This is a genomic window from Providencia sp. AGC89, from assembly GCF_053543535.1.
Window position 1 is genome coordinate 57672 of the sequence record NZ_JBIXLP010000006.1, and the last position, 99950, is coordinate 157621.

Below are 99950 nucleotides of genomic sequence, written 5' to 3' on the forward strand. Positions count from 1 at the left end.
ACTATTTAGGCGGTTTTGGCTTTAAGGGTGACCAAGTGACAGACCCTAGTGGCCGTTTCTCTGGCGGTGAAAAAGCACGCTTAGTCTTAGCGTTGATTGTTTGGCAGCGCCCGAATCTGTTGTTACTCGATGAACCAACCAACCACTTGGATTTAGACATGCGCCAAGCGTTGACAGAAGCCTTAATGGCATTTGAAGGGGCTTTAGTGGTGGTTTCCCATGATAGGCATTTATTGCGCTCAACTACCGATGAGCTGTATTTAGTTCACGGCGGCGCGGTCGAGCAATTTGATGGTGATTTAGAAGATTACCAACAATGGCTTGCCGAGCAAAACAAGCTGGAACTACAGCAAGTCCGAGATCAACAAGAAAAAGATAAGCCTGCGGCAACTTCAACAGTCACCGCCCAAGATAGAAAAGACCAAAAGCGCCGCGAAGCAGAGTTCCGTCAACTGACTCAGCCAATCCGTAAAAAAATCACGGAATTGGAAAAGCAGATGGATAAACATTCCAACGCCCTAAGTGAGCTAGAGGCAAAACTTTCTGATGCAGCTATCTATGAACAAGATAAAAAAGCCGATTTGGCAGAATGTTTGAAAAAGCAGACTGAGCACAAATCAGCACTTGAAGACGTTGAAATGGAATGGATGGAGCTGCAAGAACAGTTAGAAACCATGACCAGTGAGTTTGAAATAAATTAGTTATAAAACATCACAATTCCTTAAAATCACGAAAAGCTATCTTTGATAGCTTTTCGTTTTTATCATAGTTGAATCTTATCCTTTCACACACATCACATAATACTGCCCATCGATAATTTCAGTCCCTTCGGTTTCGTGTTCAAAACCGGGGAACTCACTGTCCCACGCTTGCAAGCTATGCAAGTAACCGATATGTGGACTATTTTTATCACCGAAGCTTTCACCTGATAACAACATTGGGATACCCGGTGGATACGGAATTATTGAGTTAGCAGCAATGCGCCCTGCCAGTTTATCAAGGGGCACCGCTTCAACACGGTTAGCGACAATCTCTTGGTACGCATCCCTTGGGCTCATCATTACTTCAGGCAGTTGCTCATAAGCTTGGTTCAGTTGCCCTCCGGGGTTATTTTTTTGCAGATAAGTGAACATTTTATCACCTAAGTCACGTAACCCCATATGACCATAAATCTCAGGAGCGGTTTCCACCACTTCCGGTAATACCTTCTTCAGCCCAGTATTATTGTCATAGTGGCGTTTAAAAGACAGCAGCGCATTGACCAAAGTCCCCCACTTCCCTTTGGTGATCCCCATAGAAAACAAGAACATAATCTGGAAGTCAGTGGTGCGGGTCGGCACAATACCATAATGATTTAGCCACGCGGTCACTAGTGCCGCGGGTACACCTGTACCCAGCAGTTTGCCATCCTCCCCCATTCCCGGTGACAAAATACTGACTTTAATTGGGTCAAGCATCGCCCAGTTTTCAGGGATATCCTTAAAACCGTGCCATTTATCTTCAGGATTCATTACCCAGCAGCTTTGCTCTTTCATCAACAATTCAACAGGGGCTTCTTCGAAGGCATAACCTTTACCTGTTGCAGGGTCTTTCACCATTTCCTGATTCCATGGTTTAAAGAACCATTCATCATCGTTAAGAAACTCTTTATACAAGTAACCTAATGATTGGCGAAAATCGATAGCTTCACGAATAACTTCATCTGTCAAAGAACGCCCACTATTACCATCCATCATATCTGCTGCGATATCATTCGAGGCACAAATCGCATACAGCGGTGAGGTGGTGGCATGCATATGATAAGCCTGATTAAAGCGATTGAAATCAATAGCATTACGGCCATTTCGGATATGAATAAATGAGGCTTGGGAAAGCGCGTTAAGTAATTTATGAGTGGAGTGTGTAGCAAAGATGGTCGGTTCATCGCCATTTCGTGGTTCATCCCGCATGGCAAAATGGCCATGATAAATTGGGTTAAAACGTGCATAACCGTACCATGCCTCATCGAAATGGATTCTATCTAAGGATTTATCGAGTAAATCTTGCACCTTACGTGCATGGTAGCAAACACCGTCATAGGTGCAATTGGTTACCACGCTATAAGCTGGGCGTTTGCCGATTTTATCCGATGTTAGTGGATTTTGAGCGATTTTTTCAGTGATCGCTTCCGGCGTCATCTCTGTCGGGTAAATTGGCCCAATAATTCCGTAGCGGTTACGACTCGGGGTCATGTATACGGGCTTAGCTCCGGTAAGGATCAGCCCTTGTTCGATAGATTTATGGCAATTTCGATCGATTACCACCACATCTTCATCAGTCATACAGGCTTGCATAATGGTTCGATTGGAGCCCGAGGTTCCCACAACCACGGAATAAGACTGGTCAGCCCCGAAAATACGCGCTGCATTTTTTTCGCACTCACCAAAAGCACCGGTATGATCCAGTAATGAGCCTACTGCGACGCGTTCAATACCAATATCAGTACGAAATAAATTTTCACCAAAAAAATCATGATAAATGCGGCCCGCAGGGGTTTTGGTAAAACCAACGCCACCTTGGTGACCCGGTGCTGCCCACGAGTATTCATGTACATCGCTATATTTAATTAAGCTTTTCATCAGTGGCGGCAATAATTGCGCACGATAACGAATAATAGCGGCGAGGACGCGCCCTGCGATAAAATCAGCTGAATCTTCTAAAATCCATGCAAACTCATCGACTTGTTCCATCATTTTTCGGTCAAATGCCGTTAAAGCTTCTTCGCGATCACTCAATAAAAAAACGGGGACATCTTCTTGGCGGCGATGAAGTTGAGTAATTAATTGATGTGCTTGTGTTTGTTCTTGTTTGTCGGACATATCACGCCCATATAACAAACAATCAATGCTGGTATTCGAGCGAATGTATGCCATTCCATCTTCAAAATCGCGGATAATCACGGTCTCTACGTGTTCATCATTAAGCTCACTAGCAAGCCTTGCTACGGCATGGCTGATAACGGAATCTTCGTCGGTTAACTCAGTATAAACAATGAGTGCTCTCATCAATAATTCCTCTTAAACTAGTTAAAATTAAAATACTTATATCGTTAGTCTTAACGTAAATAAGGATTTTTTGCAAAGTTATCGATGAGCCCGTTCTTCCTTTTCAACGCTATTCATCTAATTTATTAATAACAACTCTTGCATTCATTACTAGCGATTTTGCTTTGGCTTCTCGCCTTTGTAATAGCGCCATAAAGATTAAATCGGTCAGCGTATTCTGAGCGGTTCTCGATGAAATAGAAGAACTACGCCATTCATCTTCTTCTGCGACACTTTCAAGAATGTAATCAGAAATTTGTGCAAGAGGTGAATGTCGGTCCCGGGTAATGGCAACCACACAGGCTCCTTGTTTACGTGCAATATTAGCCGCTGTTAGCATGTCTTTGCGTTTACCTGTAAAAGAGATAACTATCTGTATGTCATTGGCATTAAGTGTTAAAGCGGCGGCAATTTGCACATGATGGTCGGATTCGACGAGTGTCGTAATACCTATTTTTTGTAACTTGTAGCTCAAGTCCTTTGCCGTCAGCCCTGACCCACCAATGCCAACAATTTGTACTCGCTGAGATTGGTCTATTCGTTCGACAATTTTTTCAAATTGCTTGAAATCAATTAATTTTGTTGTTTCCGTGATGGAATGGTTCTTTTCCATCGCTAATTTTTGAGCTACCACCATCAAGTTATCATTCGGTGCAATACGGTTATGCAAAGCCACGTGAGGGGCACTTTCATTAAGCTGTTGACGCCCAATAATCTCACTTAATGCCAATTTTAGCGCTGGGTAGCCTTTTACCCCAACTTTTTGACTAAACTTAACAATAGCTGATTGGCTCACATCTAAGATTTCTGCCAATTGTTGAGAAGATAAGTTCAGTACGTTTTCCGGATTTTCAATAATAAATTGTGCAATTTTACGTTGATTTTCGGCTAATCGCGGTAATGAATAAGTAATGATATCCAATAATGTCATGACAACCTCAGCTGATAATCGCTATATCAGGGTTCATAAAAATAAAACAATAATAAATTATTCCTCTTTTAATTCTCTGATGAATCAAAAATAATAACTATAATTCAATCGCATACAATTTAAAGCCATTAAAAAAATAACAAAATATTCTTTTATATTCGCAAGTTAGAATAGATAACACCGTGATTCCAATCACACCATTGGAATAAATAATTCCTTAATATTAATCCAATTATGGATTTAGGAGCAATTTTTTATGGCTATCGATTTAAGCAAAATGGTAACGGAAAGCCGCAATGCGGCGAGTACGCATATTGACCAACTACCGACCTTGCAAATGCTGCAAGTGATTAACAACGAAGACAAACAAGTCCCTTTGGCAGTCGAGAAAGTTCTTCCTGAAATTGCACAATTGGTTGATAAGGTCGCAGACGCATTTCTAAACGGCGGGCGGTTAATTTACTCGGGAGCAGGAACATCAGGGCGTTTAGGAATACTTGATGCCAGCGAGTGCCCACCAACGTACGGTACCCCCCATGAGCAAGTCGTTGGGCTTATTGCAGGCGGCCACCAAGCGATTTTCCGTGCCGTTGAAAATGCAGAAGATAAACCCGAATTAGGTGAGCAAGACCTGAAAAATATTCAATTTAATGAAAAAGATATACTCGTTGGCATTGCTGCGAGTGGGCGTACCCCATATGTGTTAGGTGCGTTAGCCTATGCAAACAAGATTGGTGCAACCACAGCTGCCATCAGCTGTAACCCAAATAGCCCTATCGCTAATGCAGCAGATATCGCTATCACCCCTGTTGTGGGCGCAGAAGTGGTCACAGGCTCTTCACGCATGAAAGCGGGAACCGCTCAGAAATTAGTGCTGAATATGATCACTACTGGCGCGATGATCCGAATTGGAAAAGTATTTGGTAATTTGATGGTCGATGTAGAAGCCACCAATGCCAAATTAATTGAAAGGCAAACGAAGATTGTCATGGAGGCAACAGACTGCGACCGAGCAACCGCAGAAACCGCGCTTCAACAATGTGATAGGCACTGTAAAACGGCCATTTTGATGGTGTTAACCGGCCTGAATGCCGATGATGCACGTCAACTACTCTCGGACAATCATGGTTTTATTCGTACAGCACTCAATATGGCACCTTCCGCCTAATTCGCGGATTTTAATGAGATAAATGGTATGGCTAAAATAACAATAGAAATGATGCAGCAGATCCTGCAACAGGTTGGGGGTCGTCGCAATATTAAATTAGCGGGTAACTGTATGACCCGTTTACGACTCACACTCAATAATGATCAATTAGTCGATAAAGCCGCACTAAAACAAATCGCAGGTGTGCTTGGCGTTATCGAAAGTGATGAACAACTGCAAATTGTTCTGGGCCCCGGTAAAGCCCAAACTGCCGCGGACTTAATGAACCAAATGCTAGAAGATGCTGAAGATGATATCGACGAGTCTTCTCATCAGACCCAAGACCTTAACCAAATTGCTTCTGCTAATAAACAGCAGTTAAAAAAGAAACAAACTAGCGCAGTACACCGCTTTCTCTCAAAATTCGCCACCATATTTACCCCATTGATTCCAGGATTCATCGGAGCGGGTCTTTTGATGGGGATAGCCTCATTGCTTGGGTTGTTAGTCGCCAATGAAAACTTATTTCCACCGGACTCCCAACAGTTGGGCTGGTTAAAAAGTGCCATTGCCTATCTCGCGATATTCGGCAAAGGTTTATTTACCTTTATGGGACTATTAATTGGCTATAATGCCCAAAAAGCCTTTGGAGGTAGTGGCGTTAATGGTGCCATTATTGCCGCTTTATTTATTTTAGGTTACGACCCAGAAGCAACAAAAGGCTTTTATTCGGGGATGTCAAACTTCTTCGGCTGGCACATTGACCCTCGAGGCAACATCATTGGAATTTTAATTGCCTGTATTTTTGGGGCATGGGTTGAAAAACAAGTTCGCAAAATTATCCCATCCAGCCTTGATATTATTTTAACCTCAACCATAACTCTGTTAATTGTGGGCGCAGCAACCTTTATCTTTATCATGCCGATTGGTGTTTGGCTGTTTGATGGAATGTCTTGGTTATTCATGCACTTAAATGGCAATCCTATTGGAACAGCTATTTTGGCTGGGGTGTTCTTAATCGCCGTGATGTTTGGTGTTCATCAAGGGTTTATTCCTGTCTACGTTGCCCTCGTTGATGCACAAGGGTTTAACTCACTATTTCCGATATTGGCAATGGCGGGTGCTGGTCAAGTGGGTGCAGCCCTCGCCTTGTATGTGAAAGCGAAAAAAGGTTCAGTCACCCGTGGGCAAATTGGTGGCGCCCTGTTCCCCGGTTTCTTAGGGATCGGTGAGCCGCTGATTTATGGTGTCACACTCCCGCGCGTCAAACCGTTTGTCACCGCCTGTTTAGGTGGCGCAGCTGGTGGTTTCTTTATCGGGGCCGTCGCGTGGATGGGGTTACCTGTCGGTTTAAATACTGTGTTTGGGCCATCTGGGTTAATTGCCATTCCATTAATGACATCCGGTCAAGGTGTCCTTGCCGGGATGGCTGTGTACGCGGGGGGAGTATTGGTTTCCTATGTGTGCGGCTTCCTATTTACCTACCTGTTTGGTAGTAAAGGCGTAGATTTAAGTTAATCATGCCCTAAACAAAAAGCAGCTCTTAGGGCTGCTTTTTTCAATCAATAAAAAACGCTATTCCAACCAAATCAATGGGACACACAGCGCAGTTAGCAGCCCCATCGCTAAATTAAAGATAAACCAAGCTTGGCGACTACGTAAAAATAAGCTAATCAATGAGCCAAAGCCCATCCAAATCAAACCTGCCACTAAGTTGACGATTACAAATGCCACGCTCATGACTAAAATAGATTGGCTGAATAACTCACCAGGCAGGCTAAAGCCACCAACTGCCCCTAGCCCCATCATCCAAGCTTTAGGGTTTAGAAATTGTAATAAGCCCCCCTGATACCATGTTACGCTTTTCCCCACTTCGCTATCCGTCTTAATTGGTGCATAATTAGCTGTTGCTGTTTTCCATGCCAGCCAGAGAAGATACACACTGCCCACCACTTTTAAGGCAATATGAATCGCAGGATAGAGCAATAAAAGTGCAGCAATACCAAATGCTGAGAGGTAAAGTATCGATTGCATACCTAGCATAATACCTAAGCATAATGTAATCGCATGACGAAAACCGTAGTTTGCCGCACTTGATGTTAGCAACATATTATTAGGGCCGGGTGTGACTGCTGCAATGAATAGAAATGTAAAAAGAGAAAAGATCAGCCCCAGTGTCATTTATAATTTAATCCTCAAACCCAAATTTGTTTACTTGCATCACAAAAAAATAACAGTATGTTATGTGACTCACAAGAGCTCCTATTAAATAAAAATAAGGTTATGTCTGAAAACTTTCGTCCAATCAGTTGGGCTAAAAATCCACACCTCCAAACTCTACTGCCTAGGATTTTTCGTAGAACCCCGAAAATTAAACCTATTTGGCAGCGACTTGAATTGCCTGACGGTGATTTTATTGATCTCGCATGGAGTGAAAAACCTGAGCTTGCGGCTCATAAACCACGCTTAGTCATTTTTCATGGGTTAGAAGGTAATTTTAAGAGCCCTTACGCTCATGGAATGTTAGAAACAGCGGAAAAACACGGCTGGCTGGGCGTTGTCATGCACTTTCGTGGGTGTAGCGGCGAACCCAATCGCCAACAGCGTATTTATCATTCAGGTGAAACCGATGATGCTCGCTACTTCTTACGCTGGTTAAAACAAACTTTTGGTGATACGCCAACGGCTGCTGTGGGGTATTCCCTTGGTGGGAATATGTTGGCTTGTTACTTGGCTGAAAGTGGTCAAAATGCGGATTTAGATGCGGGAGTGGTTGTATCTGCCCCATTAATGTTAGAGGCTTGCTCCCTACGAATGGAAAAAGGCATTTCCCAGTTTTATCAGCGCTATTTATTAAATGGCTTAAAACGTAACGCAACTCGTAAACTCGTACGCTATCCTGGGTCATTACCACTGAATTTATTGCAGCTTAAGCAAGTTAAACGCATTCGTGATTTTGATGATGTTATCACTGCACGTATCCACGGTTTTGATGATGCCTCAGATTACTATCAGAAATGCAGTGCATTACCTAAATTGGCTCACATTACTAAACCAACATTAATTATTCACGCCAAAGATGATCCATTTATGGCTCCTGAGGTTGTTCCTGATTTATCTTTTCTTCCCCATAATGTGGAATATCAAATGACAGAACATGGCGGGCACGTTGGTTTTGTCAGCGGGACCTTTAGAAAACCGCAAATGTGGCTAGAAACTCGAATTCCACAATGGTTAACCCCTTATTTAAATAAGGAAAACCCATGATTATCCCTTGGCGTGAGTTATCTCCAGAAGCACTGGAAAGCCTCATCGAAAGCTATGTTTTACGAGAAGGAACTGACTATGGGGCACATGAGAAAAGCTTACAAGACAAAGTTAATGATGTGAAACGGCAGTTAGTTTCTGGCGAAATTGTGCTAGTCTGGTCTGAATTGCATGAGTCGGTTAATTTCATGCCTAAAACCCGCTAACCCGCTTTGTTCGCTATTTTGCCATAGTGGACATAAGCGCAACACAGGGAGTTCGCTATGTCCAAAAAACATCCGATTATTGCTATCACCGGTTCCAGTGGTGCAGGCACGACCTCAACTAGCCAAGCATTCCGTAAAGTTTTCCACCAACTCAATATCCAACCAGCTACATTAGAAGGGGATAGCTTTCATCGTTACACGCGGCCTGAAATGGACATGGCTATCCGCAAGGCGAGAGAACAAGGTCGGCATATCAGTTATTTTGGTCCTGAAGCGAATGACTTTGCTTTGCTAGAACAAACTTTAATTGATTATGCAAAAACAGGTTGTGGACAATCACGAAAATACCTACATACCTATGATGAAGCGGTTCCGTACGGTCTACAACCGGGTACTTTTACACCTTGGGAACCACTCCCTGAAAAAACTGATGTGTTATTCTACGAGGGTCTGCATGGTGGGGTTGTTACACCTGAGCATAATGTAGCGCAACATGTTGATTTACTTGTTGGCGTTGTCCCGATTGTCAATCTTGAATGGATTCAAAAGTTGGTTCGTGATACGACCGAAAGGGGCCATTCCCGTGAAGCGGTTATGGACTCTGTTGTGCGTTCAATGGGGGACTATATCAACTACATTACCCCTCAGTTTTCGCGTACTCATATCAACTTCCAACGAGTTCCGACTGTAGACACCTCCAACCCATTTTCAGCCAAAACTATCCCTTCACAAGATGAAAGTTTTATTGTGATCCGCTTTAGAGGGCTCGAACACATCGATTTCCCCTATTTGCTTTCAATGATCTGCGGTTCTTTTATTTCGGCTATGAATACCATTGTCGTACCCGGAGGAAAACTCGGTCTAGCAATGGAATTGATCATGATGCCATTAGTTGAAAAGTTAATTAATCAGAAAAACAGTTAAATTATTTCTCAAATAATAAGTAAGACGCTTACCATTAATTAAGGTAAGCATCTTTTTATTAAAATTTTAATATAAAAAATAAATTTATTTTTAATTTTTTATTTCAAAGCTATGAGTGACTTCAACCGTTTTTTCTAGCATCAGTGCCACTGAGCAATATTTTTCAGCCGAGAGCTGAACAGCTCTTTCAACCGTTTTTTCCGTTAATTCATTTCCTGTTACGATAAAATGCAAATGTATTTTAACAAAATAACGTGGAGCTTCTTCACGGCGCTGCGATGTTAATTTAACTTCACAATCAGTAATATCATTTCGCCCTTTTTGTAAAATTGAAACGACATCTATTGCACTACATCCACCTGCCGCCATTAGCACCATTTCCATTGGGCTAGGTGCTTTATCACCTGCATTACCATCCATCATGACTTGATGCCCTGAAGCTGACTCACCTAGAAAGGAAAGTCCTTCTACCCATTTTACTCTTGCTTCCATTTTATTCCCCTTGAAATGAAATCGGTTTAAAGGCTACATTGTTCCATAGATATAATGAATGTTATATCAGCTTTATTAGGCTGAAGCGATACAGGGGAGACTTTCTTCATTGGATATGCTACAAACAATACTTAGTTGATAGGACTAAGATCAAAACTCAGCGGTTTAATTGATTATATTATAGTGTTGATATCAATTTGTTTACCCTAGCCTATCGAATGCGCTGAAGTTATTCAGCTCTTCACATTATTTAGGGTATATAAGGCAAATTAATATGCTAAGCTAGTGACTTTAAAGCCAGCCTTTCTGGTAAGCTTTTCCGGATGGCTGCAATAACATACAGAGGATAACGCTAATGGTTCTCGGCAAGCCACAAACAGACCCTACTCTTGAATGGTTTTTGTCACACTGCCATATTCATAAGTATCCATCCAAGAGCACACTGATCCATCAGGGTGAGAAAGCAGAAACCCTTTACTATATCGTTAAAGGTTCAGTGGCTGTTTTAATTAAAGATGAAGAAGGCAAAGAAATGATCCTCTCTTACCTGAATCAAGGGGATTTCATTGGTGAACTGGGGTTATTTGAAGAAGGGCAAGAACGTACTGCGTGGGTGAGAGCTAAAATCGCTTGCGAAGTTGCTGAAATTTCTTACAAAAAATTCCGTCAATTGATTCAGGTTAACCCTGATATTTTAATGCGTCTCTCAGCGCAAATGGCCAGTCGTTTACAAACAACATCAGAAAAAGTCGGCAACCTTGCCTTCTTAGATGTCACAGGCCGTATCGCTCAAACCCTATTGAATCTAGCGAAACAACCTGACGCAATGACCCACCCAGACGGTATGCAAATCAAAATTACCCGTCAGGAAATTGGCCAAATTGTCGGTTGTTCCCGTGAAACTGTTGGCCGTATTTTAAAAATGCTGGAAGATCAAAACTTGATCTCTGCACACGGTAAAACCATCGTTGTTTATGGTACACGTTAATTAACCTTTCAGCCTCGCTCTCTTGGCGAGGCATGCAATTTAAAATAGCTTTATATCGTCGATATAAGGCTATTTCAGTTTAATTATAGCAACATATTTATATGCTTATATTAATGAGTATCGTTTCTTTATATTTTCTCTATTTAGCTCTCTATATAATAATAATTATAATATTAAGTAGGGTTATATTTATGAAAATTACACTTAGCAATTTGTCAGGCCATTCCGAAATTTTTAAAAACATTAGCAATTCCGATGATTTTATAAAGAAAATCTTTGCTGTGACTGCCTCATCGAGAAAAGAGCCATTATCCACTCAGCGACAATCTAAACCATCACATGCTTGTAGCCTAGAAAGCATTGACTCTGCTTATGAAAGTGATTCAGAAAGTATAAATGATACTAAATTATTGAGTACTGACAAATTTAAGCATAAAGTTAATCAATTGAAAGGCCGCTTATATAAATTTTATGCATCTACTTTTTATAATGAACAAGATGCAGAGTCGCTAATAACAGAAAACCAGACCGTTTTTGAGGATTTTAACAGTACTGATAAAGAAATGCATGGATATGCGAATTTTTTATATCGGTACGTTAAAATCCCAGGAATTAACATCAACAGCTCAGAAATAAAAAACGAAATCATAAAAAACTACCATCATCCTAAGCAACTAGAAAATAAAAATGGCACTAAAATCCCTTTAATAACCAGAACAAGCAAAAAAAACATCAATAATATTGCTTTACCTTTAGAACCAATTAAACAAAGAACAAAGAATTTTTCTCAGAAAAAAATTACATATGTGCACTATAAAGTCTCTGACAATAATCAAGATAACCCACAAAAAAAACCTCTACCTAAAAGCACTTTTGAATTCAAGGGAAATATACAACAAACAAAAACTTCAGTATTAAGAACACAATATATCATGCAACATTACAAACTATCTAACAAATCTGCGCCATTAGACTATAAAACACAAAAAAATCACTTTAATAGGAATGTCAATTCAATTAAAACCTCTGACTTAATAAAAATAAGCAATAGCATTAAAAAAGAAAAAAGACTAACCATGGAAATGATGGCACTTAAAGATAATATATTTGAAATACAAAATCAAATTCATATTAACGATAACTTATTGAAAGAATTAAAAAAACAAACCATTAAATAAAACATCTCTATTTTATATAAGATCATTATTAATTCAAATGATTAATAATACATTATTAGTAAAATCATAATGCCATAAAATAAAATCAATGCATTGAATAAATTAATTATTTCAATATTAAGCATGAATATTTATTTAGCAAATTACTTTTTTAATATTAATATAGGATATGACTATGAAAACCACCCCCCTAGATACCACCATAACTAGCTCACTATACAGAAAAAACTCATCAACTGGGGCTAAGAAAGAAACACCCACTATTACACAAAAAATTAAAAATTTGAAAATAAATAATCCATTCTCATTTTTTCATTTTAACAAAAAAAATACGGAATCAAAATTCTATATTAGCTTACCAGAAGCTGGTTCAAAGGGAAGTGATTTAAATTTACTTAATAAATTAAACTCAAACAAAAAAACAATTTCTTCCCTTGAAAATAACCTTATAGATAATTCATTTAATATCCCACAATTCATTAAGGATTTAAAAAATAAAACAGAAAACTCCATTGATAATTTACTAGGTAAGAATGATTTTTTTAGTGAAATTCCAGCTACAGATGAAATCATAGAGAAACAAAATGAAACAATAGGCTATCTTAAACATTACCTAGATTTATTAGACAAAAATAAAAAATTGACCAATAAAAGCGAAGAGCTAAAAAACGAAATTGATGATCTGAAATCAGCCATAAGATATGAATCAAAAATAAGAGGAATTGCATACTTAAAAAAAGAAAGTAAATACTTAGTGTCATTAGAAAAAGAAATACCAATGAAAAATAATATAGAAGGAAAAAATAAAAAAATTGAAAAATTAATTAAAATACAAAACTCAGTAAAAATTTTATTGAGTAATGAATTAAAAGATATAAAAAATAAAGTTCACAATATTACATTGGATAAAAATGCTCTAGAAAAAAATATTTTAGCTCTGAAAAAACCGATAATATGTGAATCTTTCATTACCTACGATGAAGATAATACACCTATTTACCACAATGAGTCTCACGACTTTGATTTTGATGACCTATTTGAAAAAAAATTAGAAACTGAAAACACAAAAAACAATAGAATTATTAAAAACTTAATATTAGAAAATGACTTGTTATATAATTCAATTGAAGAGTTAGATAATGATAACCTTGATTATAGAGGTTTAGTCCAAGACTTAAGAATTGATAATAATAATAAAAATCATGAAATTAGAGCACTACAGGAAAAGCTTGCCAACAAAGCGCTATCCATGGCCTCAATTAGTCTCACCTCGTTATCTTCTGGCTACCATTCCGATAATGAAGACAATAACCTTACATCAGATCTTAAGGTTAGTGAGGAAAAAATAGCTCAAAAAGAAGAGACACTAAAAAATAAATATCCTTTAGCCAATAATAAAGGAGTAAAAAAATATTTATATACACATAAAGTTCAATGCCTAGCTGCTGGAATACCAATTAGTAGTTCAAAAGAGCAATTACAAGCACGATTGAAGGCAATAAAAATACAATTACCAACCCAGTAAATGCTATAAAAATTAAATTTTCAATAAGTTGCAGAAATCATTCTGCAACTTATCTCTTAGTTATTTCAACAACTTCCCAATCGCTGTCTCTAATTTCACCATACCGCTATTAATTTCTTCTTCAGAAATAATCAGTGACGGCGTAAACCGCAATACATTAGCACCCGCATTAAGCATCATTAAACCTTCTACTGCACTGGCTTGCAGGATATCTTTCGAACGGTTCAATAGTTTGCCGTCTAACTCAGCACCAATTAATAAGCCCATTCCTCTGATCTCAGAAAAAACGTGGTATTTATCATTCAGTTTATTTAAATGAGCGATAAATAATTCACGACGTTTTTCGACACCATTTAGTACTTCCTCAGTATTAATAATATCAAAGGCCGCGTTCCCTACCGCACAAGCCAATGGATTACCACCATAGGTTGTACCGTGAGACCCAACTTCCATTGTTTTAGCAATTTCTTCTGTGGTGATCATAGCACTAATAGGAAAGCCGCCCCCCAGTGCTTTTGCCGTGGTTAAAATATCGGGGGTCACATCATAATGCATATATGAAAATAATTTCCCTGTACGCCCCATACCGCTTTGTACTTCGTCAAAAATTAACAGTGCATTATTTTCATCACACAGCTTACGTACACCTTGTAAAAATGCAGATGTTGCCGCGGTCACCCCACCTTCACCTTGTACAGGCTCAAGCACTACCGCACAGGTATTTTCATCTATAACCGCTTTTACTGCTTCAAGATCGTTGAAAGGGACATGGATGATATCGGCAGGTTTTGGCCCAAAACCATCTGCATATTTCGCTTGCCCACCAACAGAGACCGTAAATAATGTTCTGCCATGGAAAGCTTGCTTAAATGCAATAATCTTAGTTTTATAAGGATTATATTTGGTGATGGCATAACGACGCGCTAACTTAAATGCGGCTTCATTCGCTTCAGAACCTGAATTAACAAAAAATGCACGGTCAGCAAAAGTAGCGCTAGTTAATTTTTGCGCTAACTTAAGTGCTTGCTCATTGGTAAAAATATTACTGACATGCCACAGTTTTTCGCTTTGTTCACGCACTGCCGACACTAAGCTAGGATGGCAATGGCCAAGGGCAAGAACGGCAATCCCCCCTGCAAAATCAATATATTCTTTACCTTGCTGATCCCAAACACGGCTACCTTCACCTTTAACTGGGATAAACTCAGCGGGTGAAAAAATAGGCAACATAACTTGATCAAAAGTCTGCCGATTGACTGATTGTTGTTCTGACATACCCCTCACCTACCCTTACTCTCTGCTAAAATGAAAATATAATCATCAAATATGAATAAAAAATCACAAAAGAGCAATAGTTAACGGAGAAATATGCATAATTAATTTGTTATCAATGATATTCGCAAACTAATACTTCAGAAAATTATTCAGTAATTCATGGCCTTGTTCACTTAGAATACTTTCTGGGTGGAATTGAACACCTTCTATAGGTAAAGTTTTGTGCCGTATTCCCATGATTTCATCAACATCACCGTTATTTAATGACCATGCTGACACATCAAAAGAAACAGGAAGTGTCTCTGCTGCAATAACTAAAGAATGGTAACGAGTCACAGTCAAAGGACGGTTTAAACCTTTAAACACACCTTGGTGATTATGATGGATTGCTGATGTTTTGCCGTGCATAACTTGACGAGCCTTAACGACTGATGCGCCAAAAGCTTGCCCAATCGCCTGATGCCCCAAGCAAATACCCAAAATAGGGAGTTTACCCGCAAAATATTTTATTGCCTCAAGGGAGATACCAGCCTCATCAGGCGTACATGGCCCAGGCGAAATCACAAGATGGGTAGGCGAAAGCTGTTCAATTTCTTCGATGGTAATTTCATCATTACGTTTTACAACAACCTCAGCACCTAACTCACAGAAGTATTGGTATAAGTTGTAGGTAAATGAATCGTAATTATCAATAAGTAGAAGCATATTAGGCTATCCGACTGATTTTTATCATTATATATTATTTTCTTATGCATATTTTTTAGGTCTTGGCAATCAGAACGATGATTAAAAACGCTAAAAAATAATAAGGCCGGCTATCATAGCACAGCCAAGACAAGAAAATAGCCTATTTAAGTCAATGAATGCTTTTATCAGAAATAATTTTCCATATAAAAATCATGGAATTATATTTACATTACGATAACAAAATGATATTGAAGTTAAGAATTACTTTAAATACAAGGAAGTAAAAGCCACCTCAAAAAATAGAAAAATCGGATTAACTTTTAGTGGATAACACAAGTAAGGTGCATCAGAACATGTCACAGAACCGATATTTACAACTCAAGCGGGCAGGTAAATTCACCTACCCACTGTGTATATAAGATTAAGGCTTTTTAATCACTTCTGCTGAAATGATAGTAACGGGTTCAACAGGAACATTTTGATACGGACCAACATTCTCTGTTTTCACTTTAGAGATTTTATCCGCTACATCCATACCTTTTACCACTTTACCAAAAACCGCATAACCAAAGTCACGTTGACCATGGTCTAAAAACGCGTTATCAGCAACGTTAATAAAGAACTGGCTTGTTGCGCTATCTTTATTTGCAGTACGAGCCATAGAGATGGTGCCACGTAGGTTACGTAGCCCGTTATCTGCTTCATTTTTAATTGGCGCTCGAGTTTGTTTTTGCTGCAAATCTTTATTAAAGCCACCGCCTTGGATCATAAACCCAGGAATAACACGGTGGAAAGTGGTTCCGTTGTAATAACCTTCATTAACATATTGAACAAAGTTTTCTGTCGAAACAGGGGCTTTCTTACCATTCAGTTCTAATTCAATATCACCCGCTGAAGTGACTAATTTAACATAAGTCTCACCCGCCGATAATGCAAAAGAGGACGCGCTAATTGCGCAAATGGCCAAAATTGGCACAAAAATTCGTTTTAACATGTAAGATCCCTTTCATTGTGACTCATTACAACTACAATCAAGCAATTTTAGAGCGAAGCTAGCAAGATTGCTGAAGATTTACCTATATTTACGCCAAAAACGGTCAAACCTACCAAGCATGTTAAATTGTAGACTAATTTAGACAAAAAACTTCACAGATAATGATTATTTATTAATTAGCTAGATTTTACGATTTATATCACGCTAAAGGTAAAGCATTTCACTATTAAGTCAGTAAAATCAATACAAGGGATATTTCAAGTTGTCGGGATGGCGTAAGCAAAGCTATAATCCCCCAGCCTTTTGAGGCTAACTCAGGGAGAACGACAAATGGTAATTAAGAATCATAACTACCAGATGGCAAAATTTGTCATCAGTGCACCGGATATTCGGCATTTACCAAAAGATACCGGTATCGAGGTTGCTTTTGCTGGCCGCTCAAATGCGGGTAAATCAAGCGCTTTAAACGCATTAACTCAACAAAAAGGTTTAGCACGCACCAGTAAAACCCCAGGAAGAACTCAGCTAATCAACCTATTTGAAGTTGAGGAAGGCATTCGCCTTGTTGACCTTCCCGGTTATGGTTATGCCGAAGTTCCCGAAGAAATGAAACGCAAATGGCAACAAGCGCTCGGTGAATACTTACAAAAGCGGGAATGTATTAAAGGGCTTGTGGTGCTAATGGATATTCGCCACCCATTGAAAGATCTTGATATGCAAATGATAGAATGGTCTGTTGCAATGAGTGTACCAGTCCTCGTTTTACTGACTAAGGCGGACAAACTTGCCTCTGGCGCGAGAAAAAAACAGCTGACGGAAGTGCGTCAAGCTCTTGCACCACTTGAGGGGGATATTGAAGTTGAATATTTCTCAGCACTGAAAAAAATAGGCGTTGATAAACTTCGTATTAAGTTAGATAGCTGGTATAACACACCAATTTAATCCCATCACTGTGTGAGCTAGAAATAGCTCACTAAGCCTTTGATAGTCTAATCTACTGAATTTTAGGCAAAAAAAATGCTCCAATCAAAAAAATTGACTGGAGCAGCTAATATTCAGCTAAATCCGATTACGTGAAGTAAAAGGTCTGAAAGATAGAACATCTTACCTCTGTACCCTACGCCTATTAATGTACTTTATTTTTCGCTCGAAAAAAAGGCTTTTTGTAGTTTTTTTTCAAAGCTTACTACGATTCAGCAAGTGTATCTTAAAAACACAGCCCTAAAAACGTATTTTAATTACATATTTATGAGAGGTAAGTCGCATAAATATGTCATGAAATCATTCTGTTTTCATTGTTAGTTTAGTGGTTTATCGGGTAGTTATATTCAATTTATAGTGAATAATGTCAAATGCATAAAAAAACGCCTAATGGTTTTATTAGGCGTTTTTTATTGTCAGTCAGATAAAACTAATAATTAATGAGCTTCATCCCAATTATTACCTATTCCAATATCTACTTTTAACGGAACATCCAGTTTCATGCTTTGCTCCATTAATGTCTGAACCTGTGCTTGTACCTGTTCGAGTTCTGACTCCTTAACTTCAAACACTAATTCATCATGAACTTGCATTAGCATATCAGCATGGGGTTTCTCTGTTTGTAGCCACTCATCGACAGCAATCATTGCTTTTTTAATAATATCAGCAGCTGTTCCTTGCATTGGAGCATTGATAGCTTCACGTTCAGCAGCTTTACGGCGCATACCATTACTTGATTTTATATCAGCCAAATAAAGCCTGCGCCCTTCTAGTGTTTCAACGTAGCCTTGTTCTGATGCTTGTAGACGTGTATTTTCCATATAGCGTAGAACACCTGGGTAACGTTCAAAATAGAGATCCATATAACGTTGAGCTTCACCACGCGGGATACCTAATTGCCTTGCTAGCCCGAATGCGCTCATCCCATAGATAAGACCGAAGTTAATTGCCTTAGCACTACGACGCTGATCACTGGTTACTTGTTCAAGTGGAACACCAAATACCTCTGCTGCCGTTGCTTTGTGAATATCCTTGCCTTCCGCAAATGCAGTGAGTAGGCCTTTATCTTGAGATAAATGTGCCATGATACGTAATTCAATTTGTGAATAGTCCGCAGCCATGACTTTATAGCCTTCGCGTGCAACAAAAGCTTGGCGAATACGGCGGCCTTCTTCTGTTCTTACTGGGATATTTTGTAAGTTTGGGTCCCTTGAAGACAAACGCCCAGTCGCCGTAACGGCTTGATGATACGACGTATGCACACGCTGCGTACGTGGGTTTATCATAAGCGGTAGTTTATCTGTGTAAGTCGATTTCAATTTAGCTAAACTACGATGCTCCAGAAGTAATTTTGGTAAAGCATGGTTTAATGCAAGTTCTTCAAGTACTTCTTCATTGGTCGAGGCTGCACCACTTGGCGTTTTTTTGATAACAGGTAGTTGTAATTTTTCAAATAAAATTGCCTGTAATTGTTTTGGTGATGCCAGATTAAACTCTTCACCAGCGAGCTCAAACGCTTCTTTTTCAAGTTCTGCTAAACGCGCAGTAATGATTTTCGACTGTGCAGCTAATACTGTTGCATCAATCAAAACCCCTTTACGCTCCATTCTGACTAAAACAGGAACTAATGGCATTTCGATATTCTTAAAAATATGGTTAAGTTTTGGCTCAGCTTCCAATTGAGGATACAGTGCTTGGTGCAGTAATAATGTTACATCAGCATCTTCTGCCGCATAGTTCGAGGCCTGCTCTAACGCGATTTGATTGAAAGTTAGCTGTTTTTTGCCTTTGCCCGCAATTTCTTCAAAACTCACTGTCTTATGGTTCAAATGCCGCTCAGCCAAACTGTCCATATCATGACGGCCCATCCCCGCAACGCTATTGAGCACATACGACTCCAACATCGTATCGTAGCCGATACCTTTTAACTCAATGTCATAATTTTCAAGAACTTCCGCATCATATTTCAAGTTTTGCCCGATTTTGAGGATTTTTTCACTTTCCAGTATCGGTTTCATTGCTTGTAAAACTTCATCCAGTGGCAACTGAGCTGGTGCATCAAGATAATCATGGGCTAACGGTAGGTAGGCGGCATGACCCGCTTCAATTGCAAATGACATCCCCACAAGGCGCGCTTCTTGTGTGTCTAAGCTATCTGTTTCAGTATCAAAAGCAAACAAAGATGCTGAGCTCAATTTTTCCACCCAGCGCTCTAAGTCTGCCTTTTCTAAAATTGTTTGGTAATTTTCAGCATTTAAGGTGGGGGCCGTCGGTACTGAGACTTTTGCCGTAGATGTTGCTATAGCCGGATTTGCTTTAGCAGTTGAACCTTTACCTTCCATCCACGTCCCATTTTCTACATCAGACAACCAGCGCTTGAATTCATAACGGCTAAACAACTGATGCAATTTGTCTACATCAGGTTGATCGACGCGTAACTCTTCACAGGTTTTGTCTAACTTAACATCCGTTTTAATAGTGGCCAGTTGGTATGATAAGAAAGCTAATTCACGATTTTCAGCCATTTTTGGCGCTAATGTTTTAGACCCTCTAAAGCCCAAAGGCGCTATAGCTTCTAGGTTCTCATATATTTTTTCTAAGCTGCCAATCCCTTGTAATAAAGCCAGCGCTGTTTTTTCACCAACACCAGGCACACCTGGGATATTGTCTGATGAATCCCCCATTAACGCTAAGAAATCGATGATAAGCTCAGGTGGTACCCCATATTTTTCTTGAACCTCATCCGGACCTAAAATAGTGTTATTCATGGTATTGATGAGCGTAATATTAGGCTCCACAAGTTGTGCCATATCTTTATCACCAGTACTAATCAAAACAGGTGTACCGTTACGACTAGCTTCACAGGCCAAAGTACCTATTACATCATCAGCTTCTACACCAGAAACAACGAGCAACGGTAGCCCCATAGCTTCAACCATACTGTGTAGTGGTTCAATTTGTGCGCGTAAATCATCTGGCATCGGCGGGCGATGAGATTTATAACTTTCGAATAACTCATCACGAAATGTTTTTCCCTTCGCATCAAAGACAACAGCAACATGGCTAGGTTTATATTGCATGACCAAGCTACGCAGCATATTAATTACGCCATACATAGCCCCTGTAGGTTCACCAGCACTGTTGGTCAGAGGTGGAAATGCATGGTAAGCACGGTATAAGTAAGAGGAACCATCAACCAAAATAAGAGGGTTTTCTGCAATCTGAGCCATAATCTGTCATCATCTTTTATCGGGAACGAATGCTAATAGGATGCCATAATGTCGCTTCAGATACATCCCAAGTTTTTTCCACTTAACCACTTTGTTAAAATCTCGCCGATCAGTATCTTCTTTCAAGTAAACGACCTAGCTATAGTTAACCTAAGTGATTACTTTCATTAACTCTAGTCACTTAATGTTACTAGGTGCTTTGACAAAACCTGTGGATAACCGTGTGTATAAATTTATGTTGCTCAGTAAATTCAACAAGTAACATGTATTAAAAAGACTAAAACAAGAAAGTAATATCAATGACTTAGTGTAATGAAGAATTGCTTTAATGCAAAGAAGAGGAGATTAAGTAATTGTGGATATTGATTCAATATACTTTATATGACAGTTGATGGTGGCGATATTACCACCATCAATCATACTTATTTTTTATTGACTAAAAAATTCACAACGTTAGAGAATTCTTTACCATAGTCTGCGGCGTTATCTACAGTGATGCCGTTATTACGTACTTGGTATTTACCATTAACAAATACAGCTGGAACGCCTCTAAGCTTTAAGTTCTGCGCGGCTTGTCTTTGTTGCTCAACAAGACCTTTAACAGCGAAACTATTTAAAGCTGCATCATACTCCTCAGCAAGAATACCAGCTTTGATAAAGGTATTACGGATATCTGCTTTGGTGTTAATAGTTTGCGTTTTTTGAATACCTTCAAACAAAAGAGGGGTCATTTTATCTTCTACTTTCAGAACAGTAGCAACCACCCAAGCTTCAGTTAAATCAGGCCCCAAAGGACCAAGGAAATCGACGTGATAACGCGCTTTTGTTACATTGTCTGGTAAGTTTTTCTCTACTGTTGCAGGTACTTTATACACAGTTTCAAATTGGTAACAGTGTGGGCAATAGAAAGAGAAAAACTCAATAACTTGAGGTAAACCTTGCACAGGTTGTACCTCAGTGTACTCTTTACCTTCGGTATAATTTGCCGCAGCAGCACCAAATGACATAGCAATACCAAGCAAAGCCAACATAATTTTTTTCATATACTACATTCTCCAAAAACAAAGACTTAAAAGTTAAAACTGAGGGGTTAACTGCAAAGGGGGATCTTTCAATCGTTCGGTTTGTTGTATAAATTCGAGTGATTGTTTTTTCCAAAAATCATCAGCTTGCAGCCATGAAAATGCACGAGGGAATGCAGGGTCTTGCCAGCGACGGATAACCCATCCAAGATAATGCACCATACGCATAGCTCTGAGAGGTTCAATAAGCTTTAGCTGTTTTACATCAAAGTCACAAAACTCATTATAACTTTCTAATAATGTATCTAATTGAATGACCTGCTCTTGACGAGGGCCATTTAATAACATCCATAAATCTTGGATTGCGGGACCATTTCGAGCATCATCAAAGTCCACCAGCCAAGCCTCATCTCGCCATAAAATATTACCGGGGTGGCAATCACCTTGTAAGCGAATTGACGACAATGTTGTAGGCCACAGTAATTTTACTTGTGCAATTAATGCATCCAGTGACTCAATAAACTGCTCTTTATAACGTGCAGTTATCAGTGGGCTAGATGTAATTATGTGCCGAGGTTGATCAAGGTATTCCTCAACACCCATTGTAGGACGAAATGCAAAGTTTTTACGTTTACCAATCTGGTGTATTCGCCCTAATAAGTGCCCTACACTTTCTAATTGAAATAAATTATCAGTTTCATATTGCCGACCACCGATACTCGGAAAAACAGCAAATAAAAAGCCACCGAACTCTAATACTGTTTGCCCTGCAAATTCAATTGGTGCAGCTATAGAGAGACCTTCCTCGACTAATTCCAATGTAAAGTCGTGTTCTTCTTGAATTTGTGAGCGGTTCCAACGTTCAGGGCGATAAAATTTCACCACATAACGCTGACGGTTTTCGTCTTGAAATTGATAAACTCGATTTTCATAGCTGTTTAACTCTATTAAGCCCGATTCAGGGTAAATCCCCACTTCCATCAAGGCATCTAGAATCAAATCAGGAGAAATTCCACTGAAATGGAAATTCGAATGCTCTATTTTATCCATCACAGTTTAATCTTTAATGATGCCGCGAGCGCGCAAAATGGCTGTTTTAAAGTCATCTTCATAATCTTTTTTTAGACCAGGGATCACTTCATTACTGTTCGTGCCACGCATTTTTAAATGATAAATTAGTACATCATCTGTCAATTCAGACAAACTGCCTTTAAAACCTGCTTCATCTGCCAGCTTTTGTAATAACTCTACTAGGTTTAAATCTGAATTATCTTTCCAAACAGGATGTAGTAGCTCAATAACTTCATTTAAACGATGGCATTTCATGTTTATTCCTTTATCACGAATATTCGATACAAGTTACCAATAATCATACAAGAGAAAAAGCGAACTGTTGTCAATCTACGTAAAGTTTAACTGCAATTGTGACGAATATTCATTGATTTTATAACCAAATAGAATAAATTTTAGCAATTACTATACTCGAAGGTGTTTTCTGGGAATGTTAAAACATTTTATTGAAGATATTCAAGGATATTGAACATGACGTTTCGCCAGTCAATAACAGGTGTCATACTTGCAGGTGGCCTAGGCACCAGAATGGGGGGGCAAGATAAAGGTTTAGTCCCTTTGATGGGTAAACCCCTTTACCAACACATATTAGAGCGCCTAAGCCCACAGGTAGGGTCAATAATGATCAATGCCAACCGTAACCAAGCTCGTTACAATGAAAGTCAGTTAACGGTTATTTCTGATTTAGAGAATAACTTTTCTGGCCCTCTTGCAGGTATGCAATCTGCAATGCATTATGCCAAAACTGATTGGTTGCTATTTGTCCCCTGCGATGTCCCCGCTTTTCCGCTAAATTTAGCTGAAAAAATGTTTAACGAAAAAGGCAATCATTTAGCCTGTTATGCACAAGATGAAAGACGCGAGCACCCTACATTTGCCTTGCTCCATCGTTCATTAAAAACACAACTTGATGATTACCTTGCAAGAGGTGATCGTAAATTGATGATATTTATGCAAGAAGTTAATGCAAAAGGGATTATTTTTTCATCAGAATTCGATGCATTTGCAAACCTAAATACCTTAGAAGATAGTCGTAATTGGGAGTTACAACAAAAATAACTATGAAGCAAAATACTCTACCTCTACTAGGAATTACTGCTTATAGCGGTACCGGTAAAACAACATTGTTGAAAAAAGTGATCCCTTTGCTCCGCCAGCGTAACTTACGTGTTGGCTTAATCAAACACACACACCATGATATGGAAGTAGATAAACCGGGCAAAGACAGCTTTGAACTACGCAAAGCTGGGGCTGACCAAACCTTAGTCGCCAGTCAAAAACGCTGGGCACTGATGACTGAAACCCCTGATGCCAATGAAATGGATTTGTATTATTTAGCGAGTCGCTTCGACCCCGCGTCATTAGACCTTATTTTAGTCGAAGGGTTTAAACAGGAAACGATCGATAAAATTGCCTTGTTTCGTTCAGAGGTCGGTAAGCCACTCAACGGCTTGATTGACAACTATGTCGTTGCTGTTGCTAGTAATGAAATTATCGATACCAATGTGCCACAGTTAGATATTAATAACCCTGAGCAAATTGCTGATTATATTGTATCTTGGTGGCAAAAGAGCCATTAGCTTGCTAATTTTTGTGTAATTAATAAACAAGTAAATTTGGATTAACTATACATAGCAATACGAGGTTCCTCACATTTTCAAGCTTTGGCATTTGAATTCATATCCCAATTTGATTAAAGTGCAGAAAAGTAAGAATACTGGATTGTTACTGTCATTACTGACAGGCAAAACCTGATATACCAATGATTTGTCATTGGGCTATCGGGTTTTTTTCGTTTCTAAGGGATTGAAAGTGAAGATCGCAAAAATATTAAACAACAATGTGGTCATTGCCCTGAATGAGAAACAACAGGAAATCGTTGTCATGGGGAGGGGCTTGGCATTTCAAAAAAAAGCACATGACGATGTCGATATAACAAAAATTGAAAAAATTTATGAGTTACGTAGCGACGAGTTAACTGCTCGGCTTAGCGAATTACTTAGCCATATTCCCATTTCCATCATGAAAACCTGTGATGAGATAATTCAACGAGCTAAATACCAGTTAGGTGAATTAAACGAAAGTTTATATATTGTATTAACCGACCATTGTAATTATGCCATTGAAAGGCAAACAAAAGGCTTAGCAATCACTAATACCATGCTATGGGAAATACAACGTTTATATCCAAAAGAGTACCAATTAGGCTTAGATTCATTAGCTCTAATTAATGAAAAACACGGTATCGAGCTACCTGTTGATGAAGCGGGGTTCATTGCTTTACATTTTGTAAATGCACAACTTACTGGGGAAATGCCCGTTGTCATACAAACAATGAAAGTAATGCAAGAAATCATTAATATCGTGAAATATAACCTCAAAGTTGACTATCATGAAGAAACTTTGAGTTATCAACGTTTTATTACTCACTTAAAGTTTTTTGCCCATCGCATGATGAATAATACACCCGTGCCAAATGATGATGCTTCGATGCATCTTGTCATTAAAGAAAACTATTCAACATCTTGGCGATGCGCCGAAAAAATAAGCCAGTTTTTACAAAAAAAATACCAACGCACTTTAACGGATGAGGAATGTATGTTTCTTACTATCCACATTGAGCGTGTCAGAAAAGAGAACTCGATATAACTTAATTAAATACGCTATGTGACTGACTTATAATAAAAACCTAATGGATTGTTACCGCCAATTCTGGTGGGCAAAACCTGATAATGACTCTTCTTACTGATAAGAAGAGGGTATCAGGTTTTTTTTTGCACATTCATAGCACTAATGTTTATCATCATGTGATAAAGGAATATTTTATGAAGTACCAACCTTTAGCAGAACAAATCATTCACGATGTTGGCGGTCAAGACAATATCGTCAATGTTATTCATTGTGCCACTCGCTTACGCTTTAAACTTAAGGAAATAAAACAAGCCAACCCTGAACATTTGAAACAAAATTCAGAGGTGATTACCGTTGTTGAAAGCGGTGGGCAATTTCAAGTTGTCATTGGCAATCACGTTCATGAAGTCTATAACGCAATAAATCAATTAATTGGCAAAGAAGATACAACCGTAGTGTCTCCCTCTAAAAAAGATAAAAACCTATCCAGCGAAAAAGAGGATAAAGAAAATATTTTTAGCCATTTTATCGATATTGTTTCCAGTATATTCACGCCAATACTGGGAGTTATGGCTGCATCAGGGATTTTAAAAGGCTTTCTTTCTTTATTTGTTACGCTTCATTGGCTATCAGAACAAAGTGCCACCTATAAATTATGGTTTGCAGCCAGTGATTCACTATTTTATTTCTTCCCGCTAGTGCTCGGTTATACCGCAGGGAAAAAGTTTGGGGGTAGCCCATTCTTAACCATGGCTATTGGAGGGGCGCTAGTACATCCATCCATGTTAACTGCGTTTCAACAAAGCCTTGCGGGCGCAGCTCCCGAATATTTTTTAGGAATTCCACTCACATTTATTAATTACAGTACGTCTGTTATTCCTATTATCTTTGCAGCTTGGCTGAGCTGTTTATTAGAAAAAAGGCTGAACCTCTTATTACCTGCGGCGATGAAAAATTTTATTTCACCATTTTTATGTTTATTAATTATCGTCCCCCTCACTTTCTTGGTTATCGGCCCGTCAGCAACTTGGTTAAGCCTATTAATTGCAGATACATTCCAAGCTATTTATAACTTTACCCCCATTATTGCTGGCGCATTTATGGGCGCAATTTGGCAGGTGTGTGTTATTTTCGGTCTACACTGGGGAATTGTTCCAATTAGTATCAATAACCTCAGTGTATTTGGGCAAGATGCACTCGTGCCATTACTTCTCCCTGCTGTTGCTGGGCAAGTCGGTGCAGCACTTGGCGTCATGTTAGCAACCCATAATGCAAAAATGCGAATTATGGCAGGCTCTTCCGTCACCGCGGGGATCTTTGGTATCACTGAGCCCGCTGTGTACGGTGTTACCTTACCACTACGCCGACCTTTTATCTTCGGCTGTATTGGAGGCGGTGTCGGTGGTGCAATCATCGGCTACAGCCAAACGCTAACTTACTCTTTTGGGCTAGTGAATATTTTTACCTTTACCCAAATCATCCCTGCAAGCGGCTTTGACAAAACCGTTTGGGGAGCAATCATCGGCTCATTGATTTCATTTACCTTCGCTTGCCTAGCAACCCGTTTTTTTGGCGTTAAAAAGCAGCCACAACAAGCTCAACCTACTGATGTTCAAGTGCAACCCGTTGCTCCGAATGACATTCTATCGCCAATGTCTGGCCGTACATTACCTTTAAATGAAGTTCCCGATGAAACCTTTGCAAGTGGATTACTCGGCCAAGGTACCGCAATTATTCCAAACATTGGTGCGGTATATGCCCCATTTGATGGGGAAGTGGCCTCATTTTTTAAAACTGGGCATGCGCTAGGTCTATTAAGTCAAAGCGGTATTGAGGTGTTGATCCATGTGGGTATAGACACCGTGAAACTAGACGGTCTCTACTTTACTCCTGAGGTAAAACAAGGGGATACGTTCAAAGCCGGTGACCTGTTACTCACCTTCGATTTAGAAAAAATTATTGAATCTGGTTATGACGTAACAACACCAATCATTGTTAGTAATAGTGATGACTATGCTGCTGTTAAAACCATCACGCTCAACCAAACAATCAATCCCGGTATTACATTCATGACAGTTAATCCGAAATAAGGAATAAAATGATGACAAAATTTCCTGAGACATTTTTATGGGGAGGCGCCATTGCAGCAAACCAAGCAGAAGGCGCTTATTTGACAGCAGGAAAAGGGTTAAGTACCTCTGATGTTCAACCAAATGGTATTTTTGGTGGAGTCGTTAAACGCACCAATAATGACCAATATATTAAAGATATCGCTATCGATTTTTATCATCGTTACCCAGAAGATATTGCTCTTTTTGCTGAAATGGGGTTCACCTGTTTACGTACCTCTATCGCATGGAGCCGTATTTTCCCACGTGGCGATGAGCAAGAAGCAAATGAAGAAGGGCTGGCTTTCTACGATAAATTATTTGCAGAAATGGCGAAATACCATATTCAACCTGTAGTTACTTTATCTCATTATGAGATGCCCTATCACTTAGTCACGGAATATGGTGGTTGGGGAAGTCGCCAAGTCATTACATTTTTTGAACGCTATGCACGCACTGTTTTTCAACGGTATAAAGACAAAGTCAAACTTTGGCTCACATTTAACGAAATCAACATGTCACTTCACGCCCCGATGACAGGTGTAGGATTAGCAGAGACCAGCTCAAAAACAGCGGTTTATCAAGCTATCCATCACCAACTTGTTGCCAGCGCAAGAGTGACAAAAGCCTGCCATGAAATTATTCCTGATGCCAAAATAGGGAACATGTTGCTCGGTGGGTTAGTTTATCCCCTAACATGCAAGCCCAATGATATTTGGGAAGCCATGACTGAAAATCGCACATGGTTATTCTTTGGTGATGTTCAATGCCGTGGGACTTACCCCGGTTATATGCTACGTTATTTTAAAGATAACCAAATTCATCTGAATATTACCGAAGAAGATAAACAAGATCTTAAACAAACTATTGATTTTATCTCTTTCAGTTATTATATGACTGGCTGCATTACCGCAGATAAAGAAGAATATAATAAGAAACGAGGTAATATTCTCAGTATGATCCCAAACCCTCATTTAGAAAGCTCACAGTGGGGATGGCAAATTGATCCTCAAGGGCTAAGAACAATATTAAATTTATTATGGGATAGATACCAAAAACCATTATTTATTGTTGAAAATGGGCTAGGGGCTATCGACCAAGTGACTCCTGAGGGAGATATTATTGATGATTACCGCATACAATATATTAACGACCATTTAGTCCAAGTACATGAAGCCATTCAAGATGGTGTAGATGTTATGGGTTATACTAGTTGGGGACCGATTGATATTGTTAGCGCCTCAAATGCGCAAATGTCTAAACGTTATGGGTTTATTTATGTTGATAGAGATGACCAAGGCAATGGCACGCTTGAACGCAAACGGAAAAAAAGCTTTTATTGGTATCAAAAAATCATTAAGTCAAAAGGGGAGTTATTAATTCGTTAATTAACCTAATTAAATATTGAGGGGTTTATACTTTATAAGCCTCTCTAGTAATATTACAGATATTATATAGGTAGTTTCTACATCCTATATTTAATATATAAAATTTACGTAGATATTAATAAATACTATTTTGTATTTATTAGTTTTTTGCGCCTTAAAATAGGTTCCATAATAAATGAATAAAAAAATTATATTTCCCCTGTTATTTTTAACATTACCCGCTATTGCTAATGAACAATCATGGGATGGTACTGTATTAGGGTTTGAACCTGCCCCTAAAGGGCTATTTGGCGACATGCTTGGCATTCGCCCTATTTTATCGGATCATGGTTTTTCATTTCATAGTAATTATTTAAGCCAAGTTGCCTATAATGCAAGTGGCGGTTATGATGATGATAAATACACCGCTTATATTGACCAATTTGCCTTCACCTTTACCCAAGACCTAGAGCGGTGGACAGGCATCCCAGATGCTCGTATTGAAGGGAATATTGTTAACCGCAATCACAATGATGACCTCACCTTAAAACGGGTTCAAGACCCACGAACTCCTAATTATGACCAAACCCAAGAAAGTGCTGGCGGTGGTTCTATTACACGCTTAGGTTGGCTAACTTTCGCCCGAAGTTTTGACGAACGCCGTCTCACTTGGCGTATTGGCATGATGAATAAAGTACAAGAATTCGACCAAATTATTCCATGTGATTTTCAATTGCGCACCCAGTGTGGTGGTAAATCTGCAAATGCTCTTGTCTGGAGTAACTGGAATATTCACACGTGGGGAACCACTGTCAGCTATAAAATCACACCAGAGGTGACTATTAAAACAGGGGTTATGGAACAAAATCCTCAAGCAACTGATAGAAGCCACGCTTGGAGCTGGTCAACTAAAGGCAGTAAAGGCATTGTATTACCTTTAGAGGTCGAAAGCCGCACTTTCGTCAATGGGTTACCGGGGGTCTATAATGTAGGATTATTGTACACCAATGCCAAACAGCAAGATCTCTACAAAGATAAAACCTACCACAGCACATGGTTTATCTATGGTGGTATGAACCAACAATTAACTCGCCACCAAGACGACCCCAATAGAGGTTTAAGTTTATCCTTAAGTGGAAGCTACCACGATGAACGTAGTAATTTTATGAATTATGTGGTTTCAAGTTCCTTGCGTTATCGTGGATTATTCGATGCAAGGCCTGAAGACTGGGTGGGTTTAGGTGTTTCTTATATTGAATTAAGTGATCACTTTGCCAAAGGCCAAAAACAGTATAACCAACAATTTGGCATCACAGATTACCATGACCCTTTCTTTCGCCCTATAACCTCTAACGCGTTTAACGCAGAACTGTATTACCGTTTCAAACCGGTTTCTTGGCTAGAGCTACAACCTGATGTCCAATACTGGCACAATCCAGGGGGGATTAAGCAAACCTCTGATGCATGGGTACTCGGCTTAAAAACCGTCGTCACTTTCTAAACATATCAGGCCTGAAAGCTAAACTTACCGGCTATCAGGCCAATAATTTTCCGCCATCTTTCGCAGCTTTGATTTTTCCCTGTAATACCCTATTCTGTGTTTAATTTCTTAATCTATCGTTCTAGCTAGGCTGATAAATGACTCGCACTCAACGCTTACTGACTTTATTGCAAATACTCAAAGAAAACCGCTACCCCATTACGGCAGAAGCTCTTGCTTCTCAGCTACAAGTCAGTATCCGCTCTATTTACCGAGATATTGAGTCGTTACGCAACCAAGGCGCTGAAATCTTAGGTGAGGCGGGTATTGGTTACCAACTAAAAACCGGCTTATTATTGCCTCCACTCACTTTCGATGAAAATGAACTGGAAGCACTGGTTTTAGGTTTGCGCTGGGTTAAAAGTAATGCCGATAGAGAGCTAAAAAACTCAGCAATACGTGCCATTAGTAAAATAAATGCTGTCGTAGCAGGTAATTCACAGAAAATCTTAAACCAAAACACCTTGTTTGCGCCCACCACACATTTCCATGAAATAAACGATATTATTGCTAAAGACTTGCGCCTAAGCTTACGCGAAGAATGTAAAGCTCAAATTATTTACCTAGATGGCCAGAACCAACAGAGTGAACGAATTATTTGGCCGATTGCAATTGGTTATATGAAAGATTCCCAAGTACTCGCCGCTTGGTGTGAATTACGGGAAAGTTATCGCCATTTTCGTTTAGACCGCATTCAATCCTATCGTGCCCTTGAGCATAAACTCCCCTACCCTAAAAATTATTTGCTTGAACGATGGAGTAAAGAAGTCCTCTGCGTGTCTACTGACAATTTCTGACACAGCTGTACCTTATAGTAAGTGCTCAACTTCTTATAAGGGAATAATCATGAGCGAACTGGTGCTTTTTACTAATTCAATGTCACGCGGTAATACTGTTGACCTACTGTTAAAAATTTTAGATGTTCCTTATAAACGTATTGAATTAGATTATGGTGCAGATATGCACACGGCCGAATATTTGGCAATTAACCCAATGGCAAAAGTCCCAGCATTGGTTGATGGTGAGGCTATCGTCACTGAAACAGCGGCGATTTGTTTATATTTAGCGGACAAATTTATTGAAAAAGGCTTAGCTCCTGCACTTAACGACGCCAAGCGTGCTGATTATTATCGATGGTTCCTATTTACCGCGGGCCCAATAGAAACTGCGTTCACAATTAACGGCCTTAATATTCAGCTCAATGAAGAACAACAAAAATCATCTGGATTTGGTTCTGTTGAACGCACAATGGCGTGCTTAGAAACCGGTTTAAATAACGCTAAACCTTTTATTTGTGGCGAGCAATTCACCGCAGTGGATGTGTATGTAGGGGCATTTGTAATATTCTTCACTAAATACAATATGATGGAAGTCACACCAGCAATGAAAGCTTACATGAAAAACTTGTCAACTATTCCTGAAATTGCCGAGCTACTCGCGTAATCCTCATGTAAAAAGAGCCAAGTTATTAACTACTTGGCTCTTTTATTCATTAACAGTATAACCAATATTATTCGTATGCTTAACGCATAGTCACAAACTCTTCCGCTGCGGTTGGGTGAATAGCCACAGTGTTATCAAAGTCTTTCTTGGTTGCGCCCATTTTTAACGCTACTGCGAAGCCTTGCAGAATTTCATCCATACCAAAGCCAATGCCATGAATACCGACAATTTTTTCTTCTTCACCCACACAAATTAACTTCATACGGCAAGGTTGACGATGAGAAGTTACCGCAGTATACATGGCTGTGAAAGACGATTTATAAGTTTTCACATTTTCAGCGCCATATTTTTCAACGGCTTCTGGCTCAGTTAAACCCACAGTGCCAATTGGTGGGTGTGAAAATACTACCGTTGGAATATTACTGTAATCTAAATGTTCATCTGGTTTATTATTAAATAAACGTTCGGATAAACGACGCCCTGCCGCAACAGCCACAGGAGTCAATTCAACAGCACCAGTATTATCACCCACTGCATATACACCAGCGACATTGGTATTTTGGTATTTATCCACTTTGATGTAGCCTTTCTCATCCAGCTCAACACCCGTGGCTTCAATATTCAGGTTATCCGTCATTGGCTCACGACCAATAGCCCAAATCAATGCATCAACTGTATGCTCTTGGCCATTTTCCAATTTTAACGTTAAAGAACCATCGGCATTTTTTACCACTTCTTTTGGAATAGACTCTGTGTGCAGTTTTGGCCCTTCCGTGTTCATAACTTCAACCAGCGTTTCTACAATCAGAGGGTCGAATGAACGCAGTGGCGCATGTTTACGAACAAATAAGTGTGCTTGCGCACCGAGTCCATTTAAAACACCTGCCAATTCAACAGCGATATAACCCGCACCCACCACAGCAACACGCTTTGGTAGCGCTTCCAGCTCGAAGAAACCATCAGAAGTCATACCATACTCTGCACCAGGGATAGCAGGGATCACAGGGCGACCACCGGTGGCAATTAAAATATGATCCGCGGTATAAGTTTCGCCATCCACTTCAACAGTATGCGCATCAACAAAACGAGCAAAACCACTGATCACATCAACTTTATTATTGCCAAGAACGCGGTCATAAGATTGATGAATGCGATCAATATAAGCAGTACGGCTATCAATTAATGTTTTCCAATCAAAACGATTAATTGTCGTATCGAAACCATAGTCAGGACCATAATTACGAATGGCTTCAGAAATTTGTGCCGCATGCCACATAACCTTTTTCGGTACGCAACCTACGTTCACACAAGTTCCACCTAATGCTTTAGCCTCAATTAAGGCACATTTTTGCCCATACATTGCTGCACGGTTCATCGACGCAATACCACCGCTTCCGCCACCAATTGCAATATAGTCGTAATGTTTGCTCATAATTTGGTTATTCCCATTGATTGAATGACTCATTGATTCATTTTCTCGCATCATGCTATTGATTGCCATGGCATGAATAGCGTTTTATGATAGCTAATACCTGTTAATTCAATTGGCTATACCTAACCTATTGTGCGAATTATTCTGGTACAACCCACTCAACTAAAGTATACCCTATACCTTCAGGCACCAGTGTTTTATGTAACCAAGGCAGCACATTTTTCATTTGCTGTTCCAATTTCCACGGTGGGTTGATGACAATCATACCCGATGCCGTCATGCCGCGTTGGTCGCTGTCAGGTCGCACAGCCAATTCGATTTGTAAAATTCTGCGGATCCCTGTTGCTTCTAATTGATTAAGCATACGTTTTATTTGTTGGCGCAACACGACGGGATACCAAATTGCATAGGTTCCCGTTGCAAAACGTTTGTACCCTTCAACCACACCTTTAACGACCGCTTCATAGTCTGTTTTCATTTCATAAGGTGGGTCCATCAACACAAAACCTCGACGACTTTGTGGTGGTAACTTTGATTTTAATTGTTGATAGCCATCTTCTTTAGAAACTTGTGCTCGATTATCACGTGAAAACTCAGTACGTAATAACGGATAATCGCTCGGATGTAATTCCGTTAATACCAGTTTATCTTGCTCACGCAATAAATATTTGGCTAATAAAGGCGAGCCCGGATAATAACGCAAACGGCCATTATCATTGAGCTTACGTACAATACTCATATAGGGCTGTAATTCCTCAGGTAAATCTGGTTGCTCCCATATCCGCGCAATCCCTTCGAGGTATTCACCTGTTTTTTCTGCATGTTCACTGGTTAGTTGATAACGACCTGCACCTGAATGCGTGTCTAAATACAGAAAAGGTTTTTCTTTCTCTTTTAGAGACTCAATAATCAAACTCTGTACCGTGTGTTTTAACACATCGGCATGGTTGCCTGCGTGAAAGCTGTGACGATAACTTAACATGTAACGTTTATTTCCTGAGGAAATTCAACACTAGCCAAATAAGATGACTACTATTAAATAGGTGCTTTAAAGAGTGCCTTTTTGAACAAAAAATAGGCCGGATTAATTCTTCAGCCTCATTATAGCTAAATTTAGCCACAATTGTCACAGTGAAGGCAGCGCTAAAATTCACATGACCTAAATGAAATAAAACGCTATCCTAAATACAAATTTCAACATAACCAGGGGTAAATCATGAAGAAGCTACTGATAGTAACCACAGCTTCCGCTTTGTTTTTTGTAAGTTCATCAGTCATGGCAGCTAAAACACAAAATGGCTGCGACATTAAAAAACAAAGAATTGAAGCACAGATAAAATACGCGAAACAGCATGGCAACCAATACCGTGTTCGCGGCTTAGAAGAAGCATTAGATAACGTTAATCGTTATTGCACCCCAGAGTCTTTATATCGTGATAGCCAAAAGAATGTCGACGAAAAACGTGAAAAAGTGCAAGAACGCGAAGCTGAATTAAAAGAAGAAAAGCAACAAGGTAATGACCTCAAAAAGATTAAAAAACGTGAACGCAAATTAGCTGAAGCGCAAGCTGAATTAAAAGAAGCACAAGACGAGATGCAGATATACAAAGGGGCTCTTTAATTTTGATATATTCCCTTTTTCCTGATTAATGAATTGGTTACTTTCACTGCACAATATCATTCCAATGACATTTGTTTATCTAAAAAATAGGCATTGGGATGAAGTTACCCTTTATTTTAGGCTATAGTATTGTGCATATCATTCATAACTAGCCACTGAACAAGGCCAAAGTAAGACAGTTTTCGTTGCAGGAAAAGGGGATTAAATGTCGAATATGCAGGAAGAAGAACAAAAAGATAGCAACAAGCTGAAAGCGACACTGAATAAAAGTATTGATGGCAGTAAAAAAGCGCTCACATTCTCAATGCGTGTTGTTAATTTTATTTGTGCAATTCCATTTATTGCACACCTCATTCGAACCGCACAACGTTTTACTGACCGTATGGGAAACCAGTTTGGTGCCGCAATTACCTATTTCTCATTTCTATCGTTAATTCCTGTTTTAATGTTTTCATTTGCAGCTGCGGGTTTTGTCTTAGCCAGTAACCCTGAACTACTTGAAAAATTAGTCCGAGGAATTTCTGCAAATATTACTGACCCAACCCTAGCTAATACATTAGAAAGAACCATCGATACTGCAATTCGCCAACGTACGACGGTCGGGTTAACCGGTTTAGCCTTAGCGGTATATTCAGGAGTCAACTGGGTAAATAACTTACGCTTAGCTATTTTGGCTCAATCGCGCCCTGTATGGGAGCGAAATGAAGATGAGCACGAAAACATTATTTTCCGCTATATCCGCGATTTTTTTGCTTTGATTGGTTTGCTGATCGCATTGGTTGTCACAATCATGCTCACTTCAGTGGCCGGTTCTGCACAAGCAACCATTGTCAGCACATTAGGGCTTGATGGTATCGAGTGGTTAAAACCTGCGTGGACACTAATAGGGTTAACTATTTCTATCATGGCTAATTTCCTATTATTTTTATGGATTTTTTGGATTTTACCTCGTATGCAACATCGTCGTCGGTCCCTCATCAAAGGGACTTTTCTGGCTGCCATCGGGTTTGAAATTATTAAATCAATCATGACATGGATTTTACCGAACCTAGCGTCATCTCCTTCCGGTGCAGCATTTGGTTCAGTACTAGGTTTAATGGCTTTTTTCTACTTTTTTGCCCGTTTAACCCTATTTTGTGCAGCATGGATAGCTACCGATGAGCAAAAAGACTCATTGCCTACCGAAACAACGCTTTAATCATCCAATTAGGGCAGCGATAATCGCCGCCCTACTATTTACACAATTTATCCATTCATCTCTTCAACCCACGTTTTCACAAGCAAGGCGGCTGGCATTTCACGGATTTTCACTAGGTTTTTCCCTGCCCAATGAGCAGAAAAGTCATCACTCCCCAACTGACTTGCTGCGGCATTTAACTGTTTTGCAATATCATAAGCAATTGGATAATCAGGTAATTCATTTATTTTATAATCAAGGCCTATTTGCGTAAATTGATTCGCAATCCCCCTTGCCGGCCGCCCTGAGATTACAGTTGTTAAAGTGGTGGTATTCGTTGTCTGGCTTTTCAATTTTTGCCGATAGCTACTATTTGCGGCAGATTCAGGACACAAAATAAACGCCGTTCCCAACTGCGCTGCGGCTGCACCTCCATCTAATGCCCCTTTGATATCATAACCATCCATCATTCCCCCTGCTGCAATAATAGGTAACTGGGTCTGTTTTATAAGTAATGATACCAATGCGTTAGTCGTTAATTGTTCATCTTGCATATTTACATCAAATATACCGCGATGCCCACCAGCCTCAATACCTTGAGCAACAATTGCATCAATCCCGGCCTGTTCTATTAACTGGGCTTCTTGCAAATTAGTCGCGGTGGCTAAGGTATAAATGCCTTGCGACTTTAATTGCTGTACGACCTCGGCTGAAGGGATATTAAAATGAAAGCTGACTGAAGCTGGTTTCATCTCTAACAACATCGCCAACATTTCAGAGTTACCTAAAAAAGTTTGGTAGATTTCATTAAGATGAGTTGGAGGAGTCGTATTAAACTGAGCAAAGTAAGGCGCCAGATATTCTATCCATGCGCGTTCATTAGTTTGGTTGCGTTTTGGTGGTTGATGACAAAATAGATTCACATTGAATGCCTTATCTGTCAGTGCCTGTGTTTGAGCTATCATCTGACGTGCTTGTTCAACTGTGCTTGCCCCTAACCCTAATGAACCTAACCCACCGGACTCAGAAACTGCCGCCACTAATGCAGGTGTAGACACCCCCACCATCGGTGCTTGAATGATAGGATAGCGTAAGCCTAACCGGTGTAAAAATGCATTTTCTTTAGCCATTTTCTTTCCTTTATTGTAATGTCGGGATACACTTTACTTTCTTACATTGAGAATGAATATAGCACCATATTCACATAAAGAGAAAATGAACACTGAAACTCTTAAAATATTCTGTACCGTTGCTGCTGAGCTCAATATCACCCGCGCAGCTGCACGTTTAGGTCGCGTACCATCGAATATCACAACACGAATTCAACAATTGGAGTCAAATCTTGGCGAACTGTTGTTTATTCGGCAAAATAAACGCCTTGAACTTTCAGAGGCTGGTAGGCAATTTCTTGATTATGCTCATCGGTTATTAGCCCTTGAGGAAGAAGCTCGCCATGTCATTAGTGGGGGGCGAGAAGGTGGGCAGTTGCGTATTGGAAGCATGGAAAGTACGGCGGCTTGTCGGCTACCCATACCTTTAGCACAATTTCATCAGCAAAACCCAAATACTAAATTGTTATTACGTACTGGGTCTTCACTTTCATTGCTAGAACAAGTCAATAGCGGCAAACTGGATTGTGCGTTTGTCGCACTGCCTTCTGCGCTATATGAACCTAACCAACTCTCACAAATGGGGATCAAGACCGAGGTCATTTGGCAAGAAGAATTGCAATTGTTGCTTCCTGAACATGAACATTCAGCAACCATTGTAAATCAAGTTAAAACCCGTTGTTTAGCGGCTTTTGCACAAGGGTGTAGCTATCGGAATATTGCGGAGCAATGGTTAAATATTCCAGCAAGTTTCGATTGGAATGTACAAGAAATGAACTCTTATCACGCGATGGTGGCTTGTGTTACCGCAGGGAGCTGCGTGGCACTTCTTCCAAAAAAATTAATCGAATCAATGCCTGTTTCATCTTTAAAATTAGGCAGAATTACAGTGACTCACTGTGATACCCTTTTGATTTACCGCGAAAATTACCATGTCCCTGCTTTTAGCGCATTTAAAGCGTGTATTAGTGCATCTAGTCATGATTAATATAGTGCCTTCATTATAATTACCTAACATGGGGTCATGATGACTAGCTTTGTGAAACAACTTGAAGAATTAACCTGTGGGGTTGTTCTCTATTATCACAACCAGACGAAAAGCAGTGTTGCTAGTTTCTGTTCTAGGGGATCAGACCTTGCAGGCTCCCCACTCACTGTCGATACACCACTACGGATAGCGAGTAATACAAAAACCTTTACCGCGGCAGCGATTTTACGACTTGCTGAATTAGGCAAACTGAGCATCAATGATGCTATCTCTAAACATATCGACCCAAAATATAATTTATTACTAAGTGCCCAATATGACACGAATGCAATTACCGTGCGTCATTTACTCAATCACAGTAGCGGGCTATTAGACCATGCTGATGCCGACTACCTAACTGAAGTTCTCAAACGCCCTAATTATCAGTGGAGCCGTGCAGAGCAATTAGAAATGTACATCCACAAGCAGTTTCCATTTTTTCCACCTGCTAAATCGTACATCTACTCAGATACTGGCTATATTTTGTTGGGGGATATTATTGAGCGAATAACAGGCAAATCACTTGGTCTAGCAGTAAGAGAATTACTCAAATTTGATTCAATTGGACTAGAAACTGCCTATTGGGAACACCTAGAATCTCCCCCAACAATAGCAGCACCTAGATCACGCCAATATTTAGGGAAGTTGGAAGGGACACATATCCACGCCTCTATGGATGCTTATGGCGGTGGTGGTTTAGTGATGTCATCAAAGCAGATGGCAGTGTTTTTAGAGGCGCTTTTCGGGGGGGCTATTTTTTCATCGCCAGCGACCCTAACAACCATGTTAAGTACCGGCCCCCATGATGGAGCAGAAAATTATCGACTCGGCATTATGGCAAGTGTTGTTAACGGCATTACCTTATATTCTCATTTAGGTTTTTGGGGCTCTGTGGCTTATTACTCCCCTCAAACAAAAACAAGTGCCGCAGGGTTTGTCGATAACAGGGGTTCACGAGAAATACTAATAACGGCTATTGAATCGTTACTAAGCCAACAAGTTTGAAAAAGGATAGCCAATGGTGACCAACGGCTACCCTTCATCATTTATTGTGCAACGGCCGGTTTAGCAGGCACGAGATCTGTTTGCGTGCCAGTTGATGTGGAGGCTTGTGGCCAAAGTGCTTTAATAAATTTTTGGCGAATTTGTTCCGCATCCATTGTTTGTTTATCTTTTGGCTGCGCTAAAACAAAAGCTGCTTCTTGCGATAATAAGCGACGCGCTTCCATGTTAACTTGCTCAAGGCTTTGCGATGCTAAAAAAGACTGCCTTAAACGTTGATACTGTTCGGGAGCAATATCAACGACCCCATTTTGCTGGGAAATCAAACGCTGACTAATCAAAACATCAGTGCTGGTGCGGGCATAGGCAGCAAACAATTGTGATAGCTGCACCTGTTTTTCTTTTATCATGTCATCAAACAGCTCGGCAGGGATACCATTTTGGTTAATTGTAGCTAACTCATTAATGACAATATCAGTCACCGCGGCCATTTTTTCGGGTGCAGCACTGACTGATAGCGTACAAGTGGCTTTCTGGTATTGCACACGACAATCAAGCCCAGAGACCACTTCACCTTGGTTAAATTTTTGATTAAACGTTTTTTGCAAAGAACGATAAACCGCTTCGCGCGCTAAGTCACTTGCCCAATAACGTAATAATATATTTGAGTCTTTAATTGGTATCCAATCGATATCCCAAATCAAAGAAAGGGTATCCTGCGCCAGTTGTTCTTGTAAAATATCAATAGATTGTGGTTTTACCGTGGATAGCACCGCGACAGACACAGGCTCAGAGCGTCTTCCTTCCAGAGATGAAAAAGTTTGCGATATCGAGTCAGATAACATCCGAGGATCCACATGACCAGCAACGTATAACGTCATCACATCTGGCGTATACCATTTTTGGTAAAAAGCGTTCACGCTTTCGAGATCGACATTGTCATTTGGTTTTTGGCCAGGGTCATAACCCATCATCGCAGAACCTTTTAAACGAGCTCGCCAAACTGGGTCGCTTGCATTTAAAGGCAGTGTTGCAACAGGCACGTTTTCAGCTGTTAAGCCATTATGCAGTGTCGTTTCGGTATATTCGGCTTTCACTACAGAGGTAGCTAGCCAACTCAATGCTTGCTTGATTAAATCAGGCCTGTTGTTAGGTAAACTTAAGCTGTAAGTTGTGTAATCATAAGAAACAACCGCAGGTGGAATTGGCATGTCTGGGTCTGTTGCCTGACGCCAAAACTCTTGTAACGTTGCGGTTGGAAATGTTTCAGTCTGATGATACAACGCCATTTTAGGAATTAAATAACTGTACCCTTTCTCACTCGCTTTTTCTGTTAATGAACCTGTTTTAATTGCTAATCTGAGTTGGATACGGTCATTTGGACGCTGTGGTGTTTGTAATAATTGCCAGCTAAAGCCATTTTCTAGCTTTCCTTGCTGCCATGCTGGATCAGGTTGCAAAGATTCAGCGCTTGCAAATTGAGTCACTGATAATAATACAACACTGATAATATACCGAACTTTCAAGCCCTGCATGTAAACCCCTATGTGTTTTATATCTTTATATTTAACCGCAAATTACGACAGGTAAATTAACGAAAAGCGTGAACTTACCGGGTTAAACAATACCGTTTGGCTTTATCCAATTTTAATTTTCACCACTATAACGATATTAGACCATAAAGCTGAGTTCATGTTCATGGCTTAGTCTGAATTTTGCTGTTTTCTTTGACGGTTGTAACCTTTTGCAAGTAACCCAAGCTCATCATCATGATGATATTCAGAAACAACCAGCTGATTAACTTGATCATTTTCCTGTAACTCGATAGCCATTTTACGCAATGGCCTGACAATCATCCTGCTGACACACCACGTCATTGCAATAGCAATGATAAGCACCAACAATAAGTAAGTCGTTGTCATCAATGCCAGTGTGTTTAAAGCAAACCGATATACACGATTAGGGTCGACTTGTAAGGTTAAATACCCTTGAGGCTTCGCTTGCAATACAGCATTGCCGTATGCATATAAAGGTACCGTCATTTCGACTGGAATGCCGACAAAGTAAGTCGCCCACTCGGGGATTGGCTTCGGTGTTGCAAAACTTAAATTCATCACCGTTGCATTATCAACCGTCACAATCGCATTACCCATAATACCTGATGTCTTTAAGCTAATGAGTAATCTTTTCGCCTCGCTAAGGTCCGAACTTAGCAATGCGTCGGTTAATGGTTTCTGAATTTGTACAACAGCATTACTAAGCTGGTCTAAATAATCTTGCTTACGTTGTTCGATTAAGTAGCTGAATTGGATAGCTAAAAAAAGCGCGAGAGAGAGTAACGTAATTCCAAAGAATACGATCATACTTTTTAACGTTAGTGAGCGTTGGACCTGTGTGTTCATTTGACCACAACCTTCCTAATCAAGCAGCTTTTTAAAGAAAAATAGAAACGTCAATCAGTATACTTGATTTTATCCCCAAAAGAGTAATTTAAAAAGAAAGATTGGATATTTAGGATAAACGATATCCTAAAGAGAATTAAATATAAAATAGAAGAGAAAAACGGCAGAAAGTCAGACTTTCCGCCGTATTAAACATTAACTCACGACAACAGATTGTTTCTCGTCTTCATCAACAGCAAAACACGCTACTAACTGTTGGTCATACTCATTTAATGTCGGCTGGAACTGAGTACATTGGCCAAAAGCTCTACGGCAACGAGCCGCGAAAGCACAGCCTGGAGGTGGGTTCAGTGGGCTCGGCAATTCCCCTGTTAACTTAATACGTTCACGCCTTGAGTCTGGGTTTAACCTTGGTGTTGCAGATAACAAGGCTTGTGTATAAGGATGCAAAGGGTTATTAAAAATCTGCTCTTTCGTGCCTTTTTCAACGCAACGTCCTAAATACATTACCATGACCTCATCAGCAATATGCTCAACCACAGATAAGTCATGGGAAATAAACACATAAGACAAGCCAAGATCCTGTTGTAAATCCATCATCAAGTTTAATACCTGAGCGCGAACAGAGACATCCAGCGCAGAAACAGGCTCATCTGCAACAACAATGTCTGGGTCAAGCATTAAACCTCGTGCTATCGCAATACGTTGCCTTTGCCCTCCCGAGAACATGTGTGGGTATCGGCTATAATGTTCTGTTTTTAAACCTACTTTTGCCATCATTGATAATACTTTTTCTTTGCGCTGTTCTTTCGATAGCGAAGTATTAATCAATAAAGGTTCTTCTAAAATTTGCCCCACCTTTTTACGGGGATTCAATGAGCCGTATGGGTTTTGGAAAACAATTTGAATTTTCTGACGACGCAGCTTCTCCGCTGATTTATCTCTAATCAGCAAATTTTGATCTTGATAATACAATTCGCCATCAGAAGGTTGCTCTATCATCGTTAACAAACGACCAAGTGTGGATTTACCACACCCCGACTCCCCAACTACGGCTAGCGTTTTACCTTTCTCTAATTCAAAAGAAACCCCATCTAACGCTTTAAGGGTTTTCTCCGCAGAAAAAAAACCACTTTTAACAGAATAATACTTTTTCAAATCCACGGCTTTTAGCAATGGGGTATGTTGTTTGTCACTCATAATGTTGGCCTCCCCATATCATCTAACGGCATATGGCATTTGACTTGGCGATCACCAACGGTTTGTAACATTGGCTCCTCTTGACGGCACTTATCCGTTGCGTATGGGCAACGTGGATTTAATAAACAACCGACAGGCCTGTCATATTTACCGGGAACAACACCAGGGAGTGATGCTAAACGTGATTTATTCGTTGCAAACTCAGGTAATGCTCTCAATAGTGCTTGGGTATAAGGGTGACGTGGGTGTTTAAAAATATCACTCGCTTTTGCTGATTCAACCACCTGCCCTGCATACATCACGATGATATGGTGTGCAGCTTCAGCCACAAGTGCAAGGTCATGGGTGATCAACACTAACGCCATGTTTTCTTGCTGTTGTAGCTCCAAAAGTAGCTCAATAATCTGCGCTTGAATTGTGACATCCAAAGCTGTTGTTGGCTCATCAGCAATCAACAGTTTAGGGCGACAAGCAATCGCCATTGCAATCATCACCCGCTGACTCATCCCACCTGATAATTGATGGGGATAGACATCCAAGCGTGATTGAGGATCAGGGATACCTACCATGTCGAGTAAATCGACAGCCCGCTGTTTCCGTGTGCTTTTACTGCCGCCTTGATGCACTTTGAGTGCTTCCATGATTTGATAACCCACGGTAAAACATGGGTTTAGGCTGGTCATCGGGTCTTGGAAAATCATCGCGACATCCGCACCAATAATTTGTCTACGTTCTTTTTCAGGCATAGACAATAAATCGCGTCCATCAAACTCCAACGATTCTGCCATCACTTTCCCGGGGTAATCAATTAACCCCATGATGGCAAGTGAGCTAACCGATTTCCCAGAACCAGATTCACCGACGATACCAACGACTTGCCCTTTATCAACGCTATAACTGATACGATCAACCGCGCGAAATGGCGCTTTTCCATCGCCAAAATGAACCGAGAGTTGTTCTACATTTAACAGTGCCATTAGATTACCTCATCACTGCTTGAGTTTTGGATCGAATGCATCGCGTAAACCATCACCCATCAGGTTAAACGCAAGCACCGTCAGTAAAATCGCCAGTCCTGGGAAAGTCACCACCCACCATGCACTCTGTGCAAACTGCAGCACATCAGACAGCATAGTTCCCCACTCAGGAGTTGGTGGCTGAGCGCCCATACCGAGGAAACCCAAAGCAGCCATATCTAAGATAGCATTCGAAAAACCTAAAGAGGCCTGTACAATCAATGGAGCCAAACAGTTAGGTAAAATATTCACAAACATTTGACGTATTGAGCCTGCACCAGCAACTCGAGAGGCCGTCACATAATCACGGTTCACTTCCACTAAAACGGCGGCACGCGTTAACCTGATATAGTGAGGTAAAGCAACAAAAGTCAGAGCAATAGACGCATTAACAATAGAAGGCCCAAAAATTGCGACTAAAACTAAAGCCAATAGCAAGCTAGGTAATGCCAACATGATATCAACTACACGCATGATTAGCGCATCAACAATACCACCGAAGTAACCTGCAATTACGCCAATGGTCACGCCCATTATCAAGGACAGCACGACAACCAAGCACCCAACTAATAAAGATAAACGAGCGCCATACATCAAGCGAGAAAGTAAATCACGCCCAACATCATCCGTTCCTAGAATAAACTGCCAGCTCCCACCCTCATCCCAAACTGGTGGAGCCAATAAAAAATCACGAAACTGTTCATCAGGGGCATGTGGTGCTAATACACCCGCAAAAATAGCAATTAGTACCATCAGGATGATATAAAACATCCCAACAACGGCCCCTTTATTACGTTTAAAATAATGCCAAAATTCTTGTAATGGTGTCATCGGCTGTGGGGCGCTGACAACAGTTGGCTCAGTAGATTGAGACATTTAGCGCTCCTTATTTTTTATGACGAATGCGTGGATTTACAATGCCATATAGCAAGTCGACCACTAAGTTAACAAAAATGATCAGCGTTGCCACGAGCAGTACGCCACCTTGTACGACAGGGTAGTCACGACGTTGCAGCCCTTCGATTAACCAACGTCCCAACCCAGGCCATGAGAAAATAGTTTCTGTTAAAATAGCGCCTGCTAACATGACGCCAACTTGTAAACCGATAACCGTTACAACGGGGAGTAAAGCGTTGCGTAGTGCGTGGATTAGGATCACGCGTGCGCGGCCAAGGCCTTTCGCTCGCGCTGTTCGAATATAATCTTCGCCTAACACTTCCAACATTGATGAACGCGTCATGCGAACAATAACCGCCAGAGGGATCGTCCCTAATACAATAGAAGGCAATATCAAGTGCTCAACAGCATCAATAAAGTTACCTTCTTCACCCCAAATCCAAGTATCGATTAACATAAAACCGGTCAGTGGGTTTGAATCATCAAGGAAGACCATATCACTCACCCGCCCAGCAACTGGAGTGAGGTCTAATTGCACCGACACTAACATGATGAGCATAATCCCCCACCAAAATATCGGCATTGAATAACCCGTTAAAGAAAGACCAATCGCGGTGTGGTCAAAGATTGACCCACGTTTTACAGCGGCTAAAACCCCAACAGGGATACCAACAGAAACCGCAAAAATCATTGCACAAGTGGCTAATTCAACTGTCGCTAAAAAGCGAGGTAAAAACTCTTCCCAAACACCAATACGGCTTTTTAGAGAAATCCCTAAGTCACCATGAAATATCCCATTAACATAATGCAGATATTGCTTCCAAAGTGGCTGGTCAAGGCCTAACTCAGCCATTAAGTAGGCGTGCCTTTCAGGAGAGATCCCCCTCTCCCCAGCCATGATCATAACTGGGTCACCGGGGATCATGTGAACAAAAGCAAAAGTAAGTAGTGTGATACCGATAAACGTCGGGATCACAAGCCCCAATCGTCGGAGGATAAATTGCAGCATATCCTGAATCTCTTTAATAATGCCGTTGACGGCTCTTAGTCCGTTTGGCTACTCAGAAAATAAATTTTCCGGGTGCTCACAAACAACTGAACTTCTCTGTTTCTTCTAAGTCTTTGGGTTATTGATCCTTATGGGTGCTGCTTACAGCACGCTTAGATGCAAGAAACCGTTAACATGATTAATTTACAGACTACTTAATACAAAACTCACCATGCAAAATTATCATCTAGAAGAATACCCCTTAGAGGAGAAAACGCCCCGCGCTGCAAATTAGCAACGAAGGGCATTAACAGATTAGATACGATTACTTCTCAATGTCGACGTTTTCGAAGTGATGTTTACCTAATGGATCAACCACATAGCCTTTCACTTCCTTACGTACAGGTTCAAACACCGTTGAGTGTGCAATGATAAGCGCAGGAGCCTGCTCATTCATTACGACTTGTGCCTGTTTATACAATTCGACGCGTTTGTCATGATCAGCCGTCTGACGTGCAGGTTGGATCAAGTTTTCAAAGCTTTGATTACACCATTTTGAATAGTTAGAACCTTGTTCTTTTGCTGCACAGCTAAATAATGTTGCGAAGAAATTATCAGGGTCACCATTATCACCAGTCCAACCCATCATCACGGTTTGAGGCTCACCATCTTTCGCACGTTTGAGATATTCGCCCCACTCATAGCTCACAACTTTAGATTTAACACCGATCTTTGACCAATCCGCTTGGATCATTTCAGCCATACGGCGCGCATTTGGGTTATACGGACGTTGTACTGGCATTGCCCATAAATCAATCTCAAAGCCATTAGGGAAGCCTGCTTCTGCTAATAATGCTTTTGCTTTTTCAGGGTTATATTCATAATCCTTCACAGCGTCGTTATATCCCCACATTGTTGGCGGGATTAAGTTTTTCGCTTTCTGACCTGCGCCTTGATAAACCGCATCAATGATGGCGTCTTTATTCACTGCCATTGAGAGGGCTTGACGAACTTTTTGGTTATCCAGTGGTTTTTTCTCAACATTATATGAAAGATAGCCAACGTTCAGACCTGGCTGCTCCATCAATGTAATGTTTTTATCTTGCTTCATCCGCTCTAAGTCAGCCGGGTTTGGATATGGCATAACTTGGCATTCATTTTTTTGTAACTTAGCATAACGTACTGAAGCATCCGGCGTGATTGAGAAAACTAAGCGGTCAAGTTTCGGTTTTGTACCCCAATACTGATCATTGGCTTTATACAGAATACGAGAGTCTTTTTGGTATTGCTGTAAAACAAATGGGCCCGTCCCTATTGGGTTTAAGTCCACTTTTTCTGGCGTACCTGCTTTGAGCATTTGGTCCGCATATTCCGCAGAAAGGATTGATGCAAAGTCCATAGCCATATCCGCTAAGAATGGAGACTCAGGGCGAGTTAGCGTAATTTTTACTGTGTTATCATCAACTTTTTCAACTTTATCAATGATTTTGTCCATATCCATGCCCATAAAGTACTCATAGCTACCACCTGATACTTTATGATATGGGTGATTAGCGTCTTTTTGGCGCATAAATGTGTAGATCACATCATCTGCATTGAAGTCACGGCTTGGCTTAAATTGTTTATTAGAGTGCCATTTAACCCCTTTGCGTAAATGGAAGGTATATACCTTGCCATCATCACTTACTTCCCAGCTTTCAGCTAAGCCAGGTGCGATCTCTGTTGTCCCTAATTTAAATTCAACTAAACGGTTATATAATGGGATTGAACTTGCATCATACGTTGTTCCAGAAGTAAAGAGTTGAGGGTTAAAACCTTCAGGAGAACCTTCTGAACAATAAACTAATGTTTTTGCTTGTACTGAGGCCGATACAGCCAATGCTGCTAATGTTAACCCTACAGTAAGTAGACCTGTCTTTTTAATAGAGCGCATCTGTATGCTCCTATGTTGTTTTTGCTTAATGCCTAAACCCGTCATATAAATGACAGATGTAGTATCTGTATTTTTTGTTATTCATTGTGCAATTAATCAACTGTCACTCACTTCGTCAATAGCCGTATTTGCTACACACCCACAACTCTCGTAACATATTAGAAACATCTGTCACACTAAATTAGCTTAATATATTACCAATCAAGACAAAAGGCAGATGTTATAACCACATTATTGTTGATGATTAGTGTTTTATGTTTGAGCTATTTATTTTTATATTTGTGATTAAGTGCTGAATTAGTGAACGAATATAGCGTGCTATACGGAGGTATGCAAAATAAAACTCTAAAGGAAATAAAGTTAGAAACTATTTTAGTTTGTTATTATTTAGCTTGTTTTTCATGCAGACAAAAAACATTCAACTAAACAAGCTAAACATAATTTTAACTATTTGATAACTTAAAGAATAAAATCGCTATATGTCACTTTTTTATTTAATTAAACTGAATACAGAAAATGCTTTTATACCCACCATAAAAGATATAATTACCCAAAATTAAAGTATATTGAATAAAAACAAATGGATACAGAAAAAACCAATTAAGTTAATAATGAAAACTGAATTTAATACCGGAACTGACTGTATTGAAAGCAAGCGGCTGATATTGCCATAAAGGGGTATCAATGAATAAATGGTAAGACAAGCCCTTTAACTGACCTTTCGCGCCTATTTTACAGCCTAACAGTAGGTTCTCTTTCCAAAATGTCGCTCGGTCATTCGCCGTTGTTCCTAAGCCTAATGACGAATACAACTGTACATGTGGCCAAGGAGTCTGCCACCGCAGCTCATTGTGAAATTTTAAGCTATGATCCCCCATTTCAAAATGTTTTACCCCCGTAAGAAAACCACTCACACCGCCATTTCCTATGAATGTATCACGTTCTAATAAAGCATCTAGATTGGAACGACTTAACTGCACATCAAGTTGGCTTAGATAATAAAACGGCTGTATTTCTCTCAAGTTAGACAGTGAAAACTGAAAGATTTGTGCTTTATCCAAACCTGTCGTTTTTTGTGCATTAGCACCAAACCAATCTACCCCTTGTTTGTATTTTAAAGAAACAAGCGTATTCCCCTTTAAAAAATCAACCTGATGTGAGAATTCAGCAATAGCATAGCTCGCCAGACGTTTTTGCGTCTGTAAACGTAAGTCGGATAAAAAAGTATCACTTTTTTGAACTTGGCTACCAATACCGAATGAAGTCACCGCGTTTTCAGTGCGATTCAGTATGCGCTCAATTTGTAGCAATAAACCCCAGCTACGCTGTTGAAAAGGTAAATTAACATCATAATTTGTTATTACTACTTGGTTTTTATGGTACTCAGCAGATACAGAAAATAGCCAATAGTGGTATGGGAGAGAATATAACAATGCCATTGATTTCATTTCGCTTCCGTTAAAAGCATTTAAGTGATGGTTAACCTCTGAATACAAAAAATCACTTCGTAGTAAAGGGTTTGCAAGCATCCATATATGGCTTATAACATTAGTCGTTTGCCCAGCAGCCCTGTGAGCTTCATAAGAAATCACCCCATTTAATGCACGGCGTTGCTGGCCAACAACGATAACTTGAGTAGCATTTTTATCAGCGTCATCAGGCACTAGATTTATATGAAATGGAAGTAAAGATACATTCTGTAAATTAGATAAGCCTTGTTCAATATGGCGGAGATTTAATAGATCCCCTGGCTTCAGTGGAAAAATAGATAATAAAGAGCGATCTTTGTTTTTTTCATTTTGGTAACTCACCGCAGAGATAGTCCCCTCAACGATTTTTATACGCAAAATACCAAACAAAAATGTTTGCTCAGGATAGTATAAATATGAGGTTAAATAACCTGCGCGGACAAGGTCAGCTGTAATATAATCGGCATACTCCAATAGCTTACGATCATCAACGCATTGCCCTTCAATTTGCTGCCTCCATGCATTAATACGTCTTGGCTCTACTTTAGTTAACCGCTGGGAATTTACCAAATGAACTTGATTAATAAGAATGCATTGCGCGGTATTAATAGGTTGAGTTATAGCGGAACTATAAGCGTGAGAAGTAACAAGAATATATAACCCTAACAATAAAAAACGAATGTGTTTTGGTACAACGTATTTTGCTTTCATTAACAGATCCTTGTCATGAAAAACTGTTTTATTAGCTAAAACCACCCTAATAGAGGGAGTTGCCAGCAAAAAATACGTAACCCATGAGATATTCTCAAACCGTATGCTTTTATCTATATCAGCAGAATCTAGGTGTTGGATGCAAGTAAAGTTATTCTTAAAAATGGAGAGGAAATGAGAAGTGCCATAAACGGAAAAACCCACCTCATTGAGGTGGGTTTTAAAATTTGGTCGGCGAGAGAGGATTCGAACCTCCGACCCACTGGTCCCAAACCAGTTGCGCTACCAAGCTGCGCTACTCGCCGAAAACGGTGTGAATAATACTGCCAAGAATGGGGGTCGTCAACCCATTTTTTATTAATTTGGCTCGAGTGCTGATAAAACCACCAAAATGGTAAGGTTTATAGGCAACTCACCTTATTTTACTAAAAAAATAAGCACTAAATTAATTTAGTGCTTATTTATCAAACAGATTAACTTTTATAAAAATAGCATCATAAAACCAGTTTATGGCCTAATTTTAAGTTATTGCAGTAAAGAAATATCTGCTACCTTTAAAAACAGCTCACGTAATTGGCTTAATAGCGTCAAACGGTTAACACGAACCGCTTGGTCTTGGTCCATTACCATCACATTTTCAAAGAATTCATCCACTACATCGCGTAAAGAAGCTAGCTCAGCTAATGCTTCTTGATAATTTCTTTGCGCAAACATTGGAGCAAGTTTTTCTTGTAGAACTACAACATGAGTTGCTAGTTTCACTTCTTCTGGTGTTTTCAGTACAGAAGCTAAGACAGTATCCGCTAATTTTTCTTCTGATTTACTCAGAATATTAGAAACACGCTTATTTGCCGCTGCAAGCGCTTGTGCTTCATCTAGCGTACGGAAGTGAGTCACAGCTTTCACTCGTGCATCGAAGTCAGCAGGTTGAGTTGGGTGACGAGCTAATACAGCTTGGATGGTATCAATGCTATAACCTAATTCTTGATACCAAGAACGGAATCGGCCAAGCATAAATTCGACCACATCATTAACAACGTCTTTATTCGTTAATTTATCGCCGTATAAACGAGCTGCTTCGGCGGTCATTTCAACGAGATCAAGCTGATAGCCTTTCTCAACGATAATGCGTAACACACCCAAAGCCGCGCGACGAAGAGCAAATGGGTCTTTATCGCCTTTAGGGTGCTGCCCAATACCAAAGATACCGGCAAGTGTATCCATTTTCTCAGCAATGGCTAATGCAGCAGAAACATCAGTAGAGGGAAGTGCATCACCGGCAAAACGTGGTTGGTATTGCTCTTTCAGAGCCAACGCGACGTCTTCTGATTCACCATCATGCCGAGCATAATGCATACCCATTACACCTTGAGTATCTGTGAATTCAAACACCATATTGGTCATTAAGTCGCATTTAGCGAGTAAGCCAGCACGAGTCGCATGATTAACGTCTGCACCAATTTTATTGGCAACCCAACCCGATAGTGCTTCTAAACGGTCTGTTTTATCACGCAAAGTACCTAATTGCTTTTGGAATAGCACCGTTTCTAAGCGCGGTAAGTTGTCTTCTAAACGTTGCTTACGGTCAGTTTTAAAGAAAAACTCCGCATCAGCTAAACGAGGGCGTACAACTTTTTCGTTACCTGAAATAATTTGTTGAGGATCAGAAGATTCAATATTCGCCACAAAGATAAAATTAGGCATTAATTTACCCGCATTATCATAGACGGGGAAATACTTCTGGTCACCTTTCATGGTATAAACCAATGCTTCAGATGGGACGTCTAAAAATTTCTCTTCAAACTTCGCCGTTAAAACAACTGGCCACTCAACCAATGAAGCAACTTCTTCAAGTAAACTATCAGTTAAATCAGCGTTACCACCTAAAGCTTGAGCCGCCTTTTCTGCATCCGCTTTGATTACGGCTTTACGCTCTTCGTAATCAGCCATCACTTTACCGCGTTCACGTAGGATAGCAGGATATTGCTCGGCGTTATCAATGGTGAATTCTGCTTCACCCATAAAACGGTGCCCACGAATTGTGCGCCCACTCTTAATACCTAAAATTTCACCCTCAATGACATCACTACCTAACAGCAATGTTACAGTGTGAACAGGGCGAACAAATTGGGTGTCTTTATCTGCCCAACGCATTAATTTAGGAATAGGTAGTTTAGCAAGTGAGCGGCTAACCATATCAACCAGTAGTTCATTCACGGCTTGCCCTTTAACTTGGGCACGATAAAGTAACCACTCGCCTTTATCGGTTGTTAAACGCTCAGCTTGGTCAACGGTGATACCACAGCCTCGAGCCCAACCTTCTGCGGCTTTAGTTGGTTGGCCATCAGGGCCAAAAGCCTGAGAAATAGCAGGACCACGTTTTTCAACCTCACGGTCAGGTTGGGAAGATGCTAAATCAGCAACTTTTAGTGCCAAACGACGGGGTGCAGCAAACCACGTTACCGCGCCATGCGCAATATTCGCGCTATCAAGTTCGCTGGTAAAATTTGCAGCAAATGATTCAGCTAATGAACGAAGAGCCTTCGGCGGTAACTCTTCGGTGCCGATTTCCACAAGGAAAGTCTGTTGAGTCATGACAGCCTCTTAATTCTTATGACACATAGGGAATCCAAGCGCTTCGCGTGAAGCATAATAAGCTTCAGCAACCCCTTTCGTCAGGGTGCGGATACGTAAAATATAGCGTTGGCGTTCAGTAACAGAAATAGCTTTACGCGCATCAAGTAAGTTAAAAGTATGAGCAGCTTTCAAGATACGTTCATAAGCCGGCAGTGGAAGTGGAGTTTCCAAAGCGAGCAGATGTTGAGCTTCTTTTTCATATTCTTCAAAGCATTTGAAAAGAAAATCAACATTTGCATATTCGAAGTTGTAAGTTGATTGTTCAACTTCATTTTGATGGTAAATGTCACCATAAGTGGTTTTGCCCAGCGGACCATCACACCATACAAGATCATATACGCTATCAACACCTTGGATGTACATCGCCAAGCGTTCCAAGCCATAAGTGATTTCGCCAGTCACAGGTTTACACTCAAGCCCACCCACTTGCTGGAAATAGGTAAATTGGGTCACTTCCATACCATTTAACCATACTTCCCAACCTAAACCCCAAGCCCCTAAAGTTGGGTTTTCCCAATTATCTTCAACAAAGCGAATGTCATGAACAGTTGGGTCAACACCCAGCTCTTTTAAAGAACCGAGGTATAATTCTTGGATGTTATCTGGTGATGGTTTAATAATCACCTGAAATTGATAATAATGCTGCAAACGGTTTGGGTTTTCACCATAGCGGCCATCTGTTGGCCGGCGAGATGGCTGAACATAAGCCGCCGCAATAGGCTCAGGGCCTAATGCTCGCAAACATGTCATTGGGTGGGAGGTTCCTGCGCCGACTTCCATGTCCAGTGGTTGAACAATGGTACAGCCTTGGCGCGCCCAGTAATCCTGCAATGTCAGGATAAGACCTTGAAAGGTTTTGGTATCAAACTTTTGCATGTTAGATCCGCACGCGATACGTTAAATTAATGAAAGTACGTCAGTATACCCTTTGACCGCAAGATATACAGCATTGAATATGTCTGTATTTATTCTAAAAATAAAAAAAAATACTTTCACCCCTTTTAAGCTGGTTATTTATACAGTATAAATATCTCATTTTTAAAAAAGATTAATATGATTGTAAAAAGGATGAAAAATGAATACAGCATCAACACGTTGCCATTGGGTTAATAAAGACCCTGAATATATTGCTTATCATGATCATGAATGGGGCAAACCAACCCATGATAACCAAGCCCTGTTCGAAATGATCTGCCTTGAAGGGCAACAAGCAGGTCTTTCTTGGTACACTATTTTGAAAAAACGCCAAGGTTATCGGGAATTATTCTATCAATTTGATCCTAAAAAAATCGCCTTGATGAACGACAGTGATATAGAACGCCTTATGCAAGAGCCCCGTATTATCCGTAATAGGTTAAAAATTAAAGCGATAATTGCCAACGCAAAAGCCTATTTAGCAATGAAAGAAAGCGGAGAGGACTTTTCCACTTTTCTTTGGCAATTTGTTAATGGCCAACCTATTGTCAATGGCTGGGAAAACTCGTCCCAAGTCCCCGCCGAAACAGAACTTTCTATGCTGCTTTCTAAAGCGCTCAAAAAACGTGGGTTTAAGTTTGTCGGTTCAATTACTTGTTATGCCTTTATGCAAGCCACTGGCATGATAAATGACCATTTAATACATTGTTGCCAGTTTAAATAAATTAGTGTTTATGGATGATACTTAGCGTATAAAAAGAAAAAGAAACTATCAAACCATTAACATCGCAGAGCTTTCATCTATTAATTTACTCATTACCAGATATTTAAATTACAAATATATGCAAATGAGCGGTTGAACTCTAAGGTTCAGCAGAGTATGTTTTAAATCCTATTAACAATTTATATAGACATATGTGAATAAATGCGATGATATTCTCTAAATTTGGTAATAAATTTGCTCAAAATTCAGGTATTTCATTATTAATGAAAGACTTGAATGAAGGCATAAGAACCCCCGGCTCCATAATGTTAGGGGGAGGGAACCCAGCTCATATCCCTGAAATGGACAAGTATTTCCAAGATCTGTTAACTGAAATGTGTGCTAATGGCCAATTGACGGACACTTTATGTAACTATGATGGTCCTCAAGGCAAAGATGCCATGTTGAAAGCGCTTGCTGCAACACTAAAAGCAAAACTAGGTTGGAATATTAGTGCGAAGAATATCGCTCTATCAAATGGTAGCCAAAGTGCGTTTTTCTACCTATTTAACTTGCTAGCTGGTCGCTTTGAAGATGGTATCACCCGTAAAGTTCTATTTCCTTTAGCGCCTGAATATGTGGGTTATGCGGATTCTGGGCTCGACGATGATTTATTTGTCGCCAACAAACCGCAAATTGAATTTCTACCTAATGGTCAATTTAAATACCGTGTGGATTTCAATACACTAGAAGTCACTGATGATATTGGTGTTATTTGTGTTTCTCGTCCAACAAACCCAACTGGTAATGTAATTACCGATGAAGAAGTTGAACACTTAGATCAATTAGCTAAACAAAATAACATTCCACTATTAATAGATAATGCTTATGGTGTTCCTTTTCCAGGTATTATATTCAGTGAAGCCACACCATTTTGGAATGAAAATGTCATTCTGTGTATGAGCTTATCTAAACTTGGTTTACCGGGGACTCGTTGCGGTATTATCATCGCGAATGAAGAAATCATAGAAGCCGTCAGTAACATGAATGGCATTATTAGCTTAGCTCCCGGTGGGATTGGGCCTGCCCTAGCTTTAGAGATGCTGAAAAAACACGACCTTATATCGCTGTCCCAAAATGTCATAGGGCCTTTTTACAAACAACGTGTAGAAGAGGCAATTGACATCATTCGCCGTTATATCCCTGAAGATAAGTGCTTAATACATAAGCCTGAAGGGGCTATTTTCCTGTGGCTATGGTTTAAAGATTTACCTATTAATTGTTTAGAATTATACCAACGCTTGAAAAAACGGGGGGTCTTAATGGTTCCCGGCCACTACTTTTTTCCTGGTATCGAGCAAGATTGGCCACATGCACACCAATGTATGCGTATGAACTATGTTCCTGAACCCGCAAAAATTGAACAAGGCATTAAAATACTGGCTGAAGAATTAGAAAAAGCTTATCAAGAAGTCACTTCTTAAATTGAAGTAAAAAAAAGCCCTTTCAATGATAGAAAGGGCTAAAATTAGCGAGAACTCCGTAATTGAAATCAAATTTATTTTTCAATACGAATATCATTCAAAACTATTAAAACAGGTTTTAGACTTGGTGATTGCTTGAACAACGGTACTTTTTATCTCTATATATCGTGATACTAACTATTATTTTTATGTACCTTATCAATCACAGCCCTTCTAACTCACCCTATCAAATTGAAAAATATATATTTATTTTATAAAAAAACGCTAAACCGCCCAAAATAAGATTGCAAGTAATTGAGGAGAAATAATCCTTAAAAACATCGCCAATGGATATACTGTCGCATAAGATAATGCAGGGGCACCACTCGTCGGGTGAATACCATTCGCAAATGCCAGTGCCGGAGGGTCAGTCATCGAACCCGCTAATACTCCACAAAGGCTTAAATAATTCATTTTGCCAAAAATTCGGGCAACGACCCCCGTAATAAATAAAGGCACAAACGTAATCAACAAACCATAGCCAATCCACGTTAACCCATCACCTTTAATTAAGGTATCAATAAACCCACCACCAGAATTTAGCCCCACCACAGCTAAAAACATCACAATACCGAGCTCCCTTAAAGCAAGGTTAGCGCTCGGTGGCATAAACCAATATAAGCGGCCAATAGTCCCTATCCGGCCTAAAATTAATGCGACAACCAGCGGCCCACCAGCTAAACCTAATTTAAGTGCGGCAGGAAAACCTGGTACAAAAACGGGAATAGACCCCAATACAACCCCAAGCCCAATACCAAGAAAGACTGGAAGCATTTGTACTTGTTGAAGCTTTTGTTTCGCATTACCTAATAAAGCAGTTACCGCTTCAATAGATTCGGGCCGTCCAACAATATTTAGAATATCGCCAAACTGTAAAACTGAATTATTATTTGCCACCAAATCAATACCTGTACGATTTAGGCGTGTAACCACAACATCATATTTTTGTTTTAAATTTAGCTCTTTAAGCCGTTTACTTAGTACAGCATCATTGGTCACTACCACTCTGACAGAATGTAAAGTTGAATTTGATGTCGATAACGAGGCATCGACTTCTTCACCCAAAATTAAACGAACTTTGTTTAAATCTTCTTTCTGACCAACAACATGAAGTAAATCACCTAAGTGAATCTCTGTTGTTGGTTGAGGGACAACAAGCATATCGCCACGCTTTAACCTTGAACAAACAATGGCTTCACTACCAAGCAATGGAACATCTTGCATCATCAAACCATCAAGATTCGCGTTACGAATAGCAATGTTCATTGTTTGTAGGGCATCGCGCTGTTGAAAATTAGAGCTATTGAATGCAGACGCTTCTTTATCCACTGAAATTCGAAAGATAATTCGTACAAGCCACATCACCAATAAAATACCGCAAATCCCCATAGGATATGCCATGGCATACCCCATTCCCATTTGGTCAACAAGATTTGGGTCTGAGCCTAAATCTGTTAAAATTTGCTGCCCTGCCCCCAGAGATGGAGTATTGGTTACTGCGCCTGAGAAAATACCTAATATGATTGGCAAAGGAATATTAGCGACTTTATAAATAATTGCGGTTACAACAGCCCCTAATACAACGACCATCAATGCAAAGCCATTAAGCTTCAAGCCCGAAACTCGAAGCGAAGAGAAAAAACCGGGTCCAACTTGAATACCTATCGTGTATACAAAAAGTATTAAGCCAAACTCCTGAATAAAATGCAGCATGTCTTTATTGAGTTGTAAACCATAACTTTGAGCAAAGTGCCCAACGATGATCCCTCCAAAAAGGACACCTCCGATACCTAACCCAACATTACGGATTTTCCAATTACCAATCCATAATCCAAGCGCGGCAGCCAACGCCAACAAACTTACAGTAAGAGCTAATTCACTCATAGACCGCATCCTTTTGACGATAAGTAACCCATTACCTCAACCTAAATAGGCGAGAAAACATACTACTGAATCGATTATGCCAAATAGCACAGCAGTAATATGTGCCATAGAGCACAGTTCAGGATGAATTAAAATGGCTATTTATTTGAGTTTTCAATCTGATAACAAATATAGAATAGTAAACCTTTATTCTTTAACGTTATTCACAGTCTATATAGATACACAAAGAATAAACAACCTCAGCTAATACTTAAAAATAATGCATTAACATAAAAAATATATCTTGTTAAATTCGATAATAATATCGCTCTGTCATTGTGAATTTTTTGTTTTTAGTTATTATAACTACAAGTTAGAACTAACAAACCAATTTAGGTTAACTAGCATATGTCGAGTTTAATTTCAGCACGGTTACTTACCCTTATAATACCGGTTATTTTAAGTGGTTGTTCAAGTATTATGACTCATGCCGGCCCTTCAGAAGGCTATTATCCGGGTTCTAAAAATAGTATTAAAATGATTAAAGATGATGAGACAGGTTGGGTTGTTAGGCCGCTACTTGCTATTGACCTTCCATTTTCTTTCATAATGGATACTCTTTTAATTCCATTAGACTATTCTAGGTCGAATAACGACTCAAAAGAAGATTCCCCCAAAAAGCGCTTGGAAGAATTAGATAAAAAAACAATAAATTAATGAATTTATTTAATGTTACCTGTTTTTTAATGGTAATGACTTAATTTAAATAATTATATACCCACTAGTTTTATGGGATTTTTGTAAACTTAAAGGCAACTAACAACCTATTTTTTATAATAGTTTTGATTAGAATTATCTTTTTATTGGGTCAAAGTAATTAAACTATAGATGCTTATTTATATAGCCTAAATTAAATGTTATCTTCCTACTTTGACGAGAAATAACAACAGAATAAAATAAAGCAAATTATGAATAAAAAAGTTAACTAGAACATTTTTATTCATAATAATAGTGAATACCTTATTAAAATTTAACAAGATAACCCTGTTTCTACGATATAAATTTGCCTGAAACCATCTAGGTCACGCATAAAAGCAATCAGTTTATTGTTAGGAGAAAAAACAACAGCATCTGCTACTGGAGGTTGCTGGGTTCTCTCTGTTAATCTTTCTATAGCCCCAGATGCAACATGACAACGAACTACACTGTTATCCCAGATAAAAGCGATATACTCACCAGTGCTATCCCAATTAAATGCTGATTGAATTGGAGATAAGCTATGAGTAATTTGTAATATCCCCCCTGTAAGTGTATCTACTAAATATAACTGAGCATTACCGTGGTCGTCTGCCATCAAACAGGCGATTGATTGACCATTCGGTGAGGCTCTAAGCCAATGCCTTGGCTGCTTTGCTAGCCCTGGGAACTTTCTGTGATGTGTAAAGGTTAAACGCCTTTGAGACACCCCTTTTGGTGGAAAGGGCATCCGTGACTCCGTGCCTTGAATGGGGAACTCCCCTGCTATTGTGTATTTTTCAGGCTTTGCTGGGAGATCAACAAGATAAACCTCTGGCACAATGTCCCCATTTATAGAATGGGTATCACCAATAAATGCTAATGCCCTTTCTTGCCACTCCCCATTGCTTTTTTGATACCCTCTAACCCCGACCCACCCCTCTTCATATGCTCGGCTAATTTGATCGCTATTTGGCGCAGGCTCTAATGTGGTTTGCGTTACTACGCAACAGAAATAATCCCCATTATATTCCCTACAATGCTGTTTCACAGCGACCTCAACAGGCCCAGCTGGAACGGCTACAGCTACATTCCGTTGGTCTAATTTTGCATCTAATTCATGCATTACATGGTCGTTATAGGTAAAACTCAGCCATTTTCCATCAGGGCTAAAAACATGTACATGAGTGCCTCCCCTTAACGCCCCCACTAAATAAGGAGGTGTAATACACATGGCATCAATAGGATAGGCAACATTTAGCTGTTCATCATGAACGTATACTCCTCGACGATGATGAAAGTCATACTGCCAATGCTCATCTGGATATTCAGGGCCGTGTATAAAGGCATATTTGGCCGGTGAATTTGGGCTGACAGTAACAACACCGACATGAGCCCCGTGACTCGCACGATAAATCTCAACCAGTTGTAACGTATTTACATGAATTTTTTCTATCGATAAACCAGTAAAAGAACTCCCGCTTGGACGGACATCATAAGCTAACCATTCGCTATCAGGCGTCCATACATTAATATTAGTCAGCTGATGACATCTATTATCATAGGTTAAACGTGTTTCTTTATAAGGTAATTTGCTATTCAATCTGTTATCCTTTGGCATCATTAACTATCACTATCGGATTACTTTAACTAATCTACCCTATTGAGTACTAGAAAATCTCAGTCGAGAAGTTATTAAAGTAATAATACCCTTTAGTAATAACCTTAGCATCGAATAAAACCATCATGTTATTAAGTGTACTTTATATCATTGGTATCACCGCCGAAGCCATGACTGGGGCGCTTGCTGCTGGTCGGAGAAAAATGGACGTCTTTGGCGTCATCATTATTGCATCTGCCACTGCGATTGGCGGTGGCTCCGTCCGTGATATTTTACTTGGTCACTACCCTCTTGGTTGGGTCGAACACCCAGAGTATATTCTGACTGTTGCTGGAGCCGCTATTGTAACAATTTGGATAGCTCCGATGATGAAACACTTAAGACGGTTATTTTTAATTTTGGATGCTATCGGGCTTATTGTTTTTTCTATACTTGGCGCTCAAATTGCGTTAGATATGAATTACAGCCCAATCATTGCAGCAATCGCCGCAGTGATTACTGGTGTTTTTGGTGGCGTTTTAAGAGACATGTTGTGTAATACCATACCTTTAGTGTTCCAAAAAGAAGTCTATGCGGGTGTCTCTTTTGCCGCTGCTTGGATTTACATCGGTTTGGTGCATACCCCACTCCCCAAAGATATTGTCGTTATCATTACCCTTGTTGTTGGCTTAAGTGCTAGGTTAATAGCAATTCGCTATCGCCTTGGGCTGCCCATTTTTAATTATGAAAGCCAAGATTAAATACCTCTATAACCAAACTTCTCGCCCCAAAGTGAACTGAACGACGGGGCTCTGCCATATGTTGAATAACAACTTTTAAGCGATTACTTACTCCCCATTAACAACACTAAATTAAGGGGAGTTTACTTGTCTACCCGCCAACACTTGTAGAATCAATTTGACTTCAGGCTCTGCTAACCATTTGCTAAGTTTTTTCTTTTGATTGGCGGTTAATTTCATTTTGTTAATCACAGATTGGTTATCCAACATTTTCAAATCAGTAATTCGCCCTATATATTCTTTTGGTAAAGGGATCGCTAGCCCCCTTAACCATGCAGAAAGTGGTTGGACACTGGCCAATCTTAATTGCTCAATTAATAACTGATTTCTTTTATTTTTAGGTAAACTATTTTGCCATGACTCTGATAGCCATGTTGTTAGCTGAGTGAGGTTATTATGAGTTACCCACTGCTGCCATGTGGCTTCACTGATCCCTTTCATATTTAATTGCTTACCTAACCAAACGAGCCTCGCAACAAACTGTTGCAGGCAAGACCTCGTATAAGTAAAACAAGTTAATGAGTGGAATTGTATAAAATTGGTGGTATCAGGATAAAGTCGTTCTTCTCGCCGCCAAACAACTTCTTCAATTTTCGGTGTCCCCAACCCTGAAAGGGAGACAAGGACTTTATCTCCGACTAACAAATCACGTTTTTTCCATGAAGACAGCGACCCTAGACTTACCCTAGAAATTTTTTTTGAATCAATCGTCACTGGGCTAATGACTGCGACAACACTGACCCGCCCTGTTCGACCTACTTTGAACTGTAATTCGACGATACCTGACAACGTGCTACGAAACGGGTATTTCCACGCTATCGCCCAACTATTTTGCTTAGCCTGCCAAGCTTGTGCGCTTGGGGCAGGGAAACTTTTTAATACTATGCCGTCGGTTACGAAAGGTAATTTACTTTGATAGTAATATTCACGTAATTGCTTAACGTCAGCTTTACTTTCAATCTTATGGCTATATTGCTCTGCAAGTGGGAAGCCGATTTTAGAAAGTAATGACAGCTGTGTTTTGGGGTCAGTATTTCCCGATGGCCACGCCCAAATGAAAATGCCAATATTATTTTCATTGGATGTTGGTAAATTTTTTCGCATTAACCACCCAGCGACTTTATTTCTCGCATTCACTCCCCCATATTCTGCTTGAATATGTTCATGCATTTGCCAAAAAAGCTCACCCTGGAGGATTAATGTCCCCTGATGTTTAATTTTTTTAGGTACTGTAGGGATAAAATCCGCTTTTGCTCGCCACTCTATGCCTTCAAGGTTATTACCTCTACTTATCATTGAAATAAGTTGCCCATTTTCATAAACCAAGCTGACTGCTACACCATCGATTTTTGGTTGAAGCCAAATATCCTTGCGTGTATTTATCCAGTTATAGACTTCTCGTTCATTAAGTTTTTTTAACCCTGTATGGGGGATTGGGTGTTTAGCCAATAACACTTTTTCAGGAAGAGGGACAGGGGGAAGTTTTTCTGAAAGCTGGCGACACCGCTGCATAGAGCGCCATAGGTTGAGTAATTGGTCATAGGCTTCATCACTAATTGGGCTACTACCTGATAACTGATAAGCCTGATCCCACTTCTGTAATTGTCCCCCTAACCTATTACTCTCTTGAGCTATTAAGGTGAGGTTTTTTGCTTCGCACAGTTGGTCAACTGAATGATTACTCGCCGCCTGCACCACATTTACACCAACCACTAACCCAACAATTAATTTGCTTAGCCTATAAACTAAAACCAATATATACCTACAGATAATAGAGAACATAAACATTCCTTGTCGTTATCCACCGATGACGGTGCCTTCATTTAGCTCTTTTCTACCCCCTTAAGCATGAAGCTATTTTTTGTAGCACTCATATCAAAATGCCGTTATTTACAAAAGTCTTCGCAAAAAAAATGTGATTTTCATAAGTAAAAGACTAATTTCTGGAACCGGCTCACAACTTGATCGCAAATTAAATATTTTTATCTAAAATTCATGGTTTATTGTTATCGCTGCATGTTAGCGCAAGTATGTGTATACTATGTCGGGTTTATCACCATCTTTTATGTTTAATCCTCGACTATTCAAGAAATCATCATGATACAAGGCACGTTATATATTGTTTCTGCGCCTAGCGGTGCGGGTAAATCAAGTCTCATTCAGGCTTTATTAAAAACACAACCATTGTATGACACTCAAGTTTCTGTTTCTCATACAACACGAGCAGCACGTCCTGGGGAAGTTCATGGCGAACACTATTTCTTTGTATCTGAAGCTGATTTTTTAGGTATGGTCGAAAAAGGTGAGTTCTTAGAACATGCTTGTGTTTTTGGTAATTATTATGGAACGTCTAAACCTATCATCGAAGATGTCCTAAATAGCGGTGTCGATGTTTTTTTAGATATTGATTGGCAGGGAGCGCAACAAATTAGGGCAAAAATGCCTGAAGCGCGTAGTATTTTTATTCTCCCTCCATCAAAAGATGAGTTATATCGCAGGTTACGAGGCCGTGGGCAAGACAGCGATGAAGTGATTGAAAAACGGATGTCGCAAGCAGTAGGTGAAATTGAACATTTCAACGAGTATGATTACCTTATCGTTAATGATGATTTCAACACGGCATTAAGTGATTTACAATCTATCATCCGAACTGAACGTTTGAAATTAGAGCGCCAAGTTCAAAGACATGGTGCTTTAATCAGCAAATTACTAGCAGACTGAGAATAGTTTCAGTATCATATCAGGTCATTTTTTTATTTCTTTGGAGTAGCACACTTATGGCACGCGTAACTGTTCAAGACGCAGTAGAGAAAATTGGTAACCGTTTTGACCTCGTATTGGTCGCAGCACGTAGAGCTCGTCAGTTACAAACGGGCGGAAAAGACCCTTTAGTTCCTGAAGAAAACGATAAATATACTGTTATCGCGTTACGTGAAGTAGAAGAAGGCTTAATCAACGGTCACATTTTAGATGTGCGTGAGCGCCAAGAGCAGCAAGAGCAAGAGGCGGCTGAAATGCAGGCAGTTTCTGCAATCGCTGAAGGTCGTCGCTAATCACTAAGGTGGGTCTGCCTTGTATCTGTTTGAAAGCCTTAATTTAGTCATTCAAAAGTATCTCCCTAAAGAACAAGTTGAATTACTAAGAAAAGCCTATGTTGTCGCGCGGGATGCCCATGAAGGACAGACCCGCTCGAGTGGTGAGCCTTATATAACTCACCCAGTTGCTGTTGCTTGTATTCTTGCTGAAATGCGGCTGGATCATGAAACACTTATGGCAGCGCTACTTCATGATGTGATTGAAGATACTCCAGCGACATTCCAAGATATAGAAGAGCTGTTTGGTACCACGGTGGCCGGTTTGGTCGAAGGGGTATCCAAACTAGACAAGCTTAACTTTCGCGACAAAAAAGAAGCTCAAGCAGAAAACTTCCGCAAAATGATCATGGCGATGGTAAAAGACATCCGGGTCATTTTGATCAAACTGGCAGACCGCACTCACAATATGCGCACCTTAGGGTCTTTAAGGCCTGATAAACGCCGTCGCATTGCTCGTGAAACCCTTGAAATCTATAGCCCTTTAGCTCATAGATTGGGTATACATCATATAAAAACAGAGCTCGAAGAACTCGGTTTTGAAGCGTTATATCCTAACCGTTACCGCGTAATCAAAGAAGTTGTAAAAGCGGCTAGAGGTAACCGTAAAGAGATGATCCAAAAAATCCTCTCTGAAATTGACGGCCGCCTAACCGAAGCTGGTGTACCTTGCCGAGTCAGTGGGCGGGAAAAGCACCTTTATTCCATCTATCGTAAAATGCACCAAAAAGAGCAGCGTTTCCATTCCATCATGGATATCTATGCTTTCAGGGTTATTGTCAAAGATGTGGATACTTGCTACCGCGTGTTAGGCCAAATGCATAGTCTATATAAGCCACGTCCGGGGCGTATAAAGGACTATATTGCTATTCCTAAAGCTAACGGCTATCAATCGCTACATACCTCTCTAATTGGGCCTCACGGGGTACCTGTTGAAGTACAAATTCGTACTGAAGATATGGACCAAATGGCTGAAATGGGGGTTGCTGCACACTGGGCTTATAAAGAACAAGGTGAACAAGGCACTACAGCGCAAGTTAGAGCACAGCGCTGGATGCAAAGTTTGCTTGAATTACAACAAAGTGCGGGCAGTTCATTTGAGTTTATTGAAAGCGTTAAATCAGACTTATTCCCTGATGAAATTTACGTTTTTACACCGGAAGGGCGAATTGTTGAATTACCGACCGGAGCAACGCCTGTTGACTTTGCGTATGCCGTGCATACTGATATTGGCCATGCCTGCGTAGGCGCCCGTGTTGACCGCCAGCCTTATCCGCTATCACAGTCACTCACTAGTGGTCAAACTGTCGAAATCATTACTGCTCCTGGTGCGCGGCCAAATGCAGCTTGGCTTAATTTTGTCGTGAGTTCGAAGGCTCGCGCCAAAATACGCCAATTATTAAAGAATTTAAAACGTGAAGATTCTATCAACTTAGGTCGCCGTTTACTGAATCACGCTTTAGGAGCCGGAAATAAATTAGCGGATATCCCCCAAGGGAACATCGATGCTGAACTGGCACGCATGAAACTAAACTCAATTGATGACCTACTGGCAGAAATCGGGTTGGGGAATGCAATGAGCGTAGTCGTTGCCCGTAATTTACAAAATAACGCTCAAACGACACCGGAAGAACAACCTGTCGTAGAAAGTCGCAACAAATTATCAATCAAAGGGGCTGATGGCGTTTTAATTACTTTCGCCAAATGTTGCCGCCCTATTCCCGGCGACCCAATTGTCGCACATATCAGTCCCGGTAAAGGTTTGGTTATCCACCATGAATCTTGTCGCAATATACGCGGTTATCAAAAAGAACCCGATAAATTTATGCCGGTCGACTGGGATAACGACACTAATACCGATTTCATCGCTGAAATTAAAGTGGATATGATCAACCACCAAGGTGCTCTTGCAAACTTAACTGCCGCAATCAATGATGCAAACTCTAGTATTCAAAGTATGAATACTGAAGAAAAAGATGGTCGCGTGTATTGTGCCTTTATCCGCCTAACAACTAAAAACCGTGTTCAATTGGCGAATGTCATGCGTAAAATTCGTATCATGCCAGATGTCCTACGTGTTAGCCGAAACCGTAATTAACTACTATGAATGAACGCCGCTATCGCCGCATTTGCCAAATGATGGCGATGCGGCAACCCGACCTAACTCTCTGTCTTGAAGAAATTCACAAACCTCACAATGTTTCCGCTATTGTACGTAGCGCTGACGCCGTAGGGGTCCATCAAATTCATGCTATTTGGCCCGACCAACAGATGAGGCTCTCTGTCTCCTCAGCCGCGGGAAGCAATAGTTGGGTAAAAATCATTTCGCATCAATCAACTGAAGATGCGATTACCCAAATAAAATCACAAAATATGCAAGTTCTAGCAACCAACTTATCTGAGCATGCGGTTGATTTTCGCGAGATTGATTATACCCGTCCAACTTGTATTATGATGGGGCAAGAGAAAAAAGGAATTTCACAACAAGCTCTCACATTAGCGGATAGCCATATCATCATTCCAATGGCAGGCATGGTGCAATCTCTAAACGTTTCAGTTGCTTGTGCATTAATCCTATATGAAGCACAAAGGCAACGGCAGCAAGCGGGCATGTATGAACGCGAATACAGCCTACTATCGCCACATGAACAACAAGAATGGCTATTTGAAGGTGGCTACCCTGTACTGGCAGAGGTTGCTAAACGTAAAGGCCTTCCTCGTCCATTTATTAATGATCAGGGGCAGATTGAAGCTGATGACGAATGGTGGGTACAAATGCAGTTAACTGAAAAAATGAAAAGACGGCAATTTGGTTAAGGAAAAGGACATAATATGAATAATGGGCTACTTGATACCATTTCTCTGACCTCATTGCATGGAATTGGTGCAAGCCAGTCAGAAAAGATGCGTAAAATCGGTTTGAACACCGTTCAAGACCTGCTCCTCCATTTTCCTCTTCGCTACGAAGACCATACCCGCCTTTACCAAATCAAAGATCTTTTACCTGGAACTACAGCAACTATTACTGGCGAGGTGTTACAAACAAAAGTTGTCTTTGGACGACGAAGGATGATGACTTGCCTGATTACAGATGGAACCGGCAACCTCACCTTACGTTTCTTCAATTTTTCTGCGGCGATGAAAAACAACTTAGCCGAAGGGCGTCGGGTTACAGCTTATGGTGAAGTACGTCGAGGAAATACAGGCCCAGAAATTATTCACCCTGAATATAAAGTTTCTCAAGATGCCGATAATGTTACTTTACAAGAAAATTTAACACCGGTTTACCCCACAACAGAAGGGGTACGCCAAGCCACATTACGCAAAGTCATCGATCAAGCTCTTGCTCTGCTTAGTAATGGGAAAATTAAAGAACTACTTCCTGAAGAACTTAGCCGGGGGATGATTAGCTTACCAGATGCAATACGCCTGTTGCACACCCCTCCACCAAACGTCGCGTTGAGTGAACTGGAAAAAGGTCATCACCCAGCCCAAAAACGTTTAGTGCTTGAAGAGCTACTCGCTCACCACCTAAGTATGTTAGCGATCCGTGCAGGTAATGAGCGTCTATATGCAGAGCCATTAATCAATAATGGTAAGCTAAAAACACAACTCTTAGCCCAACTTCCTTTTTCACCCACCAAGGCTCAAAATCGAGTTGTCAGTGAAATCGAAGCAGACCTTGCTAAAAACGCGCCTATGATGCGCTTAATTCAAGGTGATGTCGGGTCAGGGAAAACCCTTGTCGCGGCCTTAGCGGCTCTCTGTGCTATCGAGAATGGCAAACAAGTTGCCTTAATGGCACCTACCGAAATTTTAGCGGAGCAACATGCTAATACATTTAAGCAATGGTTCGAACCTTTAGGTATCAAAGTTGGCTGGCTCGCTGGGAAGCAAAAAGGTAAAGCACGCCAACAGCAACAAGAAGCGATAGCCAATGGTGAAGTGGCAATGGTTGTTGGGACGCATGCTATTTTCCAAGAACAAGTCAGCTTTAAAGCTTTAGGGCTGGTAATTATTGATGAACAACACCGCTTTGGGGTTCATCAGCGGCTCGCTCTGCGTGAAAAAGGCGAAAAACAAGGCTTCCACCCCCATCAATTAATTATGACCGCAACGCCCATTCCACGCACGCTAGCAATGACCGCCTATGCAGACTTAGATACATCAATTATTGATGAACTTCCACCGGGTCGAACACCTGTAACTACGGTTGCAATACCGGATACACGGCGTAATGATATTATCGAACGAGTTCGCCAAGCTTGTATCGAAGAAGGCCGCCAAGCCTATTGGGTATGCACTTTAATTGAAGATTCGGAATTATTAGAAGCTCAGGCCGCTCAGGTAACAAGTGAAGAATTAGCCCTAGCATTGCCTGAATTGAAAGTGGGTTTGGTACACGGTCGTATGAAACCCGCAGAAAAACAAAGCATCATGGCTGCTTTTAAAAATAATGAAATTCAGCTACTTGTTGCGACCACGGTTATTGAGGTCGGTGTAGACGTGCCTAATGCCAGTTTAATGATAATCGACAACCCTGAACGTTTAGGCCTCGCACAACTGCATCAATTAAGAGGGCGTGTAGGGCGAGGGGCTATCGCCTCCCACTGTGTATTACTCTATAAAACACCGTTAACTCACACCGCAAAGCAAAGGTTGCAAGTCTTACGAGACAGCAATGATGGTTTTGTGATCGCCCAAAAAGACCTTGAAATTCGCGGGCCTGGGGAGCTATTAGGGGCGAAGCAAACGGGTAATGCCGATTTTAAAGTCGCTGATTTATTACGCGACCAATATATGTTGCCAGAAGTGCAACGCATTGCTCGTCATATTCAGCAACACTACCCTGAAAACGCGCAGCAAATTATTGATCGCTGGTTACCAGAGCGGGAACAATATAGCCACGCTTAATTATTACATAGCAACCTATCATTATTGTTTATTCATATCTTAAAACGAAAATTGCCGTGAAAAATTTCACGGCAATACCTGCTTTACTTATTATTATTTAATCTATGTTATCCAGCAATCGTTGGAAATATCGGTAGCAATAGATACAGTTTAATCACGATTGCATTAACGATATCAATAAAGAATGCTCCAACCATTGGCACTACTAAGAATGCTAGGTGAGATGGGCCTAGCCTATCTGTTACCGCCTGCATATTTGCAATTGCAGTCGGTGTTGCACCAAGACCGAAGCCACAATGACCCGCAGCTAAAATAGCAGCATCATAATTTTTGCCCATCACTCGGAAGGTGACAAAAATCGCATACCCTGCCATAACACAAGCTTGAACAGCCAAAATAACTATCATCGGAATTGCCAATGATGCTAATTCCCATAATTTTAAGCTCATTAATGCCATTGCTAGGAATAATGAAAGGCTGACGTTCCCCATGACGGAAACCGCGCGATCAAATACACGGTAAAAACCCAGCAATGATAAGCTATTACTTAAAATCACACCGACAAACAGCACACACACAAATTTCGGTAACGCGAACACTGTGTCCGCTAATAAACCTGCAATATAGCTTCCCACCAGCAAACAGATAGCAATTAATGCAATAGTTTCAATTAAAACCATTGAAGTGATCATTCGCCCTGATTGCGGTTTTTCAAATGCGCTAGGAACGTCTTTATCATCGTCAGTATTTCCCGGCGTTGGGATATTTCGAGTTAAGAAGCGAGCAACAGGCCCACCGATTAACCCACCCAGAACCAAACCAAACGTTGCACAAGCCATAGCAACTTCTGTTGCACTCTGGAAACCGTAACTCTCGGTAAAAATTTTACCCCATGCCGCACCAGTACCATGACCACCGGATAAAGTTACAGAACCCGCTAACAGCCCCATTAATGGGTCTAGGCCAAGTAACTCAGCAAGAGCAATACCCACCGTGTTTTGAACAAGCAGTAACCCTACAACAACAAAAATGAAAATAAACAATGCCTTACCACCTGCCTTCAAACTCGCTAAGTTAGCATTTAGGCCGATTGTGGCAAAAAATGCCAGCATCATTGGTTCTTGCAGTGATAAGTCAAAAGAAAGGCTCCAGTCAAATAATTGCTTCAGCAATAAAAGACTAAAAGCGACTAACAACCCGCCCGCAACGGGCTCTGGGATAGTGTATTTTTCAAGAAAGGGAACTGATTTTACCAGTTTACGCCCAAGCAATAATACTAAGGTAGCAGCTACTAGCGTACCGTAGACATCGAGATGATACATTTACGTACCTCGTCTGTTGTTAAAATTATTAAAAACCAATAAGACGTTAATATCTTCCTTAAAACGCCAAAAGCAGGTTATAGGATTAGAAAAAAAAACTGTTATAAATACAAGTTAAAAGATATAAAAATGTGACAGCGTTATTTAACTATCGTATAAAACTTTTTCTGCGCAAACGATTGCTTTTTAATTTCGCCGCATTACAATGCGTTTTTTGGTGGGGGAAATGAAGGCAATGAATACTGCAACGTCTGAAAAACAAACTACAGAAGCAACCATACAAACACAAAGTGAGCTTATCTATAAATTAGAAGACAAACCACCGCTACCACAGGCTCTGTTTGCCGCGGGGCAACACCTTCTCGCTATGTTTGTAGCTGTTATCACGCCAGCAATGTTAATTTGCCAAGCGCTTGGGCTACCAGCTCACGACACCCAACGTATTATTAGTATGTCCTTATTCGCTTCAGGGATTGCTTCTTTAATTCAAATTAGAGCATGGGGCCCAATTGGTTCAGGTTTACTTTCTATTCAAGGCACCAGTTTTAACTTTGTTGCACCTTTAATCATGGGCGGAGTCGCACTAAAGCAAGGTGGGGCAGATATTCCCTCAATGATGGCAGCACTATTTGGTACTTTACTCGTTGCCGCACTAACTGAAGTGATTCTTTCCCGCTTCTTACATTTAGCTCGCCGCGTCATCACACCGTTAGTGTCTGGTGTTGTGGTCATGATCATCGGGTTATCGTTAATTCAAGTTGGCCTAACATCCATCGGTGGTGGCTACGGTGCAATTAGCGACAATACCTTCGGTTCCCCCGATTATTTAATTTTAGCGGGAGTGGTACTCGCCGTTATTATTTTATTAAATCGCCAGAAAAACCCGTACTTACGTGTTGCTTCACTCGTCATTGCCATGGCTGTCGGCTATATTGTTGCTTGGTGGATGGACATGTTGCCAACTGCGCAACCAGCAGAAGCTAACCAAGCGATAATTACCGTACCAGAACCGTTTTATTATGGGTTATCATTTGATTGGAACCTACTCGTCCCACTTATTCTTATTTTTATGGTGACCTCTTTAGAAACGATTGGTGATATCACTGCGACTTCGGATGTATCAGAACAACCCGTTCGTGGTCCTTTGTATATGAAACGTATTAAAGGTGGGGTGCTCGCTAATGGTTTAAACTCAATGGTTTCTGCTGTATTTAATACCTTTCCGAACTCCTGCTTTGGGCAAAATAACGGGGTGATCCAGTTAACAGGGGTCGCTAGCCGCTACGTCGGTTATATCGTCGCCTTAATGCTCGTATTGCTAGGTTTATTCCCTGCTGTTGCAGGCTTTGTACAGCAAATCCCTGAACCTGTTCTGGGTGGCGCGACCATCGTGATGTTCGGCACTATCGCCGCGTCAGGTGTACGTATTGTGTCTAGAGAGCCATTAAATCGTCGAGCAATCATGATAATCGCCCTTTCACTTGCGGTAGGAATGGGGGTCTCACAGCAACCTCTGATCCTACAATTTGCGCCCGACTGGCTAAAAACCTTATTTTCTTCTGGAATTGCTGCCGGTGGTTTAACTGCAATTGTTCTGAATTTAGTCTTTCCCCTCGAAAAATAAGCTTTCATTTTAACCGTCAGAGTTGAATATTCTGGCGGTTCTTCTGTATGCTATCCTTAAACTGCCGCGATATTAAACAAGTCTCTATCTTGTTATCCACCCACATGATGAAGGAGTAGCAAGCCGTGAAATGGTTAATCAAATTTGTTACCTATGCACTTTTGCTACTATTACTTCTATTTATTTTTGCCTATATTGGCTTACAGACGCGTCTAGGAGCCTCCTATTCCAGCCAATTTTTAAGTCAATTTACCCGTTATGATATTAATGTCGGGGTCATGGGGCATGAGTTTTCCAACCCTGGGGAATTTATCTTTCAAGATGTTAAGTTATCTTCAGAAGACAAAAACCTCGCCTTGGATGCACGGCAAATTGTCGTCGATATCAACTGGCGTAATTTATTCAGTGGAAATGCTATTCGGCGTTTTGTTATTACACAAGGTGACTTGTCAGCTGCCATCACACAAGGGGAAATGCCCTTACCTATCACTGCGGATATCTTGCAATTCGAGAACAGTAAAATTCTGCTAAAACAAGGTGATGATGATATTCAGGTTGATGGGTTCACTGGGGGAATAACACCTTGGCAACCAACAGTTAACTCCCCTTTTGGTTATGGTGATTTTCGTTTTACAGCCAACCAATTAAAAATGAATAAACTGTCGTTAAAAAATGTCGCAGTGACAGGGAAACGGCAAACGCAAGCCACTGAAATTAGCAAAGCAAGTGCCTACCTAAATAATGGCTATGTCTCAGGGGAAGGTAAACTATTTGCTGATGGTTCAATCACAATCGGTTCTCTCATCATGAATAAAGTGGGCTGGGAAAACAGTATTGATTTCGATACATTATTTACTGCGATTAAAAGTGATAGAACCATAAAAATCAAAAACCTTGAATTAGCCAATATTGATATTCAAGGTAAAGATTGGGCTCTTTCAGGACTGAGTACTGAAATCGACCACCTTGACCTCGTTCGGGGAAGTTGGTCTAGCCCTAAAAGTAAAATCAGTTTCAATGTTGAGCAACTGGTTGTGAAAAACCAACAACTCAGCACACTGATTGGCGAATTAAATATTGATGGCGATGCCCTTAATATCGATAAGCTGTCTGGCTACTACAATAAAGGGGTATTCAACCTAAACGGCACTTGGCAACGTAATGACCAAGTACTGACCATCAATGAAGGCAAGCTAGCGGGTATTTTGTACACATTACCTGAAACATGGCTATCCTTCTTGGCAGAGCCAGCTCCTGCATGGTTATCTGGGTTATCCATCAAGAAATTTAGCTTATCTCAGTCTCTGTTAATGAATATCCAACCCGAGTTCCCTTTCGAGTTTACAGCGTTAAGTGCCAACATTGAAAACGTTGATTTGGTCAAACAAAAACAATGGGGAGTTTGGAGCGGTAAAGCGACGTTTAATGCAGATAGCGGCACAATTAACCAAGTTCCAGTTCGACGTCCATTCTTAGAAGTTCGTCAAAGTGGCAAATCTTCAGCCGCTGCAAGTTTAACAGTCAGTACTGATAAAGGTATCAGCAAAATCGGTTTGCTGGTTAAGCAAACGCCAAATAAAGTGCCATTTCTGTTACGTGCATCCGGTTCTAATATTGATTTAACTGATTTAAATCAGTGGGGCTGGTCTGGTTTCCCAGCACAGGTTATTGGTGATTTTGATGCGACTCTACAAGGCGATTTACTCGCACCGTCTCTCTCAAAAAGCCTAAACGGGGAGCTAATGGCCGTTCCGTTACAAGGTAAACGTATGTTCAGAACCGTTGTTAACGGGGTAGTGACTTCTTCAGTTGAAACCGAAGCAGAACAACCGCCAATGGAAGGAGCAATACTTCAAGAAGAGGTCCCTGTACTAGGTACGCCGTAATAAACACAAAACTAAGGCAGGTAACGCTAATTATATAAATTACCTGCCTCTGTTATTTAATAATCAAAAATATACTTTATTTTGTTGTTTCAATGGGTAATACCATATAAGTCCCACTAAAAACAGCGCCCACTTGGTTATCAGTATTACTTACCTCGACCTTAAGTTTCACTCGGGCTCGGCTGCCACGAGCTAATCGGTCAAGGTCACCACTCATATTTGCTAAATCAGCAGTAGCGGTTGGCCTACCACTGACAGGCTTACCGTAGCGGATATTCGCATCCACTAACACAATCTCACCGCCTAACTGGTGTTCCTGCATCAATAACCAAATTAACCCCCAACCCGTTAATGTTGCTAACGAAAATTGGCTGCCTGCGAAAATAGTTTCATGGGGATTTTGATTGCCCGCTTCGGGCATGGTTGTTATAAAGCGAGTCCCTGTGTACTGCTCTATCCGTACTCCCATTTTCTCGCTCAATGGTATGTATTTATACCAAGCTTGTTGCAATTCACCGCACCAATCTGGACGGTGTAAAATTTGATCTAAGGTTTCAATCGGTTTAATCATCAAATAATGACGAACTGGTGTTTTTAACTGCCCTGCGACTATCCCGCGATTTGCAAACCCCATTTTATCGAAAAAAGGGACCGCTTCTTCACGCACACTGGATACAATCCGCTTCACCCCTTCTTGGCGTGCAACAGACTCAAGTGCCATGATAATCAGCTTCCCCAGCCCTTTACCTTGCATTACTGGGTTGACGGCTAAAAAACGGATCGCACCTTCGTTATCTGCATTAATATATAAGCGGCCGATCGCAAGAATACGGTTTTTATCATCAACAACCATTTGATGATGTGCAGTGGCATCATAGCCATCTTTCTCTGAACCTAGGGGTTGATTAAAAGGTTTTCTCAACATTTCCCAACGAAAATGGTAGTAAGTTGCAAACTCAAGTTCATCTTTCGGCGTACGTAGATGGTACATCTTTCCCCCTTAAAAAGTTGATTCACACCTGTAGCCAGAAGGTGACCGGTCCATCATTAGTTAAATTGACTTGCATATCTGCAGCAAACTGGCCTGTTTGCGTATTAATGCCTTGTTGGCGGCTTTGCTCAACAAAGTATTGATACAAGCGGTCTGCACGCTCTGGCTCTGCCCCACCAGAAAAGCTGGGTCTCATACCCTTTTTGGTATCTGCGGCTAAAGTAAATTGCGAAACAACCAGTAAACTACCGCCAGCTTGTTGGACGTTTAAGTTCATTTTCCCTTGTTCGTCACTAAAAATACGGTAGCCCAGCACCTTTTCACATAAACGCTTTGCCTTTTGCTCATCATCGTCTTTTTCGACACCAAGCAAAACCAGTAGACCTGAATCAATTTGCCCTACGGCGGTTTCATCAACAACGACACTCGCGTGAGTGACTCTCTGAATTAATGCAATCATGTTTACTCTATAACAAAAAGATGGAGCAACGTTTTACAGTTACTCCATTATAAAAACCAGTAAGTTACTTAACTTCGGCACTAAAATCGTAAGTCCGGAAATATTCGGGAATGGTGTCTTTACTGGTAACATGGATACTGCGAATGCCAAGTGCTTCCGCGGCTTTTACATTTTCCTCAACATCATCAAAGAAAATAGCATCTGCAGCATCAAATTCTTCAGATTGCAGAACATATTCATAAATTTCCGGGTCAGGCTTACGCATGCCTAAATCTTGGGATAGGTAAAGGAAATCAGAGCTAGCTGCAATTTCTGGGTAGTGTTCTGGCCAATAGTCTAAATGTAGGCGATTCGTATTTGATAAGACGACAACACGGTGCCCTTGTTCGCGCAAGCGCTCCATGATATCAATCACTTCAGCTCTTAACGAAATAAAAATAGCATGCCAGCCTTCAGCAAAATCTTCAAAGCTCAGTGTAATGCCCATTTCTTCACACAGAAGCTCTGCGAACTCGATATCTGAAATTTTGCCACATTCATGCAATTGAAAGATATTACCAAAAGAAAACCGCGATTTGATTTCTTCACTTGGTGTACCACTAAGCTCAGCCCATTTATCAAACACACGATTAAAGTCGATATCAATAATCACATTACCCATATCGAAGATATACAGCATAAATTTTCCTCATTGTTATTCACTAAATTTACTTTAATCATTATTCATGCAACTGAACAGCCCTAATTGGTGATATTTCACGTTATTTTGTCAAAATATTGGTGAACCACTGACTCAGGAAACCGCCTTACTTAACCATTCTTTTAATAGATAAATGCAAAAATATTATCTACCTACCTTATTCCCATCATCATTATTACGGCAATAAATACGAAATAATCGGGCTAGGTGTTCCCCTGCGGGTGTCAATGTGGCATCTCTTCGTTGAACCAAAGCAAAGGTGGCATAGGGTAATTGTTCTTTTATATCTAAAGCGATATACCTTTGTTCGAATAACGGCTCATCGATCGTATCCACAGAAACAATGGTTAGAAAATCGCTTTGAGCAACTAAACTTAAGCAGCCAATTAACGTTTCGCAAGTTACGCTAAAGACCATGGGACGCTCCATCAACGAAAAAACGTCAGCAAGTTGCTTATAATACGTCCCCTTGGGAGTTGGCATCGTCCAATCACAATCAACCAACTCACTCAAAGATTTCGCATGCCGTAAAGGATGGTCTTTACGCATAATCACCTTGTACTCTTTTTGCATCAGCCGCTCAAAATTAAATTCTGCGTCTAAACTGCCTGGGTAATATGTATTAATCGTAAAATCCAGCTCTCCTTGCCTTAGCTGAGTTAACATGGTTAGTAGCTGCCCTTCCATGATACGCAATTTAATATTGGGGAAATCGCGGTGAAATTGTGTGACGACTTTAGGCATCAAAGAACGAGCGATACTCCCTGCCACACCAATATTGACAGTCCCGCCAATCAAACCAATCCGTTGGGAGATTTCCTCTTGCCCAACCCTTAACTCTTCAAGAATTAAGCTCGCACGCCTTAAAAAACCCTCACCGCATTCTGTTAAGTAAATCCCTTGGTTGCTGCGAATAAATAACTTTGCCCCTAACGTACTTTCTAATTCACGAATCGATTTCGTTAGTGCCGGTTGGGAGAGTTGTAAAAAACGGCTAGCGGCTCGAATGCTGCCATGACGGCTTACCTCTACAAATGCCCTAAGCTGATTCAATTTTATTGCTGGAGCCATGTGTTTACCCCGATAACTTTTAGTTATATAGCGAAAGATAATTGTATCTTTTTTGCTCTGATTTGATTGTGTAAAGTCTAAAAACAAAGAAACAAATAATTAACATTTAGCCTTTTAAAATAATTTTTAAAGGTAAAAAATACATCAGCATCTAAATAAATTTATTTTTAATTAATAAACAAAATTTTATCTCGCTAAATGTTAATAATTCGTAATCAAACATAACAGAATTTACTTTTTTTGTGATAACTAAAAGAGATAAAAAATGGATACTGACTTATATGCCACTATCAATCAGATGGCACAGCAGTTACAGACATGGCGCCGAGATTTTCACCAATATGCAGAGTCTGGTTGGTTAGAATTTCGTACTGCGACTCTAGTAGCAGAAGAGCTGCATCAGCTTGGCTACCAATTACAACTTGGCAAAGAAGTGATTAAAGCTGACGCTAGAATGGGGCTCCCTTCTCCTGCTGAATTAGAAAAACAAGAAAAAAGAGCAATTGAGCAAGGGGCTCTTACCCAATGGCTAGGGCATTTCTCTGGTGGGTTTACAGGAATTGTCGCGACATTAGATACCGAAAGACCCGGTCCAACTCTAGCCTTCCGAGTCGATATGGATGCCCTTGACCTAAACGAAGACCTTTCGTGCCAACACCGTCCTTACAATGAAGGGTTTGCCTCTTGTAACCCACACATGATGCATGCCTGTGGTCATGATGGCCATACCGCTATTGGATTAGGGCTTGCGCATGTTCTCAAACAATACGAATCCAAACTCTCCGGTCGTATTAAAATCATTTTCCAACCAGCGGAGGAAGGCACTCGCGGCGCGAAATCCATGATGGAGGCAGGTGTTGTCGATGATGTCGATTTTTTTGTTGCTATTCACCTTGGAACTGGAGTCCCACAAGGCGAAGTAGTTTGTGGCAGCAAAAACTTTTTAGCGACAACTAAATTTGATGTTACCTATCAAGGTGTTGCTGCTCATTCAGGTGCAAAACCTGAAGATGGTAAAAATGCATTACTGGCCGCAGCCCATGCGACTTTAGGCTTATATGGCATTCCACGCCATAGTGAAGGTAGTTCTCGAATAAATGTTGGGGTTTTACAAGCAGGGATCGGTCGAAATGTCATTCCAGACTCTGCGTTATTAAAAGTAGAAACTCGAGGTGAAACTAATGAAATTAATGAGTTTATCTATCAAAAAGCCCTAAATATCGTCGAGGGTGCAGCCAAGATGCAAGATGTTTCCGTTGATATTAAATTAATGGGCGCTGCACAAAGTAGCCATCCAAGTCCACAATGGGTTGATTTTATTTGCGATTTGGCTCAAGCCCACCTCCCTGAATTCACATCTGTGGTGAAAGACCGCTCCCAAGCCGCGGGCTCTGAAGATGCAACCTACTTTATGGAGCGCGTCAAACAACTCGGGGGACAAGCAACTTATATGATTTTTGGCACCCAGCTCAGCGCGGGTCACCACAATGAGCGCTTTGATTTCGATGAACAAGTGATGACGACCGCCGTTAAAACGCTGTCCACTATCGCCCTGCATTTACCTGAATTCGGAGCTCAAAATGGATAATACATTTACATCATTTATTAATGATTATATTGAAAAAAACCAACATCAATTCACTACATTAAGTGATGATATTTGGGATCATCCAGAAACACGTTTTGAAGAAACTTACTCATCGACTCTGCTCGCTGATGCGTTAGAAAAGGAAGGTTTTCACGTCGAAAGAGGCGTTGGTAATATCGAAACCGCTTTTATCGCAAGTTACGGTTCAGGCACTCCCGTTATTGCACTACTCGGGGAATTCGATGCCCTTGCAGGCCTGAGCCAACATTCGGCATGCAGTGAACCTAGCCCAGTTATTGAAAATGGAAATGGCCACGGCTGTGGTCACAATTTGTTAGGTACCGCTGCCTTATCCGCCGCTTATGCAGTCAAAGCATGGCTAAAAGAAAATAACTTATCGGGTACGGTACGTTTCTATGGCTGTCCGGGTGAAGAAGGCGGTTCAGGTAAAACCTTCATGGTGAGGGAAGGACTATTCAATGATGTTGATGCCGCAATTACTTGGCATCCAGAATCTTTTAGTGGCGTTTTCAACGTCAAGTCTCTTGCTAATATTCAAACGGCTTTTCGTTTTAAAGGTATTGCATCACATGCAGCAAACTCACCTCATCTTGGACGTAGTGCTTTAGATGCAGTAACGCTCATGAATGTCGGCGTTCAGTTTCTACGCGAACACATTATTCAAGAGGCACGCATTCATTATGCCGTCACCAATACGGGCGGTGCCTCTCCGAATGTCGTACAAGCAGATGCAGAGGTTCTTTACCTTGTGCGCGCTCCGCAGCTCGATGAAGCGCAAGATATTTACCAACGCGTTATTAAGATTGCTGAAGGCGCGGCCTTAATGACCGGCACTCAGTTAGAGGTGCGTTTTGACAAAGCATGTTCAAACTATGTACCGAATCGCACTCTAGAACATGCGATGTTTAATCATATTACGGAATTTGGCATCCCTGAATATACAGAACAAGAACGCCAATTCGCTGAACAAATCTATAGCACTCTGACTAAAGATGATTTGCGCAATGCCAAATTGAATGCAGCTCGTAGTGGCGGTGAAAAAGGGGTGCTTTGGTGTGAAAGGCAAGGTAATAAAGTACTCACTGACGAAGTGCTACCTTACGTTGAATCAAAAGAATTAATGTATGGCTCAACAGATGTAGGAGATGTCAGTTGGGTGACCCCTACTGCACAGTGTTTTAGCCCATGCTTCGCATTCGGTACCGCACTACATACATGGCAGTTAGTCGCTCAGGGGCGCACATCCATTGCTCATAAAGGAATGCTGCTCGCAGGAAAAATTATGGCATCCAGTGCACTTGAGTTGTTCTTAAAACCAGAATTATTAGCACAAGCTAAAGCTGAGTTTCATCAACAAAGACAAACCGCACCCTATCAATGCCCTATCCCTAAAGATGTAACGCCTTCAAAATTAAAGTAGTTCCTTATACTGGCGGGATTTATCCCGCTCAATAGTCATAACAATAACAATGAATACAGACACAAGGAAATTCTATGAGTGACACAACAACTCATCACAAAAGCCCCGGTGCGATTTTTCGCTGGATAGAGCGCGTGGGAAATAAAATACCTAACCCGTTTATTTTATTTGTTTATTTGATTGCGGTACTCATGATTGCTACTGCAATTTTGTCTTGGTTTGGTTTATCCGTTAAAAACCCAGCCAATGACGAAATGGTTAGCGTTAAAAATTTATTAAGCGTTGAGGGATTACAATGGATTTTGCCCAATATTGTTAAAAATTTTAGCAGTTTTGCCCCTCTTGGTGCCATTCTTGCACTTGTGATTGGTGCCGGTTTAGCCGAAAAAGTCGGTTTACTCCAAGCTCTGATGTATAAAATGGCTTCCGGCATTAATAAACGTTATGCCAGCTATATGGTGCTATTTATTGCTTTTTTTAGCCATATCTCTTCTGATGCTGCGCTGGTCGTCATGCCACCCTTAGGAGCGCTAATTTTTATTGCTGTAGGCCGTCATCCTGTTGCTGGCTTACTAGCTGCAATTGCAGGGGTCGCTTCAGGTTTTACTGCTAACTTATTGATTGTCACGACGGATGTTTTATTGTCAGGGATAAGTACAGAAGCGGCCATGATCATTGACCCAAGCCTTCATGTTAGTGTTATTGATAACTGGTATTTTATGGCTACGTCAGTGATTGTACTCACGATTGCGGGGGCACTACTTACTGATAAATTTATCGAACCTCGCCTGCCTATATGGGAAGGCACATCCCATGACCGAATCGAACAATTAACACCTATTCAAAACCGTGGATTATTGATGAGTGGGCTGTCTGCATTAGTTTTTATCGGTCTAGTGGCTTTACTTGTTGTGCCTGAAGGTGCCCCACTACGCGATCCAGTCACCAATACAGTGATCCCATCCCCTTTCATTAAAGGGATTGTTCCTGTCATTATTATTTTCTTTTTCGTGGTCTCCATTACCTATGGTGTATCAACAAAGCAAATCAAAAAGCCTAATGATATTCCTGATTTATTAGTTGACCCAATGAAAAGTATGGCAGGGTTTATTGTTATGGTTTTCCCCCTTTCACAATTCGTTGCTTTTTTTAACTGGAGTAACATGGGGAAATTTATGGCGATTGGGTTAACCGACTTACTGGAAGCCCTTGGTATGACCGGAGTACCTGCGTTTATTGGTTTGATGTTCCTATCCGCTTTCCTTTGTATGTTTATCGCAAGTGGTTCAGCTATCTGGTCGATCCTCGCCCCAATATTTGTTCCTATGTTTGTGCTACTAGGTTTTCACCCTGCATTTGCTCAGATTGTGTTTCGTATCGCAGATTCAGCGGTGCTACCACTTGCACCTATGTCACCTTTTCTTCCTCTCTTTTTAGGTTTTTTACAACGCTACTATAAAAATGCACAGCTCGGAACTTATTACACCTTAATATTACCGTATCCTATTGTCTTTTTTATAGTTTGGATGTTATTGCTTGTTGGCTGGTACTTTGCAGGACTGCCTATAGGGCCGGGTGTTTACCCACAACTCAACCCATAAAAAAGGCGCCTTTCGGCGCCTTCTTATTAACTAATTTAACTAAAAATTAGTCTTCTTTTGTACGGCTCGCGCGACGACGATCGTTTTCAGTCAGGTGACGCTTACGCAGACGAATAGACTGCGGAGTCACTTCAACTAATTCATCATCATCAATAAACTCAAGAGCTTGTTCCAGAGTCATTTTAATTGGTGGTGATAATGTTGTCGCTTCATCAGTACCTGACGCACGCATGTTAGTCAGTTTTTTACCCGTTAAGCAGTTAACTGTTAAGTCGTTAGAACGAGAGTGAATACCAATGATTTGGCCTTCATACACTTCTGCACCGTGACCTAAGAATAACTTACCACGATCTTGTAAGCTGTACAGTGCATAAGCAACTGCTTTACCTTGACCGTTAGAGATCAGAACACCGTTCTGACGACCACCGATTTCGCCTGGGCGAACATCGTCGTAATGGCTGAATGTAGAGTACAGTAAACCAGTACCTGAGGTCATCGTCATGAATTCTGTACGGAAACCAATCAAACCACGGCTTGGGATAATGTAGTCAAGACGCACACGGCCTTTACCATCTGGCATCATGTCACGTAGGTCACCTTTACGCTCACCTAACGCTTTCATCACATCGCCTTGGTTTTGCTCTTCAACGTCTAAAGTAACTTGTTCGAATGGCTCTTGTTTACGGCCATCGATTTCACGAATGATAACTTTCGGACGAGAAACGGCTAATTCGAAACCTTCACGACGCATATTTTCAATCAGAACAGATAAGTGAAGTTCACCACGACCAGAAACACGGAATGCATCTGGGTCTTGAGTTTCTTCAACACGTAGTGCCACGTTGTGCACCAGTTCTTTATTCAGGCGGTCAAGGATTTGACGTGAAGTCACAAATTTACCTTCTTTACCGCAGAATGGTGAGGTGTTAACACAATAGAACATGCTAACTGTTGGCTCATCAACGGCTAATGCAGGCAGAGCTTCAACGCTACCCACTTGGCAAATAGTGTCAGAAATATTCAGTTCACCTAAACCAGTTAGAGCAACGATATCGCCCGCATCGGCTTGCTGTGAGTCAATTCGCTCTAAACCTAAGTGTGTCAGAACTTTACCGATTTTACCGTTGCGAGTTTTGCCTTCGCTATCGATAACAGTGACTTGTTGGTTTGGCTTCACAACACCACGTTTAATACGGCCAATACCGATTACGCCTAAGTAGCTGTTGTAATCTAATTGCGATACTTGCATCTGGAATGGACCATCGATGTCAACTGCTGGCGGCGCAACGTGCTCTACGATAGCTTCGTACAGTGGCGTCATGTCTTCAGCCATTTCAGTATGGTCAAGACCTGCAATACCGTTTAATGCAGATGCATAAACGATAGGGAAATCGAGTTGCTCATCCGTTGCACCTAAGTTCACGAATAAGTCGAATACTTGGTCTACAACCCAATCAGGGCGTGCACCTGGGCGGTCAACTTTGTTGATAACAACAATAGGACGTAAGCCGTGGTCGAACGCTTTTTGCGTTACGAAGCGAGTCTGTGGCATTGGGCCATCCATCGCATCAACAACCAGCAGAACGCAGTCAACCATAGACATAACGCGCTCAACCTCACCACCAAAGTCGGCGTGGCCTGGGGTGTCTACGATGTTAATGTGATAACCATTCCATTGGATAGCGGTATTTTTAGCAAGGATGGTAATACCACGCTCTTTCTCCAAGTCGTTGGAGTCCATAACACGCTCATCAACAGTTTCACGTTCACCGAACGTACCTGACTGCTGCAGTAATTTACCAACCAGTGTGGTCTTGCCATGGTCAACGTGAGCGATGATGGCGATGTTTCTTAAATTTTGAATTGACAAGGATTTTTACCGTTTAATTGACAGGAAAGGAATATGCTTTTTTAGCCGTTATTATCGACCAAAACATACTTTCTACGTTAATTTGCTGTTATTTTACACGTTTTTCCGCAGAAGTGGAATAAATGTGAAACCCATCACTGTATAAAAAGTTTTTAACGAAAAAACATTCAGTTGCATAACAGCGCCAAAATACCCAATAAAATAGTGAGTATCAGCACTAATAATTCACAAAGTAGCAGAATAATACGCTAAAAACTCAATATTAGCAGCCAAAAAAAAGAATATAAAATAGACTTTCTTTCTTAACTACCTTTTTTAATGTCTTTTTGTGTCATTTAGATATATCTAAATTGACTAATTAGATATATCTAAATATAGTGAAACGACAAAATAGATTCGATATATCTAAAGTTACAAACTAAGGAATAACTATATGCTAATTAAATCTTGTCGTCATGTATATTATGCACAGCATGACGAAAATCAGCATGACCACCACCATAACGGCTGTCATGGTAATCATCGTCATGAACACAAAGAATGTTGCCATGGTGAAGGGCGTCATAGTCACGGACACAGTGAAGAACGCTGCCATGGTGAAGGCCGTCATAGTCACAGACACAGTGAAGAACGCTGCCACGGTGAAGGCCGTCATGGTCACGGACATGGTGAAAAATGCTGCCACGGTGAAGGGCGTCATGGCCATGGACATGGACATGGCGGTGAGCGCCAAAGGGGTCGAGGAAGAGGCAAAGGTCTGCGTCGTCTATTTGACCATGGTGACCTTCATATTATGGTGCTTTCATTAGTTGCCAAAAAACCAAGTTATGGCTATGAGATAATTAAAGATATTCAAGAAGCCTCTAACGGCCTTTATGTGCCTAGCCCTGGTGTAATCTACCCAACTCTTACACTACTAGAAGAACAAGGCTTCTTGGAATCACAAATTGTTGAGCGGAACCGTAAAAGCTTTACTATCACGCCTGAAGGAGCATCGCATTTAGCTCAGAATAAAGACATCGAAGTGGTGATTGCCCGTAAACTGGCAAAAGCACGCGATATGCAACAAGGTGGTAATTTAGCGGAAGACATTGAAATGGCGGTCAGTCGTTTTAAAGCATTATTACGCCATAAAATGGTTTTAAAGCAGCTCAATGAAGAACAAACTCGCCAAATTGCATCCATCATCAATGATGCAGTGCAACAGATCGAGCAAGTCAATACCCTGCTCATTGGTAATGATGAGCAATAAATAGCCATCATTATGTTGCCTATCAGCCTTGTAGCCACCATAAGTGGCACAAGGCTGAGCTTTTCTATTTTATAGTTCGACCGAAGAGTAAGCTTAAAAAGTTTGGCAACCCAATAACCCATTCTCTTTTCCTGTGTCATTTATTGACTCAGAGAAACCCATTTTTTGTATAAAATCAAATGTGTTCTTTTTCGATGCATCAATCACTGAACGATGACTTTGCCCTGCATATTCTTTATATAGTACCGTATTACCATTTTGACAAAGTTTTTTCACCATCTGTTTCGTAGTTTCAGGTGTTACCGTTGTTTTATCATCAGAGCCTTGGATAACCAAAACAGGTACGTTTAATGTCAATGAAGACGGATCCTGAGCTGATAAGAACTGCTTAACCTTATCCAAATCATCGCCTTCTTTTAAGTATTTACCTTGAGATAACGGCTTTAGTGCAGCCAATTCCCCTACGCACAGACGTTGTGCTGCATCAAACTGAGGCAATATCGAATCATCAACCAGCTTATTAATGTCAATTGATGGGTCTGTCGCCTTGGCGCCAAGTACAGTCACTGTAATAAAAAATTGAGCCTCTTTAGGAGCTGTACCTTCCGCCGATGATTCAATAAACTTGAGTACCCCTGGCCCCACCGGTGCAAGTGCTACCGCGCCTTTTAGTGGATATTTTTTATTCGGTGGTAGACTTGCAGCCCATAACACTGCACCACCACCTAAACTATGCCCAACAGCAACCCATTCATTTGCCAAATTTTCAGGGAGCTGATGAGCAGCAGAAACAATATCAGCAATATTATTGGCATTGCTTTGCCCATTTAGCTCTAAACGAGGACCATCGGCACCCCATCTTGCATAGTCAGTACGCAAGACAGCATAACCATTTGCCAATGCTGCATTCAAATAGGCATCCCTATCAGGGTTATTATCTAATGAAGGAGAGCACTGTGGAGCCACTCCTGTTGTCCCATTTCCCCAACTCAATACAGGAAAACCATTCTCAGGTGCTGTGCCTTTCGGTATCGCAATACGACCAAAAACAGTAACAGGCTCATTATTTGGTGACGTGGAAAGATAAGAAACCAAATATTCTTTTTCTGCATTCTCATAACGAGTATTTGAATCTAACAAGCGGCTAGTCAATAACTGCCCCGCTTTTAAATTTTCCGAAACTGCAGGGATTGCATACAGGAAGGCAAACATCAGCCCCCAGAGCAAGAACAACTTCGATTTAATGTGCTTATAGATGCCATTTAACATTACATGTTCTCTTTAAGTTAATTAAATTTAGCCGATTTTTAAATTTTTATCTATACGACTTGCGATGATAATTCAATGATATAATTACCTTTACTGGCATTTTCCTTACTGCTTTTATCAAAAGATATTTTTTATATGAATAAAGAGTAGGCATTCAACATTAACATTTAATTAACAATCAATTCAACCTATTGGTATCACATAAAAAGATTTTTAATTCAATGCTCTTTTTCATATAAGCATAGAGAACACAAAATTATTCCATTCATTGACTTTTCCAATGAAAAGTCAATGAATGGCTGATAATAAATATCCATATTGAATTCATATTTGAAACAAGCATAATCGAAGGAATAACAATTAAAAAAGTAGAGAAATAACATTATATAAATCACAAAAAAAGAATAAAAAATAAATATTTCATTATTATACTCGTTTCAACAACATCAGTATTTCCAATAATTTTTCATTAAAAAAATTTAATTACTAACTAATAATTAAATAAAAATTAGCGAAAACATTTAAATATTATTTAATTATTACAATTACTCAAAATGGGCTATTCTTAAAATATTTATATACACTATAAATGTATGCCTTTACGACATTGCGCACCATTGTGGTGCATGAAGCCCCCAAGACGCACCAAGTTAGTGCAAAAAACTTCATTTATTCTCTTATGAATTTTTTATAGTCGTGTAACTCTCTGTATTACGCTGTTTTAAAAAGTTGGCATGCTTTTCGCTTATCTCTTTATAGAGAGCGAACAGCGTGTTTAATTAAGTTAATCACTACTGTCACGCCAGACAAACCAGCAAGTACATACTATATGGTTTCTGTAATTTGCTGATTAGACCCGACCAGGAGAGCCGAGAATGTCCGCTGAACATGTTTTATCGTTAATAAAAGAGCAAAATGTTAGATTTATTGATCTGCGCTTTACCGACACTAAAGGTAAAGAGCAACACATCACTATCCCTGCTCACCAAGTTGACGAAGACTTCTTTGAAGAAGGCCAGATGTTTGATGGTTCATCTATCGGTGGATGGAAAGGGATTAATGAATCAGATATGGTATTGATGCCAGACCCATCAACCGCGGTTATCGACCCATTCTTTGCTGACATAACCTTAATTATCCGTTGCGATATTTTAGAACCAGGCACTATGCAAGGTTATGACAGGGACCCGCGTTCAATTTCAAAACGCGCTGAGGACTTTTTACGTTCTAGCGGTATCGCTGATATCGTTCTGTTTGGTCCAGAGCCTGAATTTTTCGTTTTTGATGATATCCGTTTTGGCAATAATATGCATGGTAGCTACTACCATATCGATGATATCGAAGCAGCGTGGAATACTGGCACAAAATACGAAGGCGGCAATAAAGGTCATCGCCCAGCAGTACAAGGCGGTTATTTCCCAGTTCCCCCCGTTGATTCATCACAAAACCTGCGCTCTGCAATGTGTACCACAATGGAAGAAATGGGCTTAGTGGTTGAAGCGCATCACCATGAAGTGGCAACAGCAGGTCAAAACGAAGTTGCTACCCGCTTTAATACTATGACCAAAAAAGCGGATGAAACCCAGATTTATAAATATGTTGTTCATAATGTTGCCCATGCATACGGTAAAACCGCAACCTTTATGCCAAAGCCACTCGTCGGTGATAACGGCTCAGGTATGCACTGCCATATGTCTTTGTCTAAAGACGGTGTTAACCTGTTTGCTGGTGACAAATACGGCGGTTTATCTGAAATGGCGCTGTACTACATTGGTGGGATTATCAAGCACGCACGTGCGCTGAACGCATTTACCAACCCAACAACCAACTCATACAAGCGTTTAGTTCCGGGCTTTGAAGCACCAGTCATGCTGGCTTACTCAGCGCGTAACCGTTCTGCATCTATCCGTATTCCGGTGGTTGCCAGCACTAAAGCACGTCGTATTGAGGTACGCTTCCCAGACCCTGCGGCTAACCCATACCTCGCGTTTGCTGCACAGTTAATGGCAGGCCTTGATGGCATTATCAATAAAATCCATCCAGGCGATGCAATGGATAAAAACTTATACGACTTACCACCTGAAGAAGCCAAAGAAATCCCAACAGTTTCAGGCTCTTTAGACGAAGCCTTGGCTGAGTTAGATAAAGACCGTGAATTCTTAACCCGTGGCGGTGTATTCACGAATGACGCCATTGACGCTTATATCGAATTAGTTCGCAGCGATATCCAGCGTGTCCGTATGGCACCACACCCTCTCGAATTTGAAATGTACTACAGTGTGTAACACGCCGTTCCACTGCTAGTCTTTGTTGCCGTGAAGCACTTGCCCCATCTTTTGATGGGGCCTTTTCTCTGTAAAATATTAGCGGAACAAAATCAAATATCGGTTGTTTGGTCTATCAGGTATAATGCACCAAAATAGTGCAGGAGCAACATTACATGAAAACCGAACATTTGCCAGCACCAGAACAACTTCTCGATTCACTAATTAATAGCGTGCTGATTTTGGATTACGACCTGGTTATCCACTATGCCAATCATGCTGCACTCCAGATTTTAACTCAAAGCCAGCGTAAGCTATATGGTACCCCTCTCCCTCTTCTCTTTAGTTATTGTTCACTCAATGATGAACTGATGTTGAGTAGTTTAAAGGAAGGGCATAGCTTTACAGAAAATGAGGTCACACTGGTGTTTAATAACCATTCCCATGTGATGTCTTTCAGTGCTCAGCCATTTTCTGAACAATTTATTTTAGTTGAGCTTTCTCAACTTGATAGTCAACGGCGTCTAAGCCAAGAATTAGCGCAAAATGCCCAACAACTTGCAGCCCGCGAGCTCATTCGCGGACTTGCCCATGAAATAAAAAACCCACTAGGCGGTTTGCGAGGTGCCGCGCAGTTATTATCTAAAGCACTGCCTGACCCTCAACTGAATGAATATACTCAAGTTATCATTGAGCAAGCTGACCGCTTAAGGGCACTTGTCGATAGGTTGCTTGGTCCGCAATATCCGGGTCCTAAAACCCAGCAAAGCATTCATCATATAATGGAAAATGTGACGCGTTTGCTATCCTTAGAAAAGCCGGATAACGTCACACTGGTTCGTGATTATGACCCAAGCTTACCTGAACTCGAATATTACCCTGATCAAATCGAGCAAGTACTACTAAATGTAGCACGTAATGCGCTGCAAGCTCTCGCGGTAACTGGGGGAAATATTACGCTACGGACACGCACCGCATTTCAGGTGATGTTACAAGGTGAACGCTATCGACTAACAGCGCGTATTGATATTGAAGATAATGGCCCAGGTATCCCATTAGCAATTCAAGACACTTTATTTTACCCAATGGTTAGTGGGCGACCCGATGGTACAGGGCTCGGTTTATCTATTGCTCGAAGCTTAGTCGACCAACACGCGGGTAAAATCGAATTTACCAGTTGGCCGGGGCATACCGAGTTTTCTATTTATCTACCAATCAAAAAATAGGAGATATCTATGGCACAGGGAAAAATTTGGGTTGTTGATGATGACAGTTCTATTCGCTGGGTATTAGAACGGGCACTTAGCAGTGCTGAATTTTCATGCACCTGTTTTGATAGCGCTGATGCTGTTCTCGCTGCCTTAGAGACCTCACTTCCTGACGTGTTGTTATCTGATATTCGTATGCCAGGCACAAATGGTATTGAATTACTAAATACTATTAAGCAATCTCATCCCTTACTGCCGATTATTATCATGACGGCGCATTCAGACCTTGATGCCGCGGTCAATGCTTACCAATCTGGGGCCTTTGATTATCTACCAAAGCCATTTGATATTGATGAAACAGTGGCACTGGTCGAACGGGCACTCAATCACAGCCGTGAACAAAATCACACTGATCGGGATACTAAACAGCAGGCTCCTATTGTGTCTTCAACCATGATTGGTGAAGCCCCTGCCATGCAGGAGGTTTATCGGATCATTGGTCGCTTATCTCGCTCATCCATCAGCGTGCTAATTAATGGTGAATCAGGAACAGGGAAAGAGTTAGTTGCTCACGCCTTACATCAGCATAGTCCTCGTGTTAATCAGCCATTTATTGCACTGAATATGGCTGCGATCCCGAAAGATTTAATTGAATCCGAACTATTTGGTCATGAAAAAGGGGCATTTACCGGTGCAACCCAAGTGCGCCAAGGCCGGTTTGAACAAGCCAATCATGGGTCATTATTTTTAGATGAAATTGGCGATATGCCCCTCGATGTGCAGACTCGATTACTACGCGTTCTCGCTGAAGGGCAATTTTACCGGATTGGTGGTTATACTCCTGTAAAAGTGGATGTGCGTATTATTGCAGCAACCCACCAAGATCTCGAAAAACGCGTCAAAGAAGGGCTTTTTCGTGAAGACTTATTTCACCGGTTGAATGTCATTCGAGTACAATTACCACCATTACGCGAGCGTACCGAAGATATCCCACGCCTTGCGCATTACTTCTTACAAAATACCGCTAAGGAGTTAGGTGTAGAGAGTAAAGTGCTACATGCTGACAGCGAAAAAATCCTTCAACGCTATTATTGGTCGGGTAATGTCCGCCAATTAGAAAATGTTTGCCGCTGGCTCACAGTGATGGCCGCTAGCCAAGAAATTTTACCGCAAGACCTACCGGAAGATTTGCTGGAAGAGCGCCCGATACAAAATACTGAAGAAAATAACCTGAAGGCCAATGAATACGTAACTTTACCTACACATCAAGCCAACTCAGAAGCACAATGGTTTGAATTATTAGAAAAGTGGGCTAATAACGCGTTATCAGCAGGTAAAGACGATTTATTAGCACAAACAATCCCTATATTAGAGCGTACTATGCTAAGTTGCGCATTGACATATACCAAGGGCCATAAACAAGAAGCCGCCCGTTTATTAGGCTGGGGAAGGAATACTTTAACTCGAAAATTAAAAGAATTAGGGCTTGAGTAATTCATTATTTGTTTATGTAAGCCTAATTAAAACAAAAGCATATCATTAAAATAAGGTGGCGAAATAAAAGAATACATCTCCATCTTATTTATGATAATTAGCTTAACATTTAATTTTCTCTCTCAGCCATTGATAATAAAAACAATAAGCAATCACTTATATAGACCATTGAAATGCGATGGTTAATAAATGATATCCATAATAAAAACACCAAAACAAGCATATTTAGACCATCGTGATTTGATATTTATAATGATTTTTCATTTTTAGATAATATAAATGACAAACACTTCAAGTATACTCCATATGCTAACACCTGATAAACCTAAACAATCACCATATAAGAGATAAATTAAATTTATCCACCACTTTATAGGTAATCTTAGTTTTATATCGTTATTTAACTTTAGTAAAAAACCCAGTAAAAATGAAATTTACTTTAAGTAAGAACATAGAGTTAATTATTAACCAATAGTGTGTTAATTACTTATTATGATATTAACAATATTAAAATTTAGTTATATTTCACCAAATATAACAAAACTTGTTTATTTTAAAAAATAGATTCAAAATACTCTTCAGTTGAGTAATTGATATTTTCAACCACTCAATGAAAAATAAATAAATTATATTCCGGAGAAAAACAGATGAAAAAGAATTTACTTGCATCATTAATTGCTGCATCCTCAATCTTTGCTATTAATAATGCATTAGCAGCGGATGGTACTATTGATTTTACTGGTGAAATTATTGACCAAGCCTGTGAATTAGCTGCTGGTTCTGATGCATTAAAAGTTAATTTAGGTAAAGTTTCAAAAACCGCATTACCAAGTGCAGGTAGTACTGCTGCCGCCACTAAATTTACCATTAAATTAATTAATTGCCCAACGACTGTAACAAGTGCTTCTGTTAAGTTTGATGCGGATTCTTATATCGGCGATGATGAAGTTATTAAATTAAAAGAAGAAACTGGTGTTGCAACTGGTGTCGGTATTCAAATTACTGATGATGCTAATAAAGTAGTCCCACTATTTACTGCCTCTAAAACATACCCATTAAAAGATGGTGTTGAAAATAATTTAGACTTCAGAGCACGTTATATTGCTAAATCTGACACTGTAACTCCTGGTCCTGCTAACGGCACTGCAACATTTACAATCAATTATAACTAAATAAAAAATAAGGTTTAAAAGGAATTAAGCCTTATATAATTATAATCAATGGTGGTATTATGAAATTCATTATCTATATTTTCATTTCTGTATTTACACTATTAAACACTGCATATGCAGGTGTCATTATTGGTGGAACTCGTGTTATTTACAATGAGGGAAACAAAGATGTCAGCATTAGTGTAGAAAACCCAGATAAGATCCCTTATTTAATTCAGTCTTGGATTGATAATATCGATGAAAAAAAACAATCTGATTTTGCTATAACACCACCATTATTTAGGTTGAATCCGGATAACACAAATGCACTTAGAATCTTTCTAACTGAGAATAAACTACCTAATGATAGAGAGTCATTATTCTGGCTAAATATAAAAACGATCCCTGCGACAGAAAGAACAGAAAATTCATTGCAAATTGCATTTAAAACACAAATGAAGCTGATCTATCGTCCAAAAAGCTTAAAGAATGTTGATTTTATTGAAGAACAAAAAAAATTAGTATGGTCTAAGTCAGGAAATAACATTATTGTTAAAAACCCAACTCCCTATTTTATGAACTTTCAAAGCATTAGCTTTAATGGAACTAAAGCAAATGATGTTTCTTATGTCGCACCATTTGCAAGTGCATCTTTTGACGTTAATAACCCTAGTTCTAATGGAATAATTAAATGGGAAGTTATTAATGACTATGGGTCTGCACCAGAAACACTCGAAAAAAATATAAACTTATAAAAAGAGTTAGGTTACGATATGAAATTAAATAAAATATTTTTTGGCCTATTATTATATTTAGGCTATACGACGGCATTATATGCTGAAGAAAAACCAGATGATACAGTCTATTTTGACCCTGATTTTTTAGAGCTACCTAATAAAGATTCAGTTGACTTATCACAATTTGAAAATGATGAACAATTAGCAGGGGATTACTATGTTGATATCTATGTTAATACCAACCTAATTGGTGCTAAAAGCCTTAAGTTTGATAAAGACAGTAATAACAAGTTAGCTCCTTGTTTATCTCTTAATGATCTCAAAGAATTTGGCATTAAAGTTAATGATTACCCTGAATTGCAACATTCAGGAAGCCACTGTATAAACCTTGCTGCCATCCCTGATGCAAAAAGTGATTTTGAATTTGGTTCACAACGTTTATATCTTAGTATTCCTCAAATTGCCTTGGATAGAAACCCAAGGGGATATGTTGATTTAGCTAACATTGACAATGGAATCAACGCGTTATTATTAAACTATAGCTATAATGGTTCAAAAAATTACGACCGAAAAAATAATGATTCAGATAGTACATCTCATTATGTGAATTTAAGACCCGGTATAAATCTTGGGGCCTGGCGTTTGCGTAACTATACAACATGGTCCAGTAATAATGACCAATCCGGTAAATGGGACACCATTTACACTTATGCATCGCGTGGCATTAATAGTATCAAAAGCCAATTAACTTTAGGTGATAGTGTTTCGCCTTCGATGGTTTTTGATAGTGTGCCCTTTCGTGGTGCACAATTGGCAACAGATGACGATATGTCCCCTGAAAGCTTGCGTGGTTATGCGCCTGTAGTTCGCGGGATAGCACGTAGCAATGCACAAGTAACAATCCGCCAAAATGGCTACATTATCTACCAAACTGAAGTGGCTGCTGGTCCTTTTGAAATTACAGACCTCTACCCAACAGGGGGGAGCGGCGATTTACATGTCACAATAAAAGAGTCTAATGGTAGCGAGCAATACCAAATTGTTCCTTTCGCTTCATTACCCGTATTACAACGTGAAGGGTATTTTTCTTATAGCGTAACTGGCGGTGAATACCGCGCTTATGATAATAGCATTGATAAAACAAAATTTGGTCAGTTCACCTTAATCTATGGCTTGCCTTATGGCATCACCGCATATGGAGGAAGCCAAGTTAGTGAACATTACCAGTCTTATTCCATTGGTGCAGGGCAAAACCTTGGGCGCTTTGGTGCCTTATCAATTGACGTTACTCATGCAAATTCAACGCTCAGTAATGATGTTAAGGAAAAAGGCCAATCATACCGTTTCCGCTATAACAAAAATATCAATGATATTGGTACTAATATCGCATTGGCAGGTTATCGTTATTCCACCAAAGGCTTTTATAGTTTAGCGGAAGTGTTTGATGGTTATAGGGATACAAACTATGCCCCTGAAATTGAACGACGCCGTAATCGTGGTGAAATTACCCTCAGCCAAAACTTAGGGGATAGTTTTGGTTCAATTTCTGTTGGTTATATTAATGAAGATTATTGGAACAGTGACCGAAAAACGCAATCTGCCACGGTGGGTTATAACAATAGTTGGCAAGGTGTCAGTTATAGTTTGAATTATACCTATAACAAAAATACCAATAGCTATTCTTATCGGTCAGGAAGTCGTTCAAAAAGCGAAGATGACCATCAATTAGCGCTTTCCGTCAGCGTACCCTTTTCGGTATTTGACGATACCTTCTATTACAACTTTAACAGTAGTAGCAGCAGTAATAGTGCAAGTACCGGAAGCATTGGTCTTTCAGCATCACAGTTAAATAACCGGTTAAATTGGAGCGTTCAACAAGGCTTTACTACTCGAGACCAAGGCACTAACGGTAATATGAATGCTTCTTATAAAGGCCAATATGGTGAAGTCTCAGGCGGTAGTGGCTACAGCAAAGACAGCTATAACCTCTATTACGGGGTTAACGGTAGCTTAGTCGCACATTCTGGCGGCCTTGTACTTGGCCAACAGTTGGGAGAAACCGCGGCGCTTGTTGAAATTCCTGATGCAGGTGATGTACCGATCCTAAACCAAGCTGGGGTGACTACAAATAACCAAGGTTACGCATTGGTACCTTATGTCACTGCTTATCGCAAAAATATGATCGATATCGATACCTCTGCATTACCTGAGAATACTGAGATGGATTTATCCAGTCGAAGTGTTTCACCAAGCCGAGGGGCTTTAGTCAAAGCGAGCTTTACCGCAAACGTTGGCTACCGCGCAATTATGCTGCTGACTTTTACTGACGGTAAACCTGTACCTTTTGGCGCCCAAGCTATCTTTAACGATAACCCGCAGTTAAACAGTATGGTGGGGAATGATGGCGAAATTTATTTATCAGGCTTAGCTGAAAACGGCAATTTTATTATTCAATATAACGATAAACAACAATGCCAAGTCAATTATAACTTAGCAGGTATATCGAATTATATGGGGTTATATAAAACAGCAGCAGTTTGCCGATAATAAGGAATAAATAATGAAAAATTTTATTTATAAATCGATATTGGCTATGAGTTTTATATATTTATACTCAGGGTATGCTAATGCAGCTTGTACCTTAAACCCAAATTTAAATAATAAATTCGCTAACGTACCGACCGCGGTATATAACATTCAATATGATGATATTACACCTAGAGATTTAGGGTCTCTCCGTGCTGATTTTTCATCTACATCTCAGTGGGTAGCTAGTGATTCGAGTTCTTGTGCTACTTCATACTTAACGGGGAGTTTTATCAATAGCTGGTCACCAAATGCCAATAAAGTTGCCCTATCTAATATTCCGGGTATTGGCATTTCTGTTACAACCGCAGGCATTGGAGCGTTTAATGCTTCATGGGATAAAAACAACTCCAATTATAATATATTAACAACGCATTGGGGCATCACAGTAAAAAAACTTGGTTCGGTAACACAAGGTGGCACATTAAGAGCCGGAAATGTCGCAAGGTTAACCGTAACTTACCGTGCACCAACCAGTGTGACGTGGACTTTAACAACCTTAAATATGCCAACTAATGCTATTCGTATCAATGTGCTTAGCTGTTCATTAAAGAATAATCAGTCAACCTACAATATTGATATGCAAGATTGGTATGATACACAATTTCCTAATATAGGCTCAACCAGTACACCGGTTGATATTCCAATTACATTAACCTGTGCGGCAGGTACCAATATTAAAGCGACTGTCACAAGTTCTAAATATGAAGATGCGGCGACAGGAAAATTAGGGCTAACAGGAGCTGATAGTGCTACTGGTGTCGCAATACAATTATTGGATAAAAATAATAATCCAATCAAGCTAAATACCAAGAACAGCCTGCAAAATAATGTTCCGGCTGGAGACTACATGTTTAATTGGAAGGCTCGTTATATCAAGACGGCAGATAACATCACGCCAGGTACAGCGAATGCCTCTGCTACTGTAAATATTCGCTATGAGTAGGAATAAAAAATGAAAATAATAGTTAATAATTTAATTTTACTTAGTAGCTTAATAATCAGTGGGAATTTATTTGCTGCTAGCACAGTGACATTGAATTTTACCGGAAATATTAAAGCGGCTACTTGTAATATTACTGGTGGGAATAATATTGATATTGACCTAAAAAGTATTTCTGCAGATGTCTTTAAAAATACCAATTCAGGTTCCCCATGGAAAAACTTTAATATTAGCTTAAATAACTGTTCTACCTATATTAACCAAGTAAAACTGACGTTTACAGGAACCGCGGATACTGCGGATGCAACAAGTTTATACAAAAACCAAGGTACGGCAAGGAACCTAGCTGTACAACTACAAAATGGTAATGGAACAACCGCTTTAGGTAACCAAAAAGTATTGCAAGTCACTACAAATGGACAAACAAATATTAACATCCCATTAAGAACACGTGCGTTTAGCTCATTAGGTAATGTCACCCCTGGAACTATTTCTGCAAATATTACAGCAACAATTACCTATTTATAAACAGGGAAAAGAATATGAGACACTTTATTTTATTTCTATCACTAATGAGCTGCTCTTTCATTGTTTTTGGGCAAGCTGCGAATATTAAAGTACACGGTACTGTCATAGCTGCGCCTTGTGAACTTGAAAAATCTAATTACCTTATTGATTTAAAAAAGATTAATATTTGGAATATTAAGGATACACAAAAATCGTCATGGGTTGATTTTTCAGTTAAGCTCAAAAATTGCCCTGTAGGAACAAGCCAAGCTGTAATGGCTATATCAGGTACTCCAGACCCAACAACTCCAGAGTATTTTATAAACAACGGGACAGCAAAAAATGTTGCTTTGAATTTAGCAAGAACTGCAAATAAAGCGACTATAAAACACGGCGATACCATTACAACAAATGTCAACACACAAACTAGAAGCGTAGAAATTCCGTTATCAGCTAGAGTTTCAGGTTATGGTAATGGAATGATTGCAGGGTCTTTTAAAAGCCACTTAGAATTTACATTTACTTATCAGTAATTAAATATAATTTCTTATTACGCCTATATTTATTTTAATAGGAGATACATTATGTCTAATTACTACCCTATTTCCAAAATAGTTGGAAGTAAAATAACATATTATAGAAAAATGAATGGAATGACATTAAACCAGATTGCAAACATAATTGGTGTGAGTGAACAACAACAATCAAGATATGAACATGGTATTAACCGGATAAATTTAGATAGGCTAAATCAGTATGCTGAGATATTTAACATTAGTATATTAGAGTTTTTCATCTTCACTGAAATAGAGAAAGAATATATTAAAAAAGAATTCCTTATAAAAACCAGAGGAAACATCTATGAAGAAATCTAATGTAAAAGCATTATTAATGACAACACTATTGTATTCTACATATTCATATTCTGCTTGTATTCAAAACCCAAACTTAAGGAATATTAATGTCAATGTTCCTACACAAACTCATACTATTCAATATGATGATAATTCAACAAGGAATTTAGGTACATATACAATTCGTTTTGCTAGTGATAATATTACGACATTCTCAGGAAAAGACGGCCAATGTGGACAGGCAAGATTACATGCCAGCTATATAAATGGCTGGGTGCCAAACTTAAATAAAATAGCTGCCACTAATATTCCAGGTATCAGTGTAGAGATTCGAGCCGTAGCAGGGGCATTAGATTATTATAGCCCATACCCTATCGGAGATAGAATGCCATGGCGTATTGCAGTGCCCAAATGGGTTTTTATAGTAAAAAAAACCGGAAATGTAACACAGTCTAATACCCTTAAGGCCGGGGCTGTTGCACGATTAATCCAAGAAAACCCTAACCATATAAATTGGAATATCAGTACATTAAATATACCGATGAATGCCGTGCGAATAAATGTAGCAAAATGCACAACAAAGTCGAACAACTATACCGTTGTTTTAGGTGATTGGTATGACACACAATTTAAGGATATTGGCGCAGTAAGTGCTAGTGTTAATATCCCGATCACCTTAAGTTGTGCTGCCGGAACTAATATTAAAACAACCATTACCAGTAGTGCGGGGTATGTTGATACGCAAACAGGGAAAATCAAGTTATCTGGCACGGGCTCTGCAACAGGTATTGCCATACAACTACTAAATGCAAGTAATGCCCCTATAAAACTAGCTACTAAAAATAATACCATAACTAATTCAGCTGCTGGAGATATCCGGTTCAACTGGAAAGCTCGCTATATTAAAACGGCAGCTAAAATAACGCCTGGGAAAGCGAACAGTACAGCAACAGTCAATATTCGATATGAATAATTGGCCTAGTTTTAAGTATCATATTACGACCATCTAAAATGGGTGGTCATTAAATAATACCATTACATATAAAAATACAATATCTTGATTTAAACACATGCTTTTTTTTAAATTATCTATATATTAACTATTAAGCTCTAGTTTTTGCCTTATCTATATCTAGTGTAGCCCTGTTGTTTATGATTTATTTTATAAAGGGAAAACATGTCAAAAAATTATTCAATATCCAAACAAATTGGATATCAAATTTATTATCATAGAAAAAAGTTAGGTATTCCTATATCTATTATATCTAAGGAAATAGGAATTAGTCCACAACAACAATCTAGATATGAACGAGGAGTGAATAGAATAAATATAGATAGGTTATCTCAATATGCAGAATACTTTAAGATTGATATTAAATCTTTTTTTCATTTTTTTAGTACTAAAAAAGAGAATTAAACCACATAAGAAACATTAATAACATTAAAAATCCTTAATTAATTTTGTGTTATTAAAATTAGAGAGAACATTATGAAACGAAAAATATCAAAATCTGTTGGTCTAAAAATTAGAGTATTAAGAGAAGCTAATGGTATGAGCGGAAAAGAATTAAGTAGCTTATTAGGTATTAGCCAACAACATCAATCACGTTATGAAAATGGCGAAGTCAATATCCATGTTGATACGATATATCAATTATCTCAGATATTTAATATTGACCCTGCCTATTTTTTAACTGACGAGACAGAAATAAATAAAAATACAGACACTCCACTTAGTAAAAAAAATTATTTTTCTGCTGAGGCGTTAGTATTTTAATATTTAAATATGAGCATCATTATATGCTGATTTATTAAATGTCGGTGCATGGGTCATGTATTCAATCCGGTGATTAACCTGTAATATAGGGTAATTTATCGGAGAATATTCATGGCTAAAGTCGATGTAAGGTGCCCATTTTGTCAACAAACGCTCCCAGTGAAAAAACATGGATTAGGTAGCACTGGTCATCAACGTTATCGTTGCCAAGATTGCTGCCGAAGCTTCCAACTCGATTATAAATATCGTGCTTGCCAACCCGGAACTAAAGATAAAATTATCGACCTCACGATGAATAATGCCGGTATTCGTGATACTGCTAGGGCCCTTCATATCAGCATTAATGCGGTTGTTCGTACTTTAAAAAACTCTCGCCGAAGCAGGTAACGTCTTTACCGCTTGATAATTTGCACATTGAACTCCTTTGTGAAGTCGATGAACAGTGGTCTTTTGTGGCTAATAAGAAACAACAACGCTGGCTTTGGTATGCCTGGGAAC

General features: G+C 40.1%; 85 protein-coding genes, 1 tRNA gene and 1 pseudogene (1 of these 87 only partly in view). 51 read left to right on the forward strand and 36 right to left on the reverse strand.

The window, feature by feature from the left end; genetic code table 11:
- Positions 1 to 701, forward strand: partial view of an ABC transporter ATP-binding protein gene (locus tag ACIPUA_RS02105; RefSeq protein ID WP_042847598.1) — the 3' portion only. It extends 1234 nt beyond the left edge of the window; only the last 701 of its 1935 coding nucleotides appear in the window; its start codon lies beyond the left edge, outside the window; it ends in the stop codon at positions 699 to 701.
- 75 nt (positions 702 to 776) lie between these two features.
- On the opposite strand, the gene adiA is transcribed toward ACIPUA_RS02105, so the two are convergent.
- Complete coding sequence (gene adiA / locus ACIPUA_RS02110; protein ID WP_048605411.1) at positions 777 to 3044, reverse strand: arginine decarboxylase; 2268 nt, start codon at positions 3042 to 3044, stop codon at positions 777 to 779.
- 109 nt (positions 3045 to 3153) lie between these two features.
- Positions 3154 to 4014, reverse strand: coding sequence for a MurR/RpiR family transcriptional regulator (locus ACIPUA_RS02115; RefSeq protein WP_042847601.1), 861 nt, complete (start codon positions 4012 to 4014; stop codon positions 3154 to 3156).
- Positions 4015 to 4270: 256 nt separating this feature from the next.
- Here ACIPUA_RS02115 and murQ point away from each other — a divergent pair, with 256 nt between their 5' ends.
- Complete coding sequence (gene murQ, locus ACIPUA_RS02120) at positions 4271 to 5182, forward strand: N-acetylmuramic acid 6-phosphate etherase (RefSeq protein ID WP_042847603.1); 912 nt, start codon at positions 4271 to 4273, stop codon at positions 5180 to 5182.
- 27 nt (positions 5183 to 5209) lie between these two features.
- Positions 5210 to 6679 (forward strand): PTS N-acetylmuramic acid transporter subunit IIBC, encoded by a 1470-nt coding sequence (gene murP, locus ACIPUA_RS02125; RefSeq protein WP_042847605.1) that lies wholly within the window; start codon positions 5210 to 5212, stop codon positions 6677 to 6679.
- A 57-nt stretch (positions 6680 to 6736) separates the two neighbouring features.
- Here murP and ACIPUA_RS02130 read toward each other — a convergent pair whose 3' ends face one another.
- Positions 6737 to 7342, reverse strand: coding sequence for a LysE family translocator (locus ACIPUA_RS02130; protein ID WP_048605414.1), 606 nt, complete (start codon positions 7340 to 7342; stop codon positions 6737 to 6739).
- A 102-nt stretch (positions 7343 to 7444) separates the two neighbouring features.
- Between ACIPUA_RS02130 and ACIPUA_RS02135 the strand changes: the two genes are divergently transcribed.
- Genes ACIPUA_RS02135 through ACIPUA_RS02145 form a run of 3 tightly spaced genes read left to right on the forward strand, consistent with a single transcriptional unit; the run spans position 7445 to position 9558 of the window.
- Positions 7445 to 8428: a hydrolase gene (locus tag ACIPUA_RS02135; RefSeq protein ID WP_272692801.1), complete on the forward strand. Its 984-nt coding sequence runs from the start codon at positions 7445 to 7447 to the stop codon at positions 8426 to 8428.
- A complete protein-coding gene (locus ACIPUA_RS02140; protein ID WP_034783253.1) occupies positions 8425 to 8634 on the forward strand; it encodes a YheU family protein in 210 nt (69 codons plus the stop codon). Before ACIPUA_RS02135 ends, ACIPUA_RS02140 begins: the two co-directional genes overlap by 4 nt.
- A 57-nt stretch (positions 8635 to 8691) precedes the next feature.
- Positions 8692 to 9558, forward strand: a complete 867-nt coding sequence (locus ACIPUA_RS02145; RefSeq protein ID WP_042847611.1) for a phosphoribulokinase — start codon at positions 8692 to 8694, stop codon at positions 9556 to 9558.
- Positions 9559 to 9648: 90 nt separating this feature from the next.
- Here ACIPUA_RS02145 and ACIPUA_RS02150 read toward each other — a convergent pair whose 3' ends face one another.
- Positions 9649 to 10050, reverse strand: a complete 402-nt coding sequence (locus ACIPUA_RS02150) for an OsmC family protein (protein ID WP_042847613.1) — start codon at positions 10048 to 10050, stop codon at positions 9649 to 9651.
- 355 nt (positions 10051 to 10405) lie between these two features.
- On the opposite strand from ACIPUA_RS02150, the gene crp reads away from it, so the two are divergent.
- From crp to ACIPUA_RS02165, 3 genes are all read left to right on the forward strand, one after another.
- Positions 10406 to 11038: a cAMP-activated global transcriptional regulator CRP gene (gene crp / locus ACIPUA_RS02155; RefSeq protein ID WP_004262556.1), complete on the forward strand. Its 633-nt coding sequence runs from the start codon at positions 10406 to 10408 to the stop codon at positions 11036 to 11038.
- A gap of 191 nt (positions 11039 to 11229) precedes the next feature.
- Positions 11230 to 12216, forward strand: a complete 987-nt coding sequence (locus tag ACIPUA_RS02160; protein WP_449059230.1) for a hypothetical protein — start codon at positions 11230 to 11232, stop codon at positions 12214 to 12216.
- A gap of 175 nt (positions 12217 to 12391) precedes the next feature.
- Positions 12392 to 13741, forward strand: a complete 1350-nt coding sequence (locus tag ACIPUA_RS02165; RefSeq protein WP_449059231.1) for a hypothetical protein — start codon at positions 12392 to 12394, stop codon at positions 13739 to 13741.
- A 60-nt stretch (positions 13742 to 13801) separates the two neighbouring features.
- Here the strand turns inward: ACIPUA_RS02165 and ACIPUA_RS02170 are convergent, their stop codons facing one another.
- From ACIPUA_RS02170 to ppiA, 3 genes are all read right to left on the reverse strand, one after another.
- Complete coding sequence (locus ACIPUA_RS02170) at positions 13802 to 15016, reverse strand: aspartate aminotransferase family protein (protein WP_042847617.1); 1215 nt, start codon at positions 15014 to 15016, stop codon at positions 13802 to 13804.
- A 129-nt stretch (positions 15017 to 15145) separates the two neighbouring features.
- On the reverse strand, positions 15146 to 15721 hold the full coding sequence (locus tag ACIPUA_RS02175) for an aminodeoxychorismate synthase component II (RefSeq protein WP_042847620.1): 576 nt from the start codon (positions 15719 to 15721) through the stop codon (positions 15146 to 15148).
- A gap of 403 nt (positions 15722 to 16124) precedes the next feature.
- Positions 16125 to 16697: a peptidylprolyl isomerase A gene (gene ppiA, locus ACIPUA_RS02180; RefSeq protein ID WP_042847622.1), complete on the reverse strand. Its 573-nt coding sequence runs from the start codon at positions 16695 to 16697 to the stop codon at positions 16125 to 16127.
- Between the two features lie 330 nt (positions 16698 to 17027).
- Between ppiA and yihA the strand changes: the two genes are divergently transcribed.
- Positions 17028 to 17639: a ribosome biogenesis GTP-binding protein YihA/YsxC gene (gene yihA / locus ACIPUA_RS02185; RefSeq protein WP_449059232.1), complete on the forward strand. Its 612-nt coding sequence runs from the start codon at positions 17028 to 17030 to the stop codon at positions 17637 to 17639.
- A 113-nt stretch (positions 17640 to 17752) separates the two neighbouring features.
- Here the strand turns inward: yihA and ACIPUA_RS02190 are convergent, their stop codons facing one another.
- The 5 genes from ACIPUA_RS02190 to ACIPUA_RS02210 all read right to left on the reverse strand — a co-directional run bounded on the left by ACIPUA_RS02190 (position 17753) and on the right by ACIPUA_RS02210 (position 23256).
- Positions 17753 to 17800 (reverse strand): hypothetical protein, encoded by a 48-nt coding sequence (locus tag ACIPUA_RS02190; protein WP_438361642.1) that lies wholly within the window; start codon positions 17798 to 17800, stop codon positions 17753 to 17755.
- A gap of 315 nt (positions 17801 to 18115) precedes the next feature.
- Positions 18116 to 20908 carry a DNA polymerase I gene (gene polA, locus ACIPUA_RS02195; RefSeq protein ID WP_042847626.1) on the reverse strand — a complete coding sequence of 931 codons (2793 nt, stop codon included), beginning with the start codon at positions 20906 to 20908 and terminating at the stop codon, positions 18116 to 18118.
- 422 nt (positions 20909 to 21330) lie between these two features.
- Complete coding sequence (dsbA, locus tag ACIPUA_RS02200; RefSeq protein ID WP_042847629.1) at positions 21331 to 21951, reverse strand: thiol:disulfide interchange protein DsbA; 621 nt, start codon at positions 21949 to 21951, stop codon at positions 21331 to 21333.
- Positions 21952 to 21984: 33 nt separating this feature from the next.
- Positions 21985 to 22980 (reverse strand): serine/threonine protein kinase, encoded by a 996-nt coding sequence (locus tag ACIPUA_RS02205; RefSeq protein WP_042847631.1) that lies wholly within the window; start codon positions 22978 to 22980, stop codon positions 21985 to 21987.
- 6 nt (positions 22981 to 22986) lie between these two features.
- Positions 22987 to 23256, reverse strand: coding sequence for a YihD family protein (locus ACIPUA_RS02210; RefSeq protein WP_042847634.1), 270 nt, complete (start codon positions 23254 to 23256; stop codon positions 22987 to 22989).
- Between the two features lie 216 nt (positions 23257 to 23472).
- On the opposite strand from ACIPUA_RS02210, the gene mobA reads away from it, so the two are divergent.
- The 8 genes from mobA to ACIPUA_RS02250 all read left to right on the forward strand — a co-directional run bounded on the left by mobA (position 23473) and on the right by ACIPUA_RS02250 (position 32090).
- On the forward strand, positions 23473 to 24060 hold the full coding sequence (mobA, locus tag ACIPUA_RS02215; RefSeq protein ID WP_048605421.1) for a molybdenum cofactor guanylyltransferase MobA: 588 nt from the start codon (positions 23473 to 23475) through the stop codon (positions 24058 to 24060).
- Between the two features lie 2 nt (positions 24061 to 24062).
- Positions 24063 to 24581, forward strand: coding sequence for a molybdopterin-guanine dinucleotide biosynthesis protein MobB (mobB, locus tag ACIPUA_RS02220; protein ID WP_042847638.1), 519 nt, complete (start codon positions 24063 to 24065; stop codon positions 24579 to 24581).
- A 232-nt stretch (positions 24582 to 24813) separates the two neighbouring features.
- Complete coding sequence (gene licT / locus ACIPUA_RS02225) at positions 24814 to 25650, forward strand: BglG family transcription antiterminator LicT (protein WP_042847639.1); 837 nt, start codon at positions 24814 to 24816, stop codon at positions 25648 to 25650.
- A gap of 176 nt (positions 25651 to 25826) precedes the next feature.
- On the forward strand, positions 25827 to 27722 hold the full coding sequence (gene bglF, locus ACIPUA_RS02230; RefSeq protein ID WP_131680827.1) for a PTS beta-glucoside transporter subunit IIABC: 1896 nt from the start codon (positions 25827 to 25829) through the stop codon (positions 27720 to 27722).
- A gap of 11 nt (positions 27723 to 27733) precedes the next feature.
- Positions 27734 to 29128: a glycoside hydrolase family 1 protein gene (locus tag ACIPUA_RS02235; protein WP_181469309.1), complete on the forward strand. Its 1395-nt coding sequence runs from the start codon at positions 27734 to 27736 to the stop codon at positions 29126 to 29128.
- 175 nt (positions 29129 to 29303) lie between these two features.
- Positions 29304 to 30608: a carbohydrate porin gene (locus tag ACIPUA_RS02240; protein WP_449059233.1), complete on the forward strand. Its 1305-nt coding sequence runs from the start codon at positions 29304 to 29306 to the stop codon at positions 30606 to 30608.
- A 137-nt stretch (positions 30609 to 30745) separates the two neighbouring features.
- Positions 30746 to 31444, forward strand: a complete 699-nt coding sequence (locus tag ACIPUA_RS02245) for a helix-turn-helix transcriptional regulator (RefSeq protein ID WP_042847643.1) — start codon at positions 30746 to 30748, stop codon at positions 31442 to 31444.
- A 49-nt stretch (positions 31445 to 31493) separates the two neighbouring features.
- Complete coding sequence (locus tag ACIPUA_RS02250) at positions 31494 to 32090, forward strand: glutathione S-transferase family protein (RefSeq protein ID WP_181469014.1); 597 nt, start codon at positions 31494 to 31496, stop codon at positions 32088 to 32090.
- A 79-nt stretch (positions 32091 to 32169) separates the two neighbouring features.
- Here ACIPUA_RS02250 and gorA read toward each other — a convergent pair whose 3' ends face one another.
- Together gorA and ACIPUA_RS02260 are read right to left on the reverse strand one after the other, a co-directional pair.
- On the reverse strand, positions 32170 to 33522 hold the full coding sequence (gene gorA, locus ACIPUA_RS02255) for a glutathione-disulfide reductase (protein WP_042847802.1): 1353 nt from the start codon (positions 33520 to 33522) through the stop codon (positions 32170 to 32172).
- Between the two features lie 139 nt (positions 33523 to 33661).
- Entirely contained in the window at positions 33662 to 34504 is an 843-nt protein-coding gene (locus ACIPUA_RS02260; RefSeq protein WP_449059234.1) for a 23S rRNA (adenine(2030)-N(6))-methyltransferase RlmJ, read from the reverse strand.
- A 234-nt stretch (positions 34505 to 34738) separates the two neighbouring features.
- On the opposite strand from ACIPUA_RS02260, the gene ACIPUA_RS02265 reads away from it, so the two are divergent.
- Both ACIPUA_RS02265 and yhjD read left to right on the forward strand, forming a co-directional pair.
- Positions 34739 to 35143, forward strand: a complete 405-nt coding sequence (locus tag ACIPUA_RS02265) for a DUF1090 domain-containing protein (protein ID WP_042847646.1) — start codon at positions 34739 to 34741, stop codon at positions 35141 to 35143.
- Positions 35144 to 35348: 205 nt separating this feature from the next.
- Positions 35349 to 36341, forward strand: a complete 993-nt coding sequence (gene yhjD / locus ACIPUA_RS02270) for an inner membrane protein YhjD (protein ID WP_370661209.1) — start codon at positions 35349 to 35351, stop codon at positions 36339 to 36341.
- Between the two features lie 47 nt (positions 36342 to 36388).
- On the opposite strand, the gene ACIPUA_RS02275 is transcribed toward yhjD, so the two are convergent.
- Positions 36389 to 37450 (reverse strand): NAD(P)H-dependent flavin oxidoreductase, encoded by a 1062-nt coding sequence (locus ACIPUA_RS02275; RefSeq protein WP_449059235.1) that lies wholly within the window; start codon positions 37448 to 37450, stop codon positions 36389 to 36391.
- Positions 37451 to 37535: 85 nt separating this feature from the next.
- Here ACIPUA_RS02275 and ACIPUA_RS02280 point away from each other — a divergent pair, with 85 nt between their 5' ends.
- A complete protein-coding gene (locus ACIPUA_RS02280) occupies positions 37536 to 38417 on the forward strand; it encodes a LysR substrate-binding domain-containing protein (protein ID WP_071547624.1) in 882 nt (293 codons plus the stop codon).
- 39 nt (positions 38418 to 38456) lie between these two features.
- On the forward strand, positions 38457 to 39461 hold the full coding sequence (locus tag ACIPUA_RS02285) for a serine hydrolase domain-containing protein (RefSeq protein WP_081363925.1): 1005 nt from the start codon (positions 38457 to 38459) through the stop codon (positions 39459 to 39461).
- A 41-nt stretch (positions 39462 to 39502) separates the two neighbouring features.
- Here ACIPUA_RS02285 and ACIPUA_RS02290 read toward each other — a convergent pair whose 3' ends face one another.
- The 11 genes from ACIPUA_RS02290 to glyQ all read right to left on the reverse strand — a co-directional run bounded on the left by ACIPUA_RS02290 (position 39503) and on the right by glyQ (position 53587).
- Complete coding sequence (locus tag ACIPUA_RS02290) at positions 39503 to 40993, reverse strand: M16 family metallopeptidase (protein ID WP_449059236.1); 1491 nt, start codon at positions 40991 to 40993, stop codon at positions 39503 to 39505.
- 168 nt (positions 40994 to 41161) lie between these two features.
- The gene (locus ACIPUA_RS02295) at positions 41162 to 41860 is read right to left on the reverse strand and encodes a HAMP domain-containing protein (protein ID WP_042847652.1); all 699 of its coding nucleotides are present in this window, start codon (positions 41858 to 41860) and stop codon (positions 41162 to 41164) included.
- Between the two features lie 195 nt (positions 41861 to 42055).
- On the reverse strand, positions 42056 to 43060 hold the full coding sequence (gene dppF / locus ACIPUA_RS02300) for a dipeptide ABC transporter ATP-binding subunit DppF (RefSeq protein ID WP_042847655.1): 1005 nt from the start codon (positions 43058 to 43060) through the stop codon (positions 42056 to 42058).
- Positions 43057 to 44037 carry a dipeptide ABC transporter ATP-binding protein gene (dppD, locus tag ACIPUA_RS02305; protein WP_042847656.1) on the reverse strand — a complete coding sequence of 327 codons (981 nt, stop codon included), beginning with the start codon at positions 44035 to 44037 and terminating at the stop codon, positions 43057 to 43059. Before dppD ends, dppF begins: the two co-directional genes overlap by 4 nt.
- Positions 44038 to 44049: 12 nt before the next feature.
- The gene (dppC, locus tag ACIPUA_RS02310; RefSeq protein ID WP_042847657.1) at positions 44050 to 44952 is read right to left on the reverse strand and encodes a dipeptide ABC transporter permease DppC; all 903 of its coding nucleotides are present in this window, start codon (positions 44950 to 44952) and stop codon (positions 44050 to 44052) included.
- A gap of 10 nt (positions 44953 to 44962) precedes the next feature.
- A complete protein-coding gene (gene dppB / locus ACIPUA_RS02315; protein WP_048605437.1) occupies positions 44963 to 45982 on the reverse strand; it encodes a dipeptide ABC transporter permease DppB in 1020 nt (339 codons plus the stop codon).
- Positions 45983 to 46286: 304 nt separating this feature from the next.
- Positions 46287 to 47894, reverse strand: a complete 1608-nt coding sequence (gene dppA / locus ACIPUA_RS02320) for a dipeptide ABC transporter periplasmic-binding protein DppA (RefSeq protein WP_042847660.1) — start codon at positions 47892 to 47894, stop codon at positions 46287 to 46289.
- A gap of 605 nt (positions 47895 to 48499) precedes the next feature.
- Complete coding sequence (locus ACIPUA_RS02325) at positions 48500 to 50074, reverse strand: ShlB/FhaC/HecB family hemolysin secretion/activation protein (protein ID WP_210790057.1); 1575 nt, start codon at positions 50072 to 50074, stop codon at positions 48500 to 48502.
- Positions 50075 to 50302: 228 nt separating this feature from the next.
- Positions 50303 to 50379, reverse strand: a tRNA-Pro gene (locus tag ACIPUA_RS02330).
- Between the two features lie 220 nt (positions 50380 to 50599).
- Complete coding sequence (gene glyS / locus ACIPUA_RS02335; RefSeq protein WP_048605440.1) at positions 50600 to 52669, reverse strand: glycine--tRNA ligase subunit beta; 2070 nt, start codon at positions 52667 to 52669, stop codon at positions 50600 to 50602.
- Positions 52670 to 52678: 9 nt separating this feature from the next.
- Positions 52679 to 53587, reverse strand: coding sequence for a glycine--tRNA ligase subunit alpha (gene glyQ, locus ACIPUA_RS02340; RefSeq protein WP_004262647.1), 909 nt, complete (start codon positions 53585 to 53587; stop codon positions 52679 to 52681).
- A gap of 199 nt (positions 53588 to 53786) precedes the next feature.
- On the opposite strand from glyQ, the gene ACIPUA_RS02345 reads away from it, so the two are divergent.
- Both ACIPUA_RS02345 and ACIPUA_RS02350 read left to right on the forward strand, forming a co-directional pair.
- On the forward strand, positions 53787 to 54350 hold the full coding sequence (locus ACIPUA_RS02345) for a DNA-3-methyladenine glycosylase I (protein WP_042847664.1): 564 nt from the start codon (positions 53787 to 53789) through the stop codon (positions 54348 to 54350).
- A 206-nt stretch (positions 54351 to 54556) separates the two neighbouring features.
- Complete coding sequence (locus tag ACIPUA_RS02350) at positions 54557 to 55813, forward strand: valine--pyruvate transaminase (protein ID WP_449059237.1); 1257 nt, start codon at positions 54557 to 54559, stop codon at positions 55811 to 55813.
- A gap of 264 nt (positions 55814 to 56077) precedes the next feature.
- On the opposite strand, the gene ACIPUA_RS02355 is transcribed toward ACIPUA_RS02350, so the two are convergent.
- A complete protein-coding gene (locus ACIPUA_RS02355) occupies positions 56078 to 57736 on the reverse strand; it encodes a putative transporter (RefSeq protein ID WP_042847668.1) in 1659 nt (552 codons plus the stop codon).
- A 387-nt stretch (positions 57737 to 58123) separates the two neighbouring features.
- Between ACIPUA_RS02355 and ACIPUA_RS02360 the strand changes: the two genes are divergently transcribed.
- Positions 58124 to 58432 (forward strand): YceK/YidQ family lipoprotein, encoded by a 309-nt coding sequence (locus ACIPUA_RS02360; protein ID WP_042847670.1) that lies wholly within the window; start codon positions 58124 to 58126, stop codon positions 58430 to 58432.
- Positions 58433 to 58745: 313 nt separating this feature from the next.
- Here the strand turns inward: ACIPUA_RS02360 and ACIPUA_RS02365 are convergent, their stop codons facing one another.
- Entirely contained in the window at positions 58746 to 60074 is a 1329-nt protein-coding gene (locus ACIPUA_RS02365) for a DUF3748 domain-containing protein (protein ID WP_048605442.1), read from the reverse strand.
- Between the two features lie 122 nt (positions 60075 to 60196).
- Here ACIPUA_RS02365 and ACIPUA_RS02370 point away from each other — a divergent pair, with 122 nt between their 5' ends.
- Positions 60197 to 60811 carry a trimeric intracellular cation channel family protein gene (locus ACIPUA_RS02370; RefSeq protein ID WP_042847674.1) on the forward strand — a complete coding sequence of 205 codons (615 nt, stop codon included), beginning with the start codon at positions 60197 to 60199 and terminating at the stop codon, positions 60809 to 60811.
- Between the two features lie 111 nt (positions 60812 to 60922).
- On the opposite strand, the gene ligB is transcribed toward ACIPUA_RS02370, so the two are convergent.
- The gene (gene ligB / locus ACIPUA_RS02375) at positions 60923 to 62632 is read right to left on the reverse strand and encodes an NAD-dependent DNA ligase LigB (protein ID WP_181469003.1); all 1710 of its coding nucleotides are present in this window, start codon (positions 62630 to 62632) and stop codon (positions 60923 to 60925) included.
- 315 nt (positions 62633 to 62947) lie between these two features.
- Between ligB and gmk the strand changes: the two genes are divergently transcribed.
- The 5 genes from gmk to recG are packed head-to-tail and all read left to right on the forward strand — an operon-like array spanning position 62948 to position 68856.
- The gene (gene gmk / locus ACIPUA_RS02380) at positions 62948 to 63571 is read left to right on the forward strand and encodes a guanylate kinase (RefSeq protein WP_042847679.1); all 624 of its coding nucleotides are present in this window, start codon (positions 62948 to 62950) and stop codon (positions 63569 to 63571) included.
- 56 nt (positions 63572 to 63627) lie between these two features.
- Positions 63628 to 63903: a DNA-directed RNA polymerase subunit omega gene (rpoZ, locus tag ACIPUA_RS02385; protein WP_004262665.1), complete on the forward strand. Its 276-nt coding sequence runs from the start codon at positions 63628 to 63630 to the stop codon at positions 63901 to 63903.
- A gap of 19 nt (positions 63904 to 63922) precedes the next feature.
- A complete protein-coding gene (spoT, locus tag ACIPUA_RS02390) occupies positions 63923 to 66040 on the forward strand; it encodes a bifunctional GTP diphosphokinase/guanosine-3',5'-bis pyrophosphate 3'-pyrophosphohydrolase (protein ID WP_042847681.1) in 2118 nt (705 codons plus the stop codon).
- A 5-nt stretch (positions 66041 to 66045) separates the two neighbouring features.
- On the forward strand, positions 66046 to 66759 hold the full coding sequence (gene trmH / locus ACIPUA_RS02395; protein ID WP_042847682.1) for a tRNA (guanosine(18)-2'-O)-methyltransferase TrmH: 714 nt from the start codon (positions 66046 to 66048) through the stop codon (positions 66757 to 66759).
- A 15-nt stretch (positions 66760 to 66774) separates the two neighbouring features.
- The gene (gene recG, locus ACIPUA_RS02400) at positions 66775 to 68856 is read left to right on the forward strand and encodes an ATP-dependent DNA helicase RecG (protein ID WP_042847683.1); all 2082 of its coding nucleotides are present in this window, start codon (positions 66775 to 66777) and stop codon (positions 68854 to 68856) included.
- Between the two features lie 107 nt (positions 68857 to 68963).
- Here the strand turns inward: recG and gltS are convergent, their stop codons facing one another.
- Positions 68964 to 70178, reverse strand: coding sequence for a sodium/glutamate symporter (gene gltS, locus ACIPUA_RS02405; protein WP_042847684.1), 1215 nt, complete (start codon positions 70176 to 70178; stop codon positions 68964 to 68966).
- A gap of 235 nt (positions 70179 to 70413) precedes the next feature.
- Here gltS and ACIPUA_RS02410 point away from each other — a divergent pair, with 235 nt between their 5' ends.
- Both ACIPUA_RS02410 and ACIPUA_RS02415 read left to right on the forward strand, forming a co-directional pair.
- A complete protein-coding gene (locus ACIPUA_RS02410; protein ID WP_042847810.1) occupies positions 70414 to 71802 on the forward strand; it encodes a uracil-xanthine permease family protein in 1389 nt (462 codons plus the stop codon).
- Positions 71803 to 71927: 125 nt separating this feature from the next.
- Positions 71928 to 73688 carry an AsmA family protein gene (locus tag ACIPUA_RS02415; protein WP_181469001.1) on the forward strand — a complete coding sequence of 587 codons (1761 nt, stop codon included), beginning with the start codon at positions 71928 to 71930 and terminating at the stop codon, positions 73686 to 73688.
- A gap of 76 nt (positions 73689 to 73764) precedes the next feature.
- Here the strand turns inward: ACIPUA_RS02415 and fabY are convergent, their stop codons facing one another.
- The 4 genes from fabY to ACIPUA_RS02435 form a co-directional block, all read right to left on the reverse strand.
- Positions 73765 to 74679 (reverse strand): fatty acid biosynthesis protein FabY, encoded by a 915-nt coding sequence (gene fabY, locus ACIPUA_RS02420; protein WP_042847688.1) that lies wholly within the window; start codon positions 74677 to 74679, stop codon positions 73765 to 73767.
- A gap of 22 nt (positions 74680 to 74701) precedes the next feature.
- Positions 74702 to 75139, reverse strand: coding sequence for a D-aminoacyl-tRNA deacylase (gene dtd, locus ACIPUA_RS02425; RefSeq protein ID WP_042847691.1), 438 nt, complete (start codon positions 75137 to 75139; stop codon positions 74702 to 74704).
- Between the two features lie 64 nt (positions 75140 to 75203).
- Entirely contained in the window at positions 75204 to 75818 is a 615-nt protein-coding gene (yihX, locus tag ACIPUA_RS02430; RefSeq protein WP_042847693.1) for a glucose-1-phosphatase, read from the reverse strand.
- Between the two features lie 165 nt (positions 75819 to 75983).
- Complete coding sequence (locus ACIPUA_RS02435) at positions 75984 to 76910, reverse strand: LysR family transcriptional regulator (protein WP_449059238.1); 927 nt, start codon at positions 76908 to 76910, stop codon at positions 75984 to 75986.
- A 265-nt stretch (positions 76911 to 77175) separates the two neighbouring features.
- Between ACIPUA_RS02435 and ACIPUA_RS02440 the strand changes: the two genes are divergently transcribed.
- The 3 genes from ACIPUA_RS02440 (at position 77176) to abgT (ending at position 81540) form a co-directional block, all read left to right on the forward strand.
- Complete coding sequence (locus tag ACIPUA_RS02440; RefSeq protein WP_042847697.1) at positions 77176 to 78498, forward strand: M20 family metallo-hydrolase; 1323 nt, start codon at positions 77176 to 77178, stop codon at positions 78496 to 78498.
- On the forward strand, positions 78491 to 79939 hold the full coding sequence (locus ACIPUA_RS02445; RefSeq protein ID WP_042847700.1) for a M20 family metallopeptidase: 1449 nt from the start codon (positions 78491 to 78493) through the stop codon (positions 79937 to 79939). The genes ACIPUA_RS02440 and ACIPUA_RS02445 overlap by 8 nt, the downstream gene beginning before the upstream one ends.
- Positions 79940 to 80013: 74 nt before the next feature.
- Entirely contained in the window at positions 80014 to 81540 is a 1527-nt protein-coding gene (abgT, locus tag ACIPUA_RS02450) for a p-aminobenzoyl-glutamate transporter (protein WP_071547615.1), read from the forward strand.
- 46 nt (positions 81541 to 81586) lie between these two features.
- Here the strand turns inward: abgT and typA are convergent, their stop codons facing one another.
- Positions 81587 to 83410 (reverse strand): ribosome-dependent GTPase TypA, encoded by a 1824-nt coding sequence (gene typA / locus ACIPUA_RS02455; RefSeq protein ID WP_042847704.1) that lies wholly within the window; start codon positions 83408 to 83410, stop codon positions 81587 to 81589.
- Between the two features lie 433 nt (positions 83411 to 83843).
- Between typA and ACIPUA_RS02460 the strand changes: the two genes are divergently transcribed.
- Complete coding sequence (locus ACIPUA_RS02460; protein WP_449059239.1) at positions 83844 to 84662, forward strand: PadR family transcriptional regulator; 819 nt, start codon at positions 83844 to 83846, stop codon at positions 84660 to 84662.
- 93 nt (positions 84663 to 84755) lie between these two features.
- Here ACIPUA_RS02460 and ACIPUA_RS02465 read toward each other — a convergent pair whose 3' ends face one another.
- The gene (locus ACIPUA_RS02465) at positions 84756 to 85931 is read right to left on the reverse strand and encodes an alpha/beta hydrolase family protein (protein ID WP_449059240.1); all 1176 of its coding nucleotides are present in this window, start codon (positions 85929 to 85931) and stop codon (positions 84756 to 84758) included.
- A gap of 875 nt (positions 85932 to 86806) precedes the next feature.
- Here ACIPUA_RS02465 and glnA point away from each other — a divergent pair.
- The 14 genes and pseudogenes from glnA to ACIPUA_RS02535 all read left to right on the forward strand — a co-directional run.
- On the forward strand, positions 86807 to 88216 hold the full coding sequence (gene glnA, locus ACIPUA_RS02470) for a glutamate--ammonia ligase (protein WP_042847713.1): 1410 nt from the start codon (positions 86807 to 86809) through the stop codon (positions 88214 to 88216).
- 155 nt (positions 88217 to 88371) lie between these two features.
- Positions 88372 to 89421 (forward strand): nitrogen regulation protein NR(II), encoded by a 1050-nt coding sequence (glnL, locus tag ACIPUA_RS02475; RefSeq protein WP_042847714.1) that lies wholly within the window; start codon positions 88372 to 88374, stop codon positions 89419 to 89421.
- A gap of 9 nt (positions 89422 to 89430) precedes the next feature.
- The gene (gene glnG, locus ACIPUA_RS02480) at positions 89431 to 90897 is read left to right on the forward strand and encodes a nitrogen regulation protein NR(I) (protein ID WP_042847715.1); all 1467 of its coding nucleotides are present in this window, start codon (positions 89431 to 89433) and stop codon (positions 90895 to 90897) included.
- Between the two features lie 647 nt (positions 90898 to 91544).
- Positions 91545 to 92069 carry a fimbrial protein gene (locus ACIPUA_RS02485; RefSeq protein ID WP_042847716.1) on the forward strand — a complete coding sequence of 175 codons (525 nt, stop codon included), beginning with the start codon at positions 91545 to 91547 and terminating at the stop codon, positions 92067 to 92069.
- 59 nt (positions 92070 to 92128) lie between these two features.
- A complete protein-coding gene (locus ACIPUA_RS02490; RefSeq protein ID WP_042847717.1) occupies positions 92129 to 92803 on the forward strand; it encodes a fimbrial biogenesis chaperone in 675 nt (224 codons plus the stop codon).
- Positions 92804 to 92821: 18 nt separating this feature from the next.
- Positions 92822 to 95332 carry a fimbria/pilus outer membrane usher protein gene (locus ACIPUA_RS02495; protein ID WP_042847718.1) on the forward strand — a complete coding sequence of 837 codons (2511 nt, stop codon included), beginning with the start codon at positions 92822 to 92824 and terminating at the stop codon, positions 95330 to 95332.
- 13 nt (positions 95333 to 95345) lie between these two features.
- Positions 95346 to 96317, forward strand: coding sequence for a fimbrial protein (locus ACIPUA_RS02500; protein ID WP_042847719.1), 972 nt, complete (start codon positions 95346 to 95348; stop codon positions 96315 to 96317).
- A gap of 9 nt (positions 96318 to 96326) precedes the next feature.
- Complete coding sequence (locus ACIPUA_RS02505; protein WP_042847720.1) at positions 96327 to 96842, forward strand: fimbrial protein; 516 nt, start codon at positions 96327 to 96329, stop codon at positions 96840 to 96842.
- A gap of 14 nt (positions 96843 to 96856) precedes the next feature.
- Entirely contained in the window at positions 96857 to 97354 is a 498-nt protein-coding gene (locus tag ACIPUA_RS02510; protein WP_449059241.1) for a fimbrial protein, read from the forward strand.
- A 51-nt stretch (positions 97355 to 97405) separates the two neighbouring features.
- Complete coding sequence (locus ACIPUA_RS02515; protein ID WP_042847722.1) at positions 97406 to 97696, forward strand: helix-turn-helix domain-containing protein; 291 nt, start codon at positions 97406 to 97408, stop codon at positions 97694 to 97696.
- Complete coding sequence (locus tag ACIPUA_RS02520) at positions 97683 to 98648, forward strand: fimbrial protein (protein ID WP_052219419.1); 966 nt, start codon at positions 97683 to 97685, stop codon at positions 98646 to 98648. Before ACIPUA_RS02515 ends, ACIPUA_RS02520 begins: the two co-directional genes overlap by 14 nt.
- A gap of 204 nt (positions 98649 to 98852) precedes the next feature.
- The gene (locus ACIPUA_RS02525; protein WP_042847724.1) at positions 98853 to 99092 is read left to right on the forward strand and encodes a helix-turn-helix domain-containing protein; all 240 of its coding nucleotides are present in this window, start codon (positions 98853 to 98855) and stop codon (positions 99090 to 99092) included.
- Positions 99093 to 99164: 72 nt separating this feature from the next.
- Positions 99165 to 99452, forward strand: coding sequence for a helix-turn-helix domain-containing protein (locus tag ACIPUA_RS02530; RefSeq protein WP_042847726.1), 288 nt, complete (start codon positions 99165 to 99167; stop codon positions 99450 to 99452).
- Between the two features lie 111 nt (positions 99453 to 99563).
- Positions 99564 to 99950 (forward strand): annotated as a pseudogene (locus ACIPUA_RS02535) (IS1 family transposase); the annotation flags it as partial.

What these genes read in the sequence shown, in the direction of transcription:
- adiA (WP_048605411.1), bottom strand. Translation starts at nt 3,044, where the DNA reads ATGAGAGCACTCATTGTTTATACTGAGTTAACCGACGAAGATTCCGTT.
- ACIPUA_RS02115 (WP_042847601.1), bottom strand. Translation starts at nt 4,014, where the DNA reads ATGACATTATTGGATATCATTACTTATTCATTACCGCGATTAGCCGAA.
- murQ (WP_042847603.1), top strand. Translation starts at nt 4,271, where the DNA reads ATGGCTATCGATTTAAGCAAAATGGTAACGGAAAGCCGCAATGCGGCG.
- murP (WP_042847605.1), top strand. Translation starts at nt 5,210, where the DNA reads ATGGCTAAAATAACAATAGAAATGATGCAGCAGATCCTGCAACAGGTT.
- ACIPUA_RS02130 (WP_048605414.1), bottom strand. Translation starts at nt 7,342, where the DNA reads ATGACACTGGGGCTGATCTTTTCTCTTTTTACATTTCTATTCATTGCA.
- ACIPUA_RS02135 (WP_272692801.1), top strand. Translation starts at nt 7,445, where the DNA reads ATGTCTGAAAACTTTCGTCCAATCAGTTGGGCTAAAAATCCACACCTC.
- ACIPUA_RS02140 (WP_034783253.1), top strand. Translation starts at nt 8,425, where the DNA reads ATGATTATCCCTTGGCGTGAGTTATCTCCAGAAGCACTGGAAAGCCTC.
- ACIPUA_RS02145 (WP_042847611.1), top strand. Translation starts at nt 8,692, where the DNA reads ATGTCCAAAAAACATCCGATTATTGCTATCACCGGTTCCAGTGGTGCA.
- ACIPUA_RS02150 (WP_042847613.1), bottom strand. Translation starts at nt 10,050, where the DNA reads ATGGAAGCAAGAGTAAAATGGGTAGAAGGACTTTCCTTTCTAGGTGAG.
- crp (WP_004262556.1), top strand. Translation starts at nt 10,406, where the DNA reads ATGGTTCTCGGCAAGCCACAAACAGACCCTACTCTTGAATGGTTTTTG.
- ACIPUA_RS02160 (WP_449059230.1), top strand. Translation starts at nt 11,230, where the DNA reads ATGAAAATTACACTTAGCAATTTGTCAGGCCATTCCGAAATTTTTAAA.
- ACIPUA_RS02165 (WP_449059231.1), top strand. Translation starts at nt 12,392, where the DNA reads ATGAAAACCACCCCCCTAGATACCACCATAACTAGCTCACTATACAGA.
- ACIPUA_RS02170 (WP_042847617.1), bottom strand. Translation starts at nt 15,016, where the DNA reads ATGTCAGAACAACAATCAGTCAATCGGCAGACTTTTGATCAAGTTATG.
- ACIPUA_RS02175 (WP_042847620.1), bottom strand. Translation starts at nt 15,721, where the DNA reads ATGCTTCTACTTATTGATAATTACGATTCATTTACCTACAACTTATAC.
- ppiA (WP_042847622.1), bottom strand. Translation starts at nt 16,697, where the DNA reads ATGTTAAAACGAATTTTTGTGCCAATTTTGGCCATTTGCGCAATTAGC.
- yihA (WP_449059232.1), top strand. Translation starts at nt 17,028, where the DNA reads ATGGTAATTAAGAATCATAACTACCAGATGGCAAAATTTGTCATCAGT.
- polA (WP_042847626.1), bottom strand. Translation starts at nt 20,908, where the DNA reads ATGGCTCAGATTGCAGAAAACCCTCTTATTTTGGTTGATGGTTCCTCT.
- dsbA (WP_042847629.1), bottom strand. Translation starts at nt 21,951, where the DNA reads ATGAAAAAAATTATGTTGGCTTTGCTTGGTATTGCTATGTCATTTGGT.
- ACIPUA_RS02205 (WP_042847631.1), bottom strand. Translation starts at nt 22,980, where the DNA reads ATGGATAAAATAGAGCATTCGAATTTCCATTTCAGTGGAATTTCTCCT.
- ACIPUA_RS02210 (WP_042847634.1), bottom strand. Translation starts at nt 23,256, where the DNA reads ATGAAATGCCATCGTTTAAATGAAGTTATTGAGCTACTACATCCTGTT.
- mobA (WP_048605421.1), top strand. Translation starts at nt 23,473, where the DNA reads ATGACGTTTCGCCAGTCAATAACAGGTGTCATACTTGCAGGTGGCCTA.
- mobB (WP_042847638.1), top strand. Translation starts at nt 24,063, where the DNA reads ATGAAGCAAAATACTCTACCTCTACTAGGAATTACTGCTTATAGCGGT.
- bglF (WP_131680827.1), top strand. Translation starts at nt 25,827, where the DNA reads ATGAAGTACCAACCTTTAGCAGAACAAATCATTCACGATGTTGGCGGT.
- ACIPUA_RS02235 (WP_181469309.1), top strand. Translation starts at nt 27,734, where the DNA reads ATGACAAAATTTCCTGAGACATTTTTATGGGGAGGCGCCATTGCAGCA.
- ACIPUA_RS02240 (WP_449059233.1), top strand. Translation starts at nt 29,304, where the DNA reads ATGAATAAAAAAATTATATTTCCCCTGTTATTTTTAACATTACCCGCT.
- ACIPUA_RS02245 (WP_042847643.1), top strand. Translation starts at nt 30,746, where the DNA reads ATGACTCGCACTCAACGCTTACTGACTTTATTGCAAATACTCAAAGAA.
- ACIPUA_RS02250 (WP_181469014.1), top strand. Translation starts at nt 31,494, where the DNA reads ATGAGCGAACTGGTGCTTTTTACTAATTCAATGTCACGCGGTAATACT.
- gorA (WP_042847802.1), bottom strand. Translation starts at nt 33,522, where the DNA reads ATGAGCAAACATTACGACTATATTGCAATTGGTGGCGGAAGCGGTGGT.
- ACIPUA_RS02260 (WP_449059234.1), bottom strand. Translation starts at nt 34,504, where the DNA reads ATGTTAAGTTATCGTCACAGCTTTCACGCAGGCAACCATGCCGATGTG.
- ACIPUA_RS02265 (WP_042847646.1), top strand. Translation starts at nt 34,739, where the DNA reads ATGAAGAAGCTACTGATAGTAACCACAGCTTCCGCTTTGTTTTTTGTA.
- yhjD (WP_370661209.1), top strand. Translation starts at nt 35,349, where the DNA reads ATGTCGAATATGCAGGAAGAAGAACAAAAAGATAGCAACAAGCTGAAA.
- ACIPUA_RS02275 (WP_449059235.1), bottom strand. Translation starts at nt 37,450, where the DNA reads ATGGCTAAAGAAAATGCATTTTTACACCGGTTAGGCTTACGCTATCCT.
- ACIPUA_RS02280 (WP_071547624.1), top strand. Translation starts at nt 37,536, where the DNA reads ATGAACACTGAAACTCTTAAAATATTCTGTACCGTTGCTGCTGAGCTC.
- ACIPUA_RS02285 (WP_081363925.1), top strand. Translation starts at nt 38,457, where the DNA reads ATGACTAGCTTTGTGAAACAACTTGAAGAATTAACCTGTGGGGTTGTT.
- ACIPUA_RS02290 (WP_449059236.1), bottom strand. Translation starts at nt 40,993, where the DNA reads ATGCAGGGCTTGAAAGTTCGGTATATTATCAGTGTTGTATTATTATCA.
- ACIPUA_RS02295 (WP_042847652.1), bottom strand. Translation starts at nt 41,860, where the DNA reads ATGAACACACAGGTCCAACGCTCACTAACGTTAAAAAGTATGATCGTA.
- dppF (WP_042847655.1), bottom strand. Translation starts at nt 43,060, where the DNA reads ATGAGTGACAAACAACATACCCCATTGCTAAAAGCCGTGGATTTGAAA.
- dppD (WP_042847656.1), bottom strand. Translation starts at nt 44,037, where the DNA reads ATGGCACTGTTAAATGTAGAACAACTCTCGGTTCATTTTGGCGATGGA.
- dppC (WP_042847657.1), bottom strand. Translation starts at nt 44,952, where the DNA reads ATGTCTCAATCTACTGAGCCAACTGTTGTCAGCGCCCCACAGCCGATG.
- dppB (WP_048605437.1), bottom strand. Translation starts at nt 45,982, where the DNA reads ATGCTGCAATTTATCCTCCGACGATTGGGGCTTGTGATCCCGACGTTT.
- dppA (WP_042847660.1), bottom strand. Translation starts at nt 47,894, where the DNA reads ATGCGCTCTATTAAAAAGACAGGTCTACTTACTGTAGGGTTAACATTA.
- ACIPUA_RS02325 (WP_210790057.1), bottom strand. Translation starts at nt 50,074, where the DNA reads ATGAAAGCAAAATACGTTGTACCAAAACACATTCGTTTTTTATTGTTA.
- glyS (WP_048605440.1), bottom strand. Translation starts at nt 52,669, where the DNA reads ATGACTCAACAGACTTTCCTTGTGGAAATCGGCACCGAAGAGTTACCG.
- glyQ (WP_004262647.1), bottom strand. Translation starts at nt 53,587, where the DNA reads ATGCAAAAGTTTGATACCAAAACCTTTCAAGGTCTTATCCTGACATTG.
- ACIPUA_RS02345 (WP_042847664.1), top strand. Translation starts at nt 53,787, where the DNA reads ATGAATACAGCATCAACACGTTGCCATTGGGTTAATAAAGACCCTGAA.
- ACIPUA_RS02350 (WP_449059237.1), top strand. Translation starts at nt 54,557, where the DNA reads ATGATATTCTCTAAATTTGGTAATAAATTTGCTCAAAATTCAGGTATT.
- ACIPUA_RS02355 (WP_042847668.1), bottom strand. Translation starts at nt 57,736, where the DNA reads ATGAGTGAATTAGCTCTTACTGTAAGTTTGTTGGCGTTGGCTGCCGCG.
- ACIPUA_RS02360 (WP_042847670.1), top strand. Translation starts at nt 58,124, where the DNA reads ATGTCGAGTTTAATTTCAGCACGGTTACTTACCCTTATAATACCGGTT.
- ACIPUA_RS02365 (WP_048605442.1), bottom strand. Translation starts at nt 60,074, where the DNA reads ATGATGCCAAAGGATAACAGATTGAATAGCAAATTACCTTATAAAGAA.
- ACIPUA_RS02370 (WP_042847674.1), top strand. Translation starts at nt 60,197, where the DNA reads ATGTTATTAAGTGTACTTTATATCATTGGTATCACCGCCGAAGCCATG.
- ligB (WP_181469003.1), bottom strand. Translation starts at nt 62,632, where the DNA reads ATGTTCTCTATTATCTGTAGGTATATATTGGTTTTAGTTTATAGGCTA.
- gmk (WP_042847679.1), top strand. Translation starts at nt 62,948, where the DNA reads ATGATACAAGGCACGTTATATATTGTTTCTGCGCCTAGCGGTGCGGGT.
- rpoZ (WP_004262665.1), top strand. Translation starts at nt 63,628, where the DNA reads ATGGCACGCGTAACTGTTCAAGACGCAGTAGAGAAAATTGGTAACCGT.
- trmH (WP_042847682.1), top strand. Translation starts at nt 66,046, where the DNA reads ATGAATGAACGCCGCTATCGCCGCATTTGCCAAATGATGGCGATGCGG.
- recG (WP_042847683.1), top strand. Translation starts at nt 66,775, where the DNA reads ATGAATAATGGGCTACTTGATACCATTTCTCTGACCTCATTGCATGGA.
- gltS (WP_042847684.1), bottom strand. Translation starts at nt 70,178, where the DNA reads ATGTATCATCTCGATGTCTACGGTACGCTAGTAGCTGCTACCTTAGTA.
- ACIPUA_RS02410 (WP_042847810.1), top strand. Translation starts at nt 70,414, where the DNA reads ATGAATACTGCAACGTCTGAAAAACAAACTACAGAAGCAACCATACAA.
- fabY (WP_042847688.1), bottom strand. Translation starts at nt 74,679, where the DNA reads ATGTACCATCTACGTACGCCGAAAGATGAACTTGAGTTTGCAACTTAC.
- dtd (WP_042847691.1), bottom strand. Translation starts at nt 75,139, where the DNA reads ATGATTGCATTAATTCAGAGAGTCACTCACGCGAGTGTCGTTGTTGAT.
- yihX (WP_042847693.1), bottom strand. Translation starts at nt 75,818, where the DNA reads ATGCTGTATATCTTCGATATGGGTAATGTGATTATTGATATCGACTTT.
- ACIPUA_RS02435 (WP_449059238.1), bottom strand. Translation starts at nt 76,910, where the DNA reads ATGGCTCCAGCAATAAAATTGAATCAGCTTAGGGCATTTGTAGAGGTA.
- ACIPUA_RS02440 (WP_042847697.1), top strand. Translation starts at nt 77,176, where the DNA reads ATGGATACTGACTTATATGCCACTATCAATCAGATGGCACAGCAGTTA.
- ACIPUA_RS02445 (WP_042847700.1), top strand. Translation starts at nt 78,491, where the DNA reads ATGGATAATACATTTACATCATTTATTAATGATTATATTGAAAAAAAC.
- abgT (WP_071547615.1), top strand. Translation starts at nt 80,014, where the DNA reads ATGAGTGACACAACAACTCATCACAAAAGCCCCGGTGCGATTTTTCGC.
- ACIPUA_RS02460 (WP_449059239.1), top strand. Translation starts at nt 83,844, where the DNA reads ATGCTAATTAAATCTTGTCGTCATGTATATTATGCACAGCATGACGAA.
- ACIPUA_RS02465 (WP_449059240.1), bottom strand. Translation starts at nt 85,931, where the DNA reads ATGTTAAATGGCATCTATAAGCACATTAAATCGAAGTTGTTCTTGCTC.
- glnA (WP_042847713.1), top strand. Translation starts at nt 86,807, where the DNA reads ATGTCCGCTGAACATGTTTTATCGTTAATAAAAGAGCAAAATGTTAGA.
- glnL (WP_042847714.1), top strand. Translation starts at nt 88,372, where the DNA reads ATGAAAACCGAACATTTGCCAGCACCAGAACAACTTCTCGATTCACTA.
- glnG (WP_042847715.1), top strand. Translation starts at nt 89,431, where the DNA reads ATGGCACAGGGAAAAATTTGGGTTGTTGATGATGACAGTTCTATTCGC.
- ACIPUA_RS02485 (WP_042847716.1), top strand. Translation starts at nt 91,545, where the DNA reads ATGAAAAAGAATTTACTTGCATCATTAATTGCTGCATCCTCAATCTTT.
- ACIPUA_RS02490 (WP_042847717.1), top strand. Translation starts at nt 92,129, where the DNA reads ATGAAATTCATTATCTATATTTTCATTTCTGTATTTACACTATTAAAC.
- ACIPUA_RS02495 (WP_042847718.1), top strand. Translation starts at nt 92,822, where the DNA reads ATGAAATTAAATAAAATATTTTTTGGCCTATTATTATATTTAGGCTAT.
- ACIPUA_RS02500 (WP_042847719.1), top strand. Translation starts at nt 95,346, where the DNA reads ATGAAAAATTTTATTTATAAATCGATATTGGCTATGAGTTTTATATAT.
- ACIPUA_RS02505 (WP_042847720.1), top strand. Translation starts at nt 96,327, where the DNA reads ATGAAAATAATAGTTAATAATTTAATTTTACTTAGTAGCTTAATAATC.
- ACIPUA_RS02510 (WP_449059241.1), top strand. Translation starts at nt 96,857, where the DNA reads ATGAGACACTTTATTTTATTTCTATCACTAATGAGCTGCTCTTTCATT.
- ACIPUA_RS02515 (WP_042847722.1), top strand. Translation starts at nt 97,406, where the DNA reads ATGTCTAATTACTACCCTATTTCCAAAATAGTTGGAAGTAAAATAACA.
- ACIPUA_RS02520 (WP_052219419.1), top strand. Translation starts at nt 97,683, where the DNA reads ATGAAGAAATCTAATGTAAAAGCATTATTAATGACAACACTATTGTAT.
- ACIPUA_RS02525 (WP_042847724.1), top strand. Translation starts at nt 98,853, where the DNA reads ATGTCAAAAAATTATTCAATATCCAAACAAATTGGATATCAAATTTAT.
- ACIPUA_RS02530 (WP_042847726.1), top strand. Translation starts at nt 99,165, where the DNA reads ATGAAACGAAAAATATCAAAATCTGTTGGTCTAAAAATTAGAGTATTA.